Annotated in this window: 103 protein-coding genes and 5 pseudogenes (2 of these 108 running past the window's edge); 46 read left to right on the top strand and 62 right to left on the bottom strand. The window is 48.6% G+C overall.

Annotated features, from left to right (window positions below; genetic code table 11):
* A protein-coding gene (locus MJO57_RS05930; protein WP_252023708.1) for a transglutaminase-like cysteine peptidase crosses the window boundary here: on the bottom strand, positions 1 to 219 show its start. It extends 507 nt beyond the left edge of the window; the window shows 219 of its 726 coding nt (coding positions 1–219); the start codon lies at positions 217 to 219; the stop codon falls past the left edge of the window.
* Positions 220 to 370: 151 nt separating this feature from the next.
* Between MJO57_RS05930 and MJO57_RS05925 the strand changes: the two are divergent.
* Positions 371 to 790 (top strand): annotated as a pseudogene (locus tag MJO57_RS05925) (IS701 family transposase); the annotation flags it as partial.
* 47 nt (positions 791 to 837) lie between these two features.
* Here the strand turns inward: MJO57_RS05925 and ltrA (MJO57_RS05920) are convergent.
* The gene (gene ltrA / locus MJO57_RS05920) at positions 838 to 2,100 is read right to left on the bottom strand and encodes a group II intron reverse transcriptase/maturase (protein ID WP_252017357.1); all 1,263 of its coding nucleotides are present in this window, start codon (positions 2,098 to 2,100) and stop codon (positions 838 to 840) included.
* A gap of 612 nt (positions 2,101 to 2,712) precedes the next feature.
* Between ltrA (MJO57_RS05920) and MJO57_RS05915 the strand changes: the two are divergent.
* A pseudogene (locus MJO57_RS05915) lies at positions 2,713 to 3,336 on the top strand (transposase); the annotation flags it as partial.
* A gap of 1,060 nt (positions 3,337 to 4,396) precedes the next feature.
* On the opposite strand, the gene MJO57_RS05910 reads toward MJO57_RS05915, so the two are convergent.
* Genes MJO57_RS05910 through MJO57_RS05900 form a run of 3 tightly spaced genes read right to left on the bottom strand, consistent with a single transcriptional unit; the run spans position 4,397 to position 7,404 of the window.
* Positions 4,397 to 6,055, bottom strand: a complete 1,659-nt coding sequence (locus MJO57_RS05910) for a transposase (RefSeq protein ID WP_252017470.1) — start codon at positions 6,053 to 6,055, stop codon at positions 4,397 to 4,399.
* Positions 6,056 to 6,082: 27 nt separating this feature from the next.
* Positions 6,083 to 6,895 (bottom strand): transposase, encoded by an 813-nt coding sequence (locus MJO57_RS05905; protein WP_252023704.1) that lies wholly within the window; start codon positions 6,893 to 6,895, stop codon positions 6,083 to 6,085.
* Positions 6,847 to 7,404 (bottom strand): hypothetical protein, encoded by a 558-nt coding sequence (locus MJO57_RS05900; protein WP_252023703.1) that lies wholly within the window; start codon positions 7,402 to 7,404, stop codon positions 6,847 to 6,849. Before MJO57_RS05900 ends, MJO57_RS05905 begins: the two co-directional genes overlap by 49 nt.
* Positions 7,405 to 7,523: 119 nt before the next feature.
* Between MJO57_RS05900 and MJO57_RS05895 the strand changes: the two genes are divergently transcribed.
* Entirely contained in the window at positions 7,524 to 7,721 is a 198-nt protein-coding gene (locus MJO57_RS05895; protein ID WP_252023701.1) for a hypothetical protein, read from the top strand.
* On the opposite strand, the gene MJO57_RS05890 is transcribed toward MJO57_RS05895, so the two are convergent.
* Positions 7,688 to 9,202, bottom strand: coding sequence for an IS66 family transposase (locus MJO57_RS05890; protein WP_252017330.1), 1,515 nt, complete (start codon positions 9,200 to 9,202; stop codon positions 7,688 to 7,690). The genes MJO57_RS05895 and MJO57_RS05890 overlap by 34 nt on opposite strands.
* Positions 9,203 to 9,411: 209 nt before the next feature.
* Positions 9,412 to 10,529, bottom strand: a protein-coding gene (locus MJO57_RS05885; RefSeq protein ID WP_252026963.1) for an IS3 family transposase whose coding sequence is annotated in 2 segments (ribosomal slippage) — positions 9,412 to 10,298 and positions 10,298 to 10,529 — 1,119 coding nt in all. Because the reading frame shifts where the segments join, the coding sequence is not laid out codon by codon here.
* A 194-nt stretch (positions 10,530 to 10,723) separates the two neighbouring features.
* Between MJO57_RS05885 and MJO57_RS05880 the strand changes: the two genes are divergently transcribed.
* From MJO57_RS05880 to MJO57_RS05870, 3 genes are read left to right on the top strand one after another with little or no spacing between them, the layout of a single operon-like run.
* The gene (locus tag MJO57_RS05880) at positions 10,724 to 11,569 is read left to right on the top strand and encodes a hypothetical protein (RefSeq protein WP_252023699.1); all 846 of its coding nucleotides are present in this window, start codon (positions 10,724 to 10,726) and stop codon (positions 11,567 to 11,569) included.
* 38 nt (positions 11,570 to 11,607) lie between these two features.
* Positions 11,608 to 13,035 carry an IS4 family transposase gene (locus MJO57_RS05875; RefSeq protein ID WP_252017676.1) on the top strand — a complete coding sequence of 476 codons (1,428 nt, stop codon included), beginning with the start codon at positions 11,608 to 11,610 and terminating at the stop codon, positions 13,033 to 13,035.
* On the top strand, positions 13,032 to 13,928 hold the full coding sequence (locus MJO57_RS05870) for a hypothetical protein (RefSeq protein WP_252023697.1): 897 nt from the start codon (positions 13,032 to 13,034) through the stop codon (positions 13,926 to 13,928). The genes MJO57_RS05875 and MJO57_RS05870 overlap by 4 nt, the downstream gene beginning before the upstream one ends.
* Before the next feature lie 236 nt (positions 13,929 to 14,164).
* On the opposite strand, the gene MJO57_RS05865 is transcribed toward MJO57_RS05870, so the two are convergent.
* Positions 14,165 to 14,317 carry a helix-turn-helix domain-containing protein gene (locus MJO57_RS05865; RefSeq protein WP_252023695.1) on the bottom strand — a complete coding sequence of 51 codons (153 nt, stop codon included), beginning with the start codon at positions 14,315 to 14,317 and terminating at the stop codon, positions 14,165 to 14,167.
* Positions 14,299 to 14,484, bottom strand: a complete 186-nt coding sequence (locus MJO57_RS05860) for a hypothetical protein (RefSeq protein ID WP_252023693.1) — start codon at positions 14,482 to 14,484, stop codon at positions 14,299 to 14,301. Before MJO57_RS05860 ends, MJO57_RS05865 begins: the two co-directional genes overlap by 19 nt.
* On the opposite strand from MJO57_RS05860, the gene MJO57_RS05855 reads away from it, so the two are divergent.
* Positions 14,483 to 15,997 (top strand): IS66 family transposase, encoded by a 1,515-nt coding sequence (locus tag MJO57_RS05855; RefSeq protein WP_252017330.1) that lies wholly within the window; start codon positions 14,483 to 14,485, stop codon positions 15,995 to 15,997. The genes MJO57_RS05860 and MJO57_RS05855 overlap by 2 nt on opposite strands.
* On the opposite strand, the gene MJO57_RS05850 is transcribed toward MJO57_RS05855, so the two are convergent.
* The 5 genes from MJO57_RS05850 to yqeC form a co-directional block, all read right to left on the bottom strand.
* The gene (locus MJO57_RS05850) at positions 15,964 to 16,185 is read right to left on the bottom strand and encodes a hypothetical protein (protein ID WP_252023692.1); all 222 of its coding nucleotides are present in this window, start codon (positions 16,183 to 16,185) and stop codon (positions 15,964 to 15,966) included. The genes MJO57_RS05855 and MJO57_RS05850 overlap by 34 nt on opposite strands.
* 83 nt (positions 16,186 to 16,268) lie before the next feature.
* Positions 16,269 to 17,459, bottom strand: a complete 1,191-nt coding sequence (gene ygeW / locus MJO57_RS05845) for a knotted carbamoyltransferase YgeW (protein ID WP_252023690.1) — start codon at positions 17,457 to 17,459, stop codon at positions 16,269 to 16,271.
* 547 nt (positions 17,460 to 18,006) lie between these two features.
* A complete protein-coding gene (locus tag MJO57_RS05840; protein WP_252023688.1) occupies positions 18,007 to 18,588 on the bottom strand; it encodes a hypothetical protein in 582 nt (193 codons plus the stop codon).
* A 367-nt stretch (positions 18,589 to 18,955) separates the two neighbouring features.
* Positions 18,956 to 20,596, bottom strand: a complete 1,641-nt coding sequence (yqeB, locus tag MJO57_RS05835) for a selenium-dependent molybdenum cofactor biosynthesis protein YqeB (RefSeq protein WP_252023686.1) — start codon at positions 20,594 to 20,596, stop codon at positions 18,956 to 18,958.
* 12 nt (positions 20,597 to 20,608) lie between these two features.
* Positions 20,609 to 21,427 (bottom strand): selenium cofactor biosynthesis protein YqeC, encoded by an 819-nt coding sequence (gene yqeC / locus MJO57_RS05830; RefSeq protein WP_252023684.1) that lies wholly within the window; start codon positions 21,425 to 21,427, stop codon positions 20,609 to 20,611.
* Between the two features lie 45 nt (positions 21,428 to 21,472).
* Here yqeC and MJO57_RS05825 point away from each other — a divergent pair, with 45 nt between their 5' ends.
* Both MJO57_RS05825 and MJO57_RS05820 read left to right on the top strand, forming a co-directional pair.
* Positions 21,473 to 22,138 (top strand): NTP transferase domain-containing protein, encoded by a 666-nt coding sequence (locus tag MJO57_RS05825; protein WP_252023682.1) that lies wholly within the window; start codon positions 21,473 to 21,475, stop codon positions 22,136 to 22,138.
* 218 nt (positions 22,139 to 22,356) lie between these two features.
* A complete protein-coding gene (locus MJO57_RS05820; protein WP_252023680.1) occupies positions 22,357 to 22,725 on the top strand; it encodes a hypothetical protein in 369 nt (122 codons plus the stop codon).
* On the opposite strand, the gene MJO57_RS05815 is transcribed toward MJO57_RS05820, so the two are convergent.
* Positions 22,711 to 23,751 (bottom strand): IS1595 family transposase, encoded by a 1,041-nt coding sequence (locus MJO57_RS05815; protein WP_252017335.1) that lies wholly within the window; start codon positions 23,749 to 23,751, stop codon positions 22,711 to 22,713. The genes MJO57_RS05820 and MJO57_RS05815 overlap by 15 nt on opposite strands.
* 77 nt (positions 23,752 to 23,828) lie before the next feature.
* Here MJO57_RS05815 and MJO57_RS05810 point away from each other — a divergent pair, with 77 nt between their 5' ends.
* From MJO57_RS05810 to MJO57_RS05800, 3 genes are all read left to right on the top strand, one after another.
* On the top strand, positions 23,829 to 24,626 hold the full coding sequence (locus tag MJO57_RS05810) for a hypothetical protein (RefSeq protein WP_252023678.1): 798 nt from the start codon (positions 23,829 to 23,831) through the stop codon (positions 24,624 to 24,626).
* Positions 24,627 to 24,715: 89 nt separating this feature from the next.
* Entirely contained in the window at positions 24,716 to 25,834 is a 1,119-nt protein-coding gene (locus MJO57_RS05805) for a hypothetical protein (protein ID WP_252023676.1), read from the top strand.
* A gap of 162 nt (positions 25,835 to 25,996) precedes the next feature.
* On the top strand, positions 25,997 to 26,791 hold the full coding sequence (locus MJO57_RS05800) for a hypothetical protein (protein WP_252023674.1): 795 nt from the start codon (positions 25,997 to 25,999) through the stop codon (positions 26,789 to 26,791).
* Here MJO57_RS05800 and MJO57_RS05795 read toward each other — a convergent pair.
* Positions 26,751 to 27,790 (bottom strand): annotated as a pseudogene (locus MJO57_RS05795) (IS1595 family transposase). The gene MJO57_RS05800 and the pseudogene MJO57_RS05795 sit on opposite strands and share 41 nt — an antisense overlap.
* 152 nt (positions 27,791 to 27,942) lie before the next feature.
* Positions 27,943 to 29,457 (bottom strand): IS66 family transposase, encoded by a 1,515-nt coding sequence (locus MJO57_RS05790; protein ID WP_252017330.1) that lies wholly within the window; start codon positions 29,455 to 29,457, stop codon positions 27,943 to 27,945.
* On the opposite strand from MJO57_RS05790, the gene MJO57_RS05785 reads away from it, so the two are divergent.
* Positions 29,456 to 30,133: a sigma-54 factor interaction domain-containing protein gene (locus MJO57_RS05785; protein WP_305881908.1), complete on the top strand. Its 678-nt coding sequence runs from the start codon at positions 29,456 to 29,458 to the stop codon at positions 30,131 to 30,133. The two genes, MJO57_RS05790 and MJO57_RS05785, sit on opposite strands and share 2 nt — an antisense overlap.
* Here the strand turns inward: MJO57_RS05785 and MJO57_RS05780 are convergent.
* Positions 30,120 to 31,634: an IS66 family transposase gene (locus MJO57_RS05780; RefSeq protein WP_252017330.1), complete on the bottom strand. Its 1,515-nt coding sequence runs from the start codon at positions 31,632 to 31,634 to the stop codon at positions 30,120 to 30,122. The genes MJO57_RS05785 and MJO57_RS05780 overlap by 14 nt on opposite strands.
* Between MJO57_RS05780 and MJO57_RS32655 the strand changes: the two genes are divergently transcribed.
* From MJO57_RS32655 to MJO57_RS05760, 6 genes and pseudogenes are all read left to right on the top strand, one after another.
* Positions 31,633 to 31,767: a hypothetical protein gene (locus MJO57_RS32655; RefSeq protein WP_256493239.1), complete on the top strand. Its 135-nt coding sequence runs from the start codon at positions 31,633 to 31,635 to the stop codon at positions 31,765 to 31,767. The two genes, MJO57_RS05780 and MJO57_RS32655, sit on opposite strands and share 2 nt — an antisense overlap.
* 11 nt (positions 31,768 to 31,778) lie before the next feature.
* On the top strand, positions 31,779 to 32,741 hold the full coding sequence (locus MJO57_RS05775) for a diaminopropionate ammonia-lyase (RefSeq protein WP_252023672.1): 963 nt from the start codon (positions 31,779 to 31,781) through the stop codon (positions 32,739 to 32,741).
* A gap of 177 nt (positions 32,742 to 32,918) precedes the next feature.
* A complete protein-coding gene (locus MJO57_RS05770) occupies positions 32,919 to 34,145 on the top strand; it encodes a YgeY family selenium metabolism-linked hydrolase (RefSeq protein WP_252023670.1) in 1,227 nt (408 codons plus the stop codon).
* Positions 34,146 to 34,582: 437 nt separating this feature from the next.
* Positions 34,583 to 34,798, top strand: a pseudogene (locus MJO57_RS33160) (RING finger domain-containing protein); the annotation flags it as partial.
* A 21-nt stretch (positions 34,799 to 34,819) separates the two neighbouring features.
* Positions 34,820 to 37,327 (top strand): ankyrin repeat domain-containing protein, encoded by a 2,508-nt coding sequence (locus tag MJO57_RS05765; protein WP_252023668.1) that lies wholly within the window; start codon positions 34,820 to 34,822, stop codon positions 37,325 to 37,327.
* A 441-nt stretch (positions 37,328 to 37,768) separates the two neighbouring features.
* Positions 37,769 to 39,697 (top strand): ankyrin repeat domain-containing protein, encoded by a 1,929-nt coding sequence (locus MJO57_RS05760; protein WP_252023666.1) that lies wholly within the window; start codon positions 37,769 to 37,771, stop codon positions 39,695 to 39,697.
* A gap of 314 nt (positions 39,698 to 40,011) precedes the next feature.
* Here the strand turns inward: MJO57_RS05760 and MJO57_RS05755 are convergent, their stop codons facing one another.
* From MJO57_RS05755 to MJO57_RS05745, 3 genes are all read right to left on the bottom strand, one after another.
* Positions 40,012 to 40,506, bottom strand: coding sequence for a hypothetical protein (locus MJO57_RS05755; protein WP_252023664.1), 495 nt, complete (start codon positions 40,504 to 40,506; stop codon positions 40,012 to 40,014).
* Positions 40,507 to 40,728: 222 nt separating this feature from the next.
* Positions 40,729 to 42,597, bottom strand: coding sequence for a hypothetical protein (locus tag MJO57_RS05750; RefSeq protein ID WP_252023662.1), 1,869 nt, complete (start codon positions 42,595 to 42,597; stop codon positions 40,729 to 40,731).
* A 334-nt stretch (positions 42,598 to 42,931) separates the two neighbouring features.
* The gene (locus MJO57_RS05745; protein ID WP_252023660.1) at positions 42,932 to 44,668 is read right to left on the bottom strand and encodes a hypothetical protein; all 1,737 of its coding nucleotides are present in this window, start codon (positions 44,666 to 44,668) and stop codon (positions 42,932 to 42,934) included.
* Positions 44,669 to 45,904: 1,236 nt separating this feature from the next.
* On the opposite strand from MJO57_RS05745, the gene MJO57_RS05740 reads away from it, so the two are divergent.
* From MJO57_RS05740 to MJO57_RS05715, 7 genes are all read left to right on the top strand, one after another.
* Positions 45,905 to 46,864 carry a hypothetical protein gene (locus tag MJO57_RS05740; protein ID WP_305881907.1) on the top strand — a complete coding sequence of 320 codons (960 nt, stop codon included), beginning with the start codon at positions 45,905 to 45,907 and terminating at the stop codon, positions 46,862 to 46,864.
* Entirely contained in the window at positions 46,864 to 47,352 is a 489-nt protein-coding gene (locus tag MJO57_RS32990) for an amidohydrolase family protein (protein WP_305881906.1), read from the top strand. The genes MJO57_RS05740 and MJO57_RS32990 overlap by 1 nt, the downstream gene beginning before the upstream one ends.
* A gap of 70 nt (positions 47,353 to 47,422) precedes the next feature.
* Complete coding sequence (xdhA, locus tag MJO57_RS05735) at positions 47,423 to 49,714, top strand: xanthine dehydrogenase subunit XdhA (RefSeq protein ID WP_252023658.1); 2,292 nt, start codon at positions 47,423 to 47,425, stop codon at positions 49,712 to 49,714.
* A gap of 55 nt (positions 49,715 to 49,769) precedes the next feature.
* Entirely contained in the window at positions 49,770 to 50,645 is an 876-nt protein-coding gene (gene xdhB, locus MJO57_RS05730) for a xanthine dehydrogenase subunit XdhB (RefSeq protein ID WP_252023656.1), read from the top strand.
* A complete protein-coding gene (locus MJO57_RS05725; RefSeq protein WP_252023654.1) occupies positions 50,642 to 51,163 on the top strand; it encodes a (2Fe-2S)-binding protein in 522 nt (173 codons plus the stop codon). Before xdhB ends, MJO57_RS05725 begins: the two co-directional genes overlap by 4 nt.
* Before the next feature lie 23 nt (positions 51,164 to 51,186).
* The gene (locus tag MJO57_RS05720; protein WP_252023652.1) at positions 51,187 to 51,747 is read left to right on the top strand and encodes a hypothetical protein; all 561 of its coding nucleotides are present in this window, start codon (positions 51,187 to 51,189) and stop codon (positions 51,745 to 51,747) included.
* A 54-nt stretch (positions 51,748 to 51,801) separates the two neighbouring features.
* Entirely contained in the window at positions 51,802 to 52,314 is a 513-nt protein-coding gene (locus MJO57_RS05715; RefSeq protein ID WP_252023650.1) for a hypothetical protein, read from the top strand.
* 392 nt (positions 52,315 to 52,706) lie between these two features.
* Here the strand turns inward: MJO57_RS05715 and ltrA (MJO57_RS05710) are convergent, their stop codons facing one another.
* Together ltrA (MJO57_RS05710) and MJO57_RS05705 are read right to left on the bottom strand one after the other, a co-directional pair.
* Positions 52,707 to 54,101 (bottom strand): group II intron reverse transcriptase/maturase, encoded by a 1,395-nt coding sequence (gene ltrA / locus MJO57_RS05710; protein ID WP_252023648.1) that lies wholly within the window; start codon positions 54,099 to 54,101, stop codon positions 52,707 to 52,709.
* Between the two features lie 523 nt (positions 54,102 to 54,624).
* Entirely contained in the window at positions 54,625 to 56,811 is a 2,187-nt protein-coding gene (locus tag MJO57_RS05705) for a TonB-dependent hemoglobin/transferrin/lactoferrin family receptor (RefSeq protein ID WP_252023646.1), read from the bottom strand.
* Between the two features lie 340 nt (positions 56,812 to 57,151).
* On the opposite strand from MJO57_RS05705, the gene MJO57_RS05700 reads away from it, so the two are divergent.
* The 5 genes from MJO57_RS05700 to MJO57_RS05680 all read left to right on the top strand — a co-directional run bounded on the left by MJO57_RS05700 (position 57,152) and on the right by MJO57_RS05680 (position 60,589).
* Positions 57,152 to 57,658 (top strand): radical SAM protein, encoded by a 507-nt coding sequence (locus tag MJO57_RS05700; protein WP_252023644.1) that lies wholly within the window; start codon positions 57,152 to 57,154, stop codon positions 57,656 to 57,658.
* A 21-nt stretch (positions 57,659 to 57,679) separates the two neighbouring features.
* Positions 57,680 to 58,261, top strand: a complete 582-nt coding sequence (locus tag MJO57_RS05695; RefSeq protein WP_252023642.1) for a transposase — start codon at positions 57,680 to 57,682, stop codon at positions 58,259 to 58,261.
* Positions 58,262 to 58,315: 54 nt separating this feature from the next.
* Entirely contained in the window at positions 58,316 to 59,350 is a 1,035-nt protein-coding gene (locus MJO57_RS05690) for a transposase (protein ID WP_252026884.1), read from the top strand.
* Positions 59,343 to 59,855: a transposase gene (locus MJO57_RS05685; RefSeq protein ID WP_252023640.1), complete on the top strand. Its 513-nt coding sequence runs from the start codon at positions 59,343 to 59,345 to the stop codon at positions 59,853 to 59,855. Before MJO57_RS05690 ends, MJO57_RS05685 begins: the two co-directional genes overlap by 8 nt.
* A gap of 104 nt (positions 59,856 to 59,959) precedes the next feature.
* Positions 59,960 to 60,589 (top strand): SPASM domain-containing protein, encoded by a 630-nt coding sequence (locus MJO57_RS05680; RefSeq protein ID WP_252023638.1) that lies wholly within the window; start codon positions 59,960 to 59,962, stop codon positions 60,587 to 60,589.
* A 427-nt stretch (positions 60,590 to 61,016) separates the two neighbouring features.
* On the opposite strand, the gene MJO57_RS05675 is transcribed toward MJO57_RS05680, so the two are convergent.
* Genes MJO57_RS05675 through MJO57_RS05665 form a run of 3 tightly spaced genes read right to left on the bottom strand, consistent with a single transcriptional unit; the run spans position 61,017 to position 62,375 of the window.
* Positions 61,017 to 61,544 (bottom strand): transposase, encoded by a 528-nt coding sequence (locus MJO57_RS05675; RefSeq protein WP_371924785.1) that lies wholly within the window; start codon positions 61,542 to 61,544, stop codon positions 61,017 to 61,019.
* 37 nt (positions 61,545 to 61,581) lie between these two features.
* Positions 61,582 to 61,872 (bottom strand): hypothetical protein, encoded by a 291-nt coding sequence (locus MJO57_RS05670; protein ID WP_252023636.1) that lies wholly within the window; start codon positions 61,870 to 61,872, stop codon positions 61,582 to 61,584.
* Complete coding sequence (locus tag MJO57_RS05665) at positions 61,842 to 62,375, bottom strand: hypothetical protein (RefSeq protein WP_252023634.1); 534 nt, start codon at positions 62,373 to 62,375, stop codon at positions 61,842 to 61,844. The genes MJO57_RS05670 and MJO57_RS05665 overlap by 31 nt, the downstream gene beginning before the upstream one ends.
* 215 nt (positions 62,376 to 62,590) lie before the next feature.
* Here MJO57_RS05665 and MJO57_RS05660 point away from each other — a divergent pair, with 215 nt between their 5' ends.
* Genes MJO57_RS05660 through MJO57_RS05650 form a run of 3 tightly spaced genes read left to right on the top strand, consistent with a single transcriptional unit; the run spans position 62,591 to position 65,255 of the window.
* Complete coding sequence (locus MJO57_RS05660; protein ID WP_371924865.1) at positions 62,591 to 63,754, top strand: high-affinity branched-chain amino acid ABC transporter permease LivM; 1,164 nt, start codon at positions 62,591 to 62,593, stop codon at positions 63,752 to 63,754.
* 11 nt (positions 63,755 to 63,765) lie between these two features.
* Positions 63,766 to 64,533 carry a high-affinity branched-chain amino acid ABC transporter ATP-binding protein LivG gene (gene livG / locus MJO57_RS05655; RefSeq protein WP_252023632.1) on the top strand — a complete coding sequence of 256 codons (768 nt, stop codon included), beginning with the start codon at positions 63,766 to 63,768 and terminating at the stop codon, positions 64,531 to 64,533.
* Between the two features lie 20 nt (positions 64,534 to 64,553).
* A complete protein-coding gene (locus tag MJO57_RS05650) occupies positions 64,554 to 65,255 on the top strand; it encodes an ABC transporter ATP-binding protein (protein WP_305881922.1) in 702 nt (233 codons plus the stop codon).
* A gap of 957 nt (positions 65,256 to 66,212) precedes the next feature.
* Here MJO57_RS05650 and MJO57_RS05645 read toward each other — a convergent pair.
* On the bottom strand, positions 66,213 to 67,253 hold the full coding sequence (locus tag MJO57_RS05645; RefSeq protein ID WP_252017335.1) for an IS1595 family transposase: 1,041 nt from the start codon (positions 67,251 to 67,253) through the stop codon (positions 66,213 to 66,215).
* Between MJO57_RS05645 and MJO57_RS05640 the strand changes: the two genes are divergently transcribed.
* Positions 67,248 to 67,733, top strand: a complete 486-nt coding sequence (locus tag MJO57_RS05640) for an ankyrin repeat domain-containing protein (protein WP_252023628.1) — start codon at positions 67,248 to 67,250, stop codon at positions 67,731 to 67,733. The two genes, MJO57_RS05645 and MJO57_RS05640, sit on opposite strands and share 6 nt — an antisense overlap.
* Here the strand turns inward: MJO57_RS05640 and MJO57_RS05635 are convergent.
* Positions 67,668 to 67,820 (bottom strand): hypothetical protein, encoded by a 153-nt coding sequence (locus MJO57_RS05635; RefSeq protein WP_252023626.1) that lies wholly within the window; start codon positions 67,818 to 67,820, stop codon positions 67,668 to 67,670. The genes MJO57_RS05640 and MJO57_RS05635 overlap by 66 nt on opposite strands.
* Here MJO57_RS05635 and MJO57_RS05630 point away from each other — a divergent pair.
* From MJO57_RS05630 to MJO57_RS05620, 3 genes are all read left to right on the top strand, one after another.
* On the top strand, positions 67,819 to 69,333 hold the full coding sequence (locus MJO57_RS05630) for an IS66 family transposase (protein ID WP_252017330.1): 1,515 nt from the start codon (positions 67,819 to 67,821) through the stop codon (positions 69,331 to 69,333). The genes MJO57_RS05635 and MJO57_RS05630 overlap by 2 nt on opposite strands.
* A complete protein-coding gene (locus MJO57_RS05625; RefSeq protein ID WP_252023624.1) occupies positions 69,323 to 70,411 on the top strand; it encodes an ankyrin repeat domain-containing protein in 1,089 nt (362 codons plus the stop codon). The genes MJO57_RS05630 and MJO57_RS05625 overlap by 11 nt, the downstream gene beginning before the upstream one ends.
* Before the next feature lie 74 nt (positions 70,412 to 70,485).
* Complete coding sequence (locus MJO57_RS05620; RefSeq protein ID WP_252017306.1) at positions 70,486 to 71,442, top strand: IS1595 family transposase; 957 nt, start codon at positions 70,486 to 70,488, stop codon at positions 71,440 to 71,442.
* A gap of 605 nt (positions 71,443 to 72,047) precedes the next feature.
* On the opposite strand, the gene MJO57_RS05615 is transcribed toward MJO57_RS05620, so the two are convergent.
* The 16 genes from MJO57_RS05615 to MJO57_RS05545 form a co-directional block, all read right to left on the bottom strand.
* Complete coding sequence (locus MJO57_RS05615) at positions 72,048 to 73,202, bottom strand: carcinine hydrolase/isopenicillin-N N-acyltransferase family protein (protein ID WP_252023622.1); 1,155 nt, start codon at positions 73,200 to 73,202, stop codon at positions 72,048 to 72,050.
* Complete coding sequence (locus MJO57_RS05610; RefSeq protein ID WP_252017318.1) at positions 73,139 to 74,500, bottom strand: ISNCY family transposase; 1,362 nt, start codon at positions 74,498 to 74,500, stop codon at positions 73,139 to 73,141. The genes MJO57_RS05615 and MJO57_RS05610 overlap by 64 nt, the downstream gene beginning before the upstream one ends.
* A gap of 309 nt (positions 74,501 to 74,809) precedes the next feature.
* Positions 74,810 to 75,520, bottom strand: coding sequence for a transposase (locus tag MJO57_RS05605; RefSeq protein ID WP_252019241.1), 711 nt, complete (start codon positions 75,518 to 75,520; stop codon positions 74,810 to 74,812).
* 271 nt (positions 75,521 to 75,791) lie between these two features.
* Positions 75,792 to 76,178 (bottom strand): hypothetical protein, encoded by a 387-nt coding sequence (locus MJO57_RS05600; RefSeq protein ID WP_252023620.1) that lies wholly within the window; start codon positions 76,176 to 76,178, stop codon positions 75,792 to 75,794.
* A gap of 424 nt (positions 76,179 to 76,602) precedes the next feature.
* Complete coding sequence (locus tag MJO57_RS05595) at positions 76,603 to 76,794, bottom strand: hypothetical protein (RefSeq protein WP_252023618.1); 192 nt, start codon at positions 76,792 to 76,794, stop codon at positions 76,603 to 76,605.
* Between the two features lie 25 nt (positions 76,795 to 76,819).
* On the bottom strand, positions 76,820 to 77,383 hold the full coding sequence (locus MJO57_RS05590) for a hypothetical protein (protein ID WP_252023616.1): 564 nt from the start codon (positions 77,381 to 77,383) through the stop codon (positions 76,820 to 76,822).
* A gap of 273 nt (positions 77,384 to 77,656) precedes the next feature.
* Entirely contained in the window at positions 77,657 to 78,598 is a 942-nt protein-coding gene (locus tag MJO57_RS33155) for an IS1595 family transposase (RefSeq protein WP_371924784.1), read from the bottom strand.
* Positions 78,599 to 78,928: 330 nt separating this feature from the next.
* Complete coding sequence (locus MJO57_RS05580) at positions 78,929 to 79,900, bottom strand: carcinine hydrolase/isopenicillin-N N-acyltransferase family protein (RefSeq protein ID WP_252023614.1); 972 nt, start codon at positions 79,898 to 79,900, stop codon at positions 78,929 to 78,931.
* Between the two features lie 239 nt (positions 79,901 to 80,139).
* The gene (locus tag MJO57_RS05575; RefSeq protein WP_252023612.1) at positions 80,140 to 80,709 is read right to left on the bottom strand and encodes a hypothetical protein; all 570 of its coding nucleotides are present in this window, start codon (positions 80,707 to 80,709) and stop codon (positions 80,140 to 80,142) included.
* Between the two features lie 341 nt (positions 80,710 to 81,050).
* Positions 81,051 to 81,164 carry a DUF4116 domain-containing protein gene (locus MJO57_RS33150; RefSeq protein WP_371924864.1) on the bottom strand — a complete coding sequence of 38 codons (114 nt, stop codon included), beginning with the start codon at positions 81,162 to 81,164 and terminating at the stop codon, positions 81,051 to 81,053.
* Between the two features lie 134 nt (positions 81,165 to 81,298).
* Positions 81,299 to 82,636 carry a transposase gene (locus MJO57_RS05570; RefSeq protein ID WP_252017304.1) on the bottom strand — a complete coding sequence of 446 codons (1,338 nt, stop codon included), beginning with the start codon at positions 82,634 to 82,636 and terminating at the stop codon, positions 81,299 to 81,301.
* Between the two features lie 36 nt (positions 82,637 to 82,672).
* Complete coding sequence (locus MJO57_RS05565; RefSeq protein WP_252026961.1) at positions 82,673 to 86,020, bottom strand: DUF4116 domain-containing protein; 3,348 nt, start codon at positions 86,018 to 86,020, stop codon at positions 82,673 to 82,675.
* Between the two features lie 591 nt (positions 86,021 to 86,611).
* A complete protein-coding gene (locus tag MJO57_RS05560; RefSeq protein WP_256493238.1) occupies positions 86,612 to 90,289 on the bottom strand; it encodes a DUF4116 domain-containing protein in 3,678 nt (1,225 codons plus the stop codon).
* Between the two features lie 307 nt (positions 90,290 to 90,596).
* On the bottom strand, positions 90,597 to 91,625 hold the full coding sequence (locus tag MJO57_RS05555) for a DUF4116 domain-containing protein (protein WP_252023610.1): 1,029 nt from the start codon (positions 91,623 to 91,625) through the stop codon (positions 90,597 to 90,599).
* Complete coding sequence (locus MJO57_RS05550) at positions 91,598 to 92,638, bottom strand: IS1595 family transposase (protein WP_252017335.1); 1,041 nt, start codon at positions 92,636 to 92,638, stop codon at positions 91,598 to 91,600. Before MJO57_RS05550 ends, MJO57_RS05555 begins: the two co-directional genes overlap by 28 nt.
* A gap of 60 nt (positions 92,639 to 92,698) precedes the next feature.
* A complete protein-coding gene (locus tag MJO57_RS05545; RefSeq protein ID WP_256493323.1) occupies positions 92,699 to 95,392 on the bottom strand; it encodes a PEP/pyruvate-binding domain-containing protein in 2,694 nt (897 codons plus the stop codon).
* Here MJO57_RS05545 and MJO57_RS05540 point away from each other — a divergent pair.
* A complete protein-coding gene (locus MJO57_RS05540) occupies positions 95,317 to 95,559 on the top strand; it encodes a hypothetical protein (protein ID WP_252023608.1) in 243 nt (80 codons plus the stop codon). The genes MJO57_RS05545 and MJO57_RS05540 overlap by 76 nt on opposite strands.
* Before the next feature lie 621 nt (positions 95,560 to 96,180).
* Here the strand turns inward: MJO57_RS05540 and MJO57_RS05535 are convergent.
* Both MJO57_RS05535 and MJO57_RS05530 read right to left on the bottom strand, forming a co-directional pair.
* Positions 96,181 to 96,390 carry a hypothetical protein gene (locus MJO57_RS05535; protein ID WP_252023606.1) on the bottom strand — a complete coding sequence of 70 codons (210 nt, stop codon included), beginning with the start codon at positions 96,388 to 96,390 and terminating at the stop codon, positions 96,181 to 96,183.
* Positions 96,387 to 97,304, bottom strand: a complete 918-nt coding sequence (locus MJO57_RS05530; protein WP_252019150.1) for an IS1595 family transposase — start codon at positions 97,302 to 97,304, stop codon at positions 96,387 to 96,389. Before MJO57_RS05530 ends, MJO57_RS05535 begins: the two co-directional genes overlap by 4 nt.
* A 67-nt stretch (positions 97,305 to 97,371) precedes the next feature.
* Here MJO57_RS05530 and MJO57_RS05525 point away from each other — a divergent pair, with 67 nt between their 5' ends.
* Positions 97,372 to 97,980, top strand: coding sequence for a hypothetical protein (locus tag MJO57_RS05525; protein WP_252023604.1), 609 nt, complete (start codon positions 97,372 to 97,374; stop codon positions 97,978 to 97,980).
* Positions 97,981 to 98,480: 500 nt separating this feature from the next.
* Here the strand turns inward: MJO57_RS05525 and MJO57_RS05520 are convergent, their stop codons facing one another.
* Together MJO57_RS05520 and MJO57_RS05515 are read right to left on the bottom strand one after the other, a co-directional pair.
* Positions 98,481 to 99,056, bottom strand: a complete 576-nt coding sequence (locus MJO57_RS05520) for an IS4 family transposase (RefSeq protein WP_252017317.1) — start codon at positions 99,054 to 99,056, stop codon at positions 98,481 to 98,483.
* Positions 99,037 to 99,201 carry a hypothetical protein gene (locus MJO57_RS05515; RefSeq protein WP_252023602.1) on the bottom strand — a complete coding sequence of 55 codons (165 nt, stop codon included), beginning with the start codon at positions 99,199 to 99,201 and terminating at the stop codon, positions 99,037 to 99,039. Before MJO57_RS05515 ends, MJO57_RS05520 begins: the two co-directional genes overlap by 20 nt.
* On the opposite strand from MJO57_RS05515, the gene MJO57_RS05510 reads away from it, so the two are divergent.
* Positions 99,200 to 100,714 (top strand): IS66 family transposase, encoded by a 1,515-nt coding sequence (locus MJO57_RS05510; RefSeq protein ID WP_252017330.1) that lies wholly within the window; start codon positions 99,200 to 99,202, stop codon positions 100,712 to 100,714. The genes MJO57_RS05515 and MJO57_RS05510 overlap by 2 nt on opposite strands.
* Here MJO57_RS05510 and MJO57_RS05505 read toward each other — a convergent pair whose 3' ends face one another.
* The 3 genes from MJO57_RS05505 to MJO57_RS05495 all read right to left on the bottom strand — a co-directional run bounded on the left by MJO57_RS05505 (position 100,715) and on the right by MJO57_RS05495 (position 102,257).
* The gene (locus MJO57_RS05505; protein ID WP_252023600.1) at positions 100,715 to 101,524 is read right to left on the bottom strand and encodes an IS4 family transposase; all 810 of its coding nucleotides are present in this window, start codon (positions 101,522 to 101,524) and stop codon (positions 100,715 to 100,717) included.
* Positions 101,525 to 101,634: 110 nt separating this feature from the next.
* The gene (locus tag MJO57_RS05500) at positions 101,635 to 101,919 is read right to left on the bottom strand and encodes a sulfatase-like hydrolase/transferase (protein ID WP_252026958.1); all 285 of its coding nucleotides are present in this window, start codon (positions 101,917 to 101,919) and stop codon (positions 101,635 to 101,637) included.
* Positions 101,920 to 101,951: 32 nt separating this feature from the next.
* Positions 101,952 to 102,257 (bottom strand): sulfatase-like hydrolase/transferase, encoded by a 306-nt coding sequence (locus MJO57_RS05495; protein WP_252023599.1) that lies wholly within the window; start codon positions 102,255 to 102,257, stop codon positions 101,952 to 101,954.
* A 175-nt stretch (positions 102,258 to 102,432) separates the two neighbouring features.
* Between MJO57_RS05495 and istA the strand changes: the two are divergent.
* Together istA and istB are read left to right on the top strand one after the other, a co-directional pair.
* Positions 102,433 to 103,985, top strand: a pseudogene (istA, locus tag MJO57_RS05490) (IS21 family transposase).
* Between the two features lie 12 nt (positions 103,986 to 103,997).
* Complete coding sequence (gene istB, locus MJO57_RS05485) at positions 103,998 to 104,753, top strand: IS21-like element helper ATPase IstB (protein ID WP_252017309.1); 756 nt, start codon at positions 103,998 to 104,000, stop codon at positions 104,751 to 104,753.
* Positions 104,754 to 104,756: 3 nt separating this feature from the next.
* On the opposite strand, the gene MJO57_RS33145 is transcribed toward istB, so the two are convergent.
* Positions 104,757 to 104,906 carry a helix-turn-helix domain-containing protein gene (locus MJO57_RS33145; protein ID WP_371924783.1) on the bottom strand — a complete coding sequence of 50 codons (150 nt, stop codon included), beginning with the start codon at positions 104,904 to 104,906 and terminating at the stop codon, positions 104,757 to 104,759.
* A gap of 103 nt (positions 104,907 to 105,009) precedes the next feature.
* On the opposite strand from MJO57_RS33145, the gene MJO57_RS05480 reads away from it, so the two are divergent.
* The gene (locus MJO57_RS05480) at positions 105,010 to 105,411 is read left to right on the top strand and encodes a tyrosine-type recombinase/integrase (protein WP_252023597.1); all 402 of its coding nucleotides are present in this window, start codon (positions 105,010 to 105,012) and stop codon (positions 105,409 to 105,411) included.
* Positions 105,412 to 105,471: 60 nt separating this feature from the next.
* On the opposite strand, the gene MJO57_RS05475 is transcribed toward MJO57_RS05480, so the two are convergent.
* From MJO57_RS05475 to MJO57_RS05430, 10 genes are all read right to left on the bottom strand, one after another.
* Entirely contained in the window at positions 105,472 to 105,729 is a 258-nt protein-coding gene (locus MJO57_RS05475; protein WP_252023595.1) for a pyocin activator PrtN family protein, read from the bottom strand.
* Positions 105,730 to 106,588: 859 nt separating this feature from the next.
* On the bottom strand, positions 106,589 to 107,500 hold the full coding sequence (locus MJO57_RS05470) for a flagellar motor protein MotB (protein WP_256493237.1): 912 nt from the start codon (positions 107,498 to 107,500) through the stop codon (positions 106,589 to 106,591).
* Between the two features lie 30 nt (positions 107,501 to 107,530).
* Positions 107,531 to 108,385 carry a flagellar motor stator protein MotA gene (gene motA, locus MJO57_RS05465; RefSeq protein WP_252023591.1) on the bottom strand — a complete coding sequence of 285 codons (855 nt, stop codon included), beginning with the start codon at positions 108,383 to 108,385 and terminating at the stop codon, positions 107,531 to 107,533.
* A 1-nt stretch (position 108,386) separates the two neighbouring features.
* On the bottom strand, positions 108,387 to 109,136 hold the full coding sequence (locus tag MJO57_RS05460) for a sigma-70 family RNA polymerase sigma factor (protein ID WP_252023589.1): 750 nt from the start codon (positions 109,134 to 109,136) through the stop codon (positions 108,387 to 108,389).
* A gap of 12 nt (positions 109,137 to 109,148) precedes the next feature.
* Positions 109,149 to 109,628, bottom strand: a complete 480-nt coding sequence (fliL, locus tag MJO57_RS05455) for a flagellar basal body-associated protein FliL (RefSeq protein ID WP_252023587.1) — start codon at positions 109,626 to 109,628, stop codon at positions 109,149 to 109,151.
* A gap of 45 nt (positions 109,629 to 109,673) precedes the next feature.
* Entirely contained in the window at positions 109,674 to 110,960 is a 1,287-nt protein-coding gene (locus tag MJO57_RS05450; RefSeq protein ID WP_252026957.1) for a flagellar hook-length control protein FliK, read from the bottom strand.
* Complete coding sequence (locus MJO57_RS05445) at positions 110,960 to 111,292, bottom strand: hypothetical protein (protein WP_252023586.1); 333 nt, start codon at positions 111,290 to 111,292, stop codon at positions 110,960 to 110,962. Before MJO57_RS05445 ends, MJO57_RS05450 begins: the two co-directional genes overlap by 1 nt.
* Before the next feature lie 2 nt (positions 111,293 to 111,294).
* Positions 111,295 to 111,705 (bottom strand): flagellar export chaperone FliS, encoded by a 411-nt coding sequence (gene fliS / locus MJO57_RS05440; protein WP_252023584.1) that lies wholly within the window; start codon positions 111,703 to 111,705, stop codon positions 111,295 to 111,297.
* Positions 111,706 to 111,718: 13 nt separating this feature from the next.
* Complete coding sequence (gene fliD, locus MJO57_RS05435) at positions 111,719 to 113,071, bottom strand: flagellar filament capping protein FliD (RefSeq protein WP_252023572.1); 1,353 nt, start codon at positions 113,069 to 113,071, stop codon at positions 111,719 to 111,721.
* A gap of 118 nt (positions 113,072 to 113,189) precedes the next feature.
* Positions 113,190 to 114,413, bottom strand: a complete 1,224-nt coding sequence (locus MJO57_RS05430; RefSeq protein ID WP_252023570.1) for a flagellin — start codon at positions 114,411 to 114,413, stop codon at positions 113,190 to 113,192.
* A 219-nt stretch (positions 114,414 to 114,632) separates the two neighbouring features.
* On the opposite strand from MJO57_RS05430, the gene MJO57_RS05425 reads away from it, so the two are divergent.
* Together MJO57_RS05425 and fliR are read left to right on the top strand one after the other, a co-directional pair.
* A complete protein-coding gene (locus tag MJO57_RS05425; protein WP_252023568.1) occupies positions 114,633 to 114,902 on the top strand; it encodes a flagellar biosynthetic protein FliQ in 270 nt (89 codons plus the stop codon).
* A protein-coding gene (gene fliR, locus MJO57_RS05420; RefSeq protein WP_252023566.1) for a flagellar biosynthetic protein FliR crosses the window boundary here: on the top strand, positions 114,902 to 115,343 show its 5' portion. 332 nt of this gene lie beyond the right edge of the window; 442 of the gene's 774 nt are visible here — the first part of the coding sequence; it begins with the start codon at positions 114,902 to 114,904; its stop codon lies off the right edge, out of view. The genes MJO57_RS05425 and fliR overlap by 1 nt, the downstream gene beginning before the upstream one ends.

Raw genomic sequence — 115,343 nt, 5'->3', positions numbered from 1 at the left:
GAAGTCATTCACTTCAACCAGCTTTTGGGGCTCTGGCAGCTTCTTGCTGTAGATCATCAGATTTTGCCAATGGGTAAGTCGTTCAACAGCAGCAATACCATAGAGTTCACGGGCACTATCCACCAGGGCTTTACCGACCACCAGATTGCCGGCGAAAACAACGGCAAAGAACAACTGTCCCCAATTGGATAGAAAAAAGTGAAACAGCTGAGATAGCATCCAGAATATTCCAACCGATTCCTGATCTTCTATAGAATCGGCAGTAATCAGAGGGGACTGTAAGGAAAAACCGTCAAAAGTAGGACTTACGCATTGACAACAGGCTCTAAAATTTGATAATGCCAAAAAACAGATGTCTTCAGGGATGAAAGTGAGAACTACCACTCGACCGACCACTGCACGATGCACTCTTGCAAAATACATTGGCTTTTTGATTAGTGAGCCAAAATCATCAACATGCACAAGACTGGCCGAGGTTACCGACTTTTCTCACGATAGCGCAAACCGCTTTCTTAAGCGTGAAAACTATCAGCCCAAAGATATGTACGATGAAGCAGTCAAAAGTTTAAACCCTATTGGCGGCACCCTGAGCGTTGATGACAGCGTGCTCGACAAACCTTATAGCTACTCCGTGGCACTGGTTGGCCACTTTTGGTCGGGTAAACATCACCGAGTGGTTAAGGGAGTTAACCTCATCACCCTTTATTACACCGACGTATCCGGGCGCCATATGCCGGTGAATTACAGGATATACGACAAATCGGAAGAATCGGGTAAGGGCCGGTCTTTCTCCAGCCCTCCCCACAGCACCCGGCATGCGGGTCCGCACCGGGCGGTTCAACGATGATGGTGAAACCTGATCCATAAGTCTTTCAATGAAACAAGCCCAATTTTCGCGAGGTAACTGTTATTCAGTGCCTGTTGTACCGCATAGGTTTTACTCAGACGGTAATACCCTTTGCTGCTGGCTGCGATCTTGGCGGCGTTAATTTTATCAACGCCTAACCTGACCAGATTCTTAAAACGGGTTTTCGGCTTGCGCCATTGCTTCAGAAAGCAGCAACGGATTCGCCGACGTATCCATTGATCCAGCAGGGGAATTGGTCGGTGATATTCCGATAACCGGAAATACCCCATCCAACCCCGGATATATTGTGCCAATTTGCGTAACCGATGTTGCATTGAGACACCCCAGCGACGACTGGTCAACTTGAGTATCCGGTATTTGAATCGGTCCAGACACTTCTGGGCCCAGCGAACTTTCTTCCCTGTGAAGGTGAAACTCAGGAATTCGCTTTCTGTTGCTTTCACAACTTTACTTTTCCGGGAGTTAATCTTCAGTTTCAATTTGCGTTCAATGAATTGGGTAATGCTGTGCATCACCCGATCCCCTGCACGCTGACTTTTGACGAGAATCACAAAATCATCACAGTATCTTGCAAAGCAATGACCCCGATATTCAAGCTCCTTGTCGAGTTCGTCGAGGACCACATTAGACAGCAAGGGTGATAAAGGCCCACCCTGTGGCATGCCAACCCTGGTCGGGTAGACATTGCCCTCAATCATGACACCGGAGCGCAGGTAGCTACCAATCAGTTTCAGAAGGCGTTTGTCGCGGACCTTACGGGAGACCCTCGACATCAAAACGTCGTGATTAACCGTATCAAAGAATTTACTCAGATCAACGTCAACAGCGTAATGAAGCCCCCGGTTGATCAACTGCTTAACCTGACGGACTCCGTCGTGTGCTGACCGTCCCGGTCGGTAGCCGAAGCTGTTTGGAGAGAAACCCGGATCAAAGACAGGGGTCAGCACCTGCACAATGGCCTGCTGTATGACCCTATCCATCACGGTAGGGATTCCCAGCAAACGCTCACCGCCGTCCGGCTTTTCTATAACATGTCGGCGCACGGGTGATGGCTGGTAGGTTCCGTCCAATAAGGCTTGACGCACTGAAGGCCAATGCTGTTTGGCAAAGTCTGGATAAGCTTCAATAGTGACTCCATCAATACCCGGAGCACCCTTGTTGCTTTTGACCTGTTTCCATGCACTTGCCAGATTAGCCGGTTCAAGTACGCAATTTAGTAGATCATGGTTCAAAGCTGGTTAAAGATTCTGTCGCCAAGTACGGTGAGTCGCCGGACGGCTGCATCGCCTTGAGGGAATCAGTCTCCTCTTTGTCGTCGATGTTCGGCCCTTCGCTAACGACTTCCCATCCGTTAATGGCTTCTGTCGTACAGCTACTATGGCCTCTGCTGACTTCTGTCCAATCACCACGCGGAGTTACCTCTGCTGGCGCTATTGGTTGCCATCGGGTTTGCTCGAACAGGATGATGAGACCTGTTCGCCGAGCCTGTTGTAACCAGTGGCTGAGAACTGGGAATTACCAATCGCATGTTGAACAGATCTCCCCGGATAAGGACATGAACTTTCAGTGCACAACCGCCGCATTTACCGTGTCTCACGAACCATAGGGCTTTGTGATCCTTGGCTCACTCGCCCAGAGACTCAGCCTTATATGCGATTTCTGTACGTCGGCTCGCACCTTTGCACTCAGACTGCCTCCGCACAGCCCCTCGCGGGACTGCACTTGCCTTAAGCTAGTGGTTGTCATCAGCAGGCGTCTTTACCGCCAGTCAGATGTAGGTTCTCCCACAGGGGACTTTCACCCCATCAGTTCATGCCCATGCCGGGCGTACCAAGACAAAAAACGACTACTTCCGTGAAATGTTGATTGAAGTGCTGGTATGGGGGCTGAAGCCAGCGTTCGTTACCGGTGACTCCTGGTACAGCTGCACGACTAACCTGAAGACGATTAAAAACCATCAGACTGGGTTTATGTTTGCCGTTGAGAAAAACAGGACAGTATCACTGGAAAAAGGTAAATGGCAGCAGGTTCAACACCTCGACATCCCCGACAATGGTCTGGATGTATGGCTCAAAGACTTCGGTAAGATCCGGTTGTTCAGGACGATGCTAAAAGACCAGCGTCGCCACTACGTGGTTTACTTGCCAGAGGAAGTCCCTTTTGAACGCAATGACTTCAAGCAGATCCATGACCAGCACTGGCAGATCGAACAGTTTCACAGGGCGATCAAGCAGGTTTGCCATATTGAGCACTTTCAGGTTCGCAGCGAACGACCCGTCAGAAACCATATATTTGCTGCAATTTTAGCTTTTGTTTATCTCCAGAAAATGCAGATAGAGCAGGAGTTTACGAATATTTATCAGCACCAACGGGGGCTGTTTAAAGAGACAATAGGCGCTTTCATTGAGAGTTTTGCAAAGGGGAAGGATCACCTCCTACCAAAATTTATCGGTGTCATCAATGCGTAAGTCCTAAAAAGGCGATAACAGGGTTGGCGGTAGGGTAAATCTATGCGTATAATCCAACCCCTTCAGGGCCTATAGCTCAGTTGGTTAGAGCAGCGGACTCATAATCCGTTGGTCCCGGGTTCTTATGTGGTGCGAAGTTGTTTGTTACATTAGAATCGAGCCTAACATGCTGATAAACATAGGATTAGACAGAAATACAGCTAAAATTGTTTGTTATAGTATGGATTTTTAAAGCGTCCTTGTTGGTCGCCTTAAAAATATGTACTAATTGATATTGTGCAAATTGGAAGTTCGGCCCTATAGCTCAGTTGGTTAGAGCACCCGACTCATGAGAAATTGTGACCTGTGCCAGTAATGGCATATGGAAAAACCGGATGAATTGCTGGAAAGCTAAAGGATAGAGATATCCCATGCCAATCAGCAGCCAAGCACTTCAGGCGTGAAGTGAAGGTTCAGAGACTAAGTGGTTCAGCACGATCTTGCTGTGTAAGACACTACTAGCGTCCGGCATCCTATCGCACTGCGAGGATGATGATATAGTCCAGCCCAGTATGAAAATATTGGATAAGTTGAATCGGTTGGTCGCAGGTTCAAGTCCTGCTGGGGCCACCATACAGAAGCCTACATCTAGGGATGTGGGCTTTTTATTTTCCTTCCCCTGTTAAGAACACTTCCATCTTCCTTCCATATCGACAATCAGAGACAGTAAGTGTTATTTCTTAAAAAATAATGATTTACTTATTGCCGTTATAAACGCCTGCGTTTGCCTTTCTATTGGGAATAGAACGATGTCCGTTGAAAAATTAGAGATTGCAGTAAAGAAAGTAGTCGAGCAACGACTCCCGACGAATACACGTCAGAGGACCTAACCTGAAAACCGGTGTATTCATAATTTCTGATAACGTAGAAAGGCCGCAGCTTGCGCTGCTATGGGAAATAACTATCACTACCCTGAAAAGTTCTGGCTATCTTGCTAAATCATGATGTGTCAAAAGCTATCTTCTGTGCTTTAGCACCATGGGCAATCGCTTTAAACAAACTGTCCCAGCTATGTAATTTCTCAAAAACTGCTGGCAGCACCACACGGAAGATGACGTGAAGCCTCCTCAATCAGGTTACTCAATCTCGGAAATAACCCATCGCCCATTAGTCGGCTTTTCAGATAATCCCAAAAAGAGAGACCATACAGGCGACACGTTTTTTTCAGGCTGGCAAAGGTGTCGCGACATTGCCGCCCCAAATCGCTTCGCGTCCCACTACTGATCTTTCGTCGTTTAACATATTCTCGTATCTGACTCTCGCTCAGGTTGTTGTGCAGCGGTAAGCTCGGGTCATCCAGAACCAGTAATAGCTCTTCCTTGATTACAGCCAACCCTGACAGAGCATCCTGAAGAAGCCCACTGCACGTTTGGGTTTGGATCAGCGCCTGGAACCCCTGTCGTACTTTTATTGCCTTTTTTTCAGTTGGCTCTGTCTTGAAGTCTTTAAGGTCATCGTAAATGGCCCAGAACCATGTCCGAAGCCATTTCTGAGCCATGGCCTGCTGATCATTGACCGGATGAACTTTTGCCAGCCCTCGCTCTGCATGTATCCAGCACTGGCTGTGTTTGAAAACGTCGAACTGCCTTGCCCCATCACTGAAGGTGGTAAGATGTCCTGCTCCATGCTGTATCAGGCTGCCATAAATCATGGCTTCACTGGCCTGCTGGCGCCGTCTACCAGTTAGTCTCAGGTCTTTCATACATTCTTCCCAGGCTTCATGGCTCAGGAAGGTGACGCCTCTGTATGGATTAAGAACGCGTAGCCACTTTTTGGGGTAATCCAGTTTTTCCAGATAGATCAAGGCATCGTCGGTGAACGTGTAAGTTGACCATGGGCGGTGCAGTAGGCTTACGAAATTTTCCCGGCTTTTGCTGTCTGTGCTCTCGAACCAGGCAAAGGACTCGTTATTGATGATGGTGCAGTAACCGTTCTTCCCCTTATGCCTTGTTCCCGTGTCGTCTGTCTGGATATAACTTGAACAGCGAATACCTGTAGTCAACAGCTCATCTTTCTCAGCATGGAACTGCTCGTGTCCTTTCGTCAGAAGCTGGCTGAGTTCCCCGCTGGAAATAGAGATTCCAATGTCCCATAGCCAGTCCAGCAGTTCTGGCTGGGTAACGGAGCAACCATGATACTGGTGCAGAACGTAGGCCTGCAGCATTGGCCCGTAATGATGTCCATGAAGGCTGGCTGGCGGTTTGGCCGTAATGGTTTGTCCATCGGGTGTCACCCATTGCTCTAAAAGATATTCAATACTGGATGTTTGTATTGTCAGTTCCTGAACATGAAAAGGGGTGGTTCCATTCCTGATTGATCCCTCCGGAACATCAGTGGCAGCAATGGGTATGGATTTTTCCGCCGATGGCTTTCGGGGCTGTTTACGCTGCTTTCTGGTTTTCTCGTTGGGCTTCTTAACCTTCTGCTTTGACGAGGTGTCTGGGCTGGCTCCATCGTTACCCTCAGGAGCGGATGGATCTCCATCAGGGCTGCCGGTGTCATCATCGGGAGGTTTGGTGTTTGGTTTGATGTCAGGCTTTGCGGGCAGTTTTTTTAGACGACGAATCTCTGCTTCAAGCAATTCTATCTGCTCTTTGAGCTGAATGATCTGCTCTTGCTGCTGAGTGATGAATCTCAGTAGATCTTCAGGTTGTAACTGCTGGTGTTCTAGAAAAGCCATGGTGAGAGGATAGACGACTGACCGAAATTATCCTGCTTCCAGCACTTTTTGAGAAATTACCCAGCTATCAATCATCAACGTGAGAAAGAAACTGGTGATCTTTCTCCATAATCGCTTGCGTGTAGGCTTCTTTGGCTTATTTAAAGCCTGTTGAAATTTTGGACAAGCCAGTTCCTGTATCTGATCAACCAGGAATGCCAGAAAAGTGAGGTAGGCGAAATTCTTAGCCAGATGTTTTTCGCCATGACCGTAATTGTGCTCAAGTTGATAGCCTTGATTTTTCAGGGTATTAAACGTTTCATTTTCAATTCGCCATCTACAACGACCTCCTCGCATTACTGATTCAACGGTATCATCTGTTAATTCAATATCGGTTATCCAACACCAGACATGCTGAATTCCTTTTTTGTCAATTTCAATGTAATCCAGAACATTAACCCGCTCAGTTTCATCCTGAAGATTGAGGGGAACGTTATTGGCGTAGCGAAATTTATGAGTCGTGTTATTCTTCTCATCAACGATTTTGTGATGATGAACCTGACCTTCATCATAAAGGGTGTTCATGGCCTCAATAAGCGACACATGGTTACCATCCTTGGCCACGATGATAAATTTCCACCCATACTCTCTGATCATAGCAATGGTAGGGTTCTCCGCGTATAGACCATCCAGCAGAATCACCAGTTTCAGGCGCGGATGGTCGTGTTTTGTCTGAGCCAGAAAACGCCTTATTGCCGCTTTTTCACAATCATTCTTTGTGAAACCATCTTGCCGACAAATCGCTTCGGGCGCTAATGGAATGACGGTTTTTCTGGATGGGTGGACAATACAGCCCCCCATAATGTTGTGGTAAAAGATTTCGTTTTTTTGCCCTCATTTTTAATGCAGCAGTCATCACAGCGGCAGGTTCCCGAATAAAAGAGACCAGTGCCATCAATAGGAAGCAGATAACAATTTTTCAACTTGCCGCAGTTGAATGCATAACCCTGCAGAGCACCATTGCGCTGAACGACAGAAAACAGTTCTTTAAACGGCGTCTTCAACCCAATGGGATTAACCGGATCAATAACCTCTCTCATTCGAGTATCGGAAGGAACTTTGCCGCCTTTTACATGATAGAGTTTTTCAAGATTATGACAGCAAATATCATCCAGCCGCTCTTCATCAAATCCTAATAGCGAATCGAACTTCTGGTGCATCATCGCAAAGGCAGATTTCAGGAAGTTAGGAAATGGGATAACGCATTTATTTGGACGGTGATCTGGGATGTTTTCGAAGCATTCTGACACCGTTTTTATCAAGTAAGAGGCGCTGAAATGCCTGATATTTTTCTTAATAGCGGTACCCATGACTGACCTGACGTCAACGATTGATTATTAGGCAATTTTAGTCGAAGAATTGTGCGGATATGATTTTTTTACCTTGTCTGCATCCCTTCTGGCTGTAGTGCTTCAGAATTCATCGGGAATTGCTGGTAGTCGAGAGAGTCGATGCGGTTAAAGGCCGTGGGGAAGAAGCCACAAAGCAGGCCATGATCCTGCCGATCATAGAGGCTCTGGGCTATGACATATGGAACCCTAGCGAGGTTTGCCCAGAATTTGAGGCTGACACAGCTATTAAAAAAAATGGTAACTATTCAGCACTGAGCAAAGGCATATTACAGTAATTCCGAACAGCTCTATGAAGTGATTGATATATGTCCATTCCCTGTTTTCTGGCAGACGACAAATAGCTGCGAATCCGTGCAAACATAGAACCACCGTCTGCACTCCTGAAGCAGCCTGAGATTTTCTGCTTTAACTTGGCCATTCGAACATCCCGCTCACTGCCATTGTTATCGAAGGGAATGGTAAAATCTGACATGAAGCGCAGTGTCTCAGCCTTGAACTCAGTGAGTCGTTTGAAGAGATTGTAAGCTTTAGTATTCTTGACTTTCTTGCGCTTAAGCTCCTCTCGTTGCTTCTCCATATAGACGACTTCTTTCATTAGAGCCCGCTGAAGCAACCGGTCATAAATCTTCTCGATTCGTTCACAGACAACACTTGGCATCTGTAGCATACCTATGGTCTTAAAGCCCTTGCAGTAATGCCAGGAAAGCCTCAGTAGCTTCATCAATCGCAACGCCAGTTGATTGCTGTCCCTATCAACAACACCCAAAAGCTCCCTCAGGTGATGGGCATTGCAAAGTACGTGAGTTGCCGCATATGCAAAATAGGATTTCCAATGATCATGAACCAGAACGCCTGCAAATGTTAGCAGTATGCCCATCGTGTCCATGGCCTCACGACCTCGCTTTTCAGACAAGTAGTAGAGCGTCCATTGTTCATCCCGCATAACGTGTAGCCAGTGCAAAGAGCCCTCGGCCCGCATACCCGTTTCATCGGCTCCGGCAACAGACGATTCCCGCAAGGCGTCACGAATAACCTCTTCAGTAGAAGCCAGATTTTCATAGGTTCTGGCCACAAAATTGGCGACAGTGCCTGCACTTACACTCATTTTATAGAGAGTATTAAAATACTCTGACACGCGCTTAAAAGGCAGGAAATGGTATTGGTTAAGATAGACGGCCATAGCCTGTGTGGCTGAGCCATATTGTGCGGCAGCGGTAACACCTTCCGGGAATTCAGCCTGATTCCGACAACCACAAGTGCAGATTTTTACTTCAGCTCTATGGGCCGTTACTTCAAATTCACCCGGTCTCCCTGGTTCAAACACCTGTCGTTCAATATATTTGACCGGCTCACTATCAAGAAGAGACGCCTGACATTTATTGCATTCTTTAACCGGAAGGTACTCAATATAGTCAGGGATATCGACCTGTTTAAGACAAGTGCCCTGATGCCCTTTCTTTCCACCGGCTTTATTACCAGAAGACTGTCTCAGACTTTTAGGATTGGGTTTTTCATCCGATGGATCGGTACCTTTATCTGCGGAAAGGTCGTCAGAATGATCTGGAGAATTACTGTTTTTACAAGGTTTTTGATAACCATCAGACGATGGCGGCTTGCTGCTGTTTTGACTGTTCTTGCCAACCTTTTCTTCCAATTCTCGACATCGCTCTTCCAGACAGGCAACTCTCATCCGCAGCTCTGCATTCTCTTTCAAGAGAATCTCAGCCGACATAGTTGCGGGTAGTTCTGGAATCATGCTGGCGAATATTGTGGAAAAATGGTGCTTAAGAGGATGGTATAAAAATCAGAAAATTCCAGATTTATGTGGGGGTGCTGAACAGTTACAAAAAATGGTCAGAAGGAGAAGGTAGATTACGCTCTCATTAAGGATGGGTGAAAGTCTCATATTGATCACACCCACAGGCCTTGAGCTACTGTAGTGGTCAAGTAAAAATGGACACCTGATTAAGCCGCTTTCCTGAGTTCTTGTTGTTCAAAGTCCACAGGGCTCATGTAACCAAGATAAGAGTGAAGTCTGCGGTTGTTGTAGAACAAAATATAATCAACAACTGTCGCCTCAACATCTGCCCTTGTTTCGAAAATATAATGGTCAGTCCTTTCTCGTTTCATACTGCCAAAAAATCGCTCCGTTACCGCATTATCCCAGCAATTTCCCTTACGACTCATACTGCATATCATGCCGTATTCCCTGAGCTGAGCCTGATAGTCCAGCGAGGCGTACTGGCTTCCCTGATCTGAGTGGTGAAGCACTCCCGAACCAGGCTTACGACTCCACCACGCCATTCTCAAGGCTTCCAGCGGCAGCTCTGTGGTCATACGCTTGTCCATTGACCAGCCTACTATCTTCCGGGAATAGAGATCCATAACCACTGCCAGATACAGCCAGCCTTCGCGAGTCCATAGATAAGTGATATCAGTCGTATAGACCCTGTTTGCCTCTGTGACAGCAAACTCCCTGTTCAGAAGATTTTCTGCTACCGGAAGCTTATGCTTGCTATTCGTCGTCACCTTGAATTTTTTTGCATACTTCACAACCAGTCCCAAGCGCTTCATCAGTGTTGCTGCTTGATAGCGGCCAATATTGTAACCCTTGCCTTGCAGGGCTTTTGCCATTCTCCGGCTGCCATATGAGCGATCGGAGTCGATAAAAATTTGTTGTGCATCAGAATCCAGGCGGAACTGCTTGGCCAGAGAGTCCTTCTGATGTTCCTGTTGATTCTGCCAGCGATAAAAGCCACTGCGCCCAACCTGCATTACTTTACAGAGCACCTGCACCGGATAGGCCTCCTTCTCCTGTTGTATAAATGCAAATCTTACAACAGGTCTTTCGCGAAGAAGGCCGTCGCCTTTTTTAATATTTCCTGTTCCATTTTCAACTGGCGGTTTTCAGCTTCCAGCTCTTTTATTCGCTGCTGATCAGGCGTCAAAGCTTGCTGCCCTTTGCCTGGAAAAGACATTTCCTTTTTTTCATCCTGTTCCCGTATCCAGCGTCTCAGGTTGCCATCATTGATACCAAGACTTCTGGCAACCTCTGTTACAGCCTGCTTCTGCTCCACTACCATGGCAATGGCTTTACGCTTGAATTCCGGAGAATAATTTTTACGCTGCTTTGTCACTTTCTACCTCGTCACTAACTGCACTATTGTGCTTAACGAGGTGTCCTAAGTCATTAAACCACTTCACAATGTCACTTTACGCAAAGTCTCTATCCAATATGAAATTGATGGAAGCCGCTACCAAAAAGGAACTCAGTAAATTGGATATGGTCAGAAAAGTCCTGAATCAATCCACCGATTTCCTGATGAGCACAGTGCCTTTTATCTATATGTTTGTTGTTGCTAATCTTATTATTGACCGTAATGCCTCTGGTGCGGTCAAAACAGAAAGATTCAATGAATTTATGGATGAGAGATACGGCCATCTCCCAGATTTGCAGGATGTCAAGCTCTTTGCCGAAAATTATTTCACCACTCATACGGTCGATGAATTCAGCCTGAAGTGGGGCAACCTGTTACCAACCGCTATGGCAATCAGCCTCTATTTTCTCAGCACCCTCAGGTTGGGTTTTAATTTGAGTTCTCCGGAAAAACATGAAACGTTTGTTGACCAGGGAATGGCTGAACTACTCAATACATATCGGTTAATGCTCACGGCATCCGATAAAGCGGATGGAGCCGCTGTATCGGCAGGTGTCCAGCCAGGAACCGAAGAGGCTGCTATGCTGCGATCCGAGGGTTATCAACCCCTTCTGCAAAAACCTGAAACGTCAGATACACAACCAATCGAGGCTACGGAACCCGACGAATCAGAACCGTTGACTGACGCCCACAGCCCTAATGCAAATACTCCCCCCCAAACCACCACTGAAGGCGACTTTGTTACGGTCAATCTGGAAGATATCGCCAGCCAGCCCGACCACCTCAAATCTGCTGCTATTGCCCGTGCCTACTTCAATACACTGTCCGGATCACGGGAAAGTAAGCTGGAGGTGGTGTACAAATTCTTTGCCGGTGCCCTGATTGGCGTCCGTGCAATGAATAATGTTGCTTTTGAAGGTAAGGATGCGACCCCGGATAACGAGCTGTCTCTTGATCACAAATAGCTACCTTGTTCTATCATTTCTCACTGATAAAACAGGTCATGCTTCCACTTTCTCCTAAACCATGGTCAGAACTAACTTTTGGATGTGCTGATTTGGGCGATACTCGACGTACAAAACGACTTGTCAAAGTTGCTGCCGAGCTTTCAGCTCATACCGGTAATTCTTTGTCATCTTCATGCGAAGGTTATACCGCACTGGTAACTGGAGCTTACCGGCTGATTGAGAATGAGGCCGTAAAGCCTGAAGCAATAGCTGAGGCAGGCTTTCAGGCAACTGCCAAAATAGCGAGACAGTCTCGCCTACTTCTGGCTCTCGAAGATACAACAACCCTGGGTTATAAACATGCTGTCAGATCCGAGCTTGGTGATCTTGGAGGTCCTGAAGGCTCTAAAACCAGAGGATTCCACGTCCACTCTGTCTTCTTGGTTGATGCGGATACAGAGCGAAGCATTGGGCTTATTGATCAAGAACGATGGGTTAGAGAGGACGTTCAGCGGGGGAAAAAGAACCAACGTCGTCAGCTACCTTACGAGGGAAAGGAAAGCTTTAAGTGGCAAAGAGCCTCTGAAAACACAGAACAAAGGATGGGGGGTAAAATGCCTGACATCATCAGTGTTTGCGACCGGGAGGCGGATATATACGAATATATGCACTACAAACTGGATAACCGACAGCGGTTTGTTGTAAGAGCTACACAAAACAGAATCCTGGTAGATGGCGAACTCTTATTATTTGATTCCTTAGCTCAGACTGAAGTGTTGGGGAAATATACGATAGTGGTTCCTCAAAAAGGAGGTAGAAAGAAGCGAAAGGCAACGCTGCAGGTCAAAAGAAAGAAGATGACAATACAGGCGCCGCAAAGGCCAGGCGGCAGGCCGGAACCGGTAACTATGAATATTGTGTCGGCTGAAGAGATTGGCAATGACTCCGAAGACCGTTTGCACTGGGTACTATTGACAACTGAAGATATTGAAACATTCGAAGACTGTCGCTCTATCATTCGATTTTACGAGCTCCGATGGCGAATAGAAGAGTTCCACAAGGCTTGGAAATCGGGAGCAGGAGTAGAAAGGCTTCGTCTGCAATCTCCGGATAACATTGAACGACTTGCGGTCATATTAATGTTTGTCGCTGTCAGACTAATGCAAATCCGTGAAGCATTAATGTTACCGAATGACAGGCAGCACAAAGACAGAAAGCTTTGGAGTGAAAAAACACTCGCGAATGAGGTGGTCAGTGATGATGAATGGCAGGTTCTCTGGCTAACCTATGAAAAAAAAGCGTTGCCCGATAAGCCGCCAACAGTCACTTGGCTGCTTCAAACGATTGCTCGGCTTGGTGGTTGGGGTGATTCAAAGCATACAGGGCAGCCCGGCTGGTTAGTGGTATGGGAAGGCTGGGCGAAATTGCAGGATCGGGTAAAAACCTGGCAGATAGCCCGGCAGTTCAGCGCTGGAGAGATGTGATCAAGAGTCAGGATAACGAGAAGAGGGATTGGTTCTATAATAATGTCTGCTCAAAAATTATTATACCTCTGTCGGCTATTGAAAACCGCGGAGTGATCGACGAGATGATGTCCCAGCAGGAGAAGTCACGAGTCATTGGCTGCCTTGGCAAGCTTATTGACGGGCAGGAGCTCACTGCGGAAGAAGAGGACTTTATGAAGGGCGTAATGGGTTCCCGCTTGGGCTCGCGTTATGGCTTCACCAAACAAGTGAACTCCGCCTTAACTGCTGTCTTTATGTTATTCCACCTTGGCGTGCTGTTCGCTGACTTTATAACAGCAGTCAGGCACCCGGATGGGAAGTCAGTACTGGATCCGCTGTTCAAGACATCTGTGGGACTCATGGATGTCGGGCTCATCTATAAGCTTTTTTACCGGCCAGCGCTGGAGGTTCTGAATATTGGTACATTTGCCATGCAACATGGGTGGAAAAATATTTCTCGCTATTTTTTGCTCGCCGCCTGGAATGTTATCGGTCGCTCCGTCACCTCCGCACCGGCACTCCCCTTGTGGAACCTGAATACAACCAATACCGACACCATGGCAACGCTGGTTGACAGTGCCGGTACCACCGGTCATGACCAATCCACGTTTGAAAATCTGGAAAAAGCCGCTCGTCAATCAGATATCGAAAAGGCTTTGTTACTGTTGTATATTTTCGTGTCTAATCCATCGCTGTGGAGTCAGGCATTCCCCAACACGGCTACTGAACAAGAACCACTTCCTCCACTGCCAACGGATGATTTTTCCGGGTTTCTGTCTCAACGACTGGATCGTGTTGCCAATGATATGGAACTATTTACCCAGATGAAGTACGCATCACAGCCCACCCCTGTTAGAGAGACGGCTGTTTAGATAGACACAACCCTGTATATGCGTAGGTTCCTGAAGGCATTGAGTAACCTCGGGCGAGCTGCGGGTAATCAACAAGATTCAAAGCAGCTTTTATATTCACTCACCTCCCAAATGAGTTATCCCGAGGTAAGCGTTAGGAATTGTTCCGAAATAATTCCGACATTTCAGAGACTCGAAACTCCGTTCGTCCTGAGCCATTGAATCATGCAAAACAGAATAAATTCAGTCAATTTTAATTATGAAAGCTCACTCATTTCATGCTCAAGATCGTATTTTTTTATTTTACGATACAGTGTGGCGATGCCTATTCCCAGTTCATCTGCTACACGTTGCTTCCCTTCATTTTTGCAAAAAGAGCGAAGAGCCCGGCTTACCAGATGCTTTTCCATTCTCTCCAGATTAAAAGCTTCCTGATTTTGTACGCTTGATTGAGCCTCCTTATTATGAACATCACACTCATCGATTGTAACTGTTCAGCACCCCCACATAAATCTGGAATTTTCTGATTTTTATACCATCCTCTTAAGCACCATTTTTCCACAATATTCGCCAGCATGATTCCAGAACTACCCGCAACTATGTCGGCTGAGATTCTCTTGAAAGAGAATGCAGAGCTGCGGATGAGAGTTGCCTGTCTGGAAGAGCGATGTCGAGAATTGGAAGAAAAGGTTGGCAAGAACAGTCAAAACAGCAGCAAGCCGCCATCGTCTGATGGTTATCAAAAACCTTGTAAAAACAGTAATTCTCCAGATCATTCTGACGACCTTTCCGCAGATAAAGGTACCGATCCATCGGATGAAAAACCCAATCCTAAAAGTCTGAGACAGTCTTCTGGTAATAAAGCCGGTGGAAAGAAAGGGCATCAGGGCACTTGTCTTAAACAGGTCGATATCCCTGACTATATTGAGTACCTTCCGGTTAAAGAATGCAATAAATGTCAGGCGTCTCTTCTTGATAGTGAGCCGGTCAAATATATTGAACGACAGGTGTTTGAACCAGGGAGACCGGGTGAATTTGAAGTAACGGCCCATAGAGCTGAAGTAAAAATCTGCACTTGTGGTTGTCGGAATCAGGCTGAATTCCCGGAAGGTGTTACCGCTGCCGCACAATATGGCTCAGCCACACAGGCTATGGCCGTCTATCTTAACCAATACCATTTCCTGCCTTTTAAGCGCGTGTCAGAGTATTTTAATACTCTCTATAAAATGAGTGTAAGTGCAGGCACTGTCGCCAATTTTGTGGCCAGAACCTATGAAAATCTGGCTTCTACTGAAGAGGTTATTCGTGACGCCTTGCGGGAATCGTCTGTTGCCGGAGCCGATGAAACGGGTATGCGGGCCGAGGGCTCTTTGCACTGGCTACACGTTATGCGGGATGAACAATGGACGCTCTACTACTTGTCTGAAAAGCGAGGTCGTGAGGCCATGGACACGATGGGCATACTGCTAACATTTGCAGGCGTTCTGGTTCATGATCATTGGAAATCCTATTTTGCATATGCGGCAACTCACGTACTTTGCAATGCCCATCACCTGAGGGAGCTTTTGGGTGTTGTTGATAGGGACAGCAATCAACTGGCGTTGCGATTGATGAAGCTACTGAGGCTTTCCTGGCATTACTGCAAGGGCTTTAAGACCATAGGTATGCTACAGATGCCAAGTGTTGTCTGTGAACGAATCGAGAAGATTTATGACCGGTTGCTTCAGCGGGCTCTAATGAAAGAAGTCGTCTATATGGAGAAGCAACGAGAGGAGCTTAAGCGCAAGAAAGTCAAGAATACTAAAGCTTACAATCTCTTCAAACGACTCACTGAGTTCAAGGCTGAGACACTGCGCTTCATGTCAGATTTTACCATTCCCTTCGATAACAATGGCAGTGAGCGGGATGTTCGAATGGCCAAGTTAAAGCAGAAAATCTCAGGCTGCTTCAGGAGTGCAGACGGTGGTTCTATGTTTGCACGGATTCGCAGCTATTTGTCGTCTGCCAGAAAACAGGGAATGGACATATATCAATCACTTCATAGAGCTGTTCGGAATTACTGTAATATGCCTTTGCTCAGTGCTGAATAGTTACTGTTTTTCAGGCCCAGCTGGTGAGCCAGTTGGTCAAGAGAGCGAAGTGGTGTCGGTTGATAACCGGGAATGCGCTGGTGGAATTCACGGGCTATTCTGGCCACTTCAGTACTGAACAGTGGTGAAGATTCACCGTTAAAGAAGCGGTTAGGCTCCTGTTTTATGGATAAACTGAATTCTGACATGGCATGTGCCTCCCGAACACAAATGCTGGTCTGGCAGCGCTCCCTGCTGCCAGTTTGGCGGTCAGGGAGCGTTTCCCGAAAAATCAGGCGTCAACGCGACGGGCACCTTTTTTCATCAGGTTTTCCAGCACAACGTCCGGGTTGGCAAAGCGGCGGTTAAGGATCATGGAAGCGATGATGTAAGGCTTCCAGCCCGCTTCTTTGTAGGTGTCGATCAGGTATTTGTTGAATACCCCTTCGGTTACTTCACCCTCTTTACAGGAAACGCCGGTGATGTCTGCTGGCAGGCAGTGCATGTAAAGTGCTTCGCCATTGCGGGTATGCTTCATCATTTCTTCGGTGCAGTGCCAGTCTTTGTGCAGGGCGTTCTGGGCCAGACACTCCTGTTCCAGCGTTTTCAGACCCGCGTGGTCGCCTGCTTTCAGCAGGTCAGTACGACGGCCCATGACGTGGTAAGGCGCCCAGGACTTGGGATAGACAATATCGGCATCCTTGAAGGCTTCAGCCATGGTGCTGACCCGGGTGAAACTGCCGCCACTTTCTGCCGCCTGACGACCAGCTGTTTCAACCACTTCAGGAATCAGGTCATAGCCTTGTGGGTGAGCCAGGGTGACATCCATACCAAAGCGTGTCATCAGGCCGATAATGCCCTGTGGAACAGAGAGCGGCTTGCCGTAGCTTGGGGAGTAAGCCCAGGTCATGGCAATCTTCTTGCCTTTCAGGTTTTCCAGGCTGCCAAAGTGTTCGATCAGCCATGCCAGGTCAGCCATGCTCTGGGTCGGGTGGTCGATATCGCACTGCAGGTTAACCATGCCCGGACGCTGGGCCAGAACACCATGCTCCTTACCAAAATCCAGGGCGGCACCCACTTCACGCATATACTGGTTACCGTAACCCAGGTACATGTCGTCACGGATACCGATCACATCGGCACAGAAAGAGATCATGTTGGCGGTTTCACGAACGGTTTCGCCATGGGCAATCTGGGACTTTCCTTCGTCCAGGTCCTGAATGGCCAGACCCAGCATGTTACAGGCTGAGGTGAAGGAGAAACGGGTACGGGTAGAGTTATCACGGAACAGGGATACACCGAGGCCGCTGTCGAAAACTTTGGTAGAGATGTTTTCGTTGCGCAGCAGACGAAGGCCTTCTGCTACTTTCAATACCTGCTTCAATTCATCCGTAGACTGTTCCCAGGTCAGGAGAAAGTCTTTGGTATGCAGTTTGGTGTTCAGTGCCTTGATATCTTGCAGTAACTGGTCGAAATTGCTCACGGTATTTCCTTTTCTGAATATCAGATCCTTTGGGCGAAGGCTGCCCGAACTAAGACTGCACGAGCCAAAACTGCACGAGCCAAAACTGCACGCACTGAAACAGCGCTTTCGGATCTGGGGTTATTGTTTGACTGAGTCTGGCGCAGTTGAGAGGCGACCCAGGTAAATCAGTCAGGTGGTTATCTGGTAGCTTTTAATAGCCAACTTACGTGCCAACTTTGGTGAAGCGGCTGTGAGAAAAGGAAAACCCGGGGTGGCGTTGGATCTGTTCTGAACCTTATTATGCCCAGAGCCGTTGATAACCGTGGGGTTTGGGGGAGCCAGTTAAAAAACAGGTCAATAGCAGTGAGTCTGGCAAAGAAAAAAAGTGATTTGCAGCAACTTTTTATGTACCCCTTATTTACCACAACAGTGCGATTGGTTCGTTTTGATCTATCAGTTTGATAATTGCGAAGTACGCAGACAATCAAAGTGACAGCAACGCAGTTGAATACGGCAGGCCTTACGTCACCTGCCAAAGACATCAACAGAGGAGATTGAATAACAATTATTTCTCTGGTAGACGGTGCTTGATCATCTGCCCAAGGGTGAGAATATCTTTTCGAACCTCTTTAACCTGGCTTTCCACACCCTCAAGGCGCTGGTTAATGCCACCAAGCCATTCATTAGTACTACCGAGTCGTTCATTATTTTCATCCAGCCGTTCATTGGTTTCATCAAGGCGTTCGTTATTTTCACCAAGGCGTTCATTGGTTTCATTTAATCGCTCATAAGTTTCATCGACGCGTTCATGAGTGCCATCGACCAGTTTATTGGTCTCATCCAGCCGACCATTGATGGTGTCCAGATGTTCGCTGATATCATCGAGAATTTTGTGGGTGTTATTCATTAACTCACTGGTACGCTCAAAACCGGACAGCGTGGCCTGAGCCAGCTCAGAGACATCTTCCTTAACGCCGGTCACTTCTGCCTGAATACCCGACATGTTGACTTTGACGCCAATGATTTCATGCTGGTTTTTAAGTGCAATGTGTTTGATATCCGCCATCGCTTTTACCAGACCATGAATGGTGTTGTAGAGGGACTGGTGTTGCTTCTCCAGCATATCAACTCTTGTTTCTAGCGACATACAGCTACCTGTCTTTTGTTGTGTTATAAAGCCTTGTGTTAAACCATGTTGTAGTTAGACAGCCATGGAGCACTCGTATTAGAAGTTGTTGTAAAAGAGTGCTGTTTCTCAGCCTGATCTTCAGCTGGTGGGTTATATCGAATAAGCTGCGCACTGACTGCATGATCAGCATAGCAGAGCTTCAGAATGTCATCGGTTTTATTGATGAGAGAAATAAAAAGAGCGTTTTATAGTGGAATGGTGGTGTGGCTTAAATCGGTTATATCTACCTGTTTTAGAAAGCGCCAATTGCACCACGGAAATCACGAAGCGCACAAAGAAGCATTTTTTCCTCTGTGCTCAGGGTGATCCCCGTGGTTCAGAAGATTCAAACCGCAGACAGTTTCAATATGGCTTCAAGGACGCCGCCGGCTATGGCCCTGGCTTTATCAGAAACGGTGGTATGGTCAACACTGGTTCCACGGGGGTCAATATCACCAATTTTGAATCCCGGGGTGACTTCAGATCCTGTGCTGATCATACCGCGAACCTTGCCACCGATGCGGGTAATTACCGGCTGAGTTCCGTTGTCTGAACGGACCTGTGCAACCACCTGCCCTTCTTCGACCAGGTCACCAATGGCGACTGCCGGTGTGACGGTGCCCGCGCAGGGTGCACGTAATACCCGCTCTTCAGCGTAGCCCATGATCGTGCCGGGCTTGCCGGTATTGGGTTCAGCCGCTCCCTGGTAAATGACTCTGGCCAGGTTATGGCCCCGACAGGTCTCAATAACGGCATCTACATCCTGTCCTGCATGGAATCCGGGGCCAAGCGCGATGGTAATGGGGGCCATGTTCCGGTTGGTGCCCAGATTTTGCTTGGCCAGAATACCATCAACCAGTATGGCAGGTTTAAATTGACGGAGGGTCTGGCCATCCGGGTCGGCCATGATCGGGATACGACCATCACTCATTATTCGCACTGCATCAGCAACGGATCGTGCTTTGTGCGCAGTGATGCCCTCCACGGTTATCTGACCACTCTCGTTCAGTAATGCACCGGCAAAAGAAACATTGGTACGAATCACCGTTGGTTTTGGCAGGTCCAGCATAACCACTTTAAAGCCACTGTTATGCAGTTTGACGGCAGTACCGGATGCCAGGTCACCGGCACCACGGATCATCACCAGATTATCGTTACGGCTGTTTGTTGAGGACCGTGTTGCTGATTGTTCATCCCCTTTTCTGAGCCCTTTACCCCGGGACAATTTACCTCGAGATAAGGCCAGAATCTCCCCCATAATACTGACAGCAATTTCTTCCGGGCTTTCTGCGCCAATATCCAGACCTACCGGCGTGCGCACTTCCTGAAACCGTGCTTCGCTGATGCCGAGTTCAAGACATTTTTTATGCAGTGTTTCTACCTTGCGACGACTGGCCAGTTGGCCAATATACCGGGCCGAACTGTTGAGAATGGTGGGCAGTGCAATGGTGTCTTCATGGTTCGTTGCGATAATGACCTGAGTGTTATCTCTTATCGTGGCCTGGCTGATGGCATCCTGGATCGTTGCTCCCAGAATGAGTTGAGTATTGGGTGGAAACAGCCTGGCATTGAGATTGGGTTCCCAGGAGTCGACAACGGTGATCCGGTAACCCAGCTCGGAAGCCAGCTTTGCCACTGCCCGGTTCACATGCCCGCCACCGATCAATAGCATGTCCGGGCGGATGCCTTGCACATCTATATGGACGGTCATGGTGCCACCACAATCCATATCCATGGCATCTTTGCCGGTTCTGGACATACTGCCTTTGATGACTCTTGAGCGACCTTCCTTTAATGCGTCAATGGCTGCGCCGATCACATGACGCTCAATCATGCCGCCACCGATGGTTCCCCGGGTAGTGCCATCTTCCAGAACGAGAATAATGGCATCATGCCGGGGGGCGGACCCTTTGGTCTCTATAATAGAAGCTAGGGCAAAAGGGGTGTTTTGTTCATAGAGTCGTGCCGCTTCGGCAAAAATATTCATTGGTTTCCCCCATTAGCAAATTAACGCATTGTTTTTAGATGAATTCAGTGCTCCGGGTAGCTCTTCTATAAAGGGAACTGGCTGTTGCCGGAAACTGCTGATGACATAGTGATGGAGTGAGGGTGCAAAACGCTGCACAGATGCTATAAATTCTCTTGCATGCAGTTGCGCCGAAAGGTTATCAACCTGGTTGAGTAACCAGACCCTGCGTGCATTGCCCGGTGAATTTTTGAACAGACCTTGCGGATGATCAAGTAGCTGATATATCGCCATAGCAGTGGAGTTTTCTCCATCTGATAGCCCGGTAATGCTGGTGAACTCCTCCCACCGGTGGATATTATGTGGACTGATGGTATTACCCATACCGCTCCAGCCGGTCACACCGATAATGACCTGGCAGCCATTGGGGATGACGGGTTCATTTTTTCCAGGGGCTTTTAATGGACGTTGCCTGGAACCGTCCGCTTCTATGAGTATATTGTCGTATACATCAAGGCTGATCAGCCGCTGAATGGTGGCTGGGGACAGTCCTCGCAGCTTTTGAGGGTTTTTGTCTGGGAAGCCCGCCAGCGTGATGGACGCCCCCTTGGGTTTAATCTGAATCTGATTCAGTAAATTCTGTTCAATCAGCCGATCAACGTACTGGCCAAATCCCCCGGGAGCAGGTCGGAAAATCCGTGTTGTCGTGGTCAGCAGTACGCTGTGACCAGACTGCTTGAGCTGAAGAGCAAGATATTCCAGACAGCTGGTCTTTCCTCCGGCGCCGGTTGCCGCAATAATGCGATCTTCGACCGGGTCTATCCATGACAGGCTACCCGGAAAATTGAGCATAAGACTTTCCCTCAGACAGCCTTCTAAACTGATGAGACCTTCAGTATGTCAACGGATTCAACCAAACCTGTGGATTGCCTGGTCACTGCAGCAGGGCTCTCATCACGGATGGGGCGCTGGAAAATGATGCTCCCTTTCTCAACAAAAGAGTCAACAAGAGAGTCCACAAAAGAGTCCACAAGAACGCCCGGCAGAGACTCCAGCGAAGCGCAAGAGTGTGAAACCATTCTTGACTGCAGCATTGCCAACGCGCTCTGCTTCTGCCAACGGGTTATTCTGGTGACCGGCTACCGGGGTGAAGAAATTCACACACGTTATGAGCATCACCCGCGAATCAAACTGATCCATAATCCCGCGTATTACCTCGGACTTTTCAGCTCGATTCAAGCGGGTATCCGCCATTGCGAAACCGATTATCTGTTCATTACCCACGGTGATATGCCGCTGATCCCTCCCACGGTATTCTCCGAACTCTGGCGACAACGGGATATTGATACCCTTTTTCCCGTCGTCAGTGCTGATGATCAGCGACCGGGCCACCCTGTCCTTTTGTATCGCAGTGCGTTTGGCGCTGTACTGGACGCTCCTCCTCAGTCACGGATGAAATCCCTGTTGCTGGCGGGCTCCCATCGTTTTATCTCAGTGGGCACTGACGCTATTCACCAGGATATTGATACACCAGATCGTTACCGGCAGTTGCAGTTAGCATGACAGTATCAAGACACAGTTTCTGTGATACATGTCAAAATTCGTCACTGCTAAAAATAGTGGAACTTTGGCCTTATAAACCTGTCAGAGTGATGTGAGGTGTTTTTAGATTAAATCCCTTTCAGTGATAGGGCAGTCTATACTCAGGCAGCCTACTGGTTAAATTTCCGGGTAGAATTACCAGGACTGCACAGTAATGGGTTCCGGGCAGGTGATTCAACATGCAATCTAATGCGGCAACATCGTTCTCTTCTCTATCTCCCCTACCGGCGGCGAGTTCTCCTGACACGGATAACCCCCCTACCCGGGATGCTTCAACATCCGGTCGATTTGCTCATTGCCAGCCCAAGGCAATGGCAAGGGCCAATCAACTGTCAAAATCAGATCCTGCCCTTACCAATGATGTTGGTACAAAAAATACATCTACGTACAAGATTACAACGGTTAACGACGATCAATTAAAACAGATCATTGAATTTAAAAATCGTTTCTTGAAAACAATGATCCCGAAAATGTGCCTTAAATCGATAATGGAAGGTCTTAAATTATTTGCTAATGAAGATTATTTAGCCAGGCTAAGTTACCGTTAATGGTTGGAAGCACCAATGTTCAGTAATTCTGCTGATCAACCGGCCAACAGTTAATTTTTTTGCTGCCGTCAGTTCTCGCCTCCAGGCCAGATAATGGGGAAGGTAACGAGTTGCAACCCCTTGGAATACGCCGCCAATCCAGCGTTTTAAATGACTGTGATAAGAATTTACAGTCTGGATGTGGTAGATGCCTTCAACAACATGTTGACCTGCTGATGTCACCAGCTCCTTGAAGACAAATCCAAGCTTGTCAGCAAGTTTTTCGTGAGCGAGGTGTGCATCCGCACAGACCGTGGCCTGTATCGATATGCGGCCATTTAAATGCCTGCACAATTCATTAGCACTTTCGTTTTCTAATACACCGTCAACGGTATTTCGATTACGGTCCCGAGCCACCATTACCGGGACTTTTCGGGCTTTGTTGGGATCATTACCCCGCTTTCGGGTTGGCCGTGGAAGGCCTTCTCTTTGCCCTTTGAAGGATTCACGGAAAAATGTTTCATCAAGCTCAGTAATGCCACAAAGCTCTTCTGCTTGATCATTATTAATCACTTCAAGAAAGCGGTGACGCCAGCGGAACGCAGTTTTCAAGTCAATGGCATTCTCAGCAGCAGCTGGTCGCAAGACCATAGAGTGAGTCATACCTGCGAGGTACTTGTTCCATTTTTCAGGGTGCCTGAGCCTTGCCAAAGGCGTTCCACTAAAGGCGTTAAACGTTGAGTCGCAAGTCTTGCAGTGGTAGCGCTGTCGGCCATTTCGTATGCCCCAGCGACCAACGCTATGGCTTTTGCATTTGGGGCACCTGGGGTTTTCGGCAAATTGGGCAAGTATGCTCTTTTCTACGTCAGGTGTTGCATTATCGTTATTGGGTATAGATTCACTGTAAACAGGTTCAGAGTCAGTGGTTTCTACTACCTCGGTAACCTCTATTTGAGTACTAAGGAGCGAGTTGTTAAGAATGTCTCGCTGTTCACTGGTTAATGTTGAAATGGAATCAATAAAATTCTGGAAGAGTTCAGATTGCATATCACTCCCCTACAACGTAGATTTTATGGGAGTTTAGCTGATTCAACCATTAACGGTAACTTAGCCATTTAGCCATTTTGAAGCTGGCCAGTCATCAGGATAATAATGAATGCTATTTTGAACAGCTCAAAGCGTTTGAGCTGCCTGGGGGACTTCACTCTTCTGGTCACGAAGAAGATCTCAGGATATATCGGGCAATGGATAACCGTGACAGCCCTGAAAGTTATTTTCTGTTCAAAGAGCTGTTATTGATCGAAGCCATCGGCAACAATAGATTAGAACATGAGTTTGGCGTTTATTTTACCCCATCGTCTGTGTGGCTGACCCCGGTTGCGAACAAACTGAAGTCACTTGGGTGTAAAGCCGGGATCGAAGTAATGGGGGGGAAAGGTTATCTCTCGTATTTTCTCAAGACCTGCGGTTTCAAAATGAAAGTCAGTGATAATCAGGAAAGCCACCAACACCCTGATGCTGTTTCCCCTCCGGTATCTGTCAGAAAAGAAGATTCATACAAGACAGTGGAAGCCTTTAAGGACGCTGCTGACTTTCTGGTTATCAGTTGGCCTCCTCAGGTGAGATCAGATTTTCTTACAGAGCAATTTGTTCAGCCCCACGACTACCTGATACTCAGATTATGGGGAGAAAAAAAGCCGGTATTATATGTGGGTGAACGGCTAGATCAATATGGAAAGAATGGTGCCACCGGAAGTCATTCTTTTCATCATCATCTGAATACCTATTTTACTGCCTGCAAATTTCCAGAATATCAGGGCAGACATCTTGGTTCCGTTGATGAAGCTATTATTTTCATACCGAATGGAAAAAAAATAGTGACAGTGAACGACAATCAGCAAAATGAATGTAAACAGATGTAAGAACTGCAGTCCACTTCCTGCTTGTTGCCTTCCAGTTTAATAAACTGATTAAATCTACTTCAGTAATTGGTTCAAACAGGTGATTCAATATGCAACCCAATACGTCTGTATCGTCCTCCCCTTTATTGCCCCTATTGGCGGAGAGTTCTCCTGATGTCGGTCAACCCCTTGGCCGTAAAGCCTCTAAATCCGGTCGATTTGCTGATTGTCAGTCTATGGCATTAGCAGGGGGGAGGAATCAATTTCCAAAACCGGACCACACCTCAACCAATGAGGCGGGCACAAAAAGTACCGATCTCTATCAAATTACATCGGTTAATGAAAATCAATTGAAACAGGTCGAAGAACTTAAAAATCGTTTCTATAAAAATAACCTTAAAACATTGGGTCATGAAATGATAATGGAAGGTCTTAAATTATTTGTAAAAGATGATTACTTGTCCATTTTAAAGCTGGCCAGTCATCAGGATAATAACGAATGTTATTTTGATCAGCTCAAAGCATCTGAGTTGCCCAGTGGGCTTCATACTCTGGGGCACGAAGAAGATCTCAGGATATATCAGTCACTGGAGAATAAAGATAGCCCTGAGGAATATCAGTTGTGCAAAGAAATGTTGTTGAAGGAAGCCATCGGTAAAAGCAGGTTAAGAAAAGAGTTTGGTGTTAAATTTACACTATCATCCATGTGGCTGGATCCCGTTGCGGATAAACTGAGATCGCTAGGGTGTAAAACCGGGATCGAAGTAATGGCGGGTAAAGGATATCTCTCTTACTTTCTTATTAACACGTACGGTTTTAAGATGAGAGCGAGTGATAGAACGGTTAGTTACCAGCGCTCTGATGCTGCTTCCCCTGCCGGATTTATTCGCAAAGAAAATCCATGCAAGACAGTGAAAGCCTTTAAGGACACGGCTGATTTTCTGGTGATCAGTTGGCCTCCACGCGCAACACCACCCCCTTCTCCAGAAGAGTTGTTAGCTCCGCCCGTTGATTACCAGGTACTTGTGTCATGGGGTGTGGAAAAGCCCGTATTATTCGTGGGTGAACGTCCCAATAAAGATGGTAAAAACCTTTCCACGGGCAGTCATTCATTTCATTATCATCTGAATACTTATTTTACTGCTTGTAAATTCCCACAATATCATGGCAGGTATGTTGGAGCTCTTGATGAGGCTATTATTTTCATACCGAATGGAAAAAGTCAGTGACACCGGGGGAGGCTACCGGGGGCCATCGTTCGGATGAATGTCAACCGCTGTAGGCAATGAACGTATCGATCATTTAAATCGGGAAAAACTGCTCTGGCTCAAAGCACTGAGCCCTTCTGAAATGGACAATAAAGGGCTAATCACACAAGAAGAACCCCAAAGATGCAGTCCACTTCCCGCTTGATGTCCATCCAGTCCACGGTGCTCCGTTTTGTCCAGGTCCTCTCCAGAATGTTGAATCTGGATGTGGAAGTGGTGGATGACAATCTGGTGCGGATTGCCGGTACTGGCCCCTATTCCAGCGACCTTGGTCGTCCATTGACTACGGGAACCAATGCGTTCAAGTCGGTCATCAGTACCCGCCGTCATAAAGTGATCGAACGCGCTGGCAAGGACCCGGAGTGTTTGATGTGCAGCCGACGTGTGGGCTGCAGGGAAAAAGCATTTCTTGGGGTACCGGTTATCTTTCACGGTGACTGTATTGGTGTGATCAGTCTGGTCTGTTTCAGTGAAGAGCAGAGGGAAAAACTGCTGGGTAACATTGACTTCTATATTGAGTCCATTGAAAACACTGCACAGTTGTTTATTGCCAAAACCATGGAGAGTATTTACCACGATAAAGTACGCCGCAGTGAAAGGATGCTCAAGGAGGTAGGGGAAGATCTGGTGGAAGGACTGTTGGAGCTGGACAGCAAGGGGTTCTGCCAGCATATGAATGCAGCGGCCCGAATGTTACTGGGGATTGAGTCTAATAACCGGGCCAATGCCTATAACCAGATAAACAGTGTACAGGTCAGGCCTTTTGGCAGAACAAAAGAAGGAAATCACCAACAGGAAGAGTTTATTGTTCAGATAGCCGACCAGGAAAAAATACTGCCGGGGCGAATGTTAATACTCGATGAACGCCGCTTCCTGGCTAAGTTACCGTTAATGGTTGGAAGCACCAATGTTCAGTAATTCTGCTGATCAACCGGCCAACAGTTAATTTTTTTGCTGCCGTCAGTTCTCGCCTCCAGGCCAGATAATGGGGAAGGTAACGAGTTGCAACCCCTTGGAATACGCCGCCAATCCAGCGTTTTAAATGACTGTGATAAGAATTTACAGTCTGGATGTGGTAGATGCCTTCAACAACATGTTGACCTGCTGATGTCACCAGCTCCTTGAAGACAAATCCAAGCTTGTCAGCAAGTTTTTCGTGAGCGAGGTGTGCATCCGCACAGACCGTGGCCTGTATCGATATGCGGCCATTTAAATGCCTGCACAATTCATTAGCACTTTCGTTTTCTAATACACCGTCAACGGTATTTCGATTACGGTCCCGAGCCACCATTACCGGGACTTTTCGGGCTTTGTTGGGATCATTACCCCGCTTTCGGGTTGGCCGTGGAAGGCCTTCTCTTTGCCCTTTGAAGGATTCACGGAAAAATGTTTCATCAAGCTCAGTAATGCCACAAAGCTCTTCTGCTTGATCATTATTAATCACTTCAAGAAAGCGGTGACGCCAGCGGAACGCAGTTTTCAAGTCAATGGCATTCTCAGCAGCAGCTGGTCGCAAGACCATAGAGTGAGTCTACCTGCGAGGTACTTGTTCCATTTTTCAGGGTGCCTGAGCCTTGCCAAAGGCGTTCCACTAAAGGCGTTAAACGTTGAGTCGCAAGTCTTGCAGTGGTAGCGCTGTCGGCCATTTCGTATGCCCCAGCGACCAACGCTATGGCTTTTGCATTTGGGGCACCTGGGGTTTTCGGCAAATTGGGCAAGTATGCTCTTTTCTACGTCAGGTGTTGCATTATCGTTATTGGGTATAGATTCACTGTAAACAGGTTCAGAGTCAGTGGTTTCTACTACCTCGGTAACCTCTATTTGAGTACTAAGGAGCGAGTTGTTAAGAATGTCTCGCTGTTCACTGGTTAATGTTGAAATGGAATCAATAAAATTCTGGAAGAGTTCAGATTGCATATCACTCCCCTACAACGTAGATTTTATGGGAGTTTAGCTGATTCAACCATTAACGGTAACTTAGCCCCGCTTCCTGGTCCTTAAAGCACAATTTCTTGCGCAGGTATCTGCACAAGGAGTAAAGCCTTTTTCTGACAAAAGAACGGAGGTAACTATTCAGCACTGAGCAAAGGCATATTACAGTAATTCCGAACAGCTCTATGAAGTGATTGATATATGTCCATTCCCTGTTTTCTGGCAGACGACAAATAGCTGCGAATCCGTGCAAACATAGAACCACCGTCTGCACTCCTGAAGCAGCCTGAGATTTTCTGCTTTAACTTGGCCATTCGAACATCCCGCTCACTGCCATTGTTATCGAAGGGAATGGTAAAATCTGACATGAAGCGCAGTGTCTCAGCCTTGAACTCAGTGAGTCGTTTGAAGAGATTGTAAGCTTTAGTATTCTTGACTTTCTTGCGCTTAAGCTCCTCTCGTTGCTTCTCCATATAGACGACTTCTTTCATTAGAGCCCGCTGAAGCAACCGGTCATAAATCTTCTCGATTCGTTCACAGACAACACTTGGCATCTGTAGCATACCTATGGTCTTAAAGCCCTTGCAGTAATGCCAGGAAAGCCTCAGTAGCTTCATCAATCGCAACGCCAGTTGATTGCTGTCCCTATCAACAACACCCAAAAGCTCCCTCAGGTGATGGGCATTGCAAAGTACGTGAGTTGCCGCATATGCAAAATAGGATTTCCAATGATCATGAACCAGAACGCCTGCAAATGTTAGCAGTATGCCCATCGTGTCCATGGCCTCACGACCTCGCTTTTCAGACAAGTAGTAGAGCGTCCATTGTTCATCCCGCATAACGTGTAGCCAGTGCAAAGAGCCCTCGGCCCGCATACCCGTTTCATCGGCTCCGGCAACAGACGATTCCCGCAAGGCGTCACGAATAACCTCTTCAGTAGAAGCCAGATTTTCATAGGTTCTGGCCACAAAATTGGCGACAGTGCCTGCACTTACACTCATTTTATAGAGAGTATTAAAATACTCTGACACGCGCTTAAAAGGCAGGAAATGGTATTGGTTAAGATAGACGGCCATAGCCTGTGTGGCTGAGCCATATTGTGCGGCAGCGGTAACACCTTCCGGGAATTCAGCCTGATTCCGACAACCACAAGTGCAGATTTTTACTTCAGCTCTATGGGCCGTTACTTCAAATTCACCCGGTCTCCCTGGTTCAAACACCTGTCGTTCAATATATTTGACCGGCTCACTATCAAGAAGAGACGCCTGACATTTATTGCATTCTTTAACCGGAAGGTACTCAATATAGTCAGGGATATCGACCTGTTTAAGACAAGTGCCCTGATGCCCTTTCTTTCCACCGGCTTTATTACCAGAAGACTGTCTCAGACTTTTAGGATTGGGTTTTTCATCCGATGGATCGGTACCTTTATCTGCGGAAAGGTCGTCAGAATGATCTGGAGAATTACTGTTTTTACAAGGTTTTTGATAACCATCAGACGATGGCGGCTTGCTGCTGTTTTGACTGTTCTTGCCAACCTTTTCTTCCAATTCTCGACATCGCTCTTCCAGACAGGCAACTCTCATCCGCAGCTCTGCATTCTCTTTCAAGAGAATCTCAGCCGACATAGTTGCGGGTAGTTCTGGAATCATGCTGGCGAATATTGTGGAAAAATGGTGCTTAAGAGGATGGTATAAAAATCAGAAAATTCCAGATTTATGTGGGGGTGCTGAACAGTTACGAACGGAGATAGTCGGCGAATCTTTTGCGGTAAAAAAACTGCGCAAGCAGATTGCACGAATTGCATCCAGTCCCTCCAGTGTGTTGATCCGTGGAGAAAGCGGTACCGGCAAAGAGGTGGTGGCGCGAATGATTCATGAGTCAGGCAACCGTGCAGACCGGCCATTTGTTGCTATTAACTGTGCTGCCATTCCCGAGCAGCTTCTGGAAAGTGAGTTGTTTGGTTATGCCAGGGGCGCGTTTACCGGTGCATCTAACCAGGGGCGGGAAGGTCTGGTGAAAAAGGCCGATGGGGGTACACTCTTTCTGGATGAAATCGGCGATATGCCTCTGCACCTGCAGGCAAAGTTGCTGCGAGTCCTGGACCGAAGGGAAATTACTCCGGTCGGTGCCTCCAATGTTATTCCAGTGGATATCCGGGTTATTTCAGCCACTCACCAAAACTTCGAAAGCCTGCTCAGCACTAAACAGTTCAGAGAGGATCTTTTTTACCGTCTGAATGTGATTCCCCTGGAACTACCACCACTGTGTGACCGGCCTGGTGATGTTACTTTGCTTGTTAACTTTTTTGTAACTATTCAGCACTGAGCAAAGGCATATTACAGTAATTCCGAACAGCTCTATGAAGTGATTGATATATGTCCATTCCCTGTTTTCTGGCAGACGACAAATAGCTGCGAATCCGTGCAAACATAGAACCACCGTCTGCACTCCTGAAGCAGCCTGAGATTTTCTGCTTTAACTTGGCCATTCGAACATCCCGCTCACTGCCATTGTTATCGAAGGGAATGGTAAAATCTGACATGAAGCGCAGTGTCTCAGCCTTGAACTCAGTGAGTCGTTTGAAGAGATTGTAAGCTTTAGTATTCTTGACTTTCTTGCGCTTAAGCTCCTCTCGTTGCTTCTCCATATAGACGACTTCTTTCATTAGAGCCCGCTGAAGCAACCGGTCATAAATCTTCTCGATTCGTTCACAGACAACACTTGGCATCTGTAGCATACCTATGGTCTTAAAGCCCTTGCAGTAATGCCAGGAAAGCCTCAGTAGCTTCATCAATCGCAACGCCAGTTGATTGCTGTCCCTATCAACAACACCCAAAAGCTCCCTCAGGTGATGGGCATTGCAAAGTACGTGAGTTGCCGCATATGCAAAATAGGATTTCCAATGATCATGAACCAGAACGCCTGCAAATGTTAGCAGTATGCCCATCGTGTCCATGGCCTCACGACCTCGCTTTTCAGACAAGTAGTAGAGCGTCCATTGTTCATCCCGCATAACGTGTAGCCAGTGCAAAGAGCCCTCGGCCCGCATACCCGTTTCATCGGCTCCGGCAACAGACGATTCCCGCAAGGCGTCACGAATAACCTCTTCAGTAGAAGCCAGATTTTCATAGGTTCTGGCCACAAAATTGGCGACAGTGCCTGCACTTACACTCATTTTATAGAGAGTATTAAAATACTCTGACACGCGCTTAAAAGGCAGGAAATGGTATTGGTTAAGATAGACGGCCATAGCCTGTGTGGCTGAGCCATATTGTGCGGCAGCGGTAACACCTTCCGGGAATTCAGCCTGATTCCGACAACCACAAGTGCAGATTTTTACTTCAGCTCTATGGGCCGTTACTTCAAATTCACCCGGTCTCCCTGGTTCAAACACCTGTCGTTCAATATATTTGACCGGCTCACTATCAAGAAGAGACGCCTGACATTTATTGCATTCTTTAACTGGAAGGTACTCAATATAGTCAGGGATATCGACCTGTTTAAGACAAGTGCCCTGATGCCCTTTCTTTCCACCGGCTTTATTACCAGAAGACTGTCTCAGACTTTTAGGATTGGGTTTTTCATCCGATGGATCGGTACCTTTATCTGCGGAAAGGTCGTCAGAATGATCTGGAGAATTACTGTTTTTACAAGGTTTTTGATAACCATCAGACGATGGCGGCTTGCTGCTGTTTTGACTGTTCTTGCCAACCTTTTCTTCCAATTCTCGACATCGCTCTTCCAGACAGGCAACTCTCATCCGCAGCTCTGCATTCTCTTTCAAGAGAATCTCAGCCGACATAGTTGCGGGTAGTTCTGGAATCATGCTGGCGAATATTGTGGAAAAATGGTGCTTAAGAGGATGGTATAAAAATCAGAAAATTCCAGATTTATGTGGGGGTGCTGAACAGTTACGAAAAACATTCTGGTCAAAGACGAATCCTACCGTTTCGGCCTGAACGCATTCAAAGTGCTCGGTGGCTCTTACGCCATTGGTCAGTGTGTCAGTAACCAACTGGGCATCCCTCTTGAACAATTCAGCTTTGATAGCCTGAAAGGACAGGAGCCTATTACCTTTGCCACAGCAACCGATGGCAACCATGGCCGTGGTGTGGCCTGGGCTGCCATGCAGCTTGGCCAGAATGCCGTTGTCTACATGCCCAAAGGAGCAGCCAAAGAACGTGTAGAGAACATTCGTCGTTTAGGTGCCGAGTGCATTGTTACCGACCTGAATTATGACGATGCGGTCCGACTTGCCTGCAAAAATGCCGATGAAAATGGCTGGCTGATGGTTCAGGACACGGCCTGGGAAGGGTATACCGAAATCCCGACCTGGATCATGCAGGGATACATGACCATGGCTGATGAAGCCGTTGAGCAGATGCAGGTCATGGGCATTGACCGACCCACTCATACCATCCTGCAGGCCGGTGTGGGTGCCATGGCCGGTGGTGTCCTCGGTTACCTGGCCAACCGTTTCGGGGCTGACCGCTTTACCGGCATTACCGCAGAACCCCATCAGGCGGACTGTATTTATCAGTCGGGCTGCAGTGGCGATGGTTCCGCCGTCAATGTTACCGGGGATCTGGATACCATGATGGTAGGCCTGGCCTGTGGTGAGCCGAATCCTCTGGGCTGGGAGGTAATGAGAAACTGCAGCCGTCACTTCATGTCCGTTGAAGACCGTACCGCAGCGCTTGGTATGCGTATCCAGGCCAGTCCATTGCCTGGTGATGAACGGATTATCGCGGGTGAATCCGGTGCTATCGGAGTCGGTACGCTTTACGCCATCGCACACCACCCCGATGCCAAAACCCTCATGAAAGACCTGGGGCTTGACCAGAATTCGGTTGTCCTGTTGTTCAATACCGAGGGCGACACCGACCCGGTTAATTACCAGGATGTGGTCTGGGAAGGCAAATACGGCATCTGATAAACAAACATCTCTCGTTCCCACGCTCCGCGTGGGAATGCATACACCAACTCTCAGATCACTCTGACAGTTGGGGAGATATAAACATTTCCGTTATGGATTCCCACGCAAGACCCACATGGCCTAAAAACGCGGGAACCAGAAGAAGACAGAAAACACAAACAAGGAAACACGACCATGTCTAAAGAATTAAAAATCCCATTTGCTGAAATCCTGAAAAAAGCCGAAGAGTACAAACCCGATATGACCCGCTTTCTGCGGGACATGATCGCTATTCCCAGTGAATCCTGTGATGAAGAGAAAGTGGTTCTGCGCATCAAGGAAGAGATGGAAAAGGTGGGCTTCGATAAGGTCGATATCGATCCACAGGGCAACGTGCTTGGCTATATCGGCCACGGCAAGCACATTATCGCCATGGACGCCCATATCGATACCGTTGGTGTCGGCAACCTGAACAACTGGACCTTCGACCCCTATGAAGGTTACGAAGATGAAGAAACCATCGGTGGCCGTGGTGCATCTGACCAGGAAGGCGGTATGGCTTCCATGGTTTACGCCGGTAAGATCATCAAGGACCTGGGCCTGGAAGACGACTACACACTGGTAGTAACCGGCACCGTCCAGGAAGAAGACTGTGATGGTCTGTGCTGGCAGTACATCATCAATGAAACCGGCCTGCGTCCGGAGTTTGTGGTCAGTACTGAACCTACTGACTGCAATATCTACCGTGGCCAGCGCGGCCGTATGGAAATCCGCGTTGATGTCAGCGGTATCAGCTGTCACGGCTCGGCGCCAGAACGTGGTGACAATGCCATCTTCAAGATGGACCCGATCCTGAACGAGATCCATGAACTGTCCAATAATCTGGGCGATGATGAGTTCCTGGGCAAAGGAACCCTGACCGTTTCGGAAGTCTTCTTCACCTCACCAAGCCGCTGTGCCGTTGCGGATAGCTGCGCTATCTCCATCGACCGTCGTCTGACCTGGGGCGAAACCTGGGAGGGTGCGCTGGATGAGATCCGTGCACTGCCGGCCGTCAAGGCTGCAGATGCCAAAGTTTCCATGTACAACTATGACCGCCCTGCCTACACCGGTCTGGTTTATGAAACCGAGTGCTACTTCCCTGCATGGGTACTGCCAGAAGACCACCTGGTCACCAAAGTCACCAGCGATTGCTTCGAACTTCTCTTCGATAAGAAGCCGCTGGTGGATAAGTGGACTTTCTCCACCAATGGCGTTTCCATCATGGGTCGCTATGGTATCCCGGTGGTTGGTTTTGGTCCCGGTAAAGAGCCTGAGGCCCATGCGCCAAATGAGAAGACCTGGAAAGACCACCTGGTGAAGTGTGCTGCCATGTATGCCGCTATTCCCGGTATGTACCTGCACAATCTTGAAAAACCTTGAACTTGAAAAACCTTGAAAAACAAAAACACACTGGCCGGTTCCCGATAAGGGGGCTGGCCTGTATTGTTGATTTCCGGACTCATTCCTACGGTTTCGAGGTTGTCACAAAACCCTCCGAACATTGGCTTCGAAGGGGACAGTGATCACAAGGCACTCCAACGTAAACCCATTGCGCCCTTGGCCGATCGGGGTTCCCGGGCTTATAGAGTAGCCTTGGCTGTTGACCAATACTGATGGCTTATCCGATGCGGCATACCCCCGTACCCGCTTCATTTTCTGAACGACAGCCTCGGGCTCAACCCACATAGGTCAAAAATTGCCGGTGCACGCGAATAGGCTTTCCATTTCCAACAGGAAGGTGGTCAGTTTTATTGAACTATCGTATTTTTTTTCAGTCCTATCGGTATTACTAATTTATTAATACTGTTTTTTTGTGCATGGATACTGTTGTCGGATCGCCTTCTCATATTCCTACAGAAGATAGGAATGCGCCTACAGAACATAATATCTGTGTTATTTGTCTTGAGCCTTTTCCTGGTCGTACTGTGGCGCCCACGGTTGTCAAAACCCACTGCGGCCATCGCTACGACCTTAGCTGCGTTTCCAGGTGGTTCGACGAACAGCAAAAGAAGGGCGTCGCCACACGGAGTTGTGCGTTATGTCGGCAAGAGGCGTTGCCTCTGGTACGTGAGACGGGTGCTCGCCTCTATGAAGATTCCCCTTACTGTGAGCCCTTGCCTTTGCAGGCCGCCCGTACAGGTGATCTCAAGGCATTGCAGAGATTGTTGGTACTTGATCCAGTGATTGTCCGGCAGACATTCCGGTCTGCCGTGTCCGGCGAGAGTATTAATCTTATGTGCATGGCTGCCTGTAACGGTCACACTGAGTGCCTGAAAGCTCTTATTGACGCCGGGGCGGACCCCAACGCCACCCTGACTTCCGGCACCACCCTGGCGCACATCGCTGCCTGTAACGGTCACACTGAGTGCCTGGTAGCCCTGATCAATGCTGGGGTGGACCCCAACGCCGCCCTGATTTCCGGCGCCACCCCGGCGTACATCGCTGCCTGTAACGGTCACACTGAGTGCCTGAAAGCCCTGATCGACGCCAAGGCGGACCCCAACGCCGCCCTGACTTCCGACGGCACCACCCCGGCGTACATCGCTGCCTGTAACGGTCACACTGAGTGCCTGAAAGCCCTGATCGACGCCGGGGCGGACCTCAACGCCGCCCGGAATTCCGGTGCCACCCCGGCGTTCATCGCTGCCCAGAACGGTCACATTCAGTGCCTGAAGGCCCTGATCGACGCCAGGGCTGACCCCAACGCCACCCGGACTTCCGACGGCGCCACCCCGGCGTTCATCGCTGCCTGTAACGGTTACACTGAGTGCATGAAAGCCCTGATCGACGCCGGGGCGGACCCCAACGCCGCCCTGACTTCCGACGGCGCCACCCCGGCGTTCATTGTTGCCTGTAACGGTCACACTGAGTGCCTGAAAGCCCTGATCGACGCCGGGGCGGACCCCAACGCCGCCCTGACTTCCGACGGCGCCACCCCGGCGTTCATCGCTGCCCAGAACGGTCACACTGAGTGCCTGAAAGCCCTGAGCGACGCCGGGGCGGACCCCAACGCCGCCCTGACTTCCGACGGCGCCACCCCAGCGTTCATCGCTGCCCAGAACGGTCACACTGAGTGCCTGAAAGCCCTGATCGACGCCGGGGCGGACCCCAACGCCGCCCTGACTTCTGACGGCACCACCCCGGCGTTCATCGCTGCCTGTAACGGTCACACTGAGTGCCTGAAAGTCCTGATTGACGCCGGGGTGGACCCCAACGCCGCCCTGACTTCCGACGGCGCCACCCCGGCGTTCATCGCTGCCTGTAACGGTCACACTGAGTGCCTGAAAGCCCTGATCGACACCGGGGCGGACCCCAACGCCGCCCGGACTTCCGACGGCACCACCCCGGCGTACATGGCTGCCTGTAACGGTCACACTGAGTGCCTGAAAGCCCTGATCGATGCCGGGGCGAACCCCAACGCCGCCCGGACTTCCGGCGACACCCCGGCGTTCATCGCTGCCTGTAACGGTCACATTCTGTGCCTGAAAGCCCTGATCGACGCCGGGGCAGACCCCAACGCCGCCCTGACTTCCGACGGCGCCACCCCGGTGAACATCGCTGCCCAGAACGGTCACACTGAGTGCCTGAAAGCCCTGATCGACGCCGGGGCGGACCCCAACGCCGCCCTGACTTCCGACGGCGCCACCCCGGTGAACATCGCTGCCTGTAACGGTCACACTGAGTGCCTGAAAGCCCTGATCGACGCCGGGGCGGACCCCAACGCCGCCCTGACTTCCGACGGCGCCACCCCGGTGAACATCGCTGCCTGTAACGGTCACACTGAGTGCCTGAAAGCCCTGATCGACACCGGGGCGGACCCCAACGCCGCCCGGACTTCCGACGGCGCCACCCCGGCGTACATGGCTGCCTATAACGGTCACACTGAGTGCCTGAAAGCCCTGATCGATGCCGGGGCGAACCCCAACGCAGCCCGGACTTCCGGCGACACCCCGGCTTACATTGCTGCCCAGATGGGGCACACTGAGTGCCTGAAAGCCCTGATCGACGCTGGGGCGAACCCCGACGCTGCCCGGACTTCCGACGGCGCCACCCCGGTGAGCATCGCTGCCTGTAACGGTCACACTGAGTGCCTGAAAGCCCTGATCCACACCGGGGCGGACCCCAACGCCGCCCGGACTTCCGACGGCACCACCCCGGCGTACATCGCTGCCTGTAACGGTCACACTGAGTGCCTGGAAGCCCTGATCGATGCCGGGGCGAACCCCAACGCAGCCCGGACTTCCGGCGACACCCCGGCGTACATCGCTGCCCAGAACGGTCACATTCTGTGCCTGAAAGCCCTGATCGACGCCGGGGCGGATCCCAACGCCGCACTGACTTCCGGCGCCACCCCGGCGTACATCGCTGCCCAGAACGGTCACATTCTGTGCCTGAAAGCCCTGATCGACGCCGGGGCGGACCCCAACGCCGCCCTGACTTCTGACGGCACCACCCCGGCGTACATCGCTGCCTGTAACGGTCACACTGAGTGCCTGGAAGCCCTGATCAACGCCGGGGCGGACCTCACCTACTGTTACTGCCCCCGAGTCATAGAGTGGTAATAGAGTACCCTTGCCTCGTTCCCACGGTCTCGAGGCTGTCGCTAAAGCCTCATTATCAGGAACATAGCCTGCCATCTGGCAGGCTATGAGTACCTTCATTTGGTCATACTGCCATCATTGTATAACTGTAACGTTGCTGCATTATTTTTTGTATATAGTCCAGGTGCCCTTATGCTGCGTCCAATGGGCCACAAAATAGCCGTGAAATAAGCCGCTGCTACCCGGCTCCAGCCAGCAAGTGGAGACTAAATTCCAACCCCGACGGCGAAATCGATTTAAGCCCTGCACCGTTCTCAGATAACCAAACACAGGCTCAACCTTTCTGCGCAGAAGATGCCGCCCGTTACGGCATAGAAGAAGGTGGTTAGTTTTATTGAACTATTGTTCTTTTTTTCAGTCCTATCTGCATTACTAATTTATTGATACTGGTTTTTTTTGTTTATGGATACTGTTGTCGGATCGCCTTTTCACATTCCTACAGATACGAATGCGCCTACAGAGCATAATACCTGTGTTATTTGTCTTGAGGCTTTTCATGGTCGTACTGTGGCGCCCACGGTTGTCAAAACCGACTGTGGCCATCGCTACGATCTTAGCTGTCTTTCCAGGTGGTTCGACGAACAGCAAAAGAAGGGTGTCGCCACACGGAGTTGTGCGCTATGCCGGCAAGAGGCGTTGCCTCTGGTACGTGAGACGGGTGCTCGCCTCTATGAAGATTCCCCTTACTGTGAGCCCTTGCCTTTGCAGGCCGCCCGTACAGGTGATCTCAAGGCATTGCAGAGATTGTTGGTACTTGATCCAGGGATTGTCCGGCAGACATTCCGGTCTGCCGTGTCCGGCGAGAGTATTAATCTTATGTGCATGGCTGCCTGTAACGGTCACACCGAGTTCCTGAAAGCCCTGATCGACGCCGGGGCGGACCCCAACGCCGCCCTGACTTCCGACGGCGCCACCCCGGTGTACATCGCTGCCCAGGAGGATAACACTGAGTGCCTGAGAGCCCTGATCGACACCGGGGCGGACCCCAACGTCGCCCTGACTTCCGGCGCCACCCCGGCGTACATCGCTGCCCAGAAGGGTCACATTGAGTGCCTGCAAGCCCTGATCGACGCCGGGGCGGACCCCAACGCCGCACTGACTTCCGGCGCCACCCCGGCGTTCATCGCTGCCCATGAGGGTCACACTGAGTGCCTGAAAGCCCTGATCGACGCGGGGGCGAACCCCGACGCTGCCCGGACTTCCGACGGCGCCACCCCGCTGAGCATCGCTGCCTGTAATGGTCACACTGAGTGCCTGAAAGCCCTGATCGACGCGGGGGCGAACCCCGACGCCGCCCGGACTTCCGACGGCGCCACCCCGGTGAGCATCGCTGCCTGTAACGGTCACACTGAGTGCCTGAAAGCCCTGATCGACACCGGGGCGGACCCCAACGCCGCCCGGACTTCCGACGGTACCACCCCGGCGTACATCGCTGCCTGTAACGGTCACACTGAGTGCCTGGAAGCCCTGATCGATGCCGGGGCGAACCCCAACGCCGCCCGGATTTCCGGCGACACCCCAGCGTACATCGCTGCCCAGAACGGTCACATTCTGTGCCTGAAAGCCCTGATCGATACCGGGGCAGACCCCAACGCCGCACTGACTTCCGGCGCCACCCCGGCGTTCATCGCTGCCCAGAACGGTCACATTCTGTGCCTGAAAGCCCTGATCGACGCCGGGGCGGACCCCAACGCAGCCCTGATTTCCGGCGCCACCCCGGCGTTCATCGCTGCCTGTAACGGTCACATTCTGTGCCTGAAAGCCCTGATCGACGCCGGGGCAGACCCCAACGCCGCCCTGACTTCCGATGGCGACACCCCGGCGTACATCGCTGCCCAGAACGGTCACATTCTGTGCCTGAAAGCCCTGATCGACGCCGGGGCGGACCCCAACGCCGCCTTGACTTCCGGCGTCACCCCGGCTTACATTGCTGCCCAGATGGGTCACACTGGGTGCCTGAAAGCCCTGCTCGACGCCGGGGCGGACCCCAACGCCACCCTGACTTCCGATGGCGCCACCCCGGCGTTCATCGCTGCCTGTAACGGTCACACTGAGTGCCTGAAAGCCCTGATCGACGCCGGGGCGGACCCCAACGCCGCCCTGACTTCCGACGGCGCCACCCCGCTGAGTATCGCTGCCTGTAACGGTCACACTGAGTGCTTGAAAGCCTTGGTCGACGCGGGGGCGGACCCCAACGCGTCCCTGACTTCCGACGGCACCACCCCGGCGTACATCGCTGCCTGTAACGGTCACACTGAGTGCCTGAAAGTCCTGATCAACGCCGGGGCGGACCTCACCTACTTTTACCGCCCCCGAGTCATAGAGTGGTAATAGAGTACCCTTGCCTCGTTCCCACGGTCTCAAGGCTGTCGCTAAAGCCTCATTATCAGCGAGGTCGGCAGAAAATTGAGGATAAAAATTCGGTTTTGTTTCGAAGGGGACAGTGATCACAAGGCGCTCCACCGTAAACCCATTGCACCCTTGGCCGATCGGGGTTCCCGGGCTTATAGAGCAGCCTTGGCTGTTGACCAATACTGATGGCTTATACGATGCGGCATGCCCCCGTCCCCGCTTCATTTTCTGAACGACAGCCTCCGGAGCGTGGGAGCGAGGGTTTTGCGACACCCTCTTTCCGTCGGAGTGCACTAAAACCTTGGTGTCCTGATTTTAGCCACCACAGACTCAAGATGGTTAACCATATCCGGGAACAGGGATTCACAGATGGCCTGATGCTCCTCTGTTTCTGTCTTTTGAAGAATAGTCTTCATCATATTGTGCAGTTCATCCTTCTCCTGATCACTGAATGAATAGTGATGATCCGGTTCGTGGTGAATAAACCCGGCCATTTCTGTCAGTCCATAACTGAGTGCTTCAAGGACAACCTCCCGGTCGATATCGCCCGACTCAAGCAATCCTGTTAACAGCTGCTTCAACTGACTTATGTCTTTATCAATACTGGAAGGATTGCTTGTACCGGAGAGGGGTTCTGTTTCTGAGTTCAGATGGTTGTCTTTGATAAACTGCTTAAGCTCCCTTTCAATAACGGTATCGGTTTCTGATACCGTAAGATCGTCCTCGGTAAGACCGAAATTATCCCGAAACAGTGAAAAATATTTTTCCTGAAAAGAATCATAATCCATGATCTACAATCACCTCTGCTGGCATCTGCCAATAATCAGATTGTACTTAGAGTTAACGAGAGTTAATCGAAAAAGGGCAAAAAACAACCATGCCTTTGTTGGCGATACGCCTTTGTCAATAAGCCCGGACTGCACGGCAGCTTCCAACCCAATAATAACGGTATTCTGAAAAGATAGTTTCTGAAATGACATTGGCAATAAAATTGTTTGAATGTAATCAGGTTATAGATGTGTCTCCATGAATTCAGGTTCGTTGACTGGCAGGGATACTGAACGATCTTCTAATAATGCCTGATGCAATTTCAAAACATGACAGTATTCAGCGTCTGACTGACCCGAGAGTGCGCTGATAAATGGACTGGTGACCACTTTGGACAGCATGCCCTGTGGGTCCCGATGCAAACAGTAATAAGCAACTTTACCCCAGAGTGTTTTTGGTGCGGTATCAATTGACCGGCTTAAATTCAACCGGAACCGGTTCAATGGATGGACAGCAATTTGCTGCTTACCGGCGTAAGTATCAAGACAGCGTACGGAACCGGATTCAACTACCGGTTCCCTGATATCTTGCTCATACGCCATCAGCTGTTCTTCTGAACCATCGGTGGCTTTCGATCTCCCGGAAAGATAAGCTATCCCGCTGAAAACAGTGATTACCAGCTCATTAATGACATTGGCTATCACGATACTCTGGATTTTCCCCGGTTTCACACCATCAGCAAACAGATGATCGGTCATCATTTGCACGCCCAGGGCAGCGCCTCTGAATAAGGTCACTCGAAAGAGGGAAAAAAACAGCCATGCCTTTGTTGGCGATACCCCTTTGTTAATCAGTCTGGACTGCACGGCCGCCCCCAATCCAAGCACAACGGTATGCGCTAACAGCAGGTCGGTAAACAGTTTTCGGGGGTTACTTTTTTCAGTACTGCCGGTAGCGAGATACTCTCCCCCGGCAATGGAGGAAGCAACAATCAGCATGGTAAGCACCTGGCTGCCAAACACTTCCATCAGCCACATTTTTGCGGTTATGCAGCGTTTCTCAGAGGGGTTGACAATAAATTGGCTATTGACTCCCAGGGCATTCTTGGTGGTCTGAAAACCGAAAAAGGTGACCAGGCTGAGACATACACCGGCGTATTTCAATCGTTCCAATAAAAGGTTATCCGATGGGGTTCCGAGATAACTGGTACTGGGAAAGTCCGAAGCCGTCTGTATGGCGGCAGCGACTTCATCACCTCCCAAGAACAATCCTGAACCGACACAGGTAGCAACAAAGGCATGCAAAAATGTTCTGAGGTCAAACTCCGGGTTTTTCGATGCATGGCTCAGAGCGCCACCGATGCATCTGAACAGCATTTTTCGGGCTTCCGGGTAGCTATTCCATTGTTCAAAGTCGTGCTCAAACAGTGCCGCAGGAATGGCTGCACCATTGGCAAAAACTGCATTGTGTGTGCCATAACGGCCATCATCATGACGGGCGCGTTCCAGATGGGTTACGTCGGGAATGATAAATTCATTGACCTGCAGTGTTGAATCAACCACCTGATAGCAGGCAGTCGCGGCATCGGCTGACTCTGATTCTGTTAGTTGATAGTCCATAACCCGCTGCTCCCCGAAATCAAGAACACAGTATATTTCACTGGACTCATTTTCCTGCCCAACACTAACCCAGAAACCACCTTTCACCTTCGTTTCACAAGTATCACCTGACGTGCTTGTCACTTTGACAATGATTTCATTATCATTTTTACCAATAAAGCAACCTGGTTTTGGCCCGTTTAAGGAACAGGTAATCGTCAATATATCGGGGCTGTCATTAAAGCCAATATCAGAGCCAAAATCAGAGCCAACATCAGGGCTGCAATTGCTGATTTTTGATTGAATAGTAAAGCTGACAGGACCTTCTTTTAATTTTTCGGCCATACTTTCCACCGTGCTTCCCGGCCTCTCTTTCATGTCCATGCCGGGCAGGGTGCCTTTTTGCCTGAGATCTACCGCGATTTGGTGGGGTAGTTTACCAGCAAACTGCTGACAGAAGGACACTGCTTCATCGGCTACTTCATCTGAGCGCTCAATGGATGTTAATGCCATCGAATTGTGTGGTAACTGGATTCTAAGGCTCAAGGAAGCTTCTGGTTCGATCATACCGATAACATCTCAATTTATTTTGGCTCTATTTTGATTACGAACTGCTCTACAGTGAAAACTGACTGTAGGTCACGAAAAACAAGGATTGGGCAACATTACCGGACAATATGCTGACAACCTTTGTAGATAAAGGGCTTCAGCAATGTTCAACCCAGTAGCAGTCTGAAATCCTACAAGAGCCTTTATTTTTAACGACAAAGACAGTGACAAAGTAAAAGGTGCTTCTGAAAAGTAATTTCAGCAGTATCATTAATAACATTGTTTGCACGTCATCAGATTATACTGGTGTCTCCCTGAACAGAGGTTTATTGACCGGCAGGGATACTGAACGATCTGTTAATAATGCTTGATGCAATGTCAAAACATCGCGGTATTCAGCGTCTGACTGACCGGAGAGTGCACTGACAAACGGACTGGTAACCACTCTGGACAGCATGCCCTGTGGGTTCCGATGCAAACAGTAACAGGCAACTTTACTCCAGAGTGATTTTGGCGCGGCATCAATTGACCGGCTTAGATTCAACCGGAGCCTGTTCAATGGATGGACAGCAATTTGATGATCATGGGCGTAGGCGTCCAGACAACCTGCTGCCTCAGATTCAAGTACCGATTCCCTGATATCCTGCTCATACGCCATCAGCTGCTCTTCTGAACCATCAGTGGCTTTCGATTTTCCGGAAAGATAAGCCATCCCGCTCAGAACAGTGATCATCAGCTCATTAATGACATTGGCGATCACGATACTCTGAATTTTCCCCGGTTTCAGACCATCGGCAAACAGATAATCGGTCATCACCTGCACCCCCAAAACGGCACTTCTGAATACAGCAAATCGAAAGAGGACAAAAAACAACCATGCTTTTGCCGGAGACACCCCTTTGTCAATAAGCCTGGACTGCACGGCAGCGCCCAAACCAAGCACAAAAGTCTGGGCTAACAACAGGTCAGTAAACAACTTGCGGGGGTTACTTTTTTCAGTGCTGCCGGTAACCAGATACTCCCCCCCGACAATGGAGGCGGCAACGGTAAGCATCGACAGAATCTGACTGCCAAAAACTTCCATCACCCACATTTTTGCGGTTATGCAGCGTTTCTCAGAGGGGTTGACAACAAATTGGCTACTCACTCCCAGGGCATTCTTCGTGGTCTGAAAACCAAAAAAACTGGCCAGGCTAATAAAGGTACCGGCATACTTGAACCGCTCCAACAAGGGGTTATCTGACGGGGTTCCGAGCACACTGGTACTGGGAAAGCCTAACGTCGTCTGTATGGCGGCAGCGGCTTCATCCCCTCCCAGAATCGATCCTGCACCGATACAGGTGGCAACAAAGGCATGCAAAAATGTTCTGAGGTCAAACTCCGGATTTTTTGATGCATGGCTCAGAGCGCCACCGATCGATCTGCACAGCATTTTGCAGGCTTGTGAATGGCTGTTCCATTGTTCAAAGTTGTGTTCAAACAGCGCGGTAGGCGTCGCTTCGCCATTGATAAAAACCGCATTGTGTGTGCGATAACGGCCATCATCATGATCGGCGCATTCCAGATGGGTCACGCCGGGAATGATAAATCCTGTTACCTGCAGGGTTGAATCAACCACCTGATGGCTGACAGTCCCGGCATTGGTTGACTCTGATTCCGTTAGTTGATAGCCCATAACCCGCTGCCCCCCGAAATCAAGAATGCAGTGAATTTCCCCGGCACCGCTTTCCTGCCCACCGCTTTCCTGCCCACCACTCTCTTGCCCGCCACACTCTTGCCCATCACTCTCTTGCCCGCCAATGACCCAGAACCCTCCCCTTGCCTTCGTTTCATAAACATCACCTGACGTGTTTTTTACATTGACAATGATGTCGTTATCATTTCTGCAGATAAAGCAACCCGGCTTTGGTCGGTTCAAGGAGCAGGTAATCATCAATACATGGTGGTTATTATCAGGGCGATTATCAAAGTCAACACTGTTGTCTTTTGATTGAATAATAAAGCTGACGGGACCTGCTTTTAATCTTTTTGCCATGCTTTCAACCCTGCTTTCCGGCCTCTCTTTCACTTGCAGACCACGCAGAGTACCTTCCTCCCTGAGTTCAACGGCAATTTGATGGGGCAGTTTATCAGCAAACCGGGTAGAGAGAGGTTCAACATCACCTGAACGACCTGAACGACCTGAATGTTCAACAGATGTTAATGGAAAAACATCATGTGGTAATTGAGTCATAAGGCTCAAATAAGACCCTGATTCTATCATACCGGTGATATCTCAATTTATTTTTAAAAATAATGATGACCAAGCAAAAGGTGTTTGGTGATAAGGTGATTTTCAAAAAATATTGTTTGCAATCAACAACACCAGAACCTGAAATTCATGAGCATGGAAAATAGCTTTAACAATCAAAAGCTCAAGTTTTTTTATTATGGAAAATCAAAAAAGTATGGAGGCTCTTGTAGGATTTCAGACTGCTACTGGGTTGAACATTGCTGAAGCCCTTTATCTACAAAGGTTGTCAGCATATTGTCCGGTAATGTTGCTCAATCCTTGTTTTTCGTGACCTACAGTCAGTTTTCACTGTAGAGCAGTTCGTAATCAAAATAGAGCCAAGTATGGATTCAGGTAAAAATTATCAAGATGATCCATCAACATGATAATAAAGTAAGAGTAGGCTGGTTTCGTTGTTTAACCAGTACATCATTTCAATGAGATTGACGTGTACCATCGCCGTTCATCCTGAGTGGAGTCGAAGGGTGTTCAACTCGTTCCCACGCAGAGAGGGTGTTGCGAAACCCTCGTTCCCACGCTCCGCGTGGGAATGCATACGGATCTGGCAGCATGAGAAAGAGCTACTGCCTGGCAGGGTTTTCGGGGGCTTCATGCGAGTATGGTATTTGTGGCGGGATCGGTATGCATTCCCACGCAGAGCGTGGGAACGAGATCTCCGGAGTGTTCGGAGGGTTTTGCGACACCCTCCAGAGCATGGGAACGAGAGGTCTGGCTGTATGGGTATTAGCGCTTTTCTGTATTAGTTATCTGTCTATAGTGACGGGCTTTATGAAAATTTACGGTTTCCCTGGCTATTCAAACAACCCTGTGCCTTCCGACATTTCTTCAACAAACTTGCTGCAAGTCATTACATGGTAACGTATTGCATCTCACCCGGTGGGCAATGCACAAATCTGGCCTGAATCCTGCCCTCAGGTTGTATGCGAGTTGTATGCAAACAAATTGACAAGCCTTTAACGCAACAAAAGGTACGGGACCATGAACGTCCTTATAAAAAATGCAACGCTGGTGAATGCCGATACCAGTGAGCGGGCGGACCTGTTGACCCGTGACGGTATTATTGAGTGTATTGCCCCAAATATCGATTTACCCAAAGACAGCCCTGAGGGACCTGTCGAAATCATCAACGCCGCCGGTCACTACATCATACCCGGCGGCGTTGACGTTCATACGCACCTGAATATTGATGTTGGCATCGCCCAGAGCTGCGATGACTTTTACAGCGGCACTGTTTCAGCCGCCTGCGGTGGAACCACTACGATTGTTGACCATATGGGTTTTGGCCCTGCCGGATGCTCCCTGCATCATCAGCTGGAACGCTACCACGAATTTGCCCGTGACAAGGCGGTGATTGATTATAGTTTCCATGGCACCATCCAGCATATAGACGACAGTATTCTTGAAGAGATGGAGTCCATGGTGCTGGAAGAAGGGATTTCCAGCTTCAAGCTCTATCTGACCTATGGTTACAAACTGGATGACAGTCAGGTGCTTGCGGCACTGGAACGGTTAAACCAGCTTAACGCCCTCACTTGCGTTCATCCGGAAAACGACGGGGCTATCCGCTTTCTGAAACAAAAGCTGCTCGCCCAAGGCTCCAATGCCCCAATTTATCACGCATTAAGCCGTCCACCGGAGTGTGAAGCCGAAGCCGTTGGACGTATGATCAACCTTGCGACGCTCGCCGGTGGTGCACCAATCTATATTGTTCATCTTTCCAATGGCATTGGCCTGGAATATATCCGCCAGGCACACCAGCGAGGCCAGGCCGTCTTTGCCGAAACCTGCCCACAGTATTTGTCACTGGATATCAATAAATACAACAGTTCCGCCAACAAGGAGGGTGCGGCAGAACACCTTTATGATGAAGGGTTGAAATACATCATGAGCCCCCCCTGCGCGACAGCTATCACCAGAATCAACTCTGGCAGGGGTTAATGGATGGCACCATCAGTACGGTAGCGACTGATCATTGTGCGTTTACCATGGCGCAGAAATGTGCCGGCCGGGATGGCTTCCAATACTGTCCAAATGGTATTCCCGGCGTCGAGAATCGTGTGCCTTTGCTTTTCTCCGAAGGGGTGATGAAAGACCGCATTTCCATCAACCATTTTGTCGAACTGGTCAGTACACGCCCGGCTCAGCTGTTCGGACTCTATCCACGCAAAGGCCTGATCGCCGAGGGAGCCGATGCTGACCTGGTGATCATTGATCCGAAACGAGAGGTAACACTCAGCCAGCGACTGATGCATGGCCGCTCGGATTACTGCCCCTATGAAGGTATGAAATTGCAGGGCTATCCGATCATGACCCTGTCACGGGGCAAAATTATTGTGCGGGACGGACAATTTACCGGTAAGCCGGGTCATGGACAGTTCATGCACCGTCAACCGTTGAACGAATGCTTCCGTTACTGGGAAAAGTGAGCCTGTCTTATCCCGTTTCCGGGAAGCAGGTCGGTTTTAATAAACAACGTCGTCAGGGAAAAAATAAACCATGTCTGTCGGACTCTCACAGGAGCGCCTGGATGCCAAAGCCAAGGTAACCGGCCGCTGTCGTTTTACTGCTGATCTGGCTCTTCCTGGTACACGCATTGCCAAATATCTTCACAGCACCATAGCTCACGGCAGGGTAGTCGATATCGATACCACTGAAGCCCTGGCCATGACCGGTGTTGAAGCTGTCTTCACCTTTGCGGATATTCCTGAAATCCCCTTTGCCACCGCTGGCCATGCCTTCAACCTTGACCCGGCAGCAAGGGATAAGGAAGACCGCCTGCTGCTGACGGACTATGTCCGTTACCACGGCGACGAGATTGCCATCGTCGTGGCGGTGGATGGTTTAACGGCCAGCAAGGCGCTGAAAAAAATCAAAGTCACCTATGAAGAGTATCCGGCCATTCTGAATCATGATCAGGCGCTGGATGAGCAGGCCAGGGAGTTACACGAAGGCAGTGGCAACCGTGTCGGTGAGCATAATTATCAATGTGGTGATGTTCAGGCAGCCATTACTGAAGCCGATCACGCCCTGACAGGTCAGTTCCAGACCCAGATGGTTCAGCACTGCCATATGGAAAACCACATTGCCTGGGCCTATATGGACGACACTGATCATATTGTAATCATGTCATCCACACAGATTCCTCATATCTGTCGTCGGATTGTCAGCCAGGCTCTGGATATTCCCATGAGCACCGTTCAGGTGATCAAGCCCGCTATTGGCGGTGGTTTTGGTAACAAGCAAGATGTGGTGCTTGAGCCCATGGTGGCCTTTCTCACCAAAAGACTGGGCGGTATTCCGGTGATGCTGGAACTGACCCGTGAGGAGTGCCTGAGCAGCACCCGGATTCGTCACCCATTCCGGGTGAATATGACCTGTGCTGTGAACAATGATGGCACACTGACAGCCCTGGCCATGGATGTCTCTTCCAATACCGGGGGATACGCCTCCCATGGTCACTCCATTGCCAAAGCGGCCGGTTCCAAAGTCGTTCCGCTTTATCCCAATGCCGCGCTTTCCTATCAGGCAATCACTCACTACTCCAACCTGCCATCTGCCGGTGCCATGCGTGGCTACGGCTCACCCCAGCTGGTGTATGCCGTTGAGTCCATAATGGAAGAGGCCGCCAGAAAGGTCGGCATGGACAGCATTGATTTTCGCCTGAAGAATGTTGCCCGCACCGGCGATATCAACCCACTGACCGGCAAGGTCATTGAGAGTGCAGGCATTCGTGAATGCCTGACAAAAGGCCGTGAGACGTTTGGCTGGGATCAGAAAAAGCTGGAACATTCTCGATTCCATAGCGCATTCAAGACGGGAAATATACGACGGGGACTTGGCATTGCCTGTTTCTCTTACGGCAGCGGAACCTACCCGGCATCGGTAGAAATTGCCGGCGCACGGATGATCCTTAACCAGGACGGCCGGGTTACCATTCAAATTGGCGCAACTGAAATTGGCCAGGGCTCGGATACCGTGATTGCCCAGATGGCGGCAGAGAAACTGGGTATTCCTGTCTCCGCCATTCGCGTGCTGTCCACCCAGGATACCGATACAACGCCTTTTGACCCGGGCTCCTTTGCCTCAAGACAGACCTACATTGTCTGCCAGGCTGAGGCCGAAACCGGGGACCTGCTCAGACAGCGTATCCTTGAGCATGCCAGCACCATGCTTGAGCTGCCTGTTGAACAGCTGACCATCTCCGGTGATGCAGTGGTCAATCAGGACGAAACGGTCCGTCTCTCCCTAAACGAACTGGCCCTTGATGCTTACTATCACAAAACCCGTGGACAACAATTGACCGCTGAAGTCTCCCGAAAGGTGACCACAAACGCCTATTCCTACGGCTGTACGCTGGTGGAAGTGGAAGTGGATATTGCCCTGTGTCAGGTGTCAATCCTTGGCATTCACAACGTTCATGATTCTGGAAAAATCATCAACCCTGACCTGGCCGCCGGACAGGTTTACGGTGGTGTCGGTATGGGTATTTCCGGTGCCCTCAGTGAAGAGCTGCTGGCCGATCCGGAAACCGGCTGGATCTACAACAATAACCTGCTGGATTACAAAATCGCCACCATGATGGATGCGCCGGACATCAGCTGTGATTTTGTGGAAACCCATGAGCCAACAGCCGCCTTTGGTAACAAGTCCCTGGGTGAACCGCCTCTGCTTTCTGTGGCACCAGCCATTCGCAATGCCATTCTCGATGCCACCGGGGTTGCCATGAACCAACTGCCCATGTCTCCCAAGGCATTATTCACCGCATTTCGTGATGCAGCATTAATTTAGGACAGCCTTGAGCGCATAAACAGCCTTGGAGCGTTATAGAAGGTGGAGAGAAAGCATGTTCCCCATTGATCACTATCATCGAGCCAGCAGCATTGAACACGCCTGTCACCTGTTGGCTGAAAATCCCGGCAGCAAACTGATTGCCGGGGGAACCGATGTACTTATCAGACTTCGGGAAGGTAAATCCGGTTTTGGTTCTCTTGTGGATATCCATGGACTGGATGAATTGACCCGGATAACCCATACCCCGGATGGCACACTGCAGATTGGCTCCGGCGTCACGTTTACCCGGCTGATCAATTTCCTCAAAAATGACGGTCTACTGCCCGCCCTGGTGGAAGGCGCATCCTCAATTGGGGGGCCACAGGTGCGCAATATGGCGACCCTTGGCGGCAATATCTGCAACGGTGCACCCAGTGGTGACAGCGCTGCACCTCTGCTGGTGTTTGATGCCAGAGTGACCCTGCAAAGCCACAGGGGGACACGGGAGGTACCGGTTGAAGAATTTTACGCAGGTCCGGGAAAAGTTCATATTGAGGATGATGAACTGGTGACTTGCTTCACCATAAATCCTGAAAGCCATCAACACACCGGCAGTCATTTTTATAAATACGCCATGCGCAAGGCGATGGATATCGCCACTATAGGCTGTGCGGCGGCCTGCAAACTGGCAGATAACCGCATCGATAGCCTGCGCCTGGCCTACACCGTTGCCGCCCCGGTACCCAAACGTTGTCGTGTGCTTGAGCAACAGGTCATTGGTCAGCCGGTTTCCGGAAAACTGATTGCCGAGATAGCCTCTATGGTGCTTGAAGAGCTCTCACCCCGAAACTCCTGGCGGGCCAGCAAGGATTTCCGGGAACACATCATCCGTACGCTCGCTGACAGAGTGATCAGCGAAGCCATTGTTCGGGCTGGAGGCCAGCTATGAAACAGATTATTCAATGTCAGCTGAATGGTAAACCAGTGGAACTGGTCATCGATGTGCGCCAATCATTATTAGCAGCACTGAGAGATCACGGCCTGACCGGTTGCAAGGAAGGCTGTGGTGTTGGCGAATGCGGTGCCTGTACAGTGTTGATTGATGAAGTCCCTGTTGATAGTTGCATTACCCTGGCGGTCAGGGCGGAAGGCAGGGAGATACGTACCATTGAGGGAGAAAGCGTCAATGGTGAGCTATCTCCGGTACAACAGGCATATGTGGATGCTGGTGCCGTTCAATGCGGCTTCTGCACACCCGGACTGGTAATGAAAACCACCGCTTATGTCGAAGGACTTGCACAATCGGCCGGTGGTTGCTGCCAGAATGGCAATAAGAGTGGTGGTAACGGCATCGACCGCAACGACATTCGCAAAGAGCATGCTGGCAACCTGTGTCGTTGTACAGGGTACCAGACCGTGGTGGATGCGGTTGAAAAAAGCATCCGGTATTATGGCGGACAGAAATAAAAGACCCTGTTGAGAGGACACTGATGGCTAACAACCCGGATCCGGTTACCCTGATGATTGCCAATGCCATAAAGCCCGGCAAATTGGATGAGTACCGAATCTGGGTAAGAGGCATCAGTGATGCCGCCAGACAGTTTGATGGCTATGAAGGAACCCAGTTCATCAAGCCTCCAACGGAAGATGATCATACCGTTCATGCCATGATTCGTTTTCGGGATCATGTTTCCCTGTCGGCTTGGGAAGAGTCCGGAATTCGTCAGCAATGGCTCGATAAGCTTCCTGAACTGGTAGAGTCCAGACAGGCAGAGAAGATTGAAGGTATCGAATTCTGGTTTGAACCACCGGACACGCCTTTTGCGGAACAACAGCAGAAGCCCCCCAAATACCGGATGGCCCTGGTGACCTTGCTCGCCATTTATCCACAGATTTTGTTTATCCCCCCGCTGGTTTCCATGCTGTTACCGGCTGATGTGCCTCGCTTCCTGGCCATTCTGGTGAGCTGCCTGTGTACCGTACTGCTAATGACCTGGGCTGTTATGCCGGCCATGACCAAAATTTTTTCGTTCTGGTTGTTTCGAAAATAGCCGATACAGCGGTTGCAAAAGGATCTTTTATCTCTGATTCAGGATTGAATAGTCATGGACAAGGACAATGCTGAAAAAAGCGCTAATGAGCGCGGTGACCAGAAAAATTCTGTAGCTAACAAGCGGAGAATTATCTCCCAACAGGATGTAAACCGGACCTTATTGTCCAGTGCAGGTTTCCCCCGTGTGGAAGTAAAGCCGCTGGCTGAGCGGATGGTTAGCCAGCAACCAGACAATCTGGAAGAAGCACTGGCGCCACTGGCAGAAGGGGTAAATTATGCCGCTGATCTTATTCACCGCCTGCAGGACGCTCACCCTTCGCTCCAGCAGGAAAAGCAACAACACGCTGACCGTATCAACGACACCATTCATCTATTGGAGGGTTTGCAAAAAGCCCTTGATAAAGAGACAAAAGATCGGTTTAACGGACATAACAACGCTGAGATAGGGCAGCAAGAAGTGACTTCCGAAAATCATGCGCTCTATCGGGAGTCTTCAACGTTACTGAATACGCTTCAATCGTATATTCGGACATTAGAGAAGATGAGATCAGCAACTGCCAGGTAGACAAGCAAATTGTACCTGACCTTTTTACCTTTACCTCGTTCCCACGCTCCGGAGGGTGTCGCAAAACCTTCCAGACACTCCGGACACCTCGTTCCCACGCTCCGCGTGGGAATGCATACGGATCTCGCAGCATGAGAAAGAGCCACTGCCTGGTAGGGTTTTCGGAGGCTACATGCGAGTATGGTATTTGTGGCGGGATCGGTATGTATTCCCATGGGGGAGAGGGTGTCGCATAACCCTCGTTCCCACGCTCCGCGTGGGAATGCATACGGATCTGGCAGCATGAGAAAGAACCACTGCCTGGCAAGGTTTTCGGGGGCTCCATGCGAGTGTGGTATTTGTGGCAGGATCGGGGTGAGTAGACCTGCCCGGTCACCCGGGCAAGCCCCTCCTCAGAACCGGACTTGCGGAATTACCGCATCCGGCTCCCGATAGACCCGTGTCCCCACACATGTTCGGTGAGACCGGAACATTGACACCGTTTTCCAGCTCTCTGGATACGCCAACACTTTAAGAATTTTCACCAGCTTTCCCCAGCTCAAGTATCCTTTTCCTCCCTGACGATTAAGCCATCTGTGGATCGTTCGTTTGCCTTGCAGAATGAACTGCCTGACCCGTCCTTGATTGTCTGTGATCCCATGATAGTTGATCCATCCCTTAATCCCCCGAATCGCTCTCTTCAGCGTTTGCACCCGGTCAGAACTCAGGCGCTTCCAGAGGAACTCCCTTAACCCTTTGAGCTTCGATGCAAAACGATCTTTACGGCTGGTGAACTTCAGTCGCCAACCACCTTTTCGCATCTTACCCCAGTAACAGGTGAACCCCAGGAAGTTAAACGTCGAAAGACGCTTACCTGATTGATTGGCCCTCTGAGCTGCAATCCATCCTGCAGGAATTATCTGCGATTTCTCTCTATGCAACTCCAGACCAAACTTCTCTAACCGTTTTGGCAACACTTTATAAAAGCGCTCTGCTTCACTGGCATCCCCAAAAAGGAATACCATATCGTCAGCGTACCTCACCATTTCCGCCCGCCCTTTGATGTGAGAACGGCTTACCTCGGCAAACCATTCATCTATCACGTAGTGCAGGTAGATATTGGCCAGCACTGGCGACAGGATAGCCCCTTGCGGACATCCTTCCCGATTGTCGGATACTTGCTTGTGTTCCATCACAGGTGCTGTAATCAGGACTTCTATCAGCCTGAGAAAACGCTGGTCTGATATCTTCATTCGCAAAATCTTCATCAGCTCCCTGTGAGGAATTCTGTTGAAGTACTTGCAGATATCAATTTCTACCACAGCACCATCCCGAATTCGGGAACTGGACTGCAGCAAAGTCCTCAAAGCATCGTGACAACTCAAGCCGGGCCTGAATCCGTATGAGCACGGTAGAAACAGCGGTTCGTATATCTTGCCAAGGATTTGACTGGCTGCAAGTTGCACCAGTTTGTCTTCAAAGCAGGATATGACCAGTGGCCGTTTGCTCCCATCCTCTTTCGGGATTTCAGTGACCCTCGCGGGTTTTGGCCTGTAAGTCCCACGGCGAATGCGCTGGAGAAGGTGTTTCAGATTTTCATCCAGTTTTACGCCGTAAGTCTCCTTTGTCTCACGGTCAATACCTACGGCTTTATTCCCGTTCAACCGATGGAATTGCTCCTTCAGCATGTCAACATTTAGCAGGTGGCCAAGGTTATTGAACACCATTTGTCTGTCGTATGCCGATTTCTCACCTATGCGCTCAAGTTTCGTTAACCATGCTTGTCCGTCGTTGCTGAGTACGGTCATTGTTTCTCTCTCACGCTCGATCTATCTGCCAGCCCTTCGCTCCACGGTCGTTACCCGCTTCATCACTACTATGACTGACTCCGACTTCCATAGAGCCATCTGTAAAGCCTCGTGTTTTGCACTTGTACTTAACATACTCAATCCTTTGAGAGCCCTATGGATCTCCTGGGTTCAGTCGTATATCTCTATAAACTCGCCGACGCCTGCGACTCCGGAGGGTAGTGCTGTTCGGATTCCCAGATTGACCTTACACAGCACTCTTGGGCCTGCTGCCTGCATAAGAGCATCGGCACCCACAACAAGTGGTATTTCGGAGCTGTCACGTTCACCATTTGGTTTCGGCTCGGATATTTCGCTGTCTACGCTTCATCACTTTCGTTACCTTCAGCAACGCAAGACTCGCTATACGGTGGAGCTGGTTCTCCTTCCGCAACGGGACTTTCACCCGCAAGATATACGCCGCTTATCCCAGCGCACTATGCATTCCCACGGGGGACCGTGGGAACGAGGTTACGAGGTCAGCTTAAAAGTCATAACTCAGGCTAACACCCCAGTTACGGCCGGGTTGGGTTTCACGGTCAATGCCCTGATCATCGGTAACCGGAGTGCCGGTAACATCCTGGTACAGCCAGTATTTTTCATCCAGGGCGTTGAACAGGCCACCACGAACCATCATGTTTTCCATGGGCTCATAGTACGCCGTCAAATCCACCACGGTGTAGGCCGGAGCATCCACATTGTCGTTATTCTCTTCAGACCAGTCGCTCCCGGTTTTACCGGAAACGTGGGTGACATCCAGTGCACCACCCCAGATTTCACTGGGTGCGTCATAACCAATACCAACGACAGTGGTCAATGGTGCTACCGTATCCAGGCTGCCTCCATTATCACCATTCTCACCTTCGACATAGGCAATGGACAGGCGAGAGTACATACCGGTTGGCGCATCAAATGCTTCATCCAGATAGAGCATGCCGCTGAATTCAAGACCGTAGATTTCTGCAGTGCCAACGTTAACTTTGGTATAAATTTCAGTACCACTTTCCATCACAGTTTTGGACTCGATGAAGTTGGTATAGTCATTGTAGAAACCTGCCAGCTCAAAGTTACCCAGATGATTCTGCCCTCGCAGACCTATCTCATAGGAATTACTTTCTTCAGGTTGCAGATCCGGGTTTGGCTTCAAGATAATATTGGCATCGGGCTTATCCTGGAAATAGTAAAGATCATTCAGTGTTGGCGCCTTAAAGCCTTGGCTGAACTGGGCAAATGAACTGATATTATCGTTCCAATGGAAGACAGCACCCAATCTGCCAGTGATTGCATCGCTGCTGACATCAGGCTGCCCACTACTGCTATCGGGCTCAGCCTTGAATGAATCGTAACGTAAACCTCCAGTGACAATCAGGGCATCATCCATAAAGAATGCCTGATCCTGGATATAAGCACCCCACTTCGTGGAGTCTGCTTCAGGAATTTCCGGGTTCTTTGGCTTAACAACGCCGGTATCCAGCAAATAATCCGTGTAATCTAACTTGAAATTGTCTTTCAGGCCGGACACGCCGTAAGTTAACTGGTGCAGAGCATTGCCAGCTATAAGTTCCTTACTAAACTCTGCTTCAAACTGATAGCTTGTATCTTTACCAATTCGGGTACGATTGCGATTACCATTGGACGGGGTATGATCCAGCGTTTCATGGGCACTCTCAACTTCCTGAACACTAAAATGCCAATTCAGTGTGTCAAACACCGCATTACCAGCCAGCCATTCATGTTCAATGCCTACACGCTTCCGAGTGTCTTCATCGATGCCAAAATTATTGGTGTAGGTGAAGCCTGGCATCATCTCATAACCTTCGTTACTCAGGATCCTTCCTTCGCCATCTCGCTTGAAAAACTCACCCGTCAAACCAACCCGATGATCGTCGTTTAATTGGTAGAAAACCTTACCCAGAATATTGTTCTGGTTATAGTCATACGGGTCAGCAGCACCACGGTCACGACCGTTAATATCGGCCCCATCTCCATGAGTGCTGGTTTCTTTGCCATCGGTATGGGTATAAATCAGCAATGTTTCCCAATTCCCGGCACGCTTGGCTAACGACAGGGTCTGTTTAAAACCCTGATCGGCACTGCTATAGCCGGTCTTGAAGCCAGCATAGGAGTCATCACCCGATGGAGCCAGAAGGTCCTCAGGATTTTTTGTCCGCATGAGAACTGCACCACCGAGAGCATCACTGCCATAGAGGCTGGAAGCGGGTCCTTTATTAATTTCGATCGCTGCCAGTGTATCGGTTTCATACATGTTCTGGTTAAAGCGCATCTGATCGGCGCCCGGATTATAAGATACAGGCTGCTCAACGCCATCAACCATCACTTTAACGCGGCTCTTATCCATGCCACGGATGTTAAAACCATTCAAACCAAAACGACCGTTACCGGCAACACTGACACCGGGTACATACTTAACCGCATCCTGAATATCGGTAACCAGGTTGGTATCCATCTCTTCAGAAGAAACGGAGGCAACAGATGAGGATACATCTTCAATGCTTTGTTCTGTTCGTGTAGCGGAGACAACCACCTTATCGAGTACGGTGGCTTTTTCTTTTCCGGGGAGAGCTGTTTCAGCCAGAACAGGCGTGGTTTGCGCAAGAGAAACGGTGGCCGCCATCACAGCCATCGCCAGCGTATTTTTTGAAAACTTCATTAATTTCAATCTGTACCAGTGTGGACTTTGATAGCCACCAGCATTGCTATTCTGACAGTCGACGAAGACCGCCTGCTACTTCTGAATTCTCATGGTGAAATAATAAACAATGAGAATAAACAACAGTTTGATAATAATTATAAATTCTATCGAATGCAAATCATTATCATTTAGTTTGTTATTGCTCCAAAGAACTGTTTGGTTTTTGACCTTACTCAATACCAGTTAGCGATAAAGCCAATATGATGGGTGCCCAAAATAATAAGCTCAGGGCTTGTTTTAGGGATTGCAGACGTTAGGTAAAGCAGAGGTTATTTTGACAGACTCCGTCTTCCATATCATGGCTAAGCCAGGCAGCTTCCAGTGCAATATGTCCTGTGACTATTGTTTTTATCTGGAAAAGGAAAACATCTATGGCAAGCGCATGCCGATACGAATGGATGATGCCACGCTTCGTCAATACATCAAACAGCAGGTAAAAGCTCAGGCCAGCCTGCCAGAAGTCGGTTTTGTCTGGCAGGGTGGTGAGCCAACCATCTGTGGCCTGGATTTTTTCAAGACCATCGTCAAGTATCAGAAGCGTTACAGCAATGGTAAACCGGTTAATAACAGTATCCAGACCAATGGCCTGCTGATTGACGACAAGTGGGCGCGGTTCCTTGCGGAAAACCGGTTCCTGGTGGGAATTTCCATTGATGGTCCTGAACATCTGCACGACCGCTACCGGGTTTCCAAAGGCCGGACCCCAACCTTTAAAAAGGTTATGGCCGCCATTGAGCGGATGAAAAAGTACCAGGTTGATTTCAATACCCTGACGGTTATTAACTCAAGTTACGCACCTTGCTGAAAATCAGCCATTATTGGTGGCATGAAAAATGATCTCATAGAACTTTATTCTGACTACCTGTTGTCGTCGTCTGGGAAGACCACTGCAACGGGAGTGTCAGAGCTTTTGGATAATGTCTACAGTCATGACCAATTCACCCGATTGCTTTCAAACAATGAGTTTACCAGTCGTGACTTATGGCTTTACGTTAAACCCGTCGTGCGACAGGTTGAGTGCAGTGATGGGGTTTTGATCTTTGACGATACGATTCAGGAAAAGCAGTTCAGCAAAGAGAATGCCCTGAACACCTGGCATTTTGATCATACAAAAAATCGCACCGTGAAAGGTATAAATCTGCTCAATGCACACTACCATGCCGGAGATGCGTCGATTCCTGTCGCCTATAAATTGATCGAGAAAACCATCCTGTACACCGACTTGAAGACAAAAAAGGTAAGACGATATGCAGAGCAAACCAAAAATGAAATGATGCGGGAGATGCTGATGATTTACTGCCATAACCAGCTTATGTTCCGCTATGTCCTTGCAGATAGCTGGTTTTGCTCAAACGACAATATGATGTTTATTCGACACGACTGTAATAAACTAGGACTTACGCATTGACAACAGGCTCTAAAATTTGATAATGCCAAAAAACAGATGTCTTCAGGGATGAAAGTGAGAACTACCACTCGACCGACCACTGCACGATGCACTCTTGCAAAATACATTGGCTTTTTGATTAGTGAGCCAAAATCATCAACATGCACAAGACTGGCCGAGGTTACCGACTTTTCTCACGATAGCGCAAACCGCTTTCTTAAGCGTGAAAACTATCAGCCCAAAGATATGTACGATGAAGCAGTCAAAAGTTTAAACCCTATTGGCGGCACCCTGAGCGTTGATGACAGCGTGCTCGACAAACCTTATAGCTACTCCGTGGCACTGGTTGGCCACTTTTGGTCGGGTAAACATCACCGAGTGGTTAAGGGAGTTAACCTCATCACCCTTTATTACACCGACGTATCCGGGCGCCATATGCCGGTGAATTACAGGATATACGACAAATCGGAAGACAAGACAAAAAACGACTACTTCCGTGAAATGTTGATTGAAGTGCTGGTATGGGGGCTGAAGCCAGCGTTCGTTACCGGTGACTCCTGGTACAGCTGCACGACTAACCTGAAGACGATTAAAAACCATCAGACTGGGTTTATGTTTGCCGTTGAGAAAAACAGGACAGTATCACTGGAAAAAGGTAAATGGCAGCAGGTTCAACACCTCGACATCCCCGACAATGGTCTGGATGTATGGCTCAAAGACTTCGGTAAGATCCGGTTGTTCAGGACGATGCTAAAAGACCAGCGTCGCCACTACGTGGTTTACTTGCCAGAGGAAGTCCCTTTTGAACGCAATGACTTCAAGCAGATCCATGACCAGCACTGGCAGATCGAACAGTTTCACAGGGCGATCAAGCAGGTTTGCCATATTGAGCACTTTCAGGTTCGCAGCGAACGACCCGTCAGAAACCATATATTTGCTGCAATTTTAGCTTTTGTTTATCTCCAGAAAATGCAGATAGAGCAGGAGTTTACGAATATTTATCAGCACCAACGGGGGCTGTTTAAAGAGACAATAGGCGCTTTCATTGAGAGTTTTGCAAAGGGGAAGGATCACCTCCTACCAAAATTTATCGGTGTCATCAATGCGTAAGTCCTATAAACATTTCCTGATGGCGATGAAGTCAAACCGCAAGGTATCCCTCAGTCTGGACGACAAATTACAAGGCCGTTCACAGCGTATAGATACTGTTGATTTTTCAGAAGATAAGCCTGTACAAGGGTGGATAGCAGGTGTCGATTTCCCTGTTCTGCTATACCGTCAGGTCTTTAAAAACAAAGACGGAAGCACAGGCATTCTCTATCTGGTTTGCAGCGATCTTGACTGTGATGCCGAGACTCTCAAGGCAATCTACGAGAAACGGTGGAAAGTCGAGGTCTTCCATAAAACGCTGAAATCGAATGCGTCAATGGCCAAGTCACCGGCGCATACTGTGAGAACACAGAGTAATCATATCTTTCTTTCAATTTACTCAGCCTTCAGGTTGGAAGTATTGTCATTGAAAGTAAATCTGAATCACTTTCAGCTCAGAGCCAAAATCTATATGGCAGGGCTGAAAGCTTCGTTGGGGCAGCTGAGAGAGCTGTTAGCTGCGTAACTTCAGTTATTAATGATCATAACTGTGATCATGGCCTTGAGGTTTATCGCTTTCTCAAGTCCATTGGTTCAGATTTTCACCAGTACATTCCCATTGTTGAATTAATGGAGTCTGATGCCCGCATTGATGAACAGGCTGCGCAGCTTATTTTTCCGGTGAATCGGGAAAACAATGCCATGACTGGTTTTTCGGTTCCCGGTTCTTCTGAAGATAGAGGGTATGGCAAGTTCATGACTGAGGTGTTTGATGAGTGGGTTAAAAATGATGTCGGCGATATCTATGTCCGCCTGTTTGAAACCGTGCTCGCACAAACGCTGGGATTCCCGCCTTCAATCTGCATTTTCCAGAAAACCTGTGGTAACGCGCTGGTTCTTGAACAGAACGGCGACCTCTATCCCTGTGACCATTTTGTCTATCAAGATCTTAAGCTTGGCAATATCCATGACGACTATGTGATCGATATGGCGACGTCAGACAAACAACAAGCCTTTGGCCGCAGCAAGGAAAGCACATTGACCGACATCTGTCGTCGTTGTGAGTTTCTCAACCTGTGTAATGGCGGCTGCCCGAAGCACCGGGTTGTGGATATTGGTGAAACGCATCAGCAGAACTACCTGTGTGGCTCCTATAAAAAGATTTTCAGCCATATGCAACCGTATATGGAATATATGGCTAATGAGCTTCGTCACCAGCGTGCGCCCCATACGGTAAAAAAGTTCACGCCTTCTGAATAACTCAAGTTACGCAGTTAGCCTTGTTCCCATGCCGAGAGGTTGTCGCAAAACCCTCCCGAGCGTAGGAACGAGGACAAAAAGGGCCAGAAATCATCGATTGTATGGTGTTTTAGAATACTTTAACGTTGTCGTATTAATACACAAAGAAGGTATATATATGACACAAAGTGCAAAAGTCGCACTGGTGGTCGGTGCCGGTGATGCCATAGGCAGCGCTATTAGTAAGTTCTCGTCCAAAAACGCATCAGGCAATCATAATTAGATTGTACGTTCGTTTTGATATTTCCTGAAATTCCAGAGAGCCGCAAAAACTCTTCCCTTTTTTTCTCTAATCTGGGACGGATATTGGAGAAAAACGCGAAAAGCAGGCAGAAAACATCCTCCCACCATGCTGGAAAGGTACTTTCATGTAGCGTGGAGGTGGCTATCAGGATGGTGCCGGGTGTCTGGCCAGAATCACCAGGTTGTAACAGACCACCGATAACCAGCAATGAGAATCAAAACGCTCAGAACCCTTGCAGTGGCAACGTGATAGCCCAAAACATCTCTTTAGCCACGAAATTCCCGCTTCAATACCTGCCCGGAAGCGAAAGAGCGTTTTATACACATACTGACTTTTAGTCATCTCTTCGACTTCAAGTCCGCGCTTCTTATTAAAAGCTACATCGCTGATTCCCATGGCCTTGGCTTTTTCCAAATTAGCGCGACACGCGTATCCGCCGTCACCGCTTGTCTGGCGAGGTACACGACCATAAATTTCTTTTTGTCTTTCCATCATCGGAATGAATTGGTCCGAATCCGCTGGGTTACCTTCCTCAATAACCAGGTCCAGGATCAATCGACTTTTTCCCTGAACCAGGTTCAGTTTATGGCCATACTGTACTTGCCGCCTGTCTTTTACGATGATATCCGTATGGGGTTCATACAGGCTAACCACTTTTTCCTGGGCTGGCACCTTTTCACCTTAAAGACCCTGCGCTCTGTCTGGGAGACTATTGCATCCACCAGGGGTAACAGGTGATCCACATCGGCCTGCCACTTGTCGGCATCATCAGCCAGGAGACACTGCCCTGCTGACGGGCGTTTGCTAGCGTGACAGTAGCTTCGATAAGTACCTTCCGGGATTTTCGGGTCAACTGCAGCAGTTTTTTATAATGCTGATGCCGCTCTTCTTTGCCAGCGTAGATGCATTTTCTGGCCGCATCTTTTACGGCTCGGTTGTGATGGGTATATTCATAAAGCGGTGTCGCTGTCAGTGTTTGTCCCGTTCCAGCAGCCGACAAATTTCTTTAACGGAACTGGCTAAAAGATCACTGTCGCAAGGAGGTTTGATATCCGATTCGGTGACTGTGCTGTCAATAGCCACAGTGCGCCCTTTTTCAATACCCTGATCTTTAGCGGTCATTAGCTGACAGTTATTAATCCGTTCCCATGTAGATGCAGTAAGAAGGCTGATGAGCCCATGCAAACTGGAGCGACTGGGGCGCTGGTTTGGTTCGAGGCGACAAAAGTCTCGAAAGAGCATGGAGTCCATCAAAACAAACGACAAGTAGTCATAATCACAATTCAAATACTGTTTCAGGAGTGCCGCACGAAGAACGGATTCTGCTGATAGTCCGTTCCGCCCAGTGTTCTGTTTATCACCAGAACTTAAGTCCTCATAAATCCAGTCATTGAACTGTGGATGGGCGTCAAGCCATTGCGAGATACCGGAAAGCTGGGAGCAGATTTCATGAGGTACGTAATGGAGTTCCATACTACACTGCGGGTTGCGTTTTTTGCGCATTTGGAGTCCTCTGTTTTTGGCAATCCCTTATGTTTCTTGCTCTTGGGAAGTTTAGTCGCCAGATAGCAGTAGGGCTCCACTTAATTTTTCAGGATAAAATCTACAGTTTTCAATTGGTTGTGTTTTTGGACGAGAACTATCTACAGAGAATACGGAGCTGGTCGTTCACTTTGCTGCCAGTGAACGTTGGAACTTGATTCTTTCCGGGGGCTGTTCTGGTTTTCCTGGTTCAATTATTCCGGAATCCGATATCTGCTTTCTGGCAGCGGACAAAAAGACACAACCCACTAGCGCAGGTTCAGCTACCATCACTGGATGACAATAAGCCGCTGAAACGGCTGTTGATCAGTTTTGCTGTGGCCGGGCTGATGGTCTGGCCTTTCTTTGTTTCCCGTGGCGCTGTGGACCTGGCAACCCTGGCACTTATTTATGTCATGCTTGGCCTGGGTCTTAACGTGGTTGTTGGTCTGGCAGGTCTTCTGGACCTTGGTTATGTCGGCTTCTATGCCGTTGGAGCTTACAGCTATGCGCTGTTAAGCCAGTATTTTGGGCCCGATTTCTGGAGCTGCCTGTTGATTGGCGGTGTGATGGCAGCATTCTTCGGCTTTATCCTGGGGTTTCCGGTGTTAAGGCTGCGTGGGGACTACCTGGCCATTGTTACCCTGGGCTCTGGCGAGATTATTCGTATTTTGCTGAATAACTGGACCTCAATTACCGGAGGGCCAAACGGGATCAGCCAGATTCCAAAACCAACGTTGTTTGGTCTGGAGTTTTCCCGGCGCGCCAAAGAAGACGGCAATGTCCCATTTCACGAGTTCTTTGGGATTGACTACAGCAGTGGCTATAAAGTGATTTTCCTTTATATCCTGGCCCTGCTTCTGGTGTTGTTAACGCTTTACATTATTAACCGCCTGTTGAGAATGCCCATCGGCCGGGCCTGGGAAGCACTTCGGGAAGATGATATTGCCTGTCGCTCACTGGGTTTGAATCCAACAGCCATCAAACTGTCTGCTTTTACTATTGGTGCGGCGTTTGCCGGGTTTGCCGGAACCTTCTTTGCGGCCCGACAGGGTTTTATCAGTCCAGAGTCTTTTACCTTTATTGAGTCAGCCATCATCCTTGCGATCGTGGTTCTCGGAGGCATGGGGTCACAGATGGGGGTTATTCTTGCCGCCGTCATTATGACGGTACTGCCTGAATTTGCCCGGGAGTTTCAGGAGTACCGGATGCTGATGTTTGGACTGATGATGGTGTTGATGATGATGTGGCGTCCGGAAGGGTTAATGCCCATGAAACGTCCACACCTGAAGTTGAAAGAGCATCAGTCGGATAAAGATAATGCGTCTGTTAATCGTCAGCCCCTCGCTGAAAGCGTTTAAGGAGTTATAAGATGAGTCAGTGTTTGCTGGAAGCATCGGATCTCAGTATGCGCTTTGGTGGTCTGCTGGCCGTGGACCAGATGGCGCTCAAAGTTCGTAAAGGCGAAATTGTTTCCATGATTGGCCCGAATGGTGCCGGAAAAACGACAGTATTTAACTGTTTGACCGGCTTCTATAAGCCAACCGGCGGGAAGATTCTTTTTCAGGGCCAGGCCGTAGAAAAGCTGCCTGGCTTTAAAATTGCCCGTTTGGGTGTGGTGCGAACCTTCCAGAATGTGCGGTTGTTTAAAGCCATGACGGTTCTGGAAAATCTGCTGGTGGCCCAGCACCGTCATTTGAACACCGGGTTGTTGGCCGGACTGTTTAAAACGCCTTCGTTTCGGAAGAGTGAAGCAAAAGCGATGGAGCGGGCTGCTTACTGGCTGAATAAAGTTGGCCTGACTGAGTTTGCCAATCGTGAAGCCGGAAACCTGGCCTACGGTCAGCAGCGGCGACTGGAAATTGCCCGCAGTATGGTGACCGACCCGCAGCTGTTGATGCTGGATGAGCCCGCTGCCGGATTGAACCCAAATGAAACCCGTGAGCTGGATGACTTGATTTCAGATCTCAGGAAAAATCATGGTGTATCAGTACTGCTTATTGAGCACGATATGAAACTGGTGATGGAAATCTCGGACCGGATCTACGTTATTAACCAGGGGAGGCCCCTGGCATCCGGAACACCGGAAGCGGTGCGTAACCATCCTGAAGTGATCAAGGCTTATTTAGGGGAATCCTGAGTATGAATAACGATAAACCACTGCTAAGCCTTGAGCATGTCTCCACTTTTTATGGTCAGATTCAGGCACTGGATGATGTGAGTGTGGAGATCCGGACCGGTGAAATTGTAACGTTAATTGGTGCCAATGGTGCGGGAAAGACCTCTCTGCTCATGACTCTGTGTGGTGATCCACGGGCAAGCAGCGGGCAGATCTTTTACGGGGGGCGGGAAATTACCCGGGAAGATACGGCGGATATCATGCGCTCCGGTATCGCCCTGGTGCCGGAAGGTCGGCGAGTCTTCTCCCGGCTTACCGTAGAAGAGAATCTCAGTATGGGTGGTTTTTTCACGGATGAGCAGGATTATCGACAGATTTATAAACATGTTCTTGAGCTGTTTCCACGTCTTGAGGAGCGCCTGCACCAGCGGGCAGGAACCATGTCTGGAGGTGAGCAGCAGATGCTGGCCATCGCAAGGGCACTGATGAGTAAGCCCAGGCTATTACTTCTGGATGAACCTTCACTGGGTCTGGCTCCCATCGTGATTCAGCAGATTTTTGACATTATTGCCAAACTCAGGGATGAAGGGATGACGATCTTTCTGGTGGAGCAAAATGCCAACCAGGCACTTAAGCTGGCTGATCGAGGCTATGTGCTGGAAAATGGGAAGATTGTTCTGCATGACTCCGGGCAGGCTCTGTTAGTAAATGAGTCTGTCCAGGAGGCTTATCTGGGTGGGTGATGACGGTATTTATTCATTTGCAATCAATCGGTAACCGGGCTAATGGTTCTGATTAACTGGCCATGCTTCCAGTACTATACTTTTCCTATAGCTGAAGTAGCAGCAAAGGAAGTAAAGTATGAAACCTGAATACGACAAGCTGACCACAACCGAAGTATTAATGCTAGCCAGCTCGGTGAGTGTTTTGGTGGGCTCACTGATAACCCTTGGAATCCTGATTCCTTAGTCATCCGGCAAGTTGATAAATATCAGCGTTAATCCTTTGGCTTTGAGGGGCCGGCTGTCGCTGGCTTGAAGTCAAGCGGCAATATCCATGCAGTCTTACATCTGTAGCGGCTGTATTTTTAGGTCCACTCACTAAAAGACTTGGCCATTTTCTTATTAAAGAAGCCTACTACATGGTTTCAATGAGTTTGACGGGTTGACGTACCTCCGCACTCTGTTCGTCCTGAGCCGTCGAAGGGCGGAAACTCCGGACTCTGATAGATTGTGCCAAGCACCCTTCGACTCCGCTCAGGGTGAACGGAGATTGTACACGTCAAACTCATTGAAACCATGTACTACATATAGGTGAATCGGGGAACTTTTCAATGATTGGCCAGTCCAAACGGTCAAAACAGTGATTTACCCCTATAAATTCTGACCCGTACAAATTCCTGGCTGTGGCAAAATCCGGCCTGTCCTGCGCTTTGTTTGGTTGTGTTAGATCGGTATTTACATCGAATGGGGTGACCAAAATTCATGAAATAATTACCGAGACCCAATACTAATGAACTGCAACCGTTCCTCAATATCTGCCACTGATTACCCATCCGTTCAACCTCGACCTTGCATTAAGCGAAAGCAATCAGATAAAACGGTTAATAGGGAAGGTATTCAGATTCCTCGCAGAGATGGCAGGCAATCTGCACCTGATATCGTCTCTCTGTCTGACCTTAGTGTAACCCGTGTTGACGGCTAAGTTACCGTTAATGGTTGGAAGCACCAATGTTCAGTAATTCTGCTGATCAACCGGCCAACAGTTAATTTTTTTGCTGCCGTCAGTTCTCGCCTCCAGGCCAGATAATGGGGAAGGTAACGAGTTGCAACCCCTTGGAATACGCCGCCAATCCAGCGTTTTAAATGACTGTGATAAGAATTTACAGTCTGGATGTGGTAGATGCCTTCAACAACATGTTGACCTGCTGATGTCACCAGCTCCTTGAAGACAAATCCAAGCTTGTCAGCAAGTTTTTCGTGAGCGAGGTGTGCATCCGCACAGACCGTGGCCTGTATCGATATGCGGCCATTTAAATGCCTGCACAATTCATTAGCACTTTCGTTTTCTAATACACCGTCAACGGTATTTCGATTACGGTCCCGAGCCACCATTACCGGGACTTTTCGGGCTTTGTTGGGATCATTACCCCGCTTTCGGGTTGGCCGTGGAAGGCCTTCTCTTTGCCCTTTGAAGGATTCACGGAAAAATGTTTCATCAAGCTCAGTAATGCCACAAAGCTCTTCTGCTTGATCATTATTAATCACTTCAAGAAAGCGGTGACGCCAGCGGAACGCAGTTTTCAAGTCAATGGCATTCTCAGCAGCAGCTGGTCGCAAGACCATAGAGTGAGTCATACCTGCGAGGTACTTGTTCCATTTTTCAGGGTGCCTGAGCCTTGCCAAAGGCGTTCCACTAAAGGCGTTAAACGTTGAGTCGCAAGTCTTGCAGTGGTAGCGCTGTCGGCCATTTCGTATGCCCCAGCGACCAACGCTATGGCTTTTGCATTTGGGGCACCTGGGGTTTTCGGCAAATTGGGCAAGTATGCTCTTTTCTACGTCAGGTGTTGCATTATCGTTATTGGGTATAGATTCACTGTAAACAGGTTCAGAGTCAGTGGTTTCTACTACCTCGGTAACCTCTATTTGAGTACTAAGGAGCGAGTTGTTAAGAATGTCTCGCTGTTCACTGGTTAATGTTGAAATGGAATCAATAAAATTCTGGAAGAGTTCAGATTGCATATCACTCCCCTACAACGTAGATTTTATGGGAGTTTAGCTGATTCAACCATTAACGGTAACTTAGCCCGTGTTGACGTTAGTCCTGAGCCTCCTGCTAAAAAAGCGCGGCTTGAAATGAACAGCCTTTCTGCTCAATCCAGTTCGACAGCAGAGTTAACATCGAATGCTTTAACCTCTAGCTTTCAAATGCTATGCAATTCTGATGATGGCGAGGAGCTTGCTCGTTTATTATTGGGTACTGATGAAACAACACGACATAATTGGTTCAGCAGCCCTCTGGACTTTAGTGAAAAAAAAGACACCCCGTTGATGTATGCCGCCCGGCATGGTCATGCAGCAGTTGCTGCAACATTAATCGACTATCAGGCAAATCCCTGTGAAAACAATCCATTGAACATCTGCCAGAGTAACGCACTAACTATTGCTGCGCAGAACAATCAAGTGAAGGTCATTCAAATGATGGCCAAATCCGCAGAGTAACTGTTCAGCACCCCCACATAAATCTGGAATTTTCTGATTTTTATACCATCCTCTTAAGCACCATTTTTCCACAATATTCGCCAGCATGATTCCAGAACTACCCGCAACTATGTCGGCTGAGATTCTCTTGAAAGAGAATGCAGAGCTGCGGATGAGAGTTGCCTGTCTGGAAGAGCGATGTCGAGAATTGGAAGAAAAGGTTGGCAAGAACAGTCAAAACAGCAGCAAGCCGCCATCGTCTGATGGTTATCAAAAACCTTGTAAAAACAGTAATTCTCCAGATCATTCTGACGACCTTTCCGCAGATAAAGGTACCGATCCATCGGATGAAAAACCCAATCCTAAAAGTCTGAGACAGTCTTCTGGTAATAAAGCCGGTGGAAAGAAAGGGCATCAGGGCACTTGTCTTAAACAGGTCGATATCCCTGACTATATTGAGTACCTTCCGGTTAAAGAATGCAATAAATGTCAGGCGTCTCTTCTTGATAGTGAGCCGGTCAAATATATTGAACGACAGGTGTTTGAACCAGGGAGACCGGGTGAATTTGAAGTAACGGCCCATAGAGCTGAAGTAAAAATCTGCACTTGTGGTTGTCGGAATCAGGCTGAATTCCCGGAAGGTGTTACCGCTGCCGCACAATATGGCTCAGCCACACAGGCTATGGCCGTCTATCTTAACCAATACCATTTCCTGCCTTTTAAGCGCGTGTCAGAGTATTTTAATACTCTCTATAAAATGAGTGTAAGTGCAGGCACTGTCGCCAATTTTGTGGCCAGAACCTATGAAAATCTGGCTTCTACTGAAGAGGTTATTCGTGACGCCTTGCGGGAATCGTCTGTTGCCGGAGCCGATGAAACGGGTATGCGGGCCGAGGGCTCTTTGCACTGGCTACACGTTATGCGGGATGAACAATGGACGCTCTACTACTTGTCTGAAAAGCGAGGTCGTGAGGCCATGGACACGATGGGCATACTGCTAACATTTGCAGGCGTTCTGGTTCATGATCATTGGAAATCCTATTTTGCATATGCGGCAACTCACGTACTTTGCAATGCCCATCACCTGAGGGAGCTTTTGGGTGTTGTTGATAGGGACAGCAATCAACTGGCGTTGCGATTGATGAAGCTACTGAGGCTTTCCTGGCATTACTGCAAGGGCTTTAAGACCATAGGTATGCTACAGATGCCAAGTGTTGTCTGTGAACGAATCGAGAAGATTTATGACCGGTTGCTTCAGCGGGCTCTAATGAAAGAAGTCGTCTATATGGAGAAGCAACGAGAGGAGCTTAAGCGCAAGAAAGTCAAGAATACTAAAGCTTACAATCTCTTCAAACGACTCACTGAGTTCAAGGCTGAGACACTGCGCTTCATGTCAGATTTTACCATTCCCTTCGATAACAATGGCAGTGAGCGGGATGTTCGAATGGCCAAGTTAAAGCAGAAAATCTCAGGCTGCTTCAGGAGTGCAGACGGTGGTTCTATGTTTGCACGGATTCGCAGCTATTTGTCGTCTGCCAGAAAACAGGGAATGGACATATATCAATCACTTCATAGAGCTGTTCGGAATTACTGTAATATGCCTTTGCTCAGTGCTGAATAGTTACTCCGCAGAGTATCATCCCGACAAACCCAGGGGAGATGGCATTACCGCTATGTCCATGGCCATACAAAAAGGCCACACTGAAACCACGAAAATCCTGTTGGAGCACAATGCGGATCCCAACTACAAAATCCGTTACGCTACTGTTGATGGCCAATGCAGAGACATTGGCAGCTTTGGAGAGCAAGAGCCAATACCTTCAAGCCAGCTTTGGTATACTCCTGTAATGCTCGCAGTACGACATGGTAACCTCATTATTCTGGAGCAACTGCTCTCAAAGGGTGGAAATCCAAATAACATTGACCCGGCTAATCCACTGCAACAATCACCATTACAACAAGCATTAAATTACCCGCAAGACTCTTCTGCAGAGTCTGCAGCAAAGATAGTTGAGCTTTTATTAGAGCACGCAGCTGATATGCACGAAAAGTTAGTTCCTGCTGATGCTGCTATCAGTAATAAAACTGGTTTCTATCCGCAATTGCTCACTTACTGTCGGCAATTTTTGGGATGGCTCGGCTATACAGTAAATTCTGGGGGGGATGCTCAAAATAGCCCGTTTTGCCTACCATCAACGAGCACTCACCTCCTCCCTACCCTGTTTGAAATTGCCTGTTTTTTTGCTGAAATGAGACTTCGTACTGAATCAGATAGAATTGCAGCAACTTTTTGCGATTATTATCGAAGAGCGCCTGAAGGTAAACCAGTTGAACCCTCTCTTCTGAAGTGGTTTTATGCTGGTCAATGTTTCTTAAAAGGTCCTGGTCTGCATAGCTACTGTAGTGATTTCATTCGGAAAGACTCAATCTTGAAACTGCATTTCATAAGTAATGTATCTAAATTACATACATTATCTAGTGTATTTGGCCAGGAAGATCCGTCTGATTGTCCAAGAGATAAGGCTGACAGAGCATTGGACTATGATAGGGAACTACAATCTGAATTAATGAAAGACATCGATAAGGCTGATACAGCTATGCTTCATGAAATGGCAGTAACTGCACTGGAAAAATTTAATAAGTACACTATGAATTTTAATGACGAAGCAGTAATAAATTATCCGCAAAAGAAAACCTGATTACCACCGACCCTACGTCGTGAGCCAGCTGCTATAATAAACGTCGATAGTCATGTGTTTTGGAGGTAAAACTGATGTGTAAAAACACCATTCAGTTCCAAAAAGGCCTTGGCATTATGCAATTTCTGGCTAATTACGGCAGTGAAGAGCAGTGTGAGAACGCGCTGTCCTCTTGGCGCTGGCCAGATGGCTTCCAATGCCCGAAGTGTGGCTCCCGCAGTTTCTGCAAGCTTCACCGGAAAGCTGAATTCCAGTGCAATTGCTGCCGTTGCCAAACCTCGCTTACCAGTAACACTATCTTTGACTCAACAAAGCTGCCTCTAGCTACCTGGTTTCTGGGTATCTATCTCGTCACCCAGAATAAAGCGGGGATTTCTTGCCTGACGCTTCATCGACAACTTGGCATTTCCTACAATGCCGCATTGCGCATGAAACACAAACTCATGCAGGTCATGATGGAAAGAGATAACAGCTGGCAGTTGAGTGGTTTTGTTCAGATTGATGACGCCTATTGGGGCGGAGAGCGCCACGGAGGCCGCCGGGGCAGAGGCTCAGAGAACAAAGCCCCCTTCGTGGCCGCAGTTCAGACAGATGCTGATAACCACCCTATCTACATGAAGTTCAATGCCGTTGATAACTTCCGGCGAAAAACCATTCAGGAGTGGGCAGAACATGCCCTGAAAAAGGGTGTCCGGGCCGTCAGCGATGGCTTGTCCTGTTTCCGGGGTATTGAAGATGCCGGATGCCAGCACACAGCCATCATTACCGGTGGTGGGCATGCATCCATGGAGAATGAGTTGTTCACCTGGGTAAATACCATGCTGGGAAACGTGAAAACAGCGATTACCGGTACTTACCATAAGCTCGACCCCAAGCATCTGGGCCGTTATCTATCAGAGTTCAACTATCGGTTTAACCGGCGTTTTGATATGCCTTCAATGATCTCAAGGCTAGGTCGGGCTGCAGTCAATACAGCACCGATGCCGGATCGACTTCTCAAACTGCCAGACGTCCAGTGGAAACCGGGTTAGCCATCAACCGATAATTGAAAGTCAGTTGACGTATTAATATCATTATTTCGAATGATGATGTGGGTCTTTGCTTGTTCGGAGCGGTTATGAAACCGAATTTAGTTGATAATCTGGAGAACAAGCCGTCATGATGCCTGCTCCACCGGTAATACTGGAGAGGTTCTATTATTTCTTTACCGGGTTATAGACATAAAGAATGAAAAGCTGCACGTATATTCTTAAATTATCTTTCCCTGTGTCATGACGTACGATCAGTGGTAATCAGGAAAGAAAAAGAGAATGGAAATGGAAAGAGAAAAAGAAAGGGGGAACTTGCCCGCCGTGATAAAAATTTTGAAAATGTTCTTTTCTTCGGCTTCCTAACGGCCAGGTAGCCAGTAAGTAAACCAATGGCTGAAGCAGGCCTGCTGTCTCTTCGGTCAATATTATGTAGAAATGTTAAAAGCCATTACCTCCAAATCACTACATCTTTCGTCAAGACTCGCGAAGCTACTGCACATAGCTGGTAAATACCGGAATGTCTGGCTACCGATTTGTCTCAACCGATAGCCATAGACTGGTGAATTGGTTCATAGAGTGCGTCGCGTTAACCAGTGGATAGCGGATCAGAGTTCGCTACCGGTATAGGTATAGCGTAATTCACTACCGATGGGTTCCGGATTCAAACCCTGGGTACTCAATGGGATTGGACTGATACTAGCCGGAGGGGAATTCCAGAACTCAGGAGTCAACTGGATAGAATAACGCTGGAACTCCAGACTGGGTGAGGTAAAGCGAATGAGTACTTCAGGTGTTCCGGTTTCGGGAACACTGGCAATCCAGCTGGCAACGGTCATTTCCCGAAAAATACTTCTCAGCAGGCCGTCCTGAGCATTGCTGATCCAGTTAAAATAGCTACCATCAGCGGTAAACTGTGCGGGTGCATTGTTCATCAGGCTTTTTATGGCAACAAAGCGATCTTCAGAATCGGAATAGTAAATTTTGTTCAGGTTCCGCATTTCACTGAGTACATAGTGGTTGGTATGAAACACCCGATTATCGTTGTTGCTGGCATTAAGAATCTGAAAGGAGTTTTTGCTGGGGCCGACTTCCACCAGGATGGCTTCAGTCTTGTCACCAATAATCAGGAAATTGGCCAGTCCATTGCCAAATAACGTCTCCTTATCCGCCAGTACCTCTGCCACCGAACTGTAATTTTCCATTATGGTGTAGATCACGGCGGATTGATCAGTGTTATTAAACGTGTCGGCGTTGTATATTGATGCCGCTTCGTTCTGCACCACAGAAACGCCATGTTCATTGATGCCTGCGGCCAGGAAGGGGTAAGGAGTCTGACTACTGGAGTTGTAAAAAAGGCCGAGATAGGTATTTTTGCCTACCGCGCTTTTAACGGCCAGGCTTTCGTAGGTTGCCAGTGAATCCCGGTTTTTAGCAATTAATAACCCGCCGTTATAGTTAGTTCTCGTCCAAAAACGCATCAGGCAATCATAATTAGTTCTCGTCCAAAAACGCATCAGGCAATCATAATTAGATTGTACGTTCGTTTTGATATTTCCTGAAATTCCAGAGAGCCGCAAAAACTCTTCCCTTTTTTTCTCTAATCTGGGACGGATATTGGAGAAAAACGCGAAAAGCAGGCAGAAAACATCCTCCCACCATGCTGGAAAGGTACTTTCATGTAGCGTGGAGGTGGCTATCAGGATGGTGCCGGGTGTCTGGCCAGAATCACCAGGTTGTAACAGACCACCGATAACCAGCAATGAGAATCAAAACGCTCAGAACCCTTGCAGTGGCAACGTGATAGCCCAAAACATCTCTTTAGCCACGAAATTCCCGCTTCAATACCTGCCCGGAAGCGAAAGAGCGTTTTATACACATACTGACTTTTAGTCATCTCTTCGACTTCAAGTCCGCGCTTCTTATTAAAAGCTACATCGCTGATTCCCATGGCCTTGGCTTTTTCCAAATTAGCGCGACACGCGTATCCGCCGTCACCGCTTGTCTGGCGAGGTACACGACCATAAATTTCTTTTTGTCTTTCCATCATCGGAATGAATTGGTCCGAATCCGCTGGGTTACCTTCCTCAATAACCAGGTCCAGGATCAATCGACTTTTTCCCTGAACCAGGTTCAGTTTATGGCCATACTGTACTTGCCGCCTGTCTTTTACGATGATATCCGTATGGGGTTCATACAGGCTAACCACTTTTTCCTGGGCTGGCACCTTTTCACCCTTAAAGACCCTGCGCTCTGTCTGGGAGACTATTGCATCCACCAGGGGTAACAGGTGATCCACATCGGCCTGCCACTTGTCGGCATCATCAGCCAGGAGACACTGCCCCTGCTGACGGGCGTTTGCTAGCGTGACAGTAGCTTCGATAAGTACCTTCCGGGATTTTCGGGTCAACTGCAGCAGTTTTTTATAATGCTGATGCCGCTCTTCTTTGCCAGCGTAGATGCATTTTCTGGCCGCATCTTTTACGGCTCGGTTGTGATGGGTATATTCATAAAGCGGTGTCGCTGTCAGTGTTTGTCCCCGTTCCAGCAGCCGACAAATTTCTTTAACGGAACTGGCTAAAAGATCACTGTCGCAAGGAGGTTTGATATCCGATTCGGTGACTGTGCTGTCAATAGCCACAGTGCGCCCTTTTTCAATACCCTGATCTTTAGCGGTCATTAGCTGACAGTTATTAATCCGTTCCCATGTAGATGCAGTAAGAAGGCTGATGAGCCCATGCAAACTGGAGCGACTGGGGCGCTGGTTTGGTTCGAGGCGACAAAAGTCTCGAAAGAGCATGGAGTCCATCAAAACAAACGACAAGTAGTCATAATCACAATTCAAATACTGTTTCAGGAGTGCCGCACGAAGAACGGATTCTGCTGATAGTCCGTTCCGCCCAGTGTTCTGTTTATCACCAGAACTTAAGTCCTCATAAATCCAGTCATTGAACTGTGGATGGGCGTCAAGCCATTGCGAGATACCGGAAAGCTGGGAGCAGATTTCATGAGGTACGTAATGGAGTTCCATACTACACTGCGGGTTGCGTTTTTTGCGCATTTGGAGTCCTCTGTTTTTGGCAATCCCTTATGTTTCTTGCTCTTGGGAAGTTTAGTCGCCAGATAGCAGTAGGGCTCCACTTAATTTTTCAGGATAAAATCTACAGTTTTCAATTGGTTGTGTTTTTGGACGAGAACTAATTAGATTGTACGTGCGTTTTGATATTTCCTGAAATTCCAGAGAGCCGCAAAAACTCTTCCCTTTTTTTCTCTAATCTGGGACGGATATTGGAGAAAAACGCGAAAAGCAGGCAGAAAACATCCTCCCACCATGCTGGAAAGGTACTTTCATGTAGCGTGGAGGTGGCTATCAGGATGGTGCCGGGTGTCTGGCCAGAATCACCAGGTTGTAACAGACCACCGATAACCAGCAATGAGAATCAAAACGCTCAGAACCCTTGCAGTGGCAACGTGATAGCCCAAAACATCTCTTTAGCCACGAAATTCCCGCTTCAATACCTGCCCGGAAGCGAAAGAGCGTTTTATACACATACTGACTTTTAGTCATCTCTTCGACTTCAAGTCCGCGCTTCTTATTAAAAGCTACATCGCTGATTCCCATGGCCTTGGCTTTTTCCAAATTAGCGCGACACGCGTATCCGCCGTCACCGCTTGTCTGGCGAGGTACACGACCATAAATTTCTTTTTGTCTTTCCATCATCGGAATGAATTGGTCCGAATCCGCTGGGTTACCTTCCTCAATAACCAGGTCCAGGATCAATCGACTTTTTCCCTGAACCAGGTTCAGTTTATGGCCATACTGTACTTGCCGCCTGTCTTTTACGATGATATCCGTATGGGGTTCATACAGGCTAACCACTTTTTCCTGGGCTGGCACCTTTTCACCCTTAAAGACCCTGCGCTCTGTCTGGGAGACTATTGCATCCACCAGGGGTAACAGGTGATCCACATCGGCCTGCCACTTGTCGGCATCATCAGCCAGGAGACACTGCCCCTGCTGACGGGCGTTTGCTAGCGTGACAGTAGCTTCGATAAGTACCTTCCGGGATTTTCGGGTCAACTGCAGCAGTTTTTTATAATGCTGATGCCGCTCTTCTTTGCCAGCGTAGATGCATTTTCTGGCCGCATCTTTTACGGCTCGGTTGTGATGGGTATATTCATAAAGCGGTGTCGCTGTCAGTGTTTGTCCCCGTTCCAGCAGCCGACAAATTTCTTTAACGGAACTGGCTAAAAGATCACTGTCGCAAGGAGGTTTGATATCCGATTCGGTGACTGTGTGCTGTCAATAGCCACAGTGCGCCCTTTTTCAATACCCTGATCTTTAGCGGTCATTAGCTGACAGTTATTAATCCGTTTCCCATGTAGATGCAGTAAGAAGGCTGATGAGCCCATGCAAACTGGAGCGACTGGGGCGCGGTTTGGTTTGGTTCGAGGCGACAAAAGTCTCGAAAGAGCATGGAGTCCATCAAAACAAACGACAAGTAGTCATAATCACAATTCAAATACTGTTTCAGGAGTGCCGCACGAAGAACGGATTCTGCTGATAGTCCGTTCCGCCCAGTGTTCTGTTTATCACCAGAACTTAAGTCCTCATAAATCCAGTCATTGAACTGTGGATGGGCGTCAAGCCATTGCGAGATACCGGAAAGCTGGGAGCAGATTTCATGAGGTACGTAATGGAGTTCCATACTACACTGCGGGTTGCGTTTTTTGCGCATTTGGAGTCCTCTGTTTTTGGCAATCCCTTATGTTTCTTGCTCTTGGGAAGTTTAGTCGCCAGATAGCAGTAGGGCTCCACTTAATTTTTCAGGATAAAATCTACAGTTTTCAATTGGTTGTGTTTTTGGACGAGAACTAGTTAGTTCTCGTCCAAAAACGCATCAGGCAATCATAATTAGATTGTACGTGCGTTTTGATATTTCCTGAAATTCCAGAGAGCCGCAAAAACTCTTCCCTTTTTTTCTCTAATCTGGGACGGATATTGGAGAAAAACGCGAAAAGCAGGCAGAAAACATCCTCCCACCATGCTGGAAAGGTACTTTCATGTAGCGTGGAGGTGGCTATCAGGATGGTGCCGGGTGTCTGGCCAGAATCACCAGGTTGTAACAGACCACCGATAACCAGCAATGAGAATCAAAACGCTCAGAAACCCTTGCAGTGGCAACGTGATAGCCCAAAACATCTCTTTAGCCACGAAATTCCCGCTTCAATACCTGCCCGGAAGCGAAAGAGCGTTTTATACACATACTGACTTTTAGTCATCTCTTCGACTTCAAGTCCGCGCTTCTTATTAAAAGCTACATCGCTGATTCCCATGGCCTTGGCTTTTTCCAAATTAGCGCGACACGCGTATCCGCCGTCACCGCTTGTCTGGCGAGGTACACGACCATAAATTTCTTTTTTGTCTTTCCATCATCGGAATGAATTGGTCCGAATCCGCTGGGTTACCTTCCTCAATAACCAGGTCCAGGATCAATCGACTTTTTCCCTGAACCAGGTTCAGTTTATGGCCATACTGTACTTGCCGCCTGTCTTTTACGATGATATCCGTATGGGGTTCATACAGGCTAACCACTTTTTCCTGGGCTGGCACCTTTTCACCCTTAAAGACCCTGCGCTCTGTCTGGGAGACTATTGCATCCACCAGGGGTAACAGGTGATCCACATCGGCCTGCCACTTGTCGGCATCATCAGCCAGGAGACACTGCCCCTGCTGACGGGCGTTTGCTAGCGTGACAGTAGCTTCGATAAGTACCTTCCGGGATTTTCGGGTCAACTGCAGCAGTTTTTTATAATGCTGATGCCGCTCTTCTTTGCCAGCGTAGATGCATTTTCTGGCCGCATCTTTTACGGCTCGGTTGTGATGGGTATATTCATAAAGCGGTGTCGCTGTCAGTGTTTGTCCCGTTCCAGCAGCCGACAAATTTCTTCCTGATTACCACTGATCGTACGTCATGACACAGGGAAAGATAATTTAAGAATATACGTGCAGCTTTTCATTCTTTATGTCTATAACCCGGTAAAGAAATAATAGAACCTCTCCAGTATTACCGGTGGAGCAGGCATCATGACGGCTTGTTCTCCAGATTATCAACTAAATTCGGTTTCATAACCGCTCCGAACAAGCAAAGACCCACATCATCATTCGAAATAATGATATTAATACGTCAACTGACTTTCAATTATCGGTTGATGGCTAACCCGGTTTCCACTGGACGTCTGGCAGTTTGAGAAGTCGATCCGGCATCGGTGCTGTATTGACTGCAGCCCGACCTAGCCTTGAGATCATTGAAGGCATATCAAAACGCCGGTTAAACCGATAGTTGAACTCTGATAGATAACGGCCCAGATGCTTGGGGTCGAGCTTATGGTAAGTACCGGTAATCGCTGTTTTCACGTTTCCCAGCATGGTATTTACCCAGGTGAACAACTCATTCTCCATGGATGCATGCCCACCACCGGTAATGATGGCTGTGTGCTGGCATCCGGCATCTTCAATACCCCGGAAACAGGACAAGCCATCGCTGACGGCCCGGACACCCTTTTTCAGGGCATGTTCTGCCCACTCCTGAATGGTTTTTCGCCGGAAGTTATCAACGGCATTGAACTTCATGTAGATAGGGTGGTTATCAGCAATTTCTTTAACGGAACTGGCTAAAAGATCACTGTCGCAAGGAGGTTTGATATCCGATTCGGTGACTGTGCTGTCAATAGCCACAGTGCGCCCTTTTTCAATACCCTGATCTTTAGCGGTCATTAGCTGACAGTTATTAATCCGTTCCCATGTAGATGCAGTAAGAAGGCTGATGAGCCCATGCAAACTGGAGCGACTGGGGCGCTGGTTTGGTTCGAGGCGACAAAAGTCTCGAAAGAGCATGGAGTCCATCAAAACAAACGACAAGTAGTCATAATCACAATTCAAATACTGTTTCAGGAGTGCCGCACGAAGAACGGATTCTGCTGATAGTCCGTTCCGCCCAGTGTTCTGTTTATCACCAGAACTTAAGTCCTCATAAATCCAGTCATTGAACTGTGGATGGGCGTCAAGCCATTGCGAGATACCGGAAAGCTGGGAGCAGATTTCATGAGGTACGTAATGGAGTTCCATACTACACTGCGGGTTGCGTTTTTTGCGCATTTGGAGTCCTCTGTTTTTGGCAATCCCTTATGTTTCTTGCTCTTGGGAAGTTTAGTCGCCAGATAGCAGTAGGGCTCCACTTAATTTTTCAGGATAAAATCTACAGTTTTCAATTGGTTGTGTTTTTGGACGAGAACTAGTTAGCTGAGCCTACTGAAGCAAAGGTCGTGCAGGCACTTGCTCCCTGAGTCGAAAACAACAGAACAGAGAGTAGCAAGTTTACAGCTATGGAAATGCCATAACGTATGGACATGTCGAGTTCCTGATGAAATGAGAGGACAAAAACAATTAATCTAAACCATCTGATGTAATGGTCAGGATTATTAAGACCTAAAGTTCAGTAGCGCTGTAGGTGTAGCGCTGTTGGCTATTGACAGGCTCACCTTGCAAACCTGCAAAACTGGGCGTAAAAGGTTGAATTGTAGTGGGTGGATGGTTCCAGAATTCCGGAGTTAACTGAATACTATACTGCTGATATTTTACATTGGGTGAGGTTAGCCGAACCAGGAGCTCCGGTGTGCCGTTTTGTGGAATCTCGGCAATCCAGCTGGCTACGGTCATGTTTCTGAACATACTGTTGTATTGCCCGTTTTGGGCGCTGTTGATCCACTGGTAATAGTTGCCTTCCGCCGTCAGCTGAGCGCTGGCCCCGGTCATCAGCTTTTTAATGGTGGCAAATCGATCCTCTGAATCAGGGTAGAAGACCTTGTTATAACTCCTCATAGACTGCAGTACGTAGTGGTTGGTGTGATAAACCCGATTATTGTTGTCGCTGGCTCGCAGGATTTGGTAGGCATTCTCCTCCGGACCAATTTCCACCAGGATAGCCTCGGTTTGATCACCAATAATCAGGAAGTTGGCATATCCATTACCAAAAAGCGCCTGCTGATCTGCCAGCACATCGGCAACTGAGCTGTAACCTTCCAGAACGTTAAAGATGACTGCGGAGCCGTGTGGGGCATCTACTGCCTGTTGGGCACTGGTAATGGCAACGGATTCGTTTTGAACCACACTCAGTCCGTACTCATTAATACCTGCGGAAATAAGCGGATAGGGCTGCTGGTCATCGGTGTTGAAAAAAAGCCCGAGATAGGTATTTTTCCCGGCCTGTTTTCGCACCGCCAGTTGTTCGAAGCCCTGGGTCGAATCACGGTTTTTAGCAATGATCAGGCCGTTATTGGCGTTGGCCGCACCGACTGAAGCAAACGTAGTACAGGCGTTGGTGGTGATCGGTTGTATCAGCAATGTGGTAAAAATAAGAGCTGAGCCAACGGCAAAGACTGGCTTGAGGGACATAGGCATAGGTGCATCCTCATGCTGTAAGTACCTCATACAAAAATAACAGAGATCTGTTGTTTTTCCATGTTCTCAAGGTAGACATTAAGCCCCACCCACAGCACCTTTGCCAGTCCCCACTAACCGGACCAAATCATTCAGATGAAAAGATGTATCTGGCTTGCCGTAAAGGACGGACAACAGCTGTTGCAGGGGTTTCGTGAAAAGAGCAGAGGCAATCAGACAGTCTTCAGGAAACAAGTGATTCACTCAAGCAATGAACCCTGGACCGTCTCACCGCACGGGTCAGACCGCTCACCATCAATCAACAGCTCCCCATCCCGGTCACCCTGCCCATCCAGAACCCGGTAGAGCAGCGAATAGCCGACCCGCCACTGCCCCTGTTCCACCTGCAGGGTGACCGATTTGGTATTCAGGCGGAGGACATGGCCAAAATGTTCCTCCCCATGCTTGTCTTTAAAACCCAGCAGGTCGCCTACAGCAATGGCATGGCGACTGAGACCCTTTTGCGCTTCATGATTAATGCGGACGTCGGCACCTTCAAGATTGAGCATATAGTAGGGTACCGTCCAACGTTTGCCATCGGTAAAATCCAGTACCAATGCCCGCTTTTGTTTAAGCTGCAACAGTTCACAGTCACGCAGTGAATTGCTGTTACGGTCAAAGTAGCTCAGCTTCTGCCCGATGGTTAGCGCCGCCTTGATCCGGCCAATACGCTCAGGCGACTCCAGCTCACGGTCGATCATGGCATTGAGCCGGAACAGATCAAAAGTGCTGGCCCGGTTCAGCGCTTCCAGCAATTGGGCATAATCCATGGTTGGTTTGGCTGGGGGGTTAGTGGTATTCATTCGTTGATTACTCCAGAAAAGAAAATTCAACCATCAGTTATGCCTTCTGCATCTTCTTACGTCTACGTACCTCATCAAGGCTGACTACATTATCTGGTAAAGCCAATGATTTCACCTACCCAGTAACAGAAGCTGCTGTAGCAGGAAATGGGTTCGGAAAATCCCCGTCCGGCGTTTGTGGATAGGCCCACTCAGACAATTACGCAGGCTCAATGCTGGGTTCATTGCCGACGATACTTTTTAAATATGCATTTGATTATAAATTGCTTTTGGTTTGCTGATAAACTTTTACTCCAGTGGATACTCGCTTACAGTAGGTACTTCCGAGCTTTAGGATTTATCTGGATTGCTGAGCTGATAAAGGTCTTATCCTGTTTAAGCTCTTCACCAGCAAAATTGGCAGCGCGAGGATTATCTTTAATTAAGCCCAGAACTCGACTTTAGAGTCTGTATAAAACGATAATTCGGTCAGCTTTTTATAGTGAAGCAAGCCGAAATCAGTGAACTGTTTTTCCAAGTTCGTTATTACTTCCGTTTTTTGCCTAAAAGCCTTTAGTTATGCTGCTTCTGAATTATCCGGTATTAACTGGTCGATCAGATCGCGAAAATTGAACTCATATTTTTGCTTATATCTGTTCCAGCCCTTGCGAATAGAGAACCTCGGAATAATTCCTGAAAGAGCAATTTTCATCATGCCTGCAGTGGTTGTATCCGGGCTTCTCCAGGGTATCCGAGAAATATTCAGACATGCCTGATTTTTACAAACGGTTAATAACTGCAATAATGCATAGCCTGCCATTTTCAAATGCATCCATCGAAGCAGTGTTCGCAATTTCTGCTGCCATAAATGGCAACAGCCAAAAGCATGTTTGAGTTGGTGAAACATTGGCTCTACCGGCCATCTCCGGGAATAGGCACGAAGCACCTCCAGTCCCTCAAGTTCCGGATTGGTCGAGATGAATATTCTGCTTTCGGTCAGACCTTTGTCATTTTCAAAGCGACTCCAGACGACGCGTACTTCACGACCTTTAAGGAATCTGGCGCGACAGATCAGGGTACGATAACGTATTTTGCGAAATTTGCCGTACATCCATACTGTTGCTTTTTCTTCCGGCAGTTTCTTAACCTGTTCTGTCGTCATCTTGATGCCGTACTTTTTTGGGCGCCCTCGCTTCTTTACGGTGGGTGCTGGCGGCAAAGCATAGAGGGCCCGATTTGAAGGTATCTGACCAACAACTTCTATGTTCATTTCCAGAGCTGGCTTTATCAGTGTCCAGTTCATATACCAGCAATCGGTTAGCAGGCGTAGCACTCGATCCTTCACTTCATTGCGTACCACCCTGAGCATGGCCACGGCAATTTTCAGTTTGCTGGTGTTACCTGAAGCTGGTGTCGGAAATGAGATCACCGGTATGGCGGTAAATACTTCATCTGCAGCCCGCTCAAATATGATGGCCAGGGAAACCCAACACTGCCCCCAGATGTACGTCGGCCGATTGCGTTTCTTGCTGTGTTGATGATGTGTACGACAAGCAGGGGCTTTGTCGGAAAACCGTTCGATTACCCAGTCATCAAGCCCCAGGACCACAGGTTGATTCTCAGGAGCTTTGGAGCAGACCAGACGGATCAAGTGGCGTGCCAAGTTCTTCCATTGCCACTTGCCCTGAGATAGCCAGTGGTGGTAGCTGCTCCACACACAATGAAAATCAATTGTTAACAACGCCTGTGTAACAAAGCCGTCGGCTGAAAGCATGCAACCGAACAGCAGTTCGCAGAACGTTGGTACTGCAGTTGATGATAGCGCTCCAGCAAGAAAGGTTGTATATGAAGCGAGCTCCCTGAGGATTACTTGATGATCTGAAGTGAGCATGGCAACCATCTCGAATTTCGTCATTGGGGATGGTTGCTTTTAGCAGATTATGCGCCGGAACTATTGTGCTCTTAAAACTCTAAAGTCGAGGCCCAGAAGATATTGACCATCATTCAATAACTTTTCACTGGCAAATTTTAAGTTATTAAGATCATTAACCGTTACCATTTTAATAATATTTTTATTGCTTCGGATTCTTTCGCTTGCATACATCAGAGCGAATGGTTGCTGTGCAAGAGCTGCCATTACCACCTCATTATCATCCTGAAGCTCCGGGCTGGCATATTTCAACTGGGAGCCATTTTGAGTGACGGCGGCCATGACGACATCTTTATCATTCTTTAGTTCTTCACCAACATATTGCAGATCTTTTGGACGTACTTTAATAATTGGTAATACAATATCTTTATCATTTCTCACCGACTGGCTGGTATCACGTAGCCCGAGTTTCAGATTCAGCAGTACACTCTTGATTTTCTCCTTATTATCCGGAAGCGGCTGACAGGGTGGAACATAAAAATCCAGGCGGTAACTTAAGGATGGTTTGATAACAAAGTATCGATCTTTCAAGTCATCATACACATGCTCAACCAATGGAGTAGCGTTTGTTGGATTAAACAATAAAAGATGATGTAAAAGTTGTCGGCGGATGTCCTCATCGAGCTCATCACTCATTAACATTTCCCGAAGGTTGTCCCCCGGTGCTTTCAGGCACACTGCTAACAGTTGAGTATGAATAATAAACTGTTCGTGGTTACTTAATAACTGATCGTAACTGAGATTACTGTTCAAACTGTAATTACGAATTGTTAATTCGAAAAGGCAATTTCGAAAGGCGAATCTATTGGCTTCTGCCTTAATATTGCTATTAAGGCGTTGTGCAAGCAAGTTAAAGTTCCACTGATCTCCTTCAAAAGTGGCTACATCTTCCAATTGTAGATCCACATCTTTAAGATAGTTTAACACGGATATCAGTTTTTCAAAGGCATCTTGCATGGCCTGCCTTGATGACATGTGTGGGCATTCGACGATGACTTCTCCCGCTACGGCATTGCAATACAGCTTCATGCTATCTGCATTTTTATCCAGTTCTATCGCTTTCAGTAACTGCACCAGAAACCACATACGCTTTAACTTTTCGGGTTTATCACTGCCATCAGGTTCCATAAAATAGTCAGAAAATTTCAGCCGTAAGGTTCGTCCTTTCCCTCCCTCGGCGTGTTCAAGTAGCTCGATAATGCTCGTATGATTTCCTAACTCCAGGTTAACAATCAAAGCATCCACCATACTGACGACAGTCACTGGACGCCGGAATTTTTCGATGGATGCTTTGCTAAACGGACTCAATAACAGCGCCTCTTCACCGGGAGGCGTGAAATCAAGATAGGTGATGTTTTCTTTTGCCGATACCGTGCCCTGACCAGAAGCCAGAGTGACTGGTCCGAGCGCCTTTATGAAGCGCTTATGCAGGGCAAAAATCAGGTCATGGACACTATGGACCTGCTCTGCCCTCCGGGGATTGAGTTCCTGAAGACAGGATTGTAACTGATGACAGTCTGCCACCCACTGGCGAAACGTTTCCGGGGATACCGGCCGTTCTTCATCGGCCCGCAGGGGCAGGGTGATACGCTCTAACCCTGATCCGATGGTCTGTTTCAGCGTCTCAAACCGGGTCATCAGTTGCGGTAATTCATCTCGCAATGGCTGGAGCTGGGGTGAATGGCGGTTACCAGCGAGCTGCAGGAATGCCCGGTAACCATCCAACAGGGCTTCAGCCCCCTGAATCAGTTGTTTTGTACGGGTCTGAGTTGCAGCCAGCAGCTCTGACCGTTGTGCCGACATGCTCAGTTTTATCGGGTCTGCCAGACAATCCAGCCCGCCGCCGGGAGCGAAAAATGCCAGCAAGCGAGCATTTTGGTCGGTAAGCCATTGAAAAGCGATAAACACCTGAAGGAATGTGCCTTCAGGGGGGAACAAATCATCACGTGACGCTAAAGCTTCCGCTAACGGCACATCAGAAAATGCCGGGGATGAGCTTCTGTGACTGGCCAGTTTTCCGGTCAGGTCACCGGCAACCACAAAGGCACCAGGCGAACCGTTAAAACGGGCGCAGGCCAGCGTCGCCTGTTGACCATCCTGAGCAGCCACGGCCGGGTACTGGTCACCGGCCAGCAGACAGGGTTTTTCTGCCTGTCTCAGGGTGATCGCCACATGGTCATTGGTTCCACCTGCAGCAAAAACAAAACCCGCTGCCCGCTCCAGGCACTCAGGCTCAAGCATCCACTCTTCACCATGTCGGGCCACGACAATGGCTCCCTCCGGCAGGGTGTCTGCTGCCCGGTTTTTGGCCACCCAGAGTGGTCCGGTGCAGTAGCCTTCGCTGGCGCCCTCGCCACTGGCCAGGGTTTCTTCGGGTTCGGGTATTGAGAGGGCAAAATCCATTCCGCCGGAGAGTCGGGTAACAGGGCGCACCTGCAACAAAAACAGGCGTCCCCCATGATCGATGGCAAACTCCACATCCACCGGACAAAGCAGTAGATCTTCCAGCTTTGTCACCGCTTCCCTGAGTTCCGACACCAGGCCATCGCTGAGCTGCTGGCTACTTCCGTCTGATTGGGTATCAGCATCCTGAATCTCTGTTTCCGAATAGCCGTTGTTATCAGTGTTCTTTTGTAGAACGAAGTGACTTGAGATCGTCCCGGGAAAGTACTGCGCGTTGTCAACCCCTGCTTTACGGCCAATGTCGATACGGTGGGGAATGGTACCGGACTGTCCGGCCACTGCGCCTCTGGGCTGACCGGGTGTGTACTCAACCCGGACGGTATTATCCTGCAGTGATTGATAGCTCATGACCACCCCGCCATAGTGGCAGTCAATGCAGTGCTGGATGATCAGTGCCATGGGTTGTGGTCCACCCTCCGGGCAGACTTCAGGCCGGTAACCGGAGGCCATCACCTTCAGGCAGGTCCGCAACACATCATCTTCGCCCTGAACTTCAGAGCGGTATTTGCCTGCCTGGGCATCGCCGTAGTTATCTTCGTTGATGCCAGAGCTGCGAACAATCACTGGCTGTGATGGGGACAGTTCGTTCAGCTGACGGCGCAGATCCCTGATGTGTCGGGCCGCTTCAGAATCTTTAACTTGTTGGTAAAAGTCATCGCTGGCGATAAATGTCGACAGGCCCGCCAGCCAGTTATCCCTTTTGGCCTGGTCTGAGGGTGGCAAGGCATTGAGGCGGTCCCTGATGTTTGCCAGACTGGTTTGTCCCGCTTCATCGAGCATCCCGGGAAGGATCCCGGAGAGATAGGGTGCTAAACGACCCATATCCAGAGGGTGTTGTTCCAGCGCATTCATCACCTGAGCGGTAACACATTTGAACGGCGGGATCGGCAGGCCTGCTTCCTCCATGCTACGTAAGAACATCCCCTTGCCACCCAGCTGTTCCCGATTGGGGAGCGCGTAGTCATCAGCCCGGTCTAGCGGGGCTGAAACAGGTAGGCAGAAGCGCTTGGTTAATGACGTTATGTCGCTCCTACGGGTATCAGTTTGACTGACATAACGTTTGAATGGACTCGTGGTCTCGGTATTCTGTTTTGAATGAGTTGATGGGGTTTGATGAGTCGAACTATGAGCTTTATCAGGTGACATTATGATATCCCTCTAACGCAAATATTCATCCATGACTGGAGGTTAAAGTCTGAGTTTTTATCGAACTTTCAGTAAGCTGTAAATTGATTGTATAAACAGTTAACCATCTGTTTTTACATAGATCACTGACTGATTAGTCAGTAAATATGACACCTTGTTTCCATAATAGAGTGTCGTACCTTTATACAGGAAAGCCGTTATATCCTGACTGTATTTCTACACAGGATTTCAGGGTTAATGAGTGATTAATCCATCAGCATATAAAAAATACAATCGTCTAAATATGAATAAAATACTCATGACCAAGTTATGATGGATTCCAAAGCCCAAAAAAAGTGAGCTCCAGCGATTTCAACGGTCACAACCAATAATGAGACCAGGTAGGTATTCACGAGCTTCAGGGTTTATCTGGATTGCTGATCTGATAAAGGTCTTATCCTGTCTAAGCTCTTCACCAGCAAAATTGGCAGCGCGAGGATTATCTTTAATTAAGCCCAGCAAATATTGACCATCATTCAATAACTTTTCACTGGCATATCTTAAGTTAGCAATATTATTAACAGTGGCCATTTTAATAATGTTTTTATTGCTTCGGATTCTTTCACTTGCACACCCCAGAGCCATTGGTTCCTGTGCGAGAGCTGCCATTACCACCTCATCATCATCCTGAAGTTCCGGGCTGGCATATTCCAGTTGAAAGCCTTTTTGGGTGACTGCAGCCATCACGATAGCTTTATCACTCTTCGGTTCTTCACTGACATATTTCAGGTCATTTGGATGTAATGTAATTGCTGGCAATACAACGTCTTTATCATTTCGAACCGCTTGGCTGGCATATTTCAGCCCATGCTTCTGCAGGACATTCTTGATCTGTTCTTTATTTGCCGGGAGTGTCTGATTCGGCTGAATATAAAACTCCGGGTTGTAACTGTAGGATGGCTTGATAACAAAGTATTGATTTCGCCACTGACTGTACACCTGCTCAATCATGGTGGAAGCGATTCCGGGACTGAAAAAGAAAAGATGATGTAAGAGTTCCTTGCGGGCGTTCTTACTGATCTCATCACTCACTAATATTTTCTGAAGAGTGTGCTCCGATTTTGCTAACTGTCGAGTATGATCGATAAACTGTTGGTGGTGGTTGCTTAATAACAGGTAGTAACGGTAAGTTGAGGCGAAATAGACATAAGCGATTGAGAAAAGGCAGTGGCGAAAGGCAAATCTAACGGCTTCTGCCGAAAAATCGCTATTAAGGCGTTGTGCAAGCAGGTCAAAGTTCCACTGGTTCCCTTCACAAAGTGGGGTGTTCTCCAAGCGAAGATCCAGTCCGGTCAAATCGTTTAACACGGGTATCAGTTTTTCAAAGGCATCCTGCATAGTTTGCCTTGTTGTCATATGGGAGCATTCGACGATCATTTCTCCCGCTACGGCGTTGCAACCGAGCTTCATACTATCAGCATTTTTATCCAGTTCAATCGCTTTCAGTAACTGTGCCAGAAACCACATGCGCTTTAATTTTCCGGGTCGATCACTGCCATCAGGTTTATGAAATTTGTCAGAAAATTTCATCCGCAAGGTGCGTCCTTTGCCTCCCTCGGCCTGTTCAAGTAGCTCGATAATGCTCGTATGATTTCCTAACTCCAGGTTAACAATCAAAGCATCCACCATACTGACGACAGTCACTGGACACTGTAATTTTTCGATGGCTGTTTTGCCGGACGGACTCAATAACAGCGCCTCTTCACCGGGAGGCGTGAAATCAAGATAGGTGATGTATTCTTTTGCCGATACCGTGCCCTGACCAGAAGCCAGAGTGACCGGTCCCAGCGCCTTTATGAAGCGCTGATGCAGGGCAAAAATCAGCTCATGGACACTCCTGACCTGCTCAGCCTCCTTGGGATCGAGAGCCTGAAGACAGGATTGTAACTGATGGCAGGCCACCAGCCACTGGCAAAACGTTCCCGGAGATATCGGCAGTTCTTCACCGCCCTGCAGGGGCTGGGTGATACGCTCTAGCCCTGATCTGATGGTTTGTTTCAGCGTCTCAAACCGGGTCATCAGTTGCGGTAATTCATCCCGTAATGGCTGGAGCCGGGATGAGTGGCGGTCACCAGCGAGCAGCAGGAATGCCCGGTAACTATCCAGCAGCACTTCAGCCCCTTGAATCAGTTGTTTTGTACGGGCCTGAGTCGCAGCCAGCATTTCTGAGCGTTGTGCCGACATGCTCAGTTTTATCGGGTTTGCCAAGCATTCCAACACGCCGCCGGGAGCGAAAAATGCCAGCAAGCGAGCATTTTGGTCGGTAAGCCAGTGGAAAGCGGTAGCCACCTGACTTAATGTGCCTTCAGGGGGGAACAAATCATCACGTGACGCCACAGCTTCCACTAACGGCATATCAGAAAAGGCAGCGGATGAGGTTCTGTGACTTGCCAGTTCTCCGGTCAGGTCACCGGCAACCACAAAGGCACCGGGCGAACCGTTAAAACGGGCGCAGGCCAGCGTCGCCTGTTGACCATCCTGGGCAGCCACGGCCGGATACTGGTCACCGGCCAGCAGACAGGGTTTTTCCGCCTGTCTCAGGGTGATCGCCACATGGTCATTGGTTCCGCCTGCGGCAAAAATAAAACCTGCTGCCCGCTCCAGGCACTCAGGCTCAAGCATCCACTCTTCACCGTGTCGGGCCACGACAATGGCTCCCTCCGGCAGGGTGTCTGCTGCCCGGTTTTTGGCTACCCAGAGTGGTCCGGTGCAGTAGCCTTCGCTGGCGCCCTCGCCACTGGCCAGGGTCTCTTCGGGTTTGGGTATGGAAAGGGCAAAATCCATGCCGCCGGAGAGTCGGGTAACAGGGCGAACCTGCAACAAAAACAGGCGGCCCTCATGATCGATGGCGAACTCCACATCCACCGGACAAAGCAATAGATCTTCCAGCTTTGTCACCGCTTCCCTGAGTTCTGACACCAGGCCATTGCTGAGCCGCTGGCTACCTCCGTCTGATTGGGTATCAGCGTCCTGAATCTCTGTTTCCGAATAGCCGTTATTATCGGTGTTCTTTTGCAGAACGAAGAGACTTGAGACCGTCCCGGGAAAGTACTGCGGGTTGTCAGCCCCTGCCTGGCGATCAATGTCGATGCGGTGAGGAATGGTACCGGACTGTCCGGCTACTGCACCTCTGGGCTGACCGGGTGTGTACTCAACCCGAACGGTATCATCCTGCAGTGACTGATAGCTCATGACCACCCCGCCATAGTGGCAGTCAATGCAGTGTTGGATAATCAGTGCCATGGGTTGTGGTTCACCCCCGGGGCAGACTTCAGGCCGGTAACCGGAGGCCATCACCTTCAGGCAGGTCCGCAACACATCATCTTCGCCCTGAACTTCAGATCGGTATTTGCCCGCCTGGGCATCGCCGTAGTTATCTTCATTGACGCCAGAACTGCGGACAATCACCGGCTGTGATGGGGACAGTTCGTCCAGCTGGCGGCGCAGATCCCTGATGTGTCGGGCCGCTTCAGAATCCTTAACTTGTTGGTAAAAGTCATCACTGGCGATAAATGTCGACAGTCCCGCCAGCCAGTTATCCCTTTTGGCCTGGGCTGAGGGTGGCAAGGCATTGAGGTGTGTCCTGATGTTTGCCAGACTGGTTTGTCCCGCTTCATCGACCATCCCGGGAGCAATCCCGGAGAGATAGGGAGCTACACGACCCATATCCAGAGGGTGTTGTTCCAGCGCATTCATCACCTGAGCGGTAACACATTTAAACGACGGGATCGGCAGGCCTGCTTCCTCCATGCGCCGCAAGAACATCCCCTTGCCACCCAGCTGTTCCCGATTGGGGAGCGCGTAGTCATCAGCCCGGTTTAGCGGGGCTGAAACAGGTAGGCAGAAGCGCTTGGTTAATGACGTTATGTCGCTCCTGCGGGCATCAGTTTGACTGGGATAACGTTTGGGCGGACTCGTGGTCTCGGTATTCTGTTTTGAATGAGTTGATGGGGTTTGATGAGTCGAACCATGAGCTTTATCAGGTGACATTATGATATCCCTCTAACGCAAATATTCATCCATGACTGGAGGTTAAAGTCTGAGTTTTTATCGAACTTTCAGTAAGCTGTAAATTGATTGTATAAACAGTTAATCATCTGTTTTTACATAGATCACTGACTGATTAGTCAGTAAATATGACACCTTGTTCCCATAATAGAGTGTCGTACTTTTATACAGCAAAGCCGTTGTATCCTGACTGTATTTCTACACAGGATTTCAGGGTTAATGAGTGATTAATCCATCAGCAAATAAAAAATGCAATCGTCTAAATATGAATAAAAAACTCATGAGTAAGTTATGATGGATTCCAAAGCCTAAAAAAAAATGAACTCCAGCGATTCCGACGGTCACAACCGATAATGAGACTAGGTAGGTATTCACGAGCTTCAGGGTTTATCTGGATTGCTAAGCTGATAAAGGTCTTGTCCTGTCTAAGCTCATTACCAGCACAACTGGCAGCGCGAGGATTATCTTTAATTAAGCCCAGCAAATATTGACCATCATTCAACAACTTTTTACTAGCATAACTTAAGTTAGCAATATCATTAACAGTGACCATTTTAATAATGTTTTTATTGCTTCGGATTCTTTCACTTGCACATCCCAGAGCCATTGGTTCCTGTATGAGAGCTGCCATTACCACCTCATCATCATCCTGCAGTTCCGGGCTGGCATATTCCAACTGAAGGCCTTTTTGAGTGACTGCAGCCATCACGATAGCTTTATCACTCTTCAGTTCTTCACTGACATATTTCAGGTCATTTGGATGTAATGTAATTGCTGGCAACACAACGTCTTTATCATTTCGAACCGCCTGGCTGGCATATTTCAGCCCATGCTTCTGCAGGACATTCTTGATCTGTTCTTTATTTGCCGGGAGTGTCTGATCCGGCTGAATATAAAACTCCGGGTTGTAACTGTAGGATGGCTTGATAACAAAGTATTGATTTCGCCACTGACTGTACACCTGCTCAATCATGGTGGAAGCGATTCCGGGGTTGAAAAAGAAAAGATGATGTAAGAGTTCCTTGCGGGCGTTCTCACTGATCTCATCACTCACTAATATTTTCTGAAGAGTGTGCTCCGATTTTGCTAACTGTCGAGTATGATCGATAAACTGCTGGTGGTGGTTGCTTAATAACCGGTAGTAACGGAAAGTTAAGGTGAAATGGAAGTAAGCAATTGAGAAAAGGCATTGTCGAAAGGCGAATCTAACGGCTTCTGCCGAAAAATCGCTATTAAGACGTTGTGCAAGCAGGTCAAAGTTCCACTGGTTCCCTTCACAAAGTTGGGTGGCTAAGTTACCGTTAATGGTTGGAAGCACCAATGTTCAGTAATTCTGCTGATCAACCGGCCAACAGTTAATTTTTTTGCTGCCGTCAGTTCTCGCCTCCAGGCCAGATAATGGGGAAGGTAACGAGTTGCAACCCCTTGGAATACGCCGCCAATCCAGCGTTTTAAATGACTGTGATAAGAATTTACAGTCTGGATGTGGTAGATGCCTTCAACAACATGTTGACCTGCTGATGTCACCAGCTCCTTGAAGACAAATCCAAGCTTGTCAGCAAGTTTTTCGTGAGCGAGGTGTGCATCCGCACAGACCGTGGCCTGTATCGATATGCGGCCATTTAAATGCCTGCACAATTCATTAGCACTTTCGTTTTCTAATACACCGTCAACGGTATTTCGATTACGGTCCCGAGCCACCATTACCGGGACTTTTCGGGCTTTGTTGGGATCATTACCCCGCTTTCGGGTTGGCCGTGGAAGGCCTTCTCTTTGCCCTTTGAAGGATTCACGGAAAAATGTTTCATCAAGCTCAGTAATGCCACAAAGCTCTTCTGCTTGATCATTATTAATCACTTCAAGAAAGCGGTGACGCCAGCGGAACGCAGTTTTCAAGTCAATGGCATTCTCAGCAGCAGCTGGTCGCAAGACCATAGAGTGAGTCATACCTGCGAGGTACTTGTTCCATTTTTCAGGGTGCCTGAGCCTTGCCAAAGGCGTTCCACTAAAGGCGTTAAACGTTGAGTCGCAAGTCTTGCAGTGGTAGCGCTGTCGGCCATTTCGTATGCCCCAGCGACCAACGCTATGGCTTTTGCATTTGGGGCACCTGGGGTTTTCGGCAAATTGGGCAAGTATGCTCTTTTCTACGTCAGGTGTTGCATTATCGTTATTGGGTATAGATTCACTGTAAACAGGTTCAGAGTCAGTGGTTTCTACTACCTCGGTAACCTCTATTTGAGTACTAAGGAGCGAGTTGTTAAGAATGTCTCGCTGTTCACTGGTTAATGTTGAAATGGAATCAATAAAATTCTGGAAGAGTTCAGATTGCATATCACTCCCCTACAACGTAGATTTTATGGGAGTTTAGCTGATTCAACCATTAACGGTAACTTAGCCAAGTTGGGTGTTCTCCAGGTGAAGATTCAGTCCGGGCAAATCGTTTAACACGGGTATCAGTTTTTCAAAGGCATCCTGCATAGCTTGCCTTGTTGTCATGTGGGAGCATTCGACGATCATTTCTCCCGCTACGGCGTTGCAACCGAGCTTCATGTTATCAGCATTTTTATCCAGTTCAATCGCTTTCAGTAACTGCGCCAGAAACCACATGCGCTTTAAATTTCCGGGTCGATCACTGCCATCAGGTTTATGAAATTTATCAGAAAATTTCATCCGCAAGGTGCGTCCTTTGCCTCCCTCGGCCTGTTCAAGTAGCTCGATAATGCTCGTATGATTTCCTAACTCCAGGTTAACAATCAAAGCATCCACCATACTGACGACAGTCACTGGACACCGTAATTTTTCGATGGCTACTTTGCCGGACGGACTCAATAACAGCGCCTCTTCACCGGGAGGTGTGAAATCAAGATAAGTGATGTAATCTTTTGCCGATACCGTGCCCTGACCAGAAGCCAGAGTGACCGGTCCGAGCGCCCTTATGAAGCGCTGATGCAGGGCAAAAATCAACTCATGGACACTCCTGACCTGCTCAGGCTCCGTGGGATCGAGAGCCTGAAGACAGGATTGTAACTGATGGCAGGCCGCCAGCCACTGGCAAAACGTTCCCGGGGATACCGGCAGTTTTTCACCGCCCTGCAGGGGCTGGGTGATACGCTCTAGCCCTGATCTGATGGTTTGTTTCAGCGTCTCAAACCGGGTCATCAGTTGCGGTAATTCATCCCGTAATGGCTGGAGCTGGGATGAGTGGCGGTCACCAGCGAGCAGCAGGAATGCCCGGTAACTATCCAGCAGCGCTTCAGCCCCCTGAATCAGTTGTTTTGTACGGGCCTGAGTCGCAGCCAGCAGCTCTGACCGTTGTGCCGACATGCTCAGTTTTATCGGGTTTGCCAAGCATTCCAGCCCGCCGCCGGGAGCGAAAAATGCCAGCAAGCGAGCATTTTGGTCGGTAAGCCAGTGGAAAGCGGTAGCCACCTGACTTAATGTGCCTTCAGGGGGGAACAAATCATCACGTGACGCCACAGTTTCCACTACCGGCATATCAGAAAAGGCAGCGGATGAGGTTCTGTGACTTGCCAGTTCTTCGGTCAGGTCACCGGCAACCACAAAGGCACCGGGTGAACCGTTAAAACGGACGCAGGCCAGCGTCGCTTGTTGACCATCCTGAGCAGCCACGGTCGGATACTGGTCACCGGCCAGCAGACAGGGTTTTTCTGCCTGTCTCAGGGTGATCGCCACATGGTCATTGGTTCCACCTGCAGCAAAAACAAAACCTGCTGCCCGCTCCAGGCACTCAGGCTCAAGCATCCACTCTTCACCATGTCGGGCCACGACAATGGCTCCCTCCGGAAGGGTGTCTGCTGCCCGGTTTTTGGCCACCCAGAGTGGTCCGGTGCAGTGTCCTTCGCTGGCGCCCTCGCCACTGGCCAGGGTCTCTTCGGGTTTGGGTATGGAGAGGGCAAAATCCATGCCGCCGGAGAGTCGGGTAACAGGGCGCACCTGCAACAAAAACAGGCGTCCCTCATGATCGATGGCGAACTCCACATCCACCGGACAAAGCAATAGATCTTCCAGCTTTGTCACCGCTTCCCTGAGTTCTGACACCAGGCCATTGCTGAGCCGCTGGCCACCTCCGTCTGATTGGGTAGCAGCGTCCTGAATCTCTGTTTCCGAATAGCCGTTATTATCGGTGTTCTTTTGCAGAACGAAGAGACTAGAGACCGTCCCGGGAAAGTACTGCAGGTTGTCAGCCCCTGCCTGGCGATCAATGTCGATGCGGTGAGGAATGGTACCGGACTGTCCGGCCACTGAACCTCTGGGCTGACCGGGTGTGTACTCAACCCGGACGGTATCATCCTGCAGTGATTGATAGCTCATGACCACCCCGCCATAGTGGCAGTCAATGCAGTGTTGGATGATCAGTGCCATGGGTTGTGGTCCACCCTCCGGGCAGACTTCAGGCCGGTAACCAGAGGCCATCACCTTCAGGCAGGTCCGCAACACATCATCTTCGCCCTGAACTTCAGAGCGGTATTTGCCAGCCTGGGCATCGCCGTAGTTATCTTCATTGACGCCAGAACTGCGCACAATCACCGGCTGTGATGGGGACAGTTCTTCCAGTTGACGGCGCAGATCCCTGATGTGTCGGGCCGCTTCAGAATCTTTAACCTGTTGGTAAAAGTCATCGCTGGCGATAAATGTCGACAAGCCTTTCAGCCACTTGTCTCTTATGGCATGGTCTAAAGGTTGCAATGCATTAAGGTTAAGGTGTTCCTTAATCCTAGTCAGGCTGGTTTTTGATCCCGGTTTATCGACAATCCCGTAGGCAATTCCGGAGAGATGGGGAGCTAAACGACCACTATCCAGGGGGTGTTGTTCCAGCGCATTCATCATTTGAGCGGTAATACATTTGAACGATGGGACCTGCAGGTCTGCTTCCTCCATGCGCCGCAAAAACATCCCTTTGCCACCCAGTTGTCCCCGGTTAGGGGGAGAATAGTCAGCAGACTGATTTAGCGGACCTGCAACGGATATATGGCAGAGGCGCTTGGCTAATGGTGTTACGTCGCATCCAATGGTATCAATATGACTGGAATACCGCTTGGATGGTCTGCTGGCTCGGGTATTCAAACATGGTTGAGTTGGGAGCGTTTGATAATCCGATCTATCAATTTGAGACGGTGACACAAGATATTCCTCTAATGCAGATGTTCGTCCATGATTTAATGGATGTGCCTGGATTTTTTCACGAACTTATAATAGATATTATTCAAGCGGTCTTGGACAAAATGTTTTAATGAAGTTCACCAGCCACTTTGAATAAGCAATCAAAATTGCAATCAATTACGAATTGCAGAATATTTTTATCGTTTCAGATTCACCCACTCGCATATTGCAAGGGCTAATGGATTCTGTGCGAGATCGGCTGTTACAATCTCATCATTACCCTGAATTGGATAGCCCACTGGCTAAAAAAATCACATTCATGCACGCATTTTGACAATGATGTTTTTATAAAGTTCACCAGTGGCTCTAAAGAATGGAGTTTATTAATCAGCTATTTTTGCGTGGTAATGGTTTTTGAGAAATAGATCAGTTATCAGCATCCGCACTTTCAGCAAAAATAGAGGTTGATTCAAGCTCATTATTTTTCCTGATTACCACTGATCGTACGTCATGACACAGGGAAAGATAATTTAAGAATATACGTGCAGCTTTTCATTCTTTATGTCTATAACCCGGTAAAGAAATAATAGAACCTCTCCAGTATTACCGGTGGAGCAGGCATCATGACGGCTTGTTCTCCAGATTATCAACTAAATTCGGTTTCATAACCGCTCCGAACAAGCAAAGACCCACATCATCATTCGAAATAATGATATTAATACGTCAACTGACTTTCAATTATCGGTTGATGGCTAACCCGGTTTCCACTGGACGTCTGGCAGTTTGAGAAGTCGATCCGGCATCGGTGCTGTATTGACTGCAGCCCGACCTAGCCTTGAGATCATTGAAGGCAGGCTCTTTTCGTATTGCAGACTGCTGATTTCATAAATCAGGCTGGAATCCTCCTGTGGCAGGGCTTGGCAATATTTAGCCAGCAGTTTCCTGAAGGCATTGTATATCAAGGCCTTTGGCCAATTTTCATTGCAGAGCAGTCTGTAACCCGAAAAGAGCCTGAAGGCATATCAAAACGCCGGTTAAACCGATAGTTGAACTCTGATAGATAACGGCCCAGATGCTTGGGGTCGAGCTTATGGTAAGTACCGGTAATCGCTGTTTTCACGTTTCCCAGCATGGTATTTACCCAGGTGAACAACTCATTCTCCATGGATGCATGCCCACCACCGGTAATGATGGCTGTGTGCTGGCATCCGGCATCTTCAATACCCCGGAAACAGGACAAGCCATCGCTGACGGCCCGGACACCCTTTTTCAGGGCATGTTCTGCCCACTCCTGAATGGTTTTTCGCCGGAAGTTATCAACGGCATTGAACTTCATGTAGATAGGGTGGTTATCAGCATCTGTCTGAACTGCGGCCACGAAGGGGGCTTTGTTCTCTGAGCCTCTGCCCCGGCGGCCTCCGTGGCGCTCTCCGCCCCAATAGGCGTCATCAATCTGAACAAAACCACTCAACTGCCAGCTGTTATCTCTTTCCATCATGACCTGCATGAGTTTGTGTTTCATGCGCAATGCGGCATTGTAGGAAATGCCAAGTTGTCGATGAAGCGTCAGGCAAGAAATCCCCGCTTTATTCTGGGTGACGAGATAGATACCCAGAAACCAGGTAGCTAGAGGCAGCTTTGTTGAGTCAAAGATAGTGTTACTGGTAAGCGAGGTTTGGCAACGGCAGCAATTGCACTGGAATTCAGCTTTCCGGTGAAGCTTGCAGAAACTGCGGGAGCCACACTTCGGGCATTGGAAGCCATCTGGCCAGCGCCAAGAGGACAGCGCGTTCTCACACTGCTCTTCACTGCCGTAATTAGCCAGAAATTGCATAATGCCAAGGCCTTTTTGGAACTGAATGGTGTTTTTACACATCAGTTTTACCTCCAAAACACATGACTATCGACGTTTATTATAGCAGCTGGCTCACGACGTAGGGTCGGTGGTAATCAGGACAGATTTTATTACTATCAGTACTTATAAATTTCCACTTGATGATAGATCTCCTGAGGAAATTCAAAAAGATAGTCCTGCAACTTTCGGAGATTATGAAGTTCGCGGCATGGTTGCTTATATTACATGTATGGATGACACTAAGTTCCGTTGGAATTATAAAGGAGCCCACATAACAGCTCGTGATGCACTAGATCAAGCTGAACAGCTATCGGATGATGAAATCAAGGGTGTTACTCATACAATGCGCCACGGGATTGAACTTTGGAAACATTATCATTCCAAAAATTATATTCAACCCGTATATGACAGCGATGATGAACAAGCCAATAGTCAAATAAAACAGGAATTCGATCTTTTCATGGAGCGTGTTTCTAAAGATATTGACAAAATTAATATGTTAAAGGAAAAAAATAAAACTATGGCAATGAGCAAAAATTCAGCCGCATCATCAAAGAGAAACGTAACTGTTCGAAAACGACGGGCAAATTCTACAGACGCTCCTCTGCAGCCCAGTAAAATCGCCAAAGAAACATCAGAAACTGAGGTTGTTCCAGTCAAAAATTTGCAGTTACTGAGAAACAGTAAAGGCATCTAAAGTCTAATGGTACGAAAACGTACCCCGGGATGACTAAGTTGATACACCTGATTCACGCTAAAACAACAGGTGCCAGAGACCTGTCGTGAAGGCGTATCGACGTTACGTCCCACCACAACACTGATAACAGGCGACATAACAATGATTGGAATTGTGATGTTTTTCGTGATGCTGTTGATGCTGCTTGTCGGTTTCCCGGCTTCCTTTGCATTTACTGGGAACGAGAATACGAACAGATGCCTCAGAAGTTATCCCCTCTTTTCTTTATTAGCCCGTGACGGACGAACCACCGGATCAATTAACTCCGAAGCCCACGCTTCCATTTGCTTTTTATGCTGAGCAAACTGCACTTTAATTTTTCTGCACCAGATTGTGCTTTTCACCAGGGTCCTGTTTCAGGTCGTACAGATGATCACCGTATTTCCTGTATCCAGAGAGCTGACCGGATGATGGTAATCGACACCTACAGGAATTACCCCCGGCCAACTGCTGACTCTTGATCACATCTCTCCAGCGCTGAACTGCCGGGCTATCTGCCAGGTTTTTACCCGATCCTGCAATTTCGCCCAGCCTTCCCATACCACTAACCAGCCGGGCTGCCCTGTATGCTTTGAATCACCCCAACCACCAAGCCGAGCAATCGTTTGAAGCAGCCAAGTGACTGTTGGCGGCTTATCGGGCAACGCTTTTTTTTCATAGGTTAGCCAGAGAACCTGCCATTCATCATCACTGACCACCTCATTCGCGAGTGTTTTTTCACTCCAAAGCTTTCTGTCTTTGTGCTGCCTGTCATTCGGTAACATTAATGCTTCACGGATTTGCATTAGTCTGACAGCGACAAACATTAATATGACCGCAAGTCGTTCAATGTTATCCGGAGATTGCAGACGAAGCCTTTCTACTCCTGCTCCCGATTTCCAAGCCTTATGGAACTCTTCTATTCGCCATCGGAGCTCGTAAAATCGAATGATAGAGCGACAGTCTTCGAATGTTTCAATATCTTCAGTTGTCAATAGTACCCAGTGCAAACGGTCTTCGGAGTCATTGCCAATCTCTTCAGCCGACACAATATTCATAGTTACCGGTTCCGGCCTGCCGCCTGGCCTTTGCGGCGCCTGTATTGTCATCTTGTAACTGTTCAGCACCCCCACATAAATCTGGAATTTTCTGATTTTTATACCATCCTCTTAAGCACCATTTTTCCACAATATTCGCCAGCATGATTCCAGAACTACCCGCAACTATGTCGGCTGAGATTCTCTTGAAAGAGAATGCAGAGCTGCGGATGAGAGTTGCCTGTCTGGAAGAGCGATGTCGAGAATTGGAAGAAAAGGTTGGCAAGAACAGTCAAAACAGCAGCAAGCCGCCATCGTCTGATGGTTATCAAAAACCTTGTAAAAACAGTAATTCTCCAGATCATTCTGACGACCTTTCCGCAGATAAAGGTACCGATCCATCGGATGAAAAACCCAATCCTAAAAGTCTGAGACAGTCTTCTGGTAATAAAGCCGGTGGAAAGAAAGGGCATCAGGGCACTTGTCTTAAACAGGTCGATATCCCTGACTATATTGAGTACCTTCCGGTTAAAGAATGCAATAAATGTCAGGCGTCTCTTCTTGATAGTGAGCCGGTCAAATATATTGAACGACAGGTGTTTGAACCAGGGAGACCGGGTGAATTTGAAGTAACGGCCCATAGAGCTGAAGTAAAAATCTGCACTTGTGGTTGTCGGAATCAGGCTGAATTCCCGGAAGGTGTTACCGCTGCCGCACAATATGGCTCAGCCACACAGGCTATGGCCGTCTATCTTAACCAATACCATTTCCTGCCTTTTAAGCGCGTGTCAGAGTATTTTAATACTCTCTATAAAATGAGTGTAAGTGCAGGCACTGTCGCCAATTTTGTGGCCAGAACCTATGAAAATCTGGCTTCTACTGAAGAGGTTATTCGTGACGCCTTGCGGGAATCGTCTGTTGCCGGAGCCGATGAAACGGGTATGCGGGCCGAGGGCTCTTTGCACTGGCTACACGTTATGCGGGATGAACAATGGACGCTCTACTACTTGTCTGAAAAGCGAGGTCGTGAGGCCATGGACACGATGGGCATACTGCTAACATTTGCAGGCGTTCTGGTTCATGATCATTGGAAATCCTATTTTGCATATGCGGCAACTCACGTACTTTGCAATGCCCATCACCTGAGGGAGCTTTTGGGTGTTGTTGATAGGGACAGCAATCAACTGGCGTTGCGATTGATGAAGCTACTGAGGCTTTCCTGGCATTACTGCAAGGGCTTTAAGACCATAGGTATGCTACAGATGCCAAGTGTTGTCTGTGAACGAATCGAGAAGATTTATGACCGGTTGCTTCAGCGGGCTCTAATGAAAGAAGTCGTCTATATGGAGAAGCAACGAGAGGAGCTTAAGCGCAAGAAAGTCAAGAATACTAAAGCTTACAATCTCTTCAAACGACTCACTGAGTTCAAGGCTGAGACACTGCGCTTCATGTCAGATTTTACCATTCCCTTCGATAACAATGGCAGTGAGCGGGATGTTCGAATGGCCAAGTTAAAGCAGAAAATCTCAGGCTGCTTCAGGAGTGCAGACGGTGGTTCTATGTTTGCACGGATTCGCAGCTATTTGTCGTCTGCCAGAAAACAGGGAATGGACATATATCAATCACTTCATAGAGCTGTTCGGAATTACTGTAATATGCCTTTGCTCAGTGCTGAATAGTTACGTCATCTTCTTTCTTTTGACCTGCAGCGTTGCCTTTCGCTTCTTTCTACCTCCTTTTTGAGGAACCACTATCGTATATTTCCCCAACACTTCAGTCTGAGCTAAGGAATCAAATAATAAGAGTTCGCCATCCACCAGGATTCTGTTTTGTGTAGCTCTTACAACAAACCGCTGTCGGTTATCCAGTTTGTAGTGCATATATTCGTATATATCCGCCTCCCGGTCGCAAACACTGATGATGTCAGGCATTTTACCCCCCATCCTTTGTTCTGTGTTTTCAGAGGCTCTTTGCCACTTAAAGCTTTCCTTTCCCTCGTAAGGTAGCTGACGACGTTGGTTCTTTTTCCCCCGCTGAACGTCCTCTCTAACCCATCGTTCTTGATCAATAAGCCCAATGCTTCGCTCTGTATCCGCATCAACCAAGAAGACAGAGTGGACGTGGAATCCTCTGGTTTTAGAGCCTTCAGGACCTCCAAGATCACCAAGCTCGGATCTGACAGCATGTTTATAACCCAGGGTTGTTGTATCTTCGAGAGCCAGAAGTAGGCGAGACTGTCTCGCTATTTTGGCAGTTGCCTGAAAGCCTGCCTCAGCTATTGCTTCAGGCTTTACGGCCTCATTCTCAATCAGCCGGTAAGCTCCAGTTACCAGTGCGGTATAACCTTCGCATGAAGATGACAAAGAATTACCGGTATGAGCTGAAAGCTCGGCAGCAACTTTGACAAGTCGTTTTGTACGTCGAGTATCGCCCAAATCAGCACATCCAAAAGTTAGTTCTGACCATGGTTTAGGAGAAAGTGGAAGCATGACCTGTTTTATCAGTGAGAAATGATAGAACAAGGTAGCTATTTGTGATCAAGAGACAGGGCCAACTGACAGCAAACGGAACATGAATTCCACCTTCAAAGTACTCACCTTTATTCCCCCTGAGCGGCGCATTGCTCGAGGCATTTTTTTCGTGAACCACCATTATCGGACAGGAAAAAAATAAGGGTGTTGTCGTCAATATCCAGTGCTGCCAGTGTATCCAGCATACGGCCAACGCCATCATCCACTGCTGTTACCATGCCGGCATAGGTGCGACGCTTTTTGTCCCTGATATGTCGGTTTCGCGTCAGATACTCAGGGGTTGCCTGCAATGGCTCATGAGGCGCATTGTAGGCCAGGTAGAGAAAAAACGGGTTATCCTGCTCCCGCTCAATAAAGCTGACCGCCTCATTGGACAGCTCATCGGTCAGGTACTCATCAATTCGGATATCATTTTTTCTGATAATGGCAGGCCCGCCGTGGTATCCGTGGGGTCAATCACCGGGTTACGGCCAAAACCAAAGCGCCCCTGGTAACGCCCGGTCAGTAAACCCGCACGACTCGGGCCACACACTGAAAAGGTGACATAGCCATTGGTGAACCGGGTACCTTTATCGGCGATCCGGTCAATATTCGCTGTCCTGATATCCTGACTGCCATTTGCATATTCTGGTAACTCTTGAACACTCATTCTGGTAACACTTGAACACCCATTCTGGTAACACTTGAACACCTATTCTGGTTTCTTTTGAACACTTTTTGATGATTTCCAGAATCACCGTTCAAGCTTCCAGAAACGCTGTTCAACAGACCATAAACCGGTCTAATACAGCTAACAAATATCTTCTTATGCATTGATTTTCCATAACTTTGGCCGTTCTTATCTGTACCAAGAGAGGGAACCGGCCATGACAGAAAACAGGATTACCATGCGTAAGCTACTAGAAATACTCCGGATGCGGTTTGGCAGCCAACTCAGCTTCCGACAAATTTCCCGCAGTGTACGGGTCAGTGTGGGGACGGTATCCAACTACGTTAAGGCCTTTCAGGAATCGGAATTAAGCTGGCCCCTGGCAGAGGATATATCTGAGCCTGAGCTTATTCAGGCGCTGTTTCCCGATGCCTCGATAGCCAATCGAAAAGGGTTGATTGATCCTGACTGGGCTGAGGTGCATCAGGAACTGAAGCGCAAGGAAGTGACCAAACAACGACTCTGGGAAGAATACTGTCAGGCCCACCCCCTCAATGCCTACAGCTATGCCCAGTACTGTCACCGTTACAATCAGTGGCGTGGTTGTCAAAAGCGATCTATGCGACAGCTGCACAATGCAGGTGAAAAGTTATTTGTTGATTATGCCGGGCCAACCATGCCAATCATCAACCCGGACACCGGCGAAATTGCCCACAATGCCCAGATATTTGTGGCAGTGCTGGGAGCGTCCAACTATACCTACTCTGAAGCGACTCTGTCACAAAAACAGAGGACTGGCTGGGGTCTCATGAACGGGCCTTTGAGTTCTTTGGTGGGGTGCCAGAAATTGTTGTGCCAGACAACCCAAAGTGCGCAGTTATCAAAGCCTGTCGGTACGAGCCGGATCTCAACCCATCATACCAGCACCTGGCTTGTCACTACCAGGTGGCAGTCATTCCGGCACGCCCCTACAAACCCAAAGACAAGGCCAAAGCAGAAGTCGGTGTACAGGTAGTGGAGCGGTGGATACTGGCCAGGCTTCGTCATGAAATGTTCTTTACCCTGGCAGAGCTGAACCTGCGGATACGTGAGCTGTTAATCGAACTGAACCTGAAGCCCTTTAAGCAGTTGCCAGGAACGCGACGTAGTGCGTTTGAACAACTGGATGAACCAGCCCTCAAGCCACTGCCGAAGCAATCTTTTGTGTTCGCTGAGTTTATCAAGGCCCGGGTGAATGTGGATTATCATATTATCTGCAAGGGGCACGCCTACTCGGTTCCCCATCAGCTTGCCAGGCAGGAAGTAGAAGTACAGGCGACTGAGCACTGCGTCACGATCTACGCTAACGGTAAAGTGGTGGCCAGCCACGCTCGCAAGCACACACGTGGATTTACGACGTTAGCAGTTCATATGCCGGAACGACATCGTCACCATCAGGATTGGACGCCTGAGCGTTTACTTAACTGGGCTAACGACATTGGTCAGGAAGTCTATTGTTTTATTCAATCACTGCTGGATAGCAAGGAGCATCCTGAACAAGCCTATCGAGCTTCATTGGGGCTGCTAAACCTGCAGCGGGAATATGGAACTGAACGACTCAACAACGCCTGCGCCCATGCCAGGAACATCGGGGGTTATCGGTTAAAAAATGTCCGATCAATCCTCCAGTCAGGCAAAGACCTGATGCCATTGGAGCCACAGTTAAAACAAACGACAGGTCCCTTGCATGATGATCACGAAAATATTCGTGGCGCTATTTGCTATCAATAACCGGAGGCGAACATGATCAATGAAACACTGGCTCGCCTTAGGTCACTGCGACTGACCGGAATGGCAGATGCCCTCAATCAACAGCTGGACCAGCCGGGCACCTACAGTAGCCTTAGCTTTGAAGAACGACTGTCGTTGCTTACTGAGCAGGAAGAAACAGAGCGAAACAATAAACGTCTGGCTCGGCTGCTCAGAAGCGCCCGGTTTAAACTGGCTGCCCGGATACACGACATTGACTATGAACACCCCAGAGGTCTCAAACAGAACCAGATGGCCAGCCTGTCTGGAGGAGGCTGGCTTGACCGGTACAGGAACCTGTTGATCACCGGACCTTGTGGTTCCGGTAAGAGCTACCTGGCCTGCGCCCTTGGGCACATGGCTTGTCTGAAAGGCTACAGTGTCCGGTACTATCGGATGTCCAGGCTACTGGATGAACTGATCCTTGCCCACGGTGATGGCAGCTACAGCAGGCAGTTGAAACAACTGGCAAAAGTAGACTTGCTGATTCTGGACGACTGGGGCCTGGAACCACTGACGCAGCAACAAAGGAACGATCTGCTGGAAGTCATGGATGACAGGCACGAGCAAGGTTCCACGTTGGTTACCAGTCAATTGCCCACCCGGAAGTGGCATGCCAGCATTGGTGATGAAACTCTGGCCGACGCCATTCTTGACCGGCTTATGCACAATGCCCACCGGATTGAACTCAAAGGCGAATCCATGCGCAAAAAGCTTGGAAAATTGGACGCAGTTGAACACCTGGTCTAAAAATCACACTGGGCAATGTGTAAGGAGTTCAGGGTGTTCAAATGAAACAGAATAGGTGTTCAAGTTAACCAGAATACGCAACGACTGAGCAAGAAGTATTTCCTGTTCAGGTGTTGGGTAGAATCGTTCTGTGTAGGCACGTTTTGTTTTCATGCAGAGAATATTACAGAAACACTAAACGCCTGTAAACACTTAAGGCTTCCGGTTCTGCAAGCCCTCTACGGGCTTGTTGCTTATATCACCGCCCGACTGGGCGATGCTTTACGCAGGTTTTGGTAAAGACCCGAAGAACAAATGGGGAAACCATGAAAAAATCCCCCTCAATAAAGAATGCCAGAGTCTTTTAGCCAAGATAAAAAAAGAACCTAATGAAGACAGGATATTTCCATACAAGTCAAGCTCTGTCTCGTCAAAGTTTTCTGAAATAACTCAATTGCTGGGCATGAAAAAAGTTTCTTTTCATAGTTGTCGTCATGAAGGCATTTCAAGGCTTTTTGAGCAAGGGCACACCATACCGCAAGTCGCTGTTCACAGCGGACATAAGAGCTGGGAAAACCTCAAGCGATACACCCATTTGATGCAAAGAAAAACACCGGATCTCTACAAAATGTGCATGGAGATTGAGGCGGAATTTACTCAAAATATCTTAAACAATTAGCCACATGAGGTATGAAATAGATGAGGGTGAAGAAAAAAGTGCCTCCCCACCATAATAAAACTAGACATTTCGCATGCGCTGAAATTCTGCACAACTTCTTTCGTACTGCTCTTTCAGATACAGAGCCAAGTCAGCAACATTGATCAAATAAGGAGACTTCTGGCTTGATCTAGTCCTCGTAACAGGAATCGGAAAATCCCCAGCTGCAACCATTTGTTTGGCCTTCTTTGGACCTATTCTGAAATACTCTTCACATACATCTTCAAGCGGAACAAAGAGCTTTTTGTACCGTGCTAACATCGCAAATTCTATGTCCATGAATCTCTGTTCCTTCCTTTGCATTTAAGGTTAAGAGGCTGCTACTCATGACAGAGAACATCTCGCAACCAATTTACGCACAGGTTATACCCAGAGATACCCACAGATCAAGATTTTTTTTCGTACAATAAGTAAATTCCCAAAAAAAACACCCGATGGATTTGAAAAAAAATCAAGTTATCCACAGATCAAAAAAACTAAAAAGACTTATAATCATTGCAATTTTCCAGAGCCAAAAATAAGTTATCCACACCTAAAACGGCATGGCCAAACACCTTGATATTTTGACTACTTACTGTAGTTTATCCCCTCTCCGACTCTTAGTCATTACCTCCCATTCGAAATAGATCACAGTGACTCAGTTCCAGATAAGTGTTGGTACTTTTATATTCATAGAACTGGGTGGTAACCCTTATGATGGTCATACACTCACCAGTACAGTGACGCATATTCAAAAAATGACAGATATCAGGCCAAAACGCTACTTTGTAGATAAAGGATACAAGGGGTACAAGGTGCATGAGTACCTGAGTCGCATAAAGGTTTATATTAGCGGAGTTATTTGAAAGGCATGATTGGGAATAAGCCGAATACCCTATTATGTGGATCAGGGCATAACCTACGTCTTATTCTGAAGAAGCTAAGGCTTCTTTTTGCCTGGATTTTATGTCTGCTGTTAACAGCCCGGATTAATGACCAAACGGTACCAGGCTGGGTGGTACTTCAAAAGTGCCTTCTTCAGGTTCGACGGCTATGCGGGGGGGCAATAACAGCCTATATGACAGATGACGCATAAAGAGCTTTTCGAAGATGGTATTTCTTCCAATTTGAGGCTATCGGCCAAATATGCACAGATCTTCTAAAATGAAGAATCATAGAACTGATTCTGCCTTGCCCGCTCAAAGGCCTCATGCATGTCATTGCTGTGAGTTTGAGAATGCTCCTGATCTCCTTCATCAATAGGAGCAAACATCCGCTCAACCTGTCGTTCCATAAAATCAGCAAGCACCATGACTTCAATTCTACGGTTGGCACTGGACTCAGGATGCTCCGGGTCTCGAGGAACCCGGTCTGCCATGCCAAGAACCATGAGAACTTTCTCTTCAAAGAGACCACCAAACAGTAGCGTTTTACGAGCTACCTGTGCCCTGGCAGCAGACAGTTCCCAGTTGCCGTAATTAGAACGTTGAAAACCTGAGCTATCGGTATGGCCACTGATCATCAGGCGATTGTCAATCTTGTTTATAATAGGGGCCAACTCAAGTAATAAGTCCTGAAAAAAAGGGTTTATCCGGGAGCTTCCCCTTTCAAACATGTTGCGCTTGTTATTGTCCAGAATGACAATGCGCAAGCCTTCCTTCAGCTGCTCAAGGTAGATGAAGTCTTCGTACTTGCCTGCGGCATCATCTCCCCCGATCATCCGCTGGAGTTCATCCATAAGGTCTTTAAAGTCCGGATTTTTATTCAGCGTCTCTGCATTACCATCGCCAATGATTTCAGGGCCTTCACGTCCTTTCATGCTGGGACCCGGGTTGGGTATCTCAACCAGTGAATCCTGACCACCAAAGTCAATAGGACTCAGACTGGTTTTATGACGAAAGGCTCCCGGATCTTCAAAATACGCAGCAATGGCTGACTTGGCATCATCATCCGTAGCATTCATGATCCAAAGCAAAAGGAACAGAGCCATCATGGCGATAGCAAAATCAGCCAAGGCCACTTTCCATGACCCACCGTGATGACTCCCCCCCCCTCCACGCTTACGCTTCAATTCACCATGCTCCCAATCATTATCTGGCTATCACCCCTGACTTTCCAGCATACCTTCAAGCTCACTAAAACTAGGACGGCAGTCGTCATAAAGAATTTTCCGTCCGGAATCGACAGAAACAATAGGTGGAAAGCCTGATTTATAACTAGCTAACGAAACCCGAATACAATCAAAAGCCTGAAGCTCATTATTAATTGAGTGGCCAATTGCCGTGGCAATTGGTCCCACTAGTCCGTAGGCAAAGAATATGCCCAGGAAAGTTCCGGTCAGTGCAGCCGCAATACTGGTACCAATCTGATCCATCGGACCATTAATAGCCCCCATAGTAATCACGATACCGAGCACCGCAGCCAGAATTCCAAACCCTGGCAGAGCATCTGATACATTCTGAAGTGCAGCCGCAGGTCGCATCATCTCGTGCTCTTTTGTTCCTATCTCTTGCTCAATAATGCGTTCGTATTCGTGAGAAGAGATACCATCCACAAGGGAGAGCCTGAGATTTTCTACAATAAAGTCATATATATGAGGCGTTTTCAGAATCAGGGGAAACTTTTTAAACACGTCACTGGTGTCAGGGGACTCGATATGCTCCTCAAGCACCTTATTTCCCCCTTTTTTCCTGGCCATCTCAAAAAGTGTATGGAGAAGCATTAGCAGTTCATCAAAATAGGCACGGTTAAAACCGGTTCCTTTGGCCATATAAGCCATATGTCGTCCTGTGGCACGAACGATCACCATAGGATTGGCGATCAAAAACGCACCAAAAGCACCGCCGGCAATCATTAAGATTTCCGCCGGCTGCCAGACCGAGATCAGCTTCCCGCCGGCAATCATAAAACCACCAAAAATACTTCCCAGCATGGCCAGCAGACCAACAGTTTTCATATCAGGGCTCCCTGCTCCACTCTTCCATAAATGAGCGCAATCTCAACAATGCCTGCTGATGGAGTTGAGAAATTCTGGCTTCAGTCAGCTCCAATATCTGGCCAATCTCTTTCATATTGAACTCATGAACGTAATACAGGTTCATCAGTTGCTGTTCTCGCTCAGGCAACGCTTTCAAGGCTTTTGCCAGTGCTTTATTACACTCATCACCTTCAGTAATGATCTGTATTGAATCGTCATCGCTGACTTCGATGACACTGGCACTGGCTTCACCATTAGTGAGTGCATCCAGGCTCAACAATGCGCCAGAGTTGCCGCCCTGCAACATCCGGTGATAACGCTCCACACTGACGCCAAGTTCTCCTGCAATTTCCTGCTCTGAAGGCGACCGCCCCAGCCGGTTGTGCAGCGCCTGAATGGCATCTCGAATGCTGTGGCTATGTTCACGATCAGTGCGGCTTCGCCAGTCCCAGTGTCGAAGTTCATCGATCACCGCCCCTCTGATCCGGATTCGGGCATACTGCTCAAACGGGATGTTCTTCCCCGGCTCAAAGCGGCTTGCAGCATCCAGTAGCCCCATCATCCCGGCCTGCAGCAGGTCATCTTTTGGAACATCGCCCCCCAAAGCACCGGCAATATGTAACGCAACTTTCTTAACCAGCCCCAGATGCTCCCGAACAAGTTCATCCCGGGAAGCCATTCCACTCTGTTTCTGGTAGGCATTCAGCCCTTTGCGTTGCTGTAGTGACATAGGGTCAGAACACTATTGAATAACCAGATCAGTAATTATCAAATCGTCCATGGTGACCTCAACCTGCTCTTTAACCAAAAGGTCATTCACCCTGGAAATGGACTCCGTGCGAATAGCATCAGGTGCTTCTGGCTTTAATACATCCATATATTTCAACGTATTCAAATACCGGATAATTTCATTGCGGATCATAGGGCGGTAGGTTTCCAACTGTTTCAATGCCTCAGGATCCCGGCTCATCAATGACAATTTAATCTGCAGGTAATGGGGACGGGCTTCACTCTTGAGCGAGATGATAAATGGTTCCATTTGCATGAAGTGAGGCACTGCCAGCTCGTCCGGATCTTCACTCTTCTGTTGCATGAACATCCAGGCGGCTCCCCCGGCAACAGCAATAAGCAAAAGGATCAAAAAAATAAGAATGATCATAAGCCCCTTGCCTGATTTCTTTTCCACTGCTGCTTCCGCCTGCTCCGTCTCTTCAGCCATCATGCCTCCCTGCCACCATTAAGCCCCTGAGATAAAAAGCAAGGGCAATCAAACAAAATGATCCAGCAATCGCCCTCCCCTGGAGCGAAACAGCTGCGCACCTGATAAATACTCCACATTGTCACTCCCCCAATCGGCTTGCAGCAGGGTTTCTGAAGCGGCCATGTTTGCCGCCTGGTGCCTCCCGGCCTGCCCTCCCTGGCCGGAATGAACATCGACTGATAATTCTGATAAATCCACATGCTGTTCGGCTAAAACCTGTCTCAGCCGTTCAGACTGGTTAAGTAGCAGGTCCCGGGTAGTGGCTGAAGACGCAGTCACCTGAAGGGAGAGCGATTCTGCATCCAGGGATACAGTCAGCGATAAACGTCCAAGTTCTGGTGGGTCAAGCCGGATCTCCAGTCCAGACTCTCCTTTTCTAAGGATCTGGATCAGTTCAGTGCCCAGGCGCTGAGGAAAATGGGACTGAGGAAGCATCACTTCTCGATGGGAACCGACAACGAATTGCTGTTGAGTAGTTGCAGCACTGAATTCACCCGGAGCAGACGCATTCACTTTTACAGCATGAGAAACCTGATTCCCCTGAACGGGTTCGGTTCCTGTAACCAGGTTCTGATTGAGACTTGCCTGATCCCCACCCTTTACCTGATCAATAAGTAAATGAACTTCCGGTCTGACGGGATTAGCTACCTTATTAACAAAAACTTGCTGCTGCCCAGCTTCGATGAAAGCATCATCCGGCAGCGCTGCTCCATGGTTGCCGGTCAGTGTTTTCCAATCCCCGGCAAAGTACTTTCTATCAATGGATGATGGCTCGCTCTCAGAGTCTCTCGATAGTGTCTGAGGTAATGACCTTGAGTTATTGCCTGGCAACATTGTTTGATTGCTGATGTCAGTTATAACCCTGTGTCGTTCATTTCGGCCATCAGTCAATTTTGCAGCCTCTGGAGATACCTGATATTGGCTTACCGTCTCTACTCGAACAGAATCATCTCCTGGCAAAACCATTTGTGCCGAAACTGACAGGCCAATACCTGACAAAACGACACCAGCATCAGATACCTCGTTGAGATTCATTACCGCTGGAGTGTAAGAACCTGCAGTAAAGAAGGGCTGACCACCATAAGGCTCTGACGACTCATCAAATTCCCTATTCAAGGACATCAACGGCTCGGAAAAGGCAGGAGGAACGTCTATCAAAGCGTCTTTTTTTCCAGAAACATCAATTTGTTGATAGATCTGATGAAACAAAGGATGTTGATCACCGGAAGCCTGAGGCTGCAGTACTCCCTGCATCGGCAGGTTCGAAACGGACAAATGCTGGACTGCTTCCATCACGGCCCTCGAAGACTGCTGGCTCGTTGATAGCTGGAAAGTGCTGAGCTATCGTTTCGATTTTTTTTGATCACTGACAAAGTGTCAGCCCGGTGTCGAACACACACCTGTATCAGGGCACTGCACAACACCTGTACTCTGGCGAGAGCCTCCTGAATCCCGGGCTGATCGGTTAAACCGGCATCAGAAAGCTGTTGAAAAAAAACCTGTAGCTCCTGATTAACCGCCATCATACGATCCCAGTCTTTTGCCTCAAGTGATGCCTCAAGTGCCAGTTCAAAGGATCTCAGCTTATTGACATAATCAGTAACAGAGAGGCTATGATCCTTCATCACTACTCCACACTGGCTACCGCACTGCTCTCAACAGTACCGTTGACAACCGACTGCCAGCCCTCCCGGATCTCTCCCATTAATCCAGCGACCTCATCAATCATCGTCACATCGTTACTGGCATTGGCTTCGGTCAGTCGTTTGATGCAGTACTGATAAAGTCCCTGTAAATTATCCGCCAGTTCACCGCCTTTCTCATGATCCAGGGATTGTTCGAGCACCAGCAGGATATCCATGGATAAATTAATTCGATCAACCTTTTTACCCAGGTCTTTTTCTTCCATGTAATGACGGGCTTTTGCCAGTGTCTCCATCAATTTATTAAACAGTGTTGCTACCAGCTGCTCGGGCTTTGCCACTTCCACCGAAGCCCGTTGCTGCTGTTGATAGGCGTTAATCCCTGCCCGCTTCATAAATGCTCCGTATTTACTGGTTATTGCTGTTGTTGATGGATGTCAGATTGTTGGTCAGCCACTGACTGGTACCGTTTAAAGAGGCCAGCAGGTTTTCCATGGCGAGGAATTGTTGCTGGTAGTAGGACTGTACCCGCTCCAGACGAAGCTCAAGATCTTCCCGGTCATCACTGATGTCTTTGACCGCCTCATTAATTCGATCTTCTCTGGCAGCCAGGGAACCATTACTGCCAAGATAGCTATCCAACCGCTGGTTCAGCCGGGACATCAGGCCATTATCACCAGCCAGCACCACAGCCAGCTCGTCAAAATGGTTGTTCAGCGCTTTATCCAGACGACTGCCATCGACTTCCAGTTCTCCTGTACGGGTAGTTTTTAAACCCATGTCACTGAGGGTGCGAAATACATCCCCGTCTTCACCGACCAGACTACTGAGTTCTTTACGCAACCGGGATTCCAGCAGTCGTGTCTGGGCATCGCCAGTCAATATACCGGCATTCACACCGTTAACGTCGGTCAATTGATCAAAGGTGGATTTCAGGCTATTCCAGGTGGAAACAAAGGATTCAATCGATGATCTGACATCAGCCTTATCCAGAGAAATATCCAAAGTGACCGGAGTGGTTGAAATGGATTTAACATTGACCGAAACGCCATCCACCAGATTTTCAAAGGTGTTATCGGCAGAAGTGATAGTGATAGCGGATGCACCGCTGCCAAATCGAATACTGGCATTCTGGGCGGCCTGAAGCTCGGTCATTGCCCCAAGGGCAACGGTGCCACCGGTCAAGCCACTGAAATCCGCGTTAATGGCGTAATCTGCACCACTCTCGCGGCTCGCCAGCATCAATCTCTGCTGACCATTATCATTGATCAGCGTCGCCTGAACGGTGGCATTATCAGTTGCATTGTTAATGGCATCCCGTAAATCGGTGAGTGTGTCATTACCGGCATCCAGGGAAATGGCAAAAGTTTCACCATTAACGGTAAAACTGCCGGTACCCGTGCCAATGGTTTCACCCTCAGCAATGGCAGCGGAGCTTAACTGATGGCGGCTGGCCAGTTGATCCACGGTGAAAGTATAAACACCTTCTGCGGCAACACTGGTAACAGAAGCGCCGATCACCGAATCATCACTGATATTGGCAGAACGTGGACTGAAACCTTCCACTGAATTCAGTTTTTCCAGCCCCGTTTGAAATGACTGCAGTGACGATTTCAGCTGGGCTACTGCCGTCAGTTCCACGGTATAAGCCTGTTCACTGCGATTCAGCCGGGCTTCAATCGGTGCCCGCTCGGCATTCACCAGCGCATTCACCATGGAGTTCACATCCAGCCCGGAATAAAGACCTGAGACACTGAACATAATCAGCCTCTGATTAATTCTTCATCTGGTTCGTATCGGCTTGCCGGTTAAAAGTTAAACAGCAAAGAACGGGAGCCGAAGCTCCCGTTGATGTTTAACCGACTCTGTTGGTTTGGCCTTAACGCAGCAGTGACAGCACGTTCTGCGGAATGGCATTGGCCTGAGCCAATACCGCAGTACCGGCCTGCTGCATAACCTGGTATTTACTCAGATTGGCAGTTTCGGCAGCAAAGTCAGTATCCAGAATACGACTCTTGGAAGCCGTTACGTTTTCTTTGATATTGGCCAGGTTATTGATGGTGGAAGTAAGACGGTTCTGGATGGAACCGAGATTGGCGCGCTCAGAATCAATCTCTTTCAGAGCCTGATCGATGATACTGACAGCGTTATCAGCTCCAGTAGCAGTCGTCAGGTCAATGCCATTAACATTATCAGCTGAACCATTGTCAGCACCTGCTAAGTTTGCAGAAGTAGTTGCTTCACCCATTACTCCAAGATCACCAGCTGTAGTTAAACTGGTTGCCAAGGTAAAATCACCCGGAGTACCAAAGCCAGCACCTCTAACGACAGTAACACCACCTTTGGAATCAACGATGGCAGCTAAATCTCCCTCATTAATACGCCCTTGAGCAACTTCAGATTCAAAGACAGCATTCAACTTTGATGCAATATCACTGGCCGTATCAGTAGTAGCTATGTTGATTGCCTGAGTGTTAGTTCCACCATTAACAGAGACAGTCAAAGCTTCAGCAGCTCTACTTCCGTGCGTTATATCACCTGCATCAAGACTCGCGATTTTAGTCCCAGCAGTAACCCCACTACCACTTCCCAAGTCAGCAGATGCTGCAGAAGCAATACTGAAGCTGATTTTATCGTTAGCTGAAGCGGTAGAACCCAGCTGGAAACTTCTGTTCTGAAAGCTGCCATCCAGCAGATTTACGCCACCGAATGAGGTGGTATTGGAGATTCTATCCAGCTCAGCCTTAAGAGCAGTCACTTCCTGATTCAATGCTGCCCGCTCATCACCCTCATTTGAACCGTTAGAAGCCTGCAGAGCCAAATCCCTCATTCTCTGCAAAATCGCAGTAGACTCATTCAACGCACCTTCTGCAGTCTGCGCCAGAGAGATACCATCGTTAGCATTTCGGATCGCGACAGCAAGGCCACGGGATTGAACCTCCAGACGGTTAGATATCTGCAGACCAGCAGCATCGTCTTTCGCACTATTAATACGGACACCGGAAGAAAGTCTTTGCATGGTGGTTTGCAAGCCACTTTCAGACTTCATCAGCTGACGCTGGGCATTCAACGAAAATGAATTAGTGTTTACGGTCATTGCCATTGTTTATTTCTCCATCCATGGATATTCGCTATGAAACTTCAGCAATATTTCTGTTCTTTATAGTTTTAAGAAACGCTGAACCCCCCTATTCGGTGACCACCTGAAACCACTTAAACAAATTAATGATTTTTTTCAGTCGTTTTTAGATTAAAAAAATGATTTTATATATCTTTATATAAATAAACGGGCCAACAACCCGGAACAGAACAAGGAGACCCCATGACACCGGAAGTTGTGGCAGACCTTTTCAAAGACGCGCTGACCCTGATCGTTATCATGGTGTCAGTTATCATTCTCCCCGGCATGCTGGTGGGCCTGGTGATCAGCACCATTCAGGCCGCCACCCAGATCAATGAACAGACACTGAGCTTTCTGCCACGACTGCTGGCCACCCTGATCACCATTGGCCTGGCAGGCAACTGGCTGATTCAGGAGTTTATGGATCTGTTTATCCGACTTTATGAGCTGGTCCCGGAGCTGCTGGCCTGATGATCGGGTTTACCTTCAGCGAGCTGACCGGCTGGCTTGGTCAGTACCTCTGGCCCCTGTTTCGGGTTGCCGCGCTGTTGATGACCATGCCCATGGTCAGCAGTCAGGTGGTTGCCCCCAGAATACGCCTGCTGATGGCATTGGCCATTTCCTTTCTGATAGCACCATTACTACCCGCTGTTCCTGCCGTTGAGCCTATATCAGGAGCTGCTCTGCTGATTACTCTGCAACAATTGGCCATCGGCTTTGCCATGGGATTAATCCTGCAAATTTATTTTGCCATCTTTACCTCAGCAGGTGAGCTGGTTTCCATGCAGATGGGGTTGGGCATGTCGGTGATGATCGATCCGATCAACGGTGTTCAGATTCCGATCATCAGTCAGCTGTTTCAACTGTTGAGTTTCCTGATGTTTCTGGCTATGGACGGGCATCTTGTGGCCA

The organism is Endozoicomonas sp. SCSIO W0465 (assembly GCF_023716865.1).
GTDB lineage: Bacteria > Pseudomonadota > Gammaproteobacteria > Pseudomonadales > Endozoicomonadaceae > Endozoicomonas.
This window is presented reverse-complemented; position numbering and strand designations above follow the sequence as displayed.

What these genes read in the sequence shown, in the direction of transcription:
- MJO57_RS05680 (WP_252023638.1), top strand. Translation starts at nt 59,960, where the DNA reads ATGGAGTCTGATGCCCGCATTGATGAACAGGCTGCGCAGCTTATTTTT.
- MJO57_RS05635 (WP_252023626.1), bottom strand. Translation starts at nt 67,820, where the DNA reads ATGCTGGCGAATATTGTGGAAAAATGGTGCTTAAGAGGATGGTATAAA.
- MJO57_RS05565 (WP_252026961.1), bottom strand. Translation starts at nt 86,020, where the DNA reads ATGGAGGAAGCAGGCCTGCCGATCCCGCCGTTCAAATGTGTTACCGCT.
- MJO57_RS05480 (WP_252023597.1), top strand. Translation starts at nt 105,010, where the DNA reads ATGCTTTACGCAGGTTTTGGTAAAGACCCGAAGAACAAATGGGGAAAC.
- MJO57_RS05755 (WP_252023664.1), bottom strand. Translation starts at nt 40,506, where the DNA reads ATGGATTATGATTCTTTTCAGGAAAAATATTTTTCACTGTTTCGGGAT.
- MJO57_RS05805 (WP_252023676.1), top strand. Translation starts at nt 24,716, where the DNA reads ATGCAACCCAATACGTCTGTATCGTCCTCCCCTTTATTGCCCCTATTG.
- MJO57_RS05540 (WP_252023608.1), top strand. Translation starts at nt 95,317, where the DNA reads ATGGTGTTACGTCGCATCCAATGGTATCAATATGACTGGAATACCGCT.
- fliD (WP_252023572.1), bottom strand. Translation starts at nt 113,071, where the DNA reads ATGTTCAGTGTCTCAGGTCTTTATTCCGGGCTGGATGTGAACTCCATG.
- MJO57_RS05780 (WP_252017330.1), bottom strand. Translation starts at nt 31,634, where the DNA reads ATGATTCCAGAACTACCCGCAACTATGTCGGCTGAGATTCTCTTGAAA.
- MJO57_RS05865 (WP_252023695.1), bottom strand. Translation starts at nt 14,317, where the DNA reads ATGGAAAAGCATCTGGTAAGCCGGGCTCTTCGCTCTTTTTGCAAAAAT.
- MJO57_RS05645 (WP_252017335.1), bottom strand. Translation starts at nt 67,253, where the DNA reads ATGCAATCTGAACTCTTCCAGAATTTTATTGATTCCATTTCAACATTA.
- fliS (WP_252023584.1), bottom strand. Translation starts at nt 111,705, where the DNA reads ATGAAGCGGGCAGGGATTAACGCCTATCAACAGCAGCAACGGGCTTCG.
- MJO57_RS33145 (WP_371924783.1), bottom strand. Translation starts at nt 104,906, where the DNA reads ATGAAAACAAAACGTGCCTACACAGAACGATTCTACCCAACACCTGAA.
- MJO57_RS05550 (WP_252017335.1), bottom strand. Translation starts at nt 92,638, where the DNA reads ATGCAATCTGAACTCTTCCAGAATTTTATTGATTCCATTTCAACATTA.
- MJO57_RS05725 (WP_252023654.1), top strand. Translation starts at nt 50,642, where the DNA reads ATGAAACAGATTATTCAATGTCAGCTGAATGGTAAACCAGTGGAACTG.
- MJO57_RS05790 (WP_252017330.1), bottom strand. Translation starts at nt 29,457, where the DNA reads ATGATTCCAGAACTACCCGCAACTATGTCGGCTGAGATTCTCTTGAAA.
- MJO57_RS05900 (WP_252023703.1), bottom strand. Translation starts at nt 7,404, where the DNA reads ATGGGTACCGCTATTAAGAAAAATATCAGGCATTTCAGCGCCTCTTAC.
- istB (WP_252017309.1), top strand. Translation starts at nt 103,998, where the DNA reads ATGATCAATGAAACACTGGCTCGCCTTAGGTCACTGCGACTGACCGGA.
- MJO57_RS05685 (WP_252023640.1), top strand. Translation starts at nt 59,343, where the DNA reads ATGCGTAAGTCCTATAAACATTTCCTGATGGCGATGAAGTCAAACCGC.
- MJO57_RS05820 (WP_252023680.1), top strand. Translation starts at nt 22,357, where the DNA reads ATGCAATCTAATGCGGCAACATCGTTCTCTTCTCTATCTCCCCTACCG.
- MJO57_RS05745 (WP_252023660.1), bottom strand. Translation starts at nt 44,668, where the DNA reads ATGGCAAAAAGATTAAAAGCAGGTCCCGTCAGCTTTATTATTCAATCA.
- MJO57_RS05575 (WP_252023612.1), bottom strand. Translation starts at nt 80,709, where the DNA reads ATGGATTATGCCCAATTGCTGGAAGCGCTGAACCGGGCCAGCACTTTT.
- ltrA (WP_252023648.1), bottom strand. Translation starts at nt 54,101, where the DNA reads ATGACCGTACTCAGCAACGACGGACAAGCATGGTTAACGAAACTTGAG.
- MJO57_RS05610 (WP_252017318.1), bottom strand. Translation starts at nt 74,500, where the DNA reads ATGCGCAAAAAACGCAACCCGCAGTGTAGTATGGAACTCCATTACGTA.
- MJO57_RS05815 (WP_252017335.1), bottom strand. Translation starts at nt 23,751, where the DNA reads ATGCAATCTGAACTCTTCCAGAATTTTATTGATTCCATTTCAACATTA.
- MJO57_RS05600 (WP_252023620.1), bottom strand. Translation starts at nt 76,178, where the DNA reads ATGCGCAAAAAACGCAACCCGCAGTGTAGTATGGAACTCCATTACGTA.
- MJO57_RS05860 (WP_252023693.1), bottom strand. Translation starts at nt 14,484, where the DNA reads ATGCTGGCGAATATTGTGGAAAAATGGTGCTTAAGAGGATGGTATAAA.
- xdhB (WP_252023656.1), top strand. Translation starts at nt 49,770, where the DNA reads ATGTTCCCCATTGATCACTATCATCGAGCCAGCAGCATTGAACACGCC.
- motA (WP_252023591.1), bottom strand. Translation starts at nt 108,385, where the DNA reads ATGAAAACTGTTGGTCTGCTGGCCATGCTGGGAAGTATTTTTGGTGGT.
- MJO57_RS05825 (WP_252023682.1), top strand. Translation starts at nt 21,473, where the DNA reads ATGTCAACGGATTCAACCAAACCTGTGGATTGCCTGGTCACTGCAGCA.
- MJO57_RS05740 (WP_305881907.1), top strand. Translation starts at nt 45,905, where the DNA reads ATGAACGTCCTTATAAAAAATGCAACGCTGGTGAATGCCGATACCAGT.
- MJO57_RS05445 (WP_252023586.1), bottom strand. Translation starts at nt 111,292, where the DNA reads ATGAAGGATCATAGCCTCTCTGTTACTGATTATGTCAATAAGCTGAGA.
- MJO57_RS05890 (WP_252017330.1), bottom strand. Translation starts at nt 9,202, where the DNA reads ATGATTCCAGAACTACCCGCAACTATGTCGGCTGAGATTCTCTTGAAA.
- MJO57_RS05800 (WP_252023674.1), top strand. Translation starts at nt 25,997, where the DNA reads ATGCAGTCCACTTCCCGCTTGATGTCCATCCAGTCCACGGTGCTCCGT.
- xdhA (WP_252023658.1), top strand. Translation starts at nt 47,423, where the DNA reads ATGTCTGTCGGACTCTCACAGGAGCGCCTGGATGCCAAAGCCAAGGTA.
- MJO57_RS05700 (WP_252023644.1), top strand. Translation starts at nt 57,152, where the DNA reads ATGGCTAAGCCAGGCAGCTTCCAGTGCAATATGTCCTGTGACTATTGT.
- MJO57_RS05850 (WP_252023692.1), bottom strand. Translation starts at nt 16,185, where the DNA reads ATGTCAGAATTCAGTTTATCCATAAAACAGGAGCCTAACCGCTTCTTT.
- MJO57_RS32655 (WP_256493239.1), top strand. Translation starts at nt 31,633, where the DNA reads ATGCTGGCGAATATTGTGGAAAAATGGTGCTTAAGAGGATGGTATAAA.
- MJO57_RS05520 (WP_252017317.1), bottom strand. Translation starts at nt 99,056, where the DNA reads ATGAATATTGTGTCGGCTGAAGAGATTGGCAATGACTCCGAAGACCGT.
- MJO57_RS32990 (WP_305881906.1), top strand. Translation starts at nt 46,864, where the DNA reads ATGGATGGCACCATCAGTACGGTAGCGACTGATCATTGTGCGTTTACC.
- MJO57_RS05705 (WP_252023646.1), bottom strand. Translation starts at nt 56,811, where the DNA reads ATGAAGTTTTCAAAAAATACGCTGGCGATGGCTGTGATGGCGGCCACC.
- MJO57_RS05460 (WP_252023589.1), bottom strand. Translation starts at nt 109,136, where the DNA reads ATGTCACTACAGCAACGCAAAGGGCTGAATGCCTACCAGAAACAGAGT.
- MJO57_RS05530 (WP_252019150.1), bottom strand. Translation starts at nt 97,304, where the DNA reads ATGTGTAAAAACACCATTCAGTTCCAAAAAGGCCTTGGCATTATGCAA.
- MJO57_RS05665 (WP_252023634.1), bottom strand. Translation starts at nt 62,375, where the DNA reads ATGCGCAAAAAACGCAACCCGCAGTGTAGTATGGAACTCCATTACGTA.
- MJO57_RS05430 (WP_252023570.1), bottom strand. Translation starts at nt 114,413, where the DNA reads ATGGCAATGACCGTAAACACTAATTCATTTTCGTTGAATGCCCAGCGT.
- MJO57_RS33155 (WP_371924784.1), bottom strand. Translation starts at nt 78,598, where the DNA reads ATGCGCAAAAAACGCAACCCGCAGTGTAGTATGGAACTCCATTACGTA.
- yqeC (WP_252023684.1), bottom strand. Translation starts at nt 21,427, where the DNA reads ATGCTCAATTTTCCGGGTAGCCTGTCATGGATAGACCCGGTCGAAGAT.
- MJO57_RS05855 (WP_252017330.1), top strand. Translation starts at nt 14,483, where the DNA reads ATGATTCCAGAACTACCCGCAACTATGTCGGCTGAGATTCTCTTGAAA.
- MJO57_RS05715 (WP_252023650.1), top strand. Translation starts at nt 51,802, where the DNA reads ATGGACAAGGACAATGCTGAAAAAAGCGCTAATGAGCGCGGTGACCAG.
- yqeB (WP_252023686.1), bottom strand. Translation starts at nt 20,596, where the DNA reads ATGAATATTTTTGCCGAAGCGGCACGACTCTATGAACAAAACACCCCT.
- MJO57_RS05695 (WP_252023642.1), top strand. Translation starts at nt 57,680, where the DNA reads ATGAAAAATGATCTCATAGAACTTTATTCTGACTACCTGTTGTCGTCG.
- MJO57_RS05450 (WP_252026957.1), bottom strand. Translation starts at nt 110,960, where the DNA reads ATGGAAGCAGTCCAGCATTTGTCCGTTTCGAACCTGCCGATGCAGGGA.
- MJO57_RS05630 (WP_252017330.1), top strand. Translation starts at nt 67,819, where the DNA reads ATGATTCCAGAACTACCCGCAACTATGTCGGCTGAGATTCTCTTGAAA.
- fliL (WP_252023587.1), bottom strand. Translation starts at nt 109,628, where the DNA reads ATGATGGCTGAAGAGACGGAGCAGGCGGAAGCAGCAGTGGAAAAGAAA.
- MJO57_RS05425 (WP_252023568.1), top strand. Translation starts at nt 114,633, where the DNA reads ATGACACCGGAAGTTGTGGCAGACCTTTTCAAAGACGCGCTGACCCTG.
- MJO57_RS05760 (WP_252023666.1), top strand. Translation starts at nt 37,769, where the DNA reads ATGGATACTGTTGTCGGATCGCCTTTTCACATTCCTACAGATACGAAT.
- MJO57_RS05580 (WP_252023614.1), bottom strand. Translation starts at nt 79,900, where the DNA reads ATGCCTATGTCCCTCAAGCCAGTCTTTGCCGTTGGCTCAGCTCTTATT.
- livG (WP_252023632.1), top strand. Translation starts at nt 63,766, where the DNA reads ATGAGTCAGTGTTTGCTGGAAGCATCGGATCTCAGTATGCGCTTTGGT.
- MJO57_RS05505 (WP_252023600.1), bottom strand. Translation starts at nt 101,524, where the DNA reads ATGCTTCCACTTTCTCCTAAACCATGGTCAGAACTAACTTTTGGATGT.
- MJO57_RS05750 (WP_252023662.1), bottom strand. Translation starts at nt 42,597, where the DNA reads ATGGCATTAACATCCATTGAGCGCTCAGATGAAGTAGCCGATGAAGCA.
- MJO57_RS05905 (WP_252023704.1), bottom strand. Translation starts at nt 6,895, where the DNA reads ATGGGGGGCTGTATTGTCCACCCATCCAGAAAAACCGTCATTCCATTA.
- MJO57_RS05770 (WP_252023670.1), top strand. Translation starts at nt 32,919, where the DNA reads ATGTCTAAAGAATTAAAAATCCCATTTGCTGAAATCCTGAAAAAAGCC.
- MJO57_RS05475 (WP_252023595.1), bottom strand. Translation starts at nt 105,729, where the DNA reads ATGGACATAGAATTTGCGATGTTAGCACGGTACAAAAAGCTCTTTGTT.
- MJO57_RS05840 (WP_252023688.1), bottom strand. Translation starts at nt 18,588, where the DNA reads ATGTCGCTAGAAACAAGAGTTGATATGCTGGAGAAGCAACACCAGTCC.
- MJO57_RS05620 (WP_252017306.1), top strand. Translation starts at nt 70,486, where the DNA reads ATGTGTAAAAACACCATTCAGTTCCAAAAAGGCCTTGGCATTATGCAA.
- MJO57_RS05785 (WP_305881908.1), top strand. Translation starts at nt 29,456, where the DNA reads ATGCTGGCGAATATTGTGGAAAAATGGTGCTTAAGAGGATGGTATAAA.
- MJO57_RS05570 (WP_252017304.1), bottom strand. Translation starts at nt 82,636, where the DNA reads ATGACGAAATTCGAGATGGTTGCCATGCTCACTTCAGATCATCAAGTA.
- MJO57_RS05910 (WP_252017470.1), bottom strand. Translation starts at nt 6,055, where the DNA reads ATGGCTTTTCTAGAACACCAGCAGTTACAACCTGAAGATCTACTGAGA.
- MJO57_RS05510 (WP_252017330.1), top strand. Translation starts at nt 99,200, where the DNA reads ATGATTCCAGAACTACCCGCAACTATGTCGGCTGAGATTCTCTTGAAA.
- MJO57_RS05875 (WP_252017676.1), top strand. Translation starts at nt 11,608, where the DNA reads ATGCTTCCACTTTCTCCTAAACCATGGTCAGAACTAACTTTTGGATGT.
- MJO57_RS05515 (WP_252023602.1), bottom strand. Translation starts at nt 99,201, where the DNA reads ATGCTGGCGAATATTGTGGAAAAATGGTGCTTAAGAGGATGGTATAAA.
- MJO57_RS05560 (WP_256493238.1), bottom strand. Translation starts at nt 90,289, where the DNA reads ATGTCACCTGATAAAGCTCATGGTTCGACTCATCAAACCCCATCAACT.
- MJO57_RS05720 (WP_252023652.1), top strand. Translation starts at nt 51,187, where the DNA reads ATGGCTAACAACCCGGATCCGGTTACCCTGATGATTGCCAATGCCATA.